Annotated in this window: 99 protein-coding genes and 3 pseudogenes (2 of these 102 running past the window's edge); 31 read left to right on the top strand and 71 right to left on the bottom strand. The window is 71.9% G+C overall.

What is annotated here, in order from left to right:
• Positions 1-1,057, bottom strand: partial view of an RNA-guided endonuclease InsQ/TnpB family protein gene (locus tag A3CQ_RS0143315; protein WP_084699480.1) — the 5' portion only. 380 nt of this gene lie to the left of the window's left edge; 1,057 of the gene's 1,437 nt are visible here — the first part of the coding sequence; its start codon is at positions 1,055-1,057; its stop codon lies off the left edge, out of view.
• Positions 1,058-1,176: 119 nt separating this feature from the next.
• Here A3CQ_RS0143315 and A3CQ_RS0143310 point away from each other — a divergent pair, with 119 nt between their 5' ends.
• Positions 1,177-1,584 (top strand): VOC family protein, encoded by a 408-nt coding sequence (locus tag A3CQ_RS0143310; RefSeq protein WP_020517223.1) that lies wholly within the window; start codon positions 1,177-1,179, stop codon positions 1,582-1,584.
• A gap of 50 nt (positions 1,585-1,634) precedes the next feature.
• Here the strand turns inward: A3CQ_RS0143310 and A3CQ_RS0143305 are convergent, their stop codons facing one another.
• On the bottom strand, positions 1,635-2,513 hold the full coding sequence (locus tag A3CQ_RS0143305; RefSeq protein ID WP_020517222.1) for a hypothetical protein: 879 nt from the start codon (positions 2,511-2,513) through the stop codon (positions 1,635-1,637).
• Positions 2,514-2,660: 147 nt separating this feature from the next.
• On the opposite strand from A3CQ_RS0143305, the gene A3CQ_RS0143300 reads away from it, so the two are divergent.
• Entirely contained in the window at positions 2,661-3,230 is a 570-nt protein-coding gene (locus A3CQ_RS0143300) for a pyridoxamine 5'-phosphate oxidase family protein (protein WP_020517221.1), read from the top strand.
• Between the two features lie 13 nt (positions 3,231-3,243).
• Here A3CQ_RS0143300 and A3CQ_RS0143295 read toward each other — a convergent pair whose 3' ends face one another.
• On the bottom strand, positions 3,244-4,158 hold the full coding sequence (locus A3CQ_RS0143295; RefSeq protein ID WP_026206851.1) for an NAD-dependent epimerase/dehydratase family protein: 915 nt from the start codon (positions 4,156-4,158) through the stop codon (positions 3,244-3,246).
• Positions 4,159-4,186: 28 nt separating this feature from the next.
• Positions 4,187-5,425, bottom strand: a complete 1,239-nt coding sequence (locus A3CQ_RS56115; protein ID WP_020517219.1) for an ROK family protein — start codon at positions 5,423-5,425, stop codon at positions 4,187-4,189.
• A gap of 94 nt (positions 5,426-5,519) precedes the next feature.
• On the opposite strand from A3CQ_RS56115, the gene A3CQ_RS0143285 reads away from it, so the two are divergent.
• On the top strand, positions 5,520-5,891 hold the full coding sequence (locus A3CQ_RS0143285; protein ID WP_020517218.1) for a YybH family protein: 372 nt from the start codon (positions 5,520-5,522) through the stop codon (positions 5,889-5,891).
• Between the two features lie 6 nt (positions 5,892-5,897).
• Here A3CQ_RS0143285 and A3CQ_RS0143280 read toward each other — a convergent pair whose 3' ends face one another.
• The 8 genes from A3CQ_RS0143280 to A3CQ_RS0143245 all read right to left on the bottom strand — a co-directional run bounded on the left by A3CQ_RS0143280 (position 5,898) and on the right by A3CQ_RS0143245 (position 14,309).
• On the bottom strand, positions 5,898-6,965 hold the full coding sequence (locus tag A3CQ_RS0143280) for an alpha/beta fold hydrolase (RefSeq protein WP_020517217.1): 1,068 nt from the start codon (positions 6,963-6,965) through the stop codon (positions 5,898-5,900).
• Entirely contained in the window at positions 6,962-7,960 is a 999-nt protein-coding gene (locus tag A3CQ_RS0143275; RefSeq protein ID WP_157297023.1) for a WD40 repeat domain-containing protein, read from the bottom strand. The genes A3CQ_RS0143280 and A3CQ_RS0143275 overlap by 4 nt, the downstream gene beginning before the upstream one ends.
• A gap of 26 nt (positions 7,961-7,986) precedes the next feature.
• Positions 7,987-9,843 carry an nSTAND1 domain-containing NTPase gene (locus A3CQ_RS0143270; RefSeq protein ID WP_157297021.1) on the bottom strand — a complete coding sequence of 619 codons (1,857 nt, stop codon included), beginning with the start codon at positions 9,841-9,843 and terminating at the stop codon, positions 7,987-7,989.
• 361 nt (positions 9,844-10,204) lie between these two features.
• Positions 10,205-11,002: a hypothetical protein gene (locus A3CQ_RS0143265; protein ID WP_063713670.1), complete on the bottom strand. Its 798-nt coding sequence runs from the start codon at positions 11,000-11,002 to the stop codon at positions 10,205-10,207.
• A gap of 148 nt (positions 11,003-11,150) precedes the next feature.
• Complete coding sequence (locus A3CQ_RS0143260) at positions 11,151-11,807, bottom strand: dihydrofolate reductase family protein (protein WP_020517213.1); 657 nt, start codon at positions 11,805-11,807, stop codon at positions 11,151-11,153.
• Between the two features lie 34 nt (positions 11,808-11,841).
• Positions 11,842-12,546, bottom strand: coding sequence for a helix-turn-helix domain-containing protein (locus tag A3CQ_RS0143255; protein ID WP_020517212.1), 705 nt, complete (start codon positions 12,544-12,546; stop codon positions 11,842-11,844).
• Positions 12,547-12,565: 19 nt separating this feature from the next.
• A complete protein-coding gene (locus tag A3CQ_RS0143250) occupies positions 12,566-13,372 on the bottom strand; it encodes an alpha/beta hydrolase (RefSeq protein WP_020517211.1) in 807 nt (268 codons plus the stop codon).
• A gap of 31 nt (positions 13,373-13,403) precedes the next feature.
• Positions 13,404-14,309, bottom strand: coding sequence for an oxidoreductase (locus A3CQ_RS0143245; RefSeq protein ID WP_020517210.1), 906 nt, complete (start codon positions 14,307-14,309; stop codon positions 13,404-13,406).
• 129 nt (positions 14,310-14,438) lie between these two features.
• Here A3CQ_RS0143245 and A3CQ_RS0143240 point away from each other — a divergent pair, with 129 nt between their 5' ends.
• Both A3CQ_RS0143240 and A3CQ_RS59850 read left to right on the top strand, forming a co-directional pair.
• Positions 14,439-15,341, top strand: a complete 903-nt coding sequence (locus A3CQ_RS0143240; RefSeq protein WP_020517209.1) for a helix-turn-helix transcriptional regulator — start codon at positions 14,439-14,441, stop codon at positions 15,339-15,341.
• 108 nt (positions 15,342-15,449) lie between these two features.
• On the top strand, positions 15,450-16,349 hold the full coding sequence (locus A3CQ_RS59850) for an IS5 family transposase (RefSeq protein WP_342663740.1): 900 nt from the start codon (positions 15,450-15,452) through the stop codon (positions 16,347-16,349).
• Positions 16,350-16,786: 437 nt separating this feature from the next.
• Here A3CQ_RS59850 and recQ read toward each other — a convergent pair.
• The 3 genes and pseudogenes from recQ to A3CQ_RS0143215 all read right to left on the bottom strand — a co-directional run.
• A pseudogene (gene recQ, locus A3CQ_RS56105) lies at positions 16,787-18,601 on the bottom strand (DNA helicase RecQ); the annotation flags it as partial.
• A gap of 11 nt (positions 18,602-18,612) precedes the next feature.
• On the bottom strand, positions 18,613-20,523 hold the full coding sequence (locus A3CQ_RS56100) for a SpoIIE family protein phosphatase (RefSeq protein ID WP_020517206.1): 1,911 nt from the start codon (positions 20,521-20,523) through the stop codon (positions 18,613-18,615).
• A 33-nt stretch (positions 20,524-20,556) separates the two neighbouring features.
• Positions 20,557-21,198, bottom strand: a complete 642-nt coding sequence (locus tag A3CQ_RS0143215) for a GTP cyclohydrolase II (protein ID WP_020517205.1) — start codon at positions 21,196-21,198, stop codon at positions 20,557-20,559.
• 161 nt (positions 21,199-21,359) lie between these two features.
• Here A3CQ_RS0143215 and A3CQ_RS0143210 point away from each other — a divergent pair, with 161 nt between their 5' ends.
• Positions 21,360-22,052, top strand: coding sequence for a RibD family protein (locus tag A3CQ_RS0143210; RefSeq protein WP_026206850.1), 693 nt, complete (start codon positions 21,360-21,362; stop codon positions 22,050-22,052).
• Positions 22,053-22,057: 5 nt separating this feature from the next.
• On the opposite strand, the gene A3CQ_RS56095 is transcribed toward A3CQ_RS0143210, so the two are convergent.
• The 5 genes from A3CQ_RS56095 to A3CQ_RS0143185 are packed head-to-tail and all read right to left on the bottom strand — an operon-like array spanning position 22,058 to position 26,354.
• Entirely contained in the window at positions 22,058-23,092 is a 1,035-nt protein-coding gene (locus A3CQ_RS56095) for a lysylphosphatidylglycerol synthase transmembrane domain-containing protein (RefSeq protein WP_051115522.1), read from the bottom strand.
• 58 nt (positions 23,093-23,150) lie between these two features.
• A complete protein-coding gene (locus A3CQ_RS0143200) occupies positions 23,151-23,918 on the bottom strand; it encodes a class I SAM-dependent methyltransferase (RefSeq protein WP_020517202.1) in 768 nt (255 codons plus the stop codon).
• Positions 23,915-24,979, bottom strand: a complete 1,065-nt coding sequence (locus tag A3CQ_RS0143195; protein WP_020517201.1) for a glycosyltransferase family 4 protein — start codon at positions 24,977-24,979, stop codon at positions 23,915-23,917. The genes A3CQ_RS0143200 and A3CQ_RS0143195 overlap by 4 nt, the downstream gene beginning before the upstream one ends.
• A complete protein-coding gene (locus tag A3CQ_RS0143190) occupies positions 24,976-25,374 on the bottom strand; it encodes a 6-pyruvoyl trahydropterin synthase family protein (protein WP_020517200.1) in 399 nt (132 codons plus the stop codon). The genes A3CQ_RS0143195 and A3CQ_RS0143190 overlap by 4 nt, the downstream gene beginning before the upstream one ends.
• Before the next feature lie 5 nt (positions 25,375-25,379).
• A complete protein-coding gene (locus A3CQ_RS0143185; RefSeq protein WP_020517199.1) occupies positions 25,380-26,354 on the bottom strand; it encodes a zinc-dependent alcohol dehydrogenase in 975 nt (324 codons plus the stop codon).
• 120 nt (positions 26,355-26,474) lie between these two features.
• Here A3CQ_RS0143185 and A3CQ_RS0143180 point away from each other — a divergent pair, with 120 nt between their 5' ends.
• The 3 genes from A3CQ_RS0143180 to A3CQ_RS0143170 all read left to right on the top strand — a co-directional run bounded on the left by A3CQ_RS0143180 (position 26,475) and on the right by A3CQ_RS0143170 (position 30,896).
• Positions 26,475-27,242 carry a CDP-alcohol phosphatidyltransferase family protein gene (locus A3CQ_RS0143180; protein WP_020517198.1) on the top strand — a complete coding sequence of 256 codons (768 nt, stop codon included), beginning with the start codon at positions 26,475-26,477 and terminating at the stop codon, positions 27,240-27,242.
• A gap of 40 nt (positions 27,243-27,282) precedes the next feature.
• Complete coding sequence (locus tag A3CQ_RS0143175; protein WP_020517197.1) at positions 27,283-30,111, top strand: P-loop NTPase fold protein; 2,829 nt, start codon at positions 27,283-27,285, stop codon at positions 30,109-30,111.
• 173 nt (positions 30,112-30,284) lie between these two features.
• On the top strand, positions 30,285-30,896 hold the full coding sequence (locus A3CQ_RS0143170) for an HAAS signaling domain-containing protein (RefSeq protein ID WP_157297017.1): 612 nt from the start codon (positions 30,285-30,287) through the stop codon (positions 30,894-30,896).
• On the opposite strand, the gene A3CQ_RS0143165 is transcribed toward A3CQ_RS0143170, so the two are convergent.
• Together A3CQ_RS0143165 and A3CQ_RS0143160 are read right to left on the bottom strand one after the other, a co-directional pair.
• Complete coding sequence (locus tag A3CQ_RS0143165; protein ID WP_026206849.1) at positions 30,893-31,723, bottom strand: alpha/beta fold hydrolase; 831 nt, start codon at positions 31,721-31,723, stop codon at positions 30,893-30,895. The two genes, A3CQ_RS0143170 and A3CQ_RS0143165, sit on opposite strands and share 4 nt — an antisense overlap.
• Before the next feature lie 34 nt (positions 31,724-31,757).
• A complete protein-coding gene (locus A3CQ_RS0143160) occupies positions 31,758-32,525 on the bottom strand; it encodes an alpha/beta hydrolase (protein ID WP_040434012.1) in 768 nt (255 codons plus the stop codon).
• 52 nt (positions 32,526-32,577) lie between these two features.
• On the opposite strand from A3CQ_RS0143160, the gene A3CQ_RS56090 reads away from it, so the two are divergent.
• Together A3CQ_RS56090 and A3CQ_RS0143150 are read left to right on the top strand one after the other, a co-directional pair.
• Positions 32,578-33,336 carry an alpha/beta hydrolase family protein gene (locus A3CQ_RS56090; protein WP_020517193.1) on the top strand — a complete coding sequence of 253 codons (759 nt, stop codon included), beginning with the start codon at positions 32,578-32,580 and terminating at the stop codon, positions 33,334-33,336.
• A gap of 108 nt (positions 33,337-33,444) precedes the next feature.
• Complete coding sequence (locus A3CQ_RS0143150) at positions 33,445-33,660, top strand: hypothetical protein (protein WP_245577611.1); 216 nt, start codon at positions 33,445-33,447, stop codon at positions 33,658-33,660.
• Between the two features lie 136 nt (positions 33,661-33,796).
• Here the strand turns inward: A3CQ_RS0143150 and A3CQ_RS0143145 are convergent, their stop codons facing one another.
• On the bottom strand, positions 33,797-34,594 hold the full coding sequence (locus tag A3CQ_RS0143145) for an inositol monophosphatase family protein (protein WP_245577610.1): 798 nt from the start codon (positions 34,592-34,594) through the stop codon (positions 33,797-33,799).
• A 37-nt stretch (positions 34,595-34,631) separates the two neighbouring features.
• Here A3CQ_RS0143145 and A3CQ_RS64145 point away from each other — a divergent pair.
• A pseudogene (locus A3CQ_RS64145) lies at positions 34,632-34,958 on the top strand (hypothetical protein); the annotation flags it as partial.
• 344 nt (positions 34,959-35,302) lie between these two features.
• Here A3CQ_RS64145 and A3CQ_RS0143140 read toward each other — a convergent pair.
• From A3CQ_RS0143140 to A3CQ_RS0143070, 15 genes are all read right to left on the bottom strand, one after another.
• Positions 35,303-36,133, bottom strand: a complete 831-nt coding sequence (locus tag A3CQ_RS0143140) for an ABC transporter permease (RefSeq protein ID WP_026206847.1) — start codon at positions 36,131-36,133, stop codon at positions 35,303-35,305.
• Positions 36,133-36,981, bottom strand: a complete 849-nt coding sequence (locus tag A3CQ_RS0143135; protein WP_020517189.1) for an ABC transporter ATP-binding protein — start codon at positions 36,979-36,981, stop codon at positions 36,133-36,135. Before A3CQ_RS0143135 ends, A3CQ_RS0143140 begins: the two co-directional genes overlap by 1 nt.
• Entirely contained in the window at positions 36,978-37,436 is a 459-nt protein-coding gene (locus A3CQ_RS0143130; RefSeq protein ID WP_020517188.1) for a Clp protease N-terminal domain-containing protein, read from the bottom strand. The genes A3CQ_RS0143135 and A3CQ_RS0143130 overlap by 4 nt, the downstream gene beginning before the upstream one ends.
• On the bottom strand, positions 37,433-37,669 hold the full coding sequence (locus tag A3CQ_RS0143125; protein ID WP_051115521.1) for a hypothetical protein: 237 nt from the start codon (positions 37,667-37,669) through the stop codon (positions 37,433-37,435). The genes A3CQ_RS0143130 and A3CQ_RS0143125 overlap by 4 nt, the downstream gene beginning before the upstream one ends.
• A 33-nt stretch (positions 37,670-37,702) precedes the next feature.
• Entirely contained in the window at positions 37,703-38,149 is a 447-nt protein-coding gene (locus tag A3CQ_RS0143120; RefSeq protein ID WP_157297015.1) for a DUF1707 SHOCT-like domain-containing protein, read from the bottom strand.
• Between the two features lie 53 nt (positions 38,150-38,202).
• The gene (locus A3CQ_RS0143115) at positions 38,203-38,877 is read right to left on the bottom strand and encodes a double zinc ribbon and FHA domain-containing protein (RefSeq protein WP_020517185.1); all 675 of its coding nucleotides are present in this window, start codon (positions 38,875-38,877) and stop codon (positions 38,203-38,205) included.
• Positions 38,874-40,139: a vWA domain-containing protein gene (locus A3CQ_RS0143110; RefSeq protein ID WP_020517184.1), complete on the bottom strand. Its 1,266-nt coding sequence runs from the start codon at positions 40,137-40,139 to the stop codon at positions 38,874-38,876. The genes A3CQ_RS0143115 and A3CQ_RS0143110 overlap by 4 nt, the downstream gene beginning before the upstream one ends.
• A gap of 2 nt (positions 40,140-40,141) precedes the next feature.
• Positions 40,142-41,149: a PP2C family protein-serine/threonine phosphatase gene (locus A3CQ_RS56085; protein ID WP_020517183.1), complete on the bottom strand. Its 1,008-nt coding sequence runs from the start codon at positions 41,147-41,149 to the stop codon at positions 40,142-40,144.
• 42 nt (positions 41,150-41,191) lie between these two features.
• Positions 41,192-43,408: a serine/threonine-protein kinase gene (locus A3CQ_RS0143100; protein ID WP_245577635.1), complete on the bottom strand. Its 2,217-nt coding sequence runs from the start codon at positions 43,406-43,408 to the stop codon at positions 41,192-41,194.
• Between the two features lie 56 nt (positions 43,409-43,464).
• Positions 43,465-44,655: a hypothetical protein gene (locus tag A3CQ_RS0143095; protein WP_020517180.1), complete on the bottom strand. Its 1,191-nt coding sequence runs from the start codon at positions 44,653-44,655 to the stop codon at positions 43,465-43,467.
• On the bottom strand, positions 44,652-45,644 hold the full coding sequence (locus tag A3CQ_RS0143090; RefSeq protein WP_020517179.1) for a glutamate ABC transporter substrate-binding protein: 993 nt from the start codon (positions 45,642-45,644) through the stop codon (positions 44,652-44,654). Before A3CQ_RS0143090 ends, A3CQ_RS0143095 begins: the two co-directional genes overlap by 4 nt.
• Positions 45,641-46,963, bottom strand: a complete 1,323-nt coding sequence (locus tag A3CQ_RS0143085) for a GlnX family signal transduction membrane protein (RefSeq protein ID WP_245577609.1) — start codon at positions 46,961-46,963, stop codon at positions 45,641-45,643. The genes A3CQ_RS0143090 and A3CQ_RS0143085 overlap by 4 nt, the downstream gene beginning before the upstream one ends.
• 233 nt (positions 46,964-47,196) lie before the next feature.
• A complete protein-coding gene (locus tag A3CQ_RS0143080) occupies positions 47,197-48,744 on the bottom strand; it encodes a long-chain-fatty-acid--CoA ligase (protein WP_020517177.1) in 1,548 nt (515 codons plus the stop codon).
• Positions 48,745-48,834: 90 nt separating this feature from the next.
• Positions 48,835-51,354, bottom strand: coding sequence for an ABC transporter permease (locus A3CQ_RS0143075; protein WP_020517176.1), 2,520 nt, complete (start codon positions 51,352-51,354; stop codon positions 48,835-48,837).
• Positions 51,351-52,115: an ABC transporter ATP-binding protein gene (locus A3CQ_RS0143070; protein ID WP_020517175.1), complete on the bottom strand. Its 765-nt coding sequence runs from the start codon at positions 52,113-52,115 to the stop codon at positions 51,351-51,353. The genes A3CQ_RS0143075 and A3CQ_RS0143070 overlap by 4 nt, the downstream gene beginning before the upstream one ends.
• A gap of 110 nt (positions 52,116-52,225) precedes the next feature.
• Here A3CQ_RS0143070 and A3CQ_RS0143065 point away from each other — a divergent pair, with 110 nt between their 5' ends.
• A complete protein-coding gene (locus tag A3CQ_RS0143065; protein ID WP_020517174.1) occupies positions 52,226-53,464 on the top strand; it encodes a sensor histidine kinase in 1,239 nt (412 codons plus the stop codon).
• A gap of 543 nt (positions 53,465-54,007) precedes the next feature.
• The gene (locus A3CQ_RS0143060) at positions 54,008-54,691 is read left to right on the top strand and encodes a response regulator transcription factor (RefSeq protein ID WP_051115520.1); all 684 of its coding nucleotides are present in this window, start codon (positions 54,008-54,010) and stop codon (positions 54,689-54,691) included.
• 84 nt (positions 54,692-54,775) lie between these two features.
• Here A3CQ_RS0143060 and A3CQ_RS0143055 read toward each other — a convergent pair whose 3' ends face one another.
• The 7 genes from A3CQ_RS0143055 to A3CQ_RS56075 form a co-directional block, all read right to left on the bottom strand.
• A complete protein-coding gene (locus A3CQ_RS0143055; protein WP_026206843.1) occupies positions 54,776-56,113 on the bottom strand; it encodes an O-antigen ligase family protein in 1,338 nt (445 codons plus the stop codon).
• A gap of 11 nt (positions 56,114-56,124) precedes the next feature.
• Positions 56,125-57,429, bottom strand: a complete 1,305-nt coding sequence (locus A3CQ_RS0143050) for a polysaccharide biosynthesis protein (RefSeq protein ID WP_020517172.1) — start codon at positions 57,427-57,429, stop codon at positions 56,125-56,127.
• Positions 57,430-57,433: 4 nt separating this feature from the next.
• Positions 57,434-58,144, bottom strand: a complete 711-nt coding sequence (locus tag A3CQ_RS0143045; RefSeq protein WP_020517171.1) for a sugar transferase — start codon at positions 58,142-58,144, stop codon at positions 57,434-57,436.
• Positions 58,141-59,151 (bottom strand): glycosyltransferase family 2 protein, encoded by a 1,011-nt coding sequence (locus A3CQ_RS0143040; RefSeq protein ID WP_020517170.1) that lies wholly within the window; start codon positions 59,149-59,151, stop codon positions 58,141-58,143. Before A3CQ_RS0143040 ends, A3CQ_RS0143045 begins: the two co-directional genes overlap by 4 nt.
• 126 nt (positions 59,152-59,277) lie before the next feature.
• A complete protein-coding gene (locus tag A3CQ_RS0143035; protein WP_020517169.1) occupies positions 59,278-60,228 on the bottom strand; it encodes a transketolase family protein in 951 nt (316 codons plus the stop codon).
• Positions 60,225-61,046 (bottom strand): transketolase, encoded by an 822-nt coding sequence (locus tag A3CQ_RS0143030; RefSeq protein ID WP_020517168.1) that lies wholly within the window; start codon positions 61,044-61,046, stop codon positions 60,225-60,227. The genes A3CQ_RS0143035 and A3CQ_RS0143030 overlap by 4 nt, the downstream gene beginning before the upstream one ends.
• Positions 61,043-62,458 (bottom strand): tyrosine-protein kinase domain-containing protein, encoded by a 1,416-nt coding sequence (locus tag A3CQ_RS56075; protein ID WP_084699478.1) that lies wholly within the window; start codon positions 62,456-62,458, stop codon positions 61,043-61,045. Before A3CQ_RS56075 ends, A3CQ_RS0143030 begins: the two co-directional genes overlap by 4 nt.
• Positions 62,459-62,616: 158 nt before the next feature.
• Here A3CQ_RS56075 and A3CQ_RS0143020 point away from each other — a divergent pair, with 158 nt between their 5' ends.
• Positions 62,617-64,413: a nucleoside-diphosphate sugar epimerase/dehydratase gene (locus A3CQ_RS0143020; RefSeq protein ID WP_026206842.1), complete on the top strand. Its 1,797-nt coding sequence runs from the start codon at positions 62,617-62,619 to the stop codon at positions 64,411-64,413.
• 297 nt (positions 64,414-64,710) lie between these two features.
• On the opposite strand, the gene A3CQ_RS0143015 is transcribed toward A3CQ_RS0143020, so the two are convergent.
• The gene (locus tag A3CQ_RS0143015; protein WP_020517165.1) at positions 64,711-65,598 is read right to left on the bottom strand and encodes a DMT family transporter; all 888 of its coding nucleotides are present in this window, start codon (positions 65,596-65,598) and stop codon (positions 64,711-64,713) included.
• Between the two features lie 70 nt (positions 65,599-65,668).
• On the opposite strand from A3CQ_RS0143015, the gene A3CQ_RS0143010 reads away from it, so the two are divergent.
• Entirely contained in the window at positions 65,669-66,574 is a 906-nt protein-coding gene (locus A3CQ_RS0143010; protein ID WP_020517164.1) for a LysR family transcriptional regulator, read from the top strand.
• On the opposite strand, the gene A3CQ_RS0143005 is transcribed toward A3CQ_RS0143010, so the two are convergent.
• Together A3CQ_RS0143005 and A3CQ_RS0143000 are read right to left on the bottom strand one after the other, a co-directional pair.
• Complete coding sequence (locus tag A3CQ_RS0143005) at positions 66,560-67,390, bottom strand: DUF1028 domain-containing protein (protein WP_020517163.1); 831 nt, start codon at positions 67,388-67,390, stop codon at positions 66,560-66,562. The genes A3CQ_RS0143010 and A3CQ_RS0143005 overlap by 15 nt on opposite strands.
• Positions 67,391-67,635: 245 nt before the next feature.
• Positions 67,636-68,691, bottom strand: coding sequence for an AI-2E family transporter (locus A3CQ_RS0143000; protein ID WP_040434051.1), 1,056 nt, complete (start codon positions 68,689-68,691; stop codon positions 67,636-67,638).
• Positions 68,692-68,767: 76 nt separating this feature from the next.
• On the opposite strand from A3CQ_RS0143000, the gene A3CQ_RS0142995 reads away from it, so the two are divergent.
• Positions 68,768-70,639: an ABC transporter ATP-binding protein gene (locus tag A3CQ_RS0142995; protein WP_370657641.1), complete on the top strand. Its 1,872-nt coding sequence runs from the start codon at positions 68,768-68,770 to the stop codon at positions 70,637-70,639.
• Here the strand turns inward: A3CQ_RS0142995 and A3CQ_RS0142990 are convergent.
• Positions 70,627-71,262: a class I SAM-dependent methyltransferase gene (locus A3CQ_RS0142990; protein WP_020517160.1), complete on the bottom strand. Its 636-nt coding sequence runs from the start codon at positions 71,260-71,262 to the stop codon at positions 70,627-70,629. The two genes, A3CQ_RS0142995 and A3CQ_RS0142990, sit on opposite strands and share 13 nt — an antisense overlap.
• Before the next feature lie 76 nt (positions 71,263-71,338).
• Between A3CQ_RS0142990 and A3CQ_RS0142985 the strand changes: the two genes are divergently transcribed.
• Positions 71,339-72,688, top strand: coding sequence for a dihydrolipoyl dehydrogenase family protein (locus A3CQ_RS0142985; protein WP_040434008.1), 1,350 nt, complete (start codon positions 71,339-71,341; stop codon positions 72,686-72,688).
• On the opposite strand, the pseudogene A3CQ_RS56070 reads toward A3CQ_RS0142985, so the two are convergent.
• A pseudogene (locus tag A3CQ_RS56070) lies at positions 72,685-73,392 on the bottom strand (SCO6745 family protein); the annotation flags it as partial. The gene A3CQ_RS0142985 and the pseudogene A3CQ_RS56070 sit on opposite strands and share 4 nt — an antisense overlap.
• A gap of 16 nt (positions 73,393-73,408) precedes the next feature.
• Positions 73,409-73,573: a hypothetical protein gene (locus A3CQ_RS61880; protein ID WP_169516358.1), complete on the bottom strand. Its 165-nt coding sequence runs from the start codon at positions 73,571-73,573 to the stop codon at positions 73,409-73,411.
• Between the two features lie 40 nt (positions 73,574-73,613).
• Here A3CQ_RS61880 and A3CQ_RS0142975 point away from each other — a divergent pair, with 40 nt between their 5' ends.
• The gene (locus A3CQ_RS0142975) at positions 73,614-74,189 is read left to right on the top strand and encodes a DUF1697 domain-containing protein (RefSeq protein WP_020517156.1); all 576 of its coding nucleotides are present in this window, start codon (positions 73,614-73,616) and stop codon (positions 74,187-74,189) included.
• Here A3CQ_RS0142975 and A3CQ_RS0142970 read toward each other — a convergent pair.
• Entirely contained in the window at positions 74,186-74,485 is a 300-nt protein-coding gene (locus A3CQ_RS0142970; protein WP_020517155.1) for a hypothetical protein, read from the bottom strand. The two genes, A3CQ_RS0142975 and A3CQ_RS0142970, sit on opposite strands and share 4 nt — an antisense overlap.
• 74 nt (positions 74,486-74,559) lie before the next feature.
• Here A3CQ_RS0142970 and A3CQ_RS0142965 point away from each other — a divergent pair, with 74 nt between their 5' ends.
• Positions 74,560-75,420 carry an SDR family NAD(P)-dependent oxidoreductase gene (locus A3CQ_RS0142965; RefSeq protein WP_040434006.1) on the top strand — a complete coding sequence of 287 codons (861 nt, stop codon included), beginning with the start codon at positions 74,560-74,562 and terminating at the stop codon, positions 75,418-75,420.
• A gap of 6 nt (positions 75,421-75,426) precedes the next feature.
• Here A3CQ_RS0142965 and A3CQ_RS0142960 read toward each other — a convergent pair whose 3' ends face one another.
• From A3CQ_RS0142960 to A3CQ_RS0142950, 3 genes are read right to left on the bottom strand one after another with little or no spacing between them, the layout of a single operon-like run.
• Positions 75,427-76,704, bottom strand: coding sequence for a hypothetical protein (locus tag A3CQ_RS0142960; RefSeq protein ID WP_020517153.1), 1,278 nt, complete (start codon positions 76,702-76,704; stop codon positions 75,427-75,429).
• Positions 76,705-76,727: 23 nt separating this feature from the next.
• A complete protein-coding gene (locus tag A3CQ_RS0142955) occupies positions 76,728-77,942 on the bottom strand; it encodes a hypothetical protein (protein WP_020517152.1) in 1,215 nt (404 codons plus the stop codon).
• Positions 77,943-77,951: 9 nt separating this feature from the next.
• Positions 77,952-79,478 carry an alkaline phosphatase D family protein gene (locus tag A3CQ_RS0142950; RefSeq protein ID WP_020517151.1) on the bottom strand — a complete coding sequence of 509 codons (1,527 nt, stop codon included), beginning with the start codon at positions 79,476-79,478 and terminating at the stop codon, positions 77,952-77,954.
• A gap of 126 nt (positions 79,479-79,604) precedes the next feature.
• Between A3CQ_RS0142950 and A3CQ_RS0142945 the strand changes: the two genes are divergently transcribed.
• A complete protein-coding gene (locus tag A3CQ_RS0142945; protein WP_157297008.1) occupies positions 79,605-80,327 on the top strand; it encodes an SDR family NAD(P)-dependent oxidoreductase in 723 nt (240 codons plus the stop codon).
• A 136-nt stretch (positions 80,328-80,463) separates the two neighbouring features.
• On the opposite strand, the gene A3CQ_RS63370 is transcribed toward A3CQ_RS0142945, so the two are convergent.
• Positions 80,464-84,960 carry an MMPL family transporter gene (locus A3CQ_RS63370; RefSeq protein ID WP_020517149.1) on the bottom strand — a complete coding sequence of 1,499 codons (4,497 nt, stop codon included), beginning with the start codon at positions 84,958-84,960 and terminating at the stop codon, positions 80,464-80,466.
• A 35-nt stretch (positions 84,961-84,995) separates the two neighbouring features.
• Positions 84,996-85,850: a hypothetical protein gene (locus A3CQ_RS0142935; RefSeq protein ID WP_020517148.1), complete on the bottom strand. Its 855-nt coding sequence runs from the start codon at positions 85,848-85,850 to the stop codon at positions 84,996-84,998.
• Between the two features lie 346 nt (positions 85,851-86,196).
• On the opposite strand from A3CQ_RS0142935, the gene A3CQ_RS0142930 reads away from it, so the two are divergent.
• Complete coding sequence (locus A3CQ_RS0142930; RefSeq protein ID WP_020517147.1) at positions 86,197-86,787, top strand: FKBP-type peptidyl-prolyl cis-trans isomerase; 591 nt, start codon at positions 86,197-86,199, stop codon at positions 86,785-86,787.
• Between the two features lie 16 nt (positions 86,788-86,803).
• Here the strand turns inward: A3CQ_RS0142930 and yaaA are convergent, their stop codons facing one another.
• From yaaA to A3CQ_RS56055, 3 genes are all read right to left on the bottom strand, one after another.
• Positions 86,804-87,604: a peroxide stress protein YaaA gene (yaaA, locus tag A3CQ_RS0142925; RefSeq protein ID WP_020517146.1), complete on the bottom strand. Its 801-nt coding sequence runs from the start codon at positions 87,602-87,604 to the stop codon at positions 86,804-86,806.
• 31 nt (positions 87,605-87,635) lie between these two features.
• Complete coding sequence (locus A3CQ_RS0142920) at positions 87,636-87,977, bottom strand: STAS domain-containing protein (RefSeq protein ID WP_020517145.1); 342 nt, start codon at positions 87,975-87,977, stop codon at positions 87,636-87,638.
• Between the two features lie 67 nt (positions 87,978-88,044).
• Entirely contained in the window at positions 88,045-89,688 is a 1,644-nt protein-coding gene (locus A3CQ_RS56055) for a copper resistance CopC/CopD family protein (RefSeq protein ID WP_020517144.1), read from the bottom strand.
• Positions 89,689-89,827: 139 nt separating this feature from the next.
• On the opposite strand from A3CQ_RS56055, the gene pgm reads away from it, so the two are divergent.
• Both pgm and A3CQ_RS0142905 read left to right on the top strand, forming a co-directional pair.
• Entirely contained in the window at positions 89,828-91,471 is a 1,644-nt protein-coding gene (pgm, locus tag A3CQ_RS0142910; protein WP_020517143.1) for a phosphoglucomutase (alpha-D-glucose-1,6-bisphosphate-dependent), read from the top strand.
• An 89-nt stretch (positions 91,472-91,560) separates the two neighbouring features.
• The gene (locus A3CQ_RS0142905) at positions 91,561-93,858 is read left to right on the top strand and encodes a putative bifunctional diguanylate cyclase/phosphodiesterase (RefSeq protein WP_020517142.1); all 2,298 of its coding nucleotides are present in this window, start codon (positions 91,561-91,563) and stop codon (positions 93,856-93,858) included.
• Here A3CQ_RS0142905 and A3CQ_RS0142900 read toward each other — a convergent pair.
• A complete protein-coding gene (locus A3CQ_RS0142900) occupies positions 93,835-94,845 on the bottom strand; it encodes an RNA polymerase subunit sigma-70 (RefSeq protein ID WP_020517141.1) in 1,011 nt (336 codons plus the stop codon). The two genes, A3CQ_RS0142905 and A3CQ_RS0142900, sit on opposite strands and share 24 nt — an antisense overlap.
• 81 nt (positions 94,846-94,926) lie before the next feature.
• On the opposite strand from A3CQ_RS0142900, the gene A3CQ_RS0142895 reads away from it, so the two are divergent.
• Complete coding sequence (locus A3CQ_RS0142895) at positions 94,927-96,354, top strand: DHA2 family efflux MFS transporter permease subunit (RefSeq protein WP_020517140.1); 1,428 nt, start codon at positions 94,927-94,929, stop codon at positions 96,352-96,354.
• A 147-nt stretch (positions 96,355-96,501) separates the two neighbouring features.
• Here the strand turns inward: A3CQ_RS0142895 and gnd are convergent, their stop codons facing one another.
• Positions 96,502-97,941: an NADP-dependent phosphogluconate dehydrogenase gene (gnd, locus tag A3CQ_RS0142890; protein ID WP_026206839.1), complete on the bottom strand. Its 1,440-nt coding sequence runs from the start codon at positions 97,939-97,941 to the stop codon at positions 96,502-96,504.
• 177 nt (positions 97,942-98,118) lie between these two features.
• On the opposite strand from gnd, the gene A3CQ_RS0142885 reads away from it, so the two are divergent.
• Positions 98,119-98,433, top strand: a complete 315-nt coding sequence (locus A3CQ_RS0142885; protein ID WP_020517138.1) for a type II toxin-antitoxin system PemK/MazF family toxin — start codon at positions 98,119-98,121, stop codon at positions 98,431-98,433.
• Positions 98,434-98,563: 130 nt separating this feature from the next.
• Positions 98,564-100,435, top strand: a complete 1,872-nt coding sequence (locus tag A3CQ_RS0142880; protein WP_020517137.1) for a SpoIIE family protein phosphatase — start codon at positions 98,564-98,566, stop codon at positions 100,433-100,435.
• A 4-nt stretch (positions 100,436-100,439) separates the two neighbouring features.
• Here A3CQ_RS0142880 and A3CQ_RS0142875 read toward each other — a convergent pair whose 3' ends face one another.
• Entirely contained in the window at positions 100,440-101,690 is a 1,251-nt protein-coding gene (locus A3CQ_RS0142875; protein WP_026206838.1) for an erythromycin esterase family protein, read from the bottom strand.
• Positions 101,691-101,907: 217 nt separating this feature from the next.
• On the opposite strand from A3CQ_RS0142875, the gene A3CQ_RS61460 reads away from it, so the two are divergent.
• Positions 101,908-102,105, top strand: coding sequence for a hypothetical protein (locus A3CQ_RS61460; protein ID WP_157297004.1), 198 nt, complete (start codon positions 101,908-101,910; stop codon positions 102,103-102,105).
• A gap of 283 nt (positions 102,106-102,388) precedes the next feature.
• Here the strand turns inward: A3CQ_RS61460 and A3CQ_RS0142870 are convergent, their stop codons facing one another.
• On the bottom strand, positions 102,389-103,948 hold the full coding sequence (locus A3CQ_RS0142870; protein WP_020517135.1) for a CocE/NonD family hydrolase: 1,560 nt from the start codon (positions 103,946-103,948) through the stop codon (positions 102,389-102,391).
• Positions 103,949-104,130: 182 nt separating this feature from the next.
• Between A3CQ_RS0142870 and A3CQ_RS0142865 the strand changes: the two genes are divergently transcribed.
• Positions 104,131-104,736, top strand: a complete 606-nt coding sequence (locus tag A3CQ_RS0142865; protein WP_020517134.1) for a TetR family transcriptional regulator — start codon at positions 104,131-104,133, stop codon at positions 104,734-104,736.
• Positions 104,737-104,762: 26 nt separating this feature from the next.
• Positions 104,763-106,154, top strand: coding sequence for a S1 RNA-binding domain-containing protein (locus A3CQ_RS56050; protein ID WP_370657640.1), 1,392 nt, complete (start codon positions 104,763-104,765; stop codon positions 106,152-106,154).
• A gap of 28 nt (positions 106,155-106,182) precedes the next feature.
• On the opposite strand, the gene A3CQ_RS0142855 is transcribed toward A3CQ_RS56050, so the two are convergent.
• From A3CQ_RS0142855 to A3CQ_RS0142835, 5 genes are read right to left on the bottom strand one after another with little or no spacing between them, the layout of a single operon-like run.
• On the bottom strand, positions 106,183-106,581 hold the full coding sequence (locus A3CQ_RS0142855) for an NUDIX hydrolase (RefSeq protein WP_040434005.1): 399 nt from the start codon (positions 106,579-106,581) through the stop codon (positions 106,183-106,185).
• Complete coding sequence (locus tag A3CQ_RS56045) at positions 106,571-107,050, bottom strand: P-loop nucleotide/nucleoside kinase family protein (RefSeq protein ID WP_020517131.1); 480 nt, start codon at positions 107,048-107,050, stop codon at positions 106,571-106,573. The genes A3CQ_RS0142855 and A3CQ_RS56045 overlap by 11 nt, the downstream gene beginning before the upstream one ends.
• Positions 107,044-107,820, bottom strand: coding sequence for a class I SAM-dependent methyltransferase (locus A3CQ_RS56040; RefSeq protein ID WP_020517130.1), 777 nt, complete (start codon positions 107,818-107,820; stop codon positions 107,044-107,046). The genes A3CQ_RS56045 and A3CQ_RS56040 overlap by 7 nt, the downstream gene beginning before the upstream one ends.
• Positions 107,817-108,899, bottom strand: coding sequence for an alpha/beta hydrolase (locus A3CQ_RS56035; protein ID WP_020517129.1), 1,083 nt, complete (start codon positions 108,897-108,899; stop codon positions 107,817-107,819). Before A3CQ_RS56035 ends, A3CQ_RS56040 begins: the two co-directional genes overlap by 4 nt.
• Positions 108,896-110,308: a DHA2 family efflux MFS transporter permease subunit gene (locus A3CQ_RS0142835; RefSeq protein WP_020517128.1), complete on the bottom strand. Its 1,413-nt coding sequence runs from the start codon at positions 110,306-110,308 to the stop codon at positions 108,896-108,898. Before A3CQ_RS0142835 ends, A3CQ_RS56035 begins: the two co-directional genes overlap by 4 nt.
• A gap of 130 nt (positions 110,309-110,438) precedes the next feature.
• Between A3CQ_RS0142835 and A3CQ_RS0142830 the strand changes: the two genes are divergently transcribed.
• Complete coding sequence (locus A3CQ_RS0142830; protein ID WP_020517127.1) at positions 110,439-112,061, top strand: methyl-accepting chemotaxis protein; 1,623 nt, start codon at positions 110,439-110,441, stop codon at positions 112,059-112,061.
• A gap of 3 nt (positions 112,062-112,064) precedes the next feature.
• On the opposite strand, the gene A3CQ_RS0142825 is transcribed toward A3CQ_RS0142830, so the two are convergent.
• A complete protein-coding gene (locus A3CQ_RS0142825) occupies positions 112,065-113,273 on the bottom strand; it encodes a sensor histidine kinase (protein WP_157297000.1) in 1,209 nt (402 codons plus the stop codon).
• A 140-nt stretch (positions 113,274-113,413) separates the two neighbouring features.
• On the bottom strand, positions 113,414-113,778 hold the 3' portion of the coding sequence (locus A3CQ_RS58245; protein WP_020517126.1) for an FHA domain-containing protein. 670 nt of this gene lie beyond the right edge of the window; 365 of the gene's 1,035 nt are visible here — the last part of the coding sequence; the start codon falls outside the window, past its right edge; its stop codon occupies positions 113,414-113,416.

The raw sequence follows: 113,778 nt of genomic DNA, 5'->3' as shown, positions 1-113,778 counted from the left end.
TGCCTCGCTCGTCGACCAGATGCACCCGGATCCCGGCGAGGGCGGCCTTGTCTTGCAGGATCTGCAGGGTGCGGCCGATCTGCCACTGTCGCAGCCGCAGATTGTGCCGACGGCCCGCGTTCAGGTTGAGTACCCCGCGCGGGTCGCCGACGGTCAGGGTCCCGACCCGCCGCTCGACGGCCCAGCCGATCACGGTCTTAGCCGCCTCGTGCAGGGCTTGCCGAACCCGACGCTTGTGCCGGCCTTCGACCAAGCGGGCTCGGCGACGGGTCTTGCGCCATCGTCGTGACCCGCGCTGACCCCGACGCGGTGCGCGGGCGGCGACGGGTCGGCTGCGTTGTTTGGTGTCGGCCAGGTGCAGCCGGTGTTCGGCGCGGATGGCCCGCCCGGACACGAGCAGCGCCTCACCGCCGGGGCCGGCGACCGCGAACGGGTGGATGATGCCCAGGTCGATCCCGGCGACCCGCTGCGGGTCGGGCGCTCTCGCGGCCGGATGGGTGATCAGTGGCAGTTCTGCGGTGACATCGATGCAGAGGCGGCCGTCGGTGAACAGCAACGTCACCGATCGCATCGAACCGGGCGGATACGGCATTTCCCGCTTCAGTCGCACCACCAGCGGGGGGCGGCCGCGCGCCACGGGCAAGCGCAGGGTGCGGCCGATGAGGGTGAAGGTGCCGTGATACCAGCGGACCGGCATCAACGCTCGCCGTCGCCGCGGGAACCGCACCTCGACTGCCCCAGCCCTGCGCCGGGCGGCGGCGGAGAACCAGGCGTCGGAGTACCGGCGCAGAACCGACCGGGCGCCGGTGGTGTCGAGTTCTCCGAACGTGCCCGGCCCGGATTCGGCGAGCAACCGACACAACGTCTGGTAGCTCGCCGCGGGCTGATCGCCGCGGTGCCGCCGCCACTGGTTGATCTCGAGTGTGCAGGCCCAGACATCGCCGGCTGAGCGTAGAAGACCGAAGCACCGCTGCCGCTGGGCGCAGGTCAGCCGAAGGCCGATACGTGCGGTTCGGTGTACCGCTGGAGCGGCTTGCGCATTTCTCGCCCTAGGCATGGGCCAATTATATTGCGACACCTAGGCGCACGACAACTGCACCGCAGTGTCTCACCCGGTCAATGTTTTCGGACTAGCGTCGGGCGTGACCAGACAGTCACCAGTCAAGGGAGCCTGCGATGGCGTCTCAGCTCAACCCCTACCTGACCTTCGGCGGCAACGCCCGCCAGGCCATGGAGTTCTACCAGTCCGTCTTCGGCGGCGAGCTCAAAGTCAACACTTTCGGCGAGTTCGGCAACCCCGACCCCGCCCTGGCCGACCTCGTGATGCACGCCAACCTCGACACGCCCCGGGGCTACCGCCTGATGGCCTCCGACACCGCGCCCGGCATGACGCTCAACCCGGGCAACAACGTCACCTGCAGCCTCAGTGGCGACCCGGGCGAGGAGCTCGAGGAGGTCTGGGCCAAGCTCTCCGACGGCGGCGAGGTGCACGTCCCGTTCGAGAAGCAGATGTGGGGCGACACGTTCGGCCAGTGCAAGGACAAGTTCGGCATCCAGTGGATGGTCGACGTCCTCGGTTCCTGACCGTCCCGGGGCCGGGCGGCACGTCCGCCCGGCCTCCCGGCGACCGAGCGTCAGCGGGCATGGCGTGCGCGCGCGTCCATCCACGGGACCGCGCGCGCCATCAGGTCGGCGCGTTGCCGCCGCGCGTGCAGCAGTTCGGCGGGCGTGGTGTGGTAACTCGTTCGCCCGGCGGTCCGGGTGACGATCTTCTCGCCGCCCGGGCCCGTGACCGCGCGCGTCGTCCAGCTGACCCGGGCGACCAGCTTGTCGTCCCAGATCGCGAACTCCTCGACCAGGTCCGGCGGGGTCTGGTCGACGTAGGCCACATAGACGGCGATGCCCGCCCCCAGCTCGTCGTCGATCAGGCGGATGAGCTCGGCCGGCAGCGCCATCTCGATGCTCTCCAGCAGGAACAGGCGCGTGACGGGCACCTCGCGGAGTCGTACGGTCTCGTGGATCTGCCGCCGGTAGTCCTGCTTCGCCTTGTCCTTGGCGCCTTCCGTCGCCCCGCCCAGCTCCGCCAGCCAGAAGTCGTCGACGTGACCGAGCGAGGTGGCGAAGCCTGAGATCGACAGGCTCCGCAGGACCTGAGCCTCGGTCAGATTCAGCCGTTCCGGCCCGACCTCGGCGTGCCCCGCGGCCAGTTGGTGCATCTCCTCGGCAGCCTCGATCATCCGCACCTCGGCGAGCGCCGTGAGCAGTGGGTTGCCAGTCTTGGCGACCGCCGCATAGTTCGCGATGAGCGCGTCGAGGTCCGGGTGGTTGAGGGCGCCGCTCGCTCGCCGGGGGTCCTCCGGCTCCTTGTGACGGTCGACCACCAGGGCGACACTCTCACCGAGCACCGCGACGACGATGGCAACGAGCGGGTTCTCGCTGACGATCCAGGCGATCAGGCCGGCATTGACCGAGGCGAGAAGCCCGAGCGTCCGGTTCTTGGTGATGAAGCGCAAGCCGTCTCCTCGCGCGTCGGTTCACGGCGCGGTGCCCTACAGATTCCGGACAGCCTCGCACACCCCGGCGGCACTCGCTCACGCCGATGGACCGCTGGGTGGGAAACCGGATTCGGTTCCCCGCGGCCGCGGGGCAGGATCGGACGTATGAAGCTGCATGACGGAATCGGCGGGCGGCTGCAAGCCTTCATCGAGGCGCAGCCGATGTTCTTCGTGGCCACCGCGCCGAGCGGGCCGGGCGGCCACGTCAACGTCTCACCCAAGGGCATGGCCGGCACCTTCGTCGTGCTCGGCGAGCATCGGGTCGCCTATCTGGACTACCACGGCAGCGGCGCGGAGACGATCGCCCACCTGACCGAGAACGGGCGGATCACCCTGATGTTCTGCGCTTTTCAGGGCCCGCCGAACATCGTCCGGCTGCACGGCCAGGGCCGCGCGGTACCGGCCTCCGCGCCGGGACACGCCGAGCTGCTGCGCCTGTTCCCCGCCCCGCCCGACACGCACGGCGTACGGTCGGTGATCGATGTCGCCGTGGAAAGAGTCAGCGACTCCTGTGGTTACTCGGTGCCACTCATGACCTACGATGGCGACCGTGACCTGCTGATCCGTGCGCACGAGCGGCGCACCGACGCGGACCTCGCCGACTACCGCCGGGTCAAGAACGGCTTCAGCATCGACGGCCGGCCGATCTTCGCGGAGGCCACTCCGGAGGGCTGATGACGGGCAGTGTTCAGCGGGCGTTGTCGGTGCGCCAGGCCACGTAATCGGCGACCGCCGCGGCGATGTCGAAGGCCGCGGTGAAGCCGGTGTCCGCGGTCAGCCGGGTGATGTCGAGGTACGGATCGGGGCCGTCCTGCCGTCCGGGTAGGAGGTCCAGCCGCAGGCCCGGGGTGATCGCCTCGAGGGCGTCCGCCAGGTCGCGGTTGGTGACCGGGCGGCCGCTGGAGACGTTGTAGGTGTCGTGCCGCAGGGTCGCCGCCGTCGTCAGCAGGGCGATCGCGCGTCCGGCGTCGGGTGCGTAGCAGCAGTCGCCGCCATCGTCGGCGTACCGGGGCTTCGGCTGCTCGCCACGGAGGACGGCGTTGACGTACGGCGGGATGGGGTTGAACGGTGACTCCGGGTCCATCAGCGGTCCCCAGATGCTTCCGATCCGCAGGATGACCGGCTGCACGGCGGTGCCTTGGAGGCCGTGCGTCGTCAGCGGCTCGACGGCCTTCTTGAACGCGACGATCGGGTGGGGCAGGTTCGCGGCCGGCAGCGCGAGGTCCTCGGTCCAGGGGATCTCGGGCCGGCCGACGTACACGCCGAGGCTGCCGGCGACGAGGAACCTGCGCACGTCCCACGCGCGGGCGGCGTCCAGCGCGTTGAGCAGCCCGCCGGTGTCCATGCGGAAGAACTCGACCGGATCGTCGCCGGGGATGCTGCCGGCGAGATGGACGATGTCGCTGATGTCGTGACGGTCGCCGAGCGACAGGAACGCTTGCCGGTCGGTGACGTCCAGGCGTTCCACGACGGCCCGTCCGGCGAGGAACGACGGGACCTCGGCCCGGCGGTGGGAGGTGACGACGACCTCCTGCCCGAGGTCGGCCAGCGCACGGGCGGTGTGGGCGCCGATCATGCCGAGCCCGCCGGTGACGAGGATCATCGGGACCACCTCGAGTCGATCGCGGTCGTCACCGGGCGGTGGCCAGGGCGTTCGTGGCGGCCTGGAGGGGGTCGGCCAGCAGCGTGGTGAAACCCAGATCGGCCGCGCCGATCAAGGTGGCGTCGTCGGCGAGGGCGGAGAGGCGCAGCTGGGCGCGCTCGCGGGAGACGGGCATCGCGTGCTGGGCGATGCGGGCCGCCACCTGCGGGGATGCGGCGGCGTAGACGTCGCGGAGCATGCCGCCGAAGATGACCACGCCGGGGTTGAAGAGGTTGATCAGGTTGGCCACGCCGATGCCCAGCCAGTCGCCGATCTCGGCCACGGCGGCCGCGGCCGCCCTGTCGCCGGCGGCGGCGTCACGGACCACGGCGCGCACGGCATCCCGCCCGAACGGCCTCGTTTGGTGGCCGGGTTCGGCTCGTCGCGGCTCGGCCGTTCGACTGGCCGGGTCGGGGATGCGGCCGGCGGCGGACAGCAATGCGTACTCGCCGGTCTCGGCCTCCAGGCAACCCCGGGAGCCGCACAGGCAGGGACGGCCGTCGACCGGGTTCACCAGCATGTGGCCGACCTCGCAGCCGTAGCCGCTCTCGCCACCCAGGAGCTTGCCGCCGACCAGGATGCCGCCGCCCACGCCCACATCGCCGTGCAGGTAGATCAGGTCGGCGGTGCCAACGCCCGCGCCGCGCTGGTACTCGGCCAGCGCACCGAGATGGGCCTCGTTCCCGACGGCGACCGGGAGGCCCATGCCGAGGGCCTTCGAGAGCTCGGTGCCGAAGGCCTGATCGACCCACCCCATCTCGGGGCCGTAGCGGACCATGCCGTCGCCGGGCCGGATCATGCCGCAGTACGAGGCGCCCACGCCCACGCAGAGCGAGTCAGGATCGATCAGATCGCGTCCCAGTACGGCCAACTTGCGCACGACCGTGTCGAGGTCCACTCCGGCTCGGGGCCGCGGGGCGGCACGGCGTTCGAGGATGCGCCCGCCGAGCCCCACTCGGGCCGCCACCAGCCGGTCCACCGCCACGTCGAAGGCCAGCACCGAGACGCGCTCCGATTCCGGGCACACGACCAGCGAAGGCCGACCGGCGCCGGTGGTGCCCGCGGGATGCTCCTCGCGCACGAGGCCCGCCGCGACCAGCTCGGCGGTCCACGCCAGGATCGTGCTGCGGTTGACGCCCATGCGCTCGGCCAGCGCGGCACGCGAGAGCGGCCCGCTCACGTGAACGTGGTGGAGCAGGTCGCCGAGGCTCGATCGGTGTCGGTGCATCCCGTCCCACAACCTAACCGGCGATGGCCAGATCCGCTCGTACCGACGGCGAAAACCCGATGCGGCGCTGAGGCTGTGCGGCCATGCTGAGCGCGTGGATTTCACGGGGGCAGTAGAACAACATCTGGCGGCGGTCGCCGCGCGAGACCTTCCGGCCTACCTGGCGACCGTACGCGACGACGTGAGCTTGATCCTGCTGAACGGGCGCCTCCTGCGCGGCCGCGAGGCGGTGGCCGGCCTGCACCAGGACTGGTTCGCCGATCCCGACTGGAGCTGGACCCTGTCGCCGGTGCACAGCGCGGTGGCCGGCGACACGGGCGTGGCCGTCTTCGAGGTCGACTACGACGACCTGGACGGTGACGGTAAGCCGTACTCGACCCGCTATCTGTTGAGTCTGACCTTCACCCGCGACAGCGAGGGCTGGCGCCTGCTGCACGATCAGAACACCGCACTGCCCTCCGACTGACCGAGGTCAACGGTCCGGGGCCGAGGCCAGCGATTCGACGAGACTCACGAAGAGCTCGGGGTCGGCGAGGTGGACGACGTGAGTGGCGTCGACCCGGCGGTACGTGGCCCGGGGCAGAAGGGCCATCGCGCGGTCGGCGTCCTCCCGGGTCATGGCGCCGTTCAGGGTGCCGTCGGGCAGGAACGCGAAGTTCGCCTGGACGAGCAGGGCCGGGCAGGCGATTCGCGCGAGGGCCTTCGCGTGGTCGAAGTCGTGGTGCCAGGTGCCGTCGTGGAAGGCGGCGCCGAAGCGGGGATCGAACTGGTCCATCCCCCGGAGGAACAGCCGGACCGTGTCGTTCGGCAGCAGGCCGATCTCGACCGGCCGGCCGGGGTTCGCGCGGCGGTAGGCCCTGACCGCCCGGGCGAGCAGAACGCCGGCGCCCGGAGCCACGTTGTTGGCGAAGAACCTCTTGTTGCTGTGGATCCAGTAGAGCAGGAAGTCGTCGGTGCCCTCGCGGACCGCGGCCGCGCAGGTCGCGAAGGACCGGTCGGCGATCGTGGTGCGGATGCGCGAGTACTCGGCCGAGAACAGGGGCGGATCCTCCAGCAGAACCGCCCGGACCAGATCGGGCCGGTTGGCGGCCAGCCACGCGGTCAGCAGCCCGCCGGACGAGTTGCCGCTGACGTAGGCCGGCTCGCCGATCGTCTCCTCGAGCAGCGCGGCCAGGTCGGCGCCGATGCGGTTGGCCGTCATCGGGTAGCCGTCGGGGACGGTGGTCGCTCCGTGGCCGGGGTAAGTGACAGCGAAGACGTGGAAGCGCCGCGCGAGGGCCGGTAGCACCCGGCTGTAGCTGAACCAGTCCATGTGCTGGGCGTGCAGCAGCACCAGCGGCGGCCCGCTGGCCGGCCCCTCCGCGTAGCTGAAGGTGACCTCGGCCGCCTTCGCAGTCTGCGCCACGAACCCCGCGGAGGCGACCCGCGCCATCCACGGATCGACGTAGCCCACGACGCGGCGGCGCACCACGAGGGCGCCCGCCGCCGCGGCCACGGCGGCACCGAGGACCGCGGCCCGCCCCCAGCGCGTCGTCCTCATCGCGACAACCGCGACGAATCAGCCGCGGTCGCGTTTCCGGTTGACGGTGCCCAGACCAGGATCGATCGATCGAAGCCGCCACTGACGATGCCGGGCAAACCGTCTGCGCCGGGCAACGCCGCCACCGCCGCCACCCAATTGGTGTGGCCGGCGAGTGCGGCCAGCTCCTGACCCGTGTCTGGATCCCACACACGCACGCTCCAATCGTCGCCGCCCGTGATGACGTGGTGTTTGCCGCCGGGGCCCGGCAGCGCCGCGATCGCACGGGCCCAATTGGCCGGGCCGCCGAAACGGGCCAGCTGCCGCGATGTGCCCGGATCCCACACCCGCACGCCGCCATCACCACCGCAGCTGACGAGGCGGTACGTGCCATCGGGGTCGGCCAGCACCGTCAGCGCCCGGACGGACCTCGTGTGCCCCGTAAGCGCTCTCAGCTGACGACCGGTGTCCGCGTTCCAGATCAGAATCGTGTTGTCTCCGCCGCCGCTGACGATACGCCGATCGCCTTTCGGACCTGGCAACACCGCCACGGCGCTCACCCAGCCGGTGTGGCCGACGAGAACAGCCGACTCACGGCTGGTGTTCGCATCCCAGACTCGCACCGTTCCGTCATCACCAGCGGTGACAACACAGCCCTCGCCGTCGGGGCCGACGATGACTGCCACGTCGTTCACCCAGCCGGTGTGGCCCTCGAGAACGGCAAGCTGACGACCGGTCTCGGCATCCCACACGCGGGCCGTACCGTCGCCGCTTCCACTTACGATGCGGTGAGCCCCGCTCGCATCGCGCAGCACCGACAGCGAGGTCACGCTGCGGGTGTGACCCTCGAGCCTGGCGAGCTGCCGTCCCGTATCCGGGTCCCACCTCCGGACGGTGCCGTCCGCGCCGCCGGTGAGGACGTGGAACGTCCCGGCCGGGGCGGGCATCACCGCAACGGCGCGCACTGTGCCGGAATGCCCCTCATGACCTTCGCCGCGCCAGATCGCGGTCCGCACCTGCCATGGCCACGCAGGATGATCGCTTACCAGGGCGTCGGCCAGTTGTCCCGCGCCGATCTTGCGGGCCCAGACATGGAGCGACCAGGCAGATTGCGTTCCCCCCAATCCCGCCAGACGCCCGCGACAGCGGCGGCCAAGGCGGCCGCGGCCGCGACGGCGTCGCGACGTGAGAGAGCGGCTCGATGCCGCAAGACCGCGTGGGGCGGACTGGAGAGCATGAAGCCGGGGTCGGTCACCAGGTCATCCAACATGTCGCCGATCGCGGCATGTGCCGGTAGATGCTCATGGGCGTAGTCGTCGAGATCGAACCAGTCGCGCGGATTTGCCGCGGTGGGACGGCCGGTGTGGTGCCAGTACCTGGCACACGAGGGGAGAAGAGTCTGGGCGATCGCCCGTTCGTCGCGCCGGTGCATCCCCTCCCGCCGCTTCAGCAGCTCGTCGGTCAAGGCCTGATGGAACAGCCGGGTGATCAAGCGTTGCTCATTGGTGATCGTTTGGAGCAGATAGTCCGCCGCCGGAGAATCGCGCAGTACGTCGATGTCGAGGTGGGTCGCCGGATAGCCGAGCGCGACGCAGAATTCAAGCCAGCGATCGTGCTCGATGCCGCCACCCCGGGCGTAGGCGAGAGCGGTCAACAGCGCCAGGGTGATTGCCTTGCGCTCGGCGAGCCGGTCCAGGTATTTGGTGATCGCTTCGCCGACGGTCGACGGGATCAGCGCCGCGTCGAAACCAGGGAGATCGGGATCGATCACCTCGTCCCGGCTCGTCAGCGGTGTCGCGGCGAGCGCGGCAACCAGATAGTTGCTGCCCGCCCGGCGAACAATGACATCAGCGAGCCGGCCGCTCAGCGATGGGTGATCGAGGTACGGACTGGGCGGGTAGGAACCGCGAGAGGCCAGAACTGCGATGACGAACTCTCGCAGGCCCGTGGGATCGCGATATCGCTCGCTGTCCAAGTCGACGAGGTTGTCGCTGTTCTCCCCGCGGACACCGAGCGAGGACAACAACGAGCCGGTGGCGAACCGATCTCGCGCGGACAGCGCGCGGGTCGCGACCACGACGCGCAAAGGTGCGACGAGGGCCAGGTCGGTCAACAACGTCGCTATCTGTCGTCGTTGCGCATCGTCGGGGACCTCGTCCAGCGCGTCGACTGCCACGACCAACGTCGAATCGCTCTTCGCCGCCTTCGGGTCACGCTTCTTCAGGCCGTCGAGCAGCTCGTGCGAAGACGATATGTTCGCCATCCCCGCGGCCAGGGCGACTCCGGCGATCACGTGATCAACGGTCGCGTTCCGGGCGTGGATCGCGACCCCGACCGTCGACGTGCCCGCTTCCAGCTCCATGACCGTGCGGGCAAGCACGGCCGACTTGCCGGCTCCCGGCTGACCAGTGATCACCAGCGGTCGAGACGGTGTCTCACGCGCCAAGAGCCACACCTTCACCGCGGTCAAAGCGGTATGCCTGCCGCGAAACCGATCCTCACCGTGGACCCAGCCCTGATATCCCTGCGCGCGGGAGGTGAAGTGTCCACGTGGATCATCGGGGCCGGCCATCCGCCACCCCGCCGACGGCTGTTCGACAGCCCTCCGCCAGAGCCGATGGATCTGCTCGCGTACCGCCGGAACGTCGAGATTCAGATGACTCGCCAATATCGCGGCGATCGCCACGACATCACGCGGTTCCTGCGGCAGTGCCGCGTCGCTGAGGATACGGTGAACCGTGTCCCTGCTGGGACTGCCTTCCAGGTCATAGCGATCGGCCCACGTCGCGATGTCGCCGGCGATCTCCTCCATGGTCGGGCCATCCGCGCGCAAGTACAGGTCGTACAACGCGTCCTTGAGATCCTTCAGCGCTCCCGGGCGCATCGCGGCGCGTTTCACCAGCCGAGCCCGACGCTGCGGACCAATTCCGAACGGCTTCCGATCGCGACTCATCGCACGACAGCATCAACCATCGGCCCTCGCGCACGTAAGGGGGTCATCTCATCGCGACTGGACTTGATCTTCGAGGCTCCCTCGACATTGGAACCAGGCGCCGGCACAGCGGCGCATTCCCTTCCCGCCACGAGGAGTACTCGATGTCCCGCCACGTTGAACAACCCCCGGAGCGTCGCGTCCGGCTGGCTGTCGCTGCTATAACCGGTCTGGCAGCTGGTGCCGGCCGGGCGTTGGTGGACTGGCTTCTGCAGCATCTGGACCATCTGTGCTGAAGCCGATCCGACTGACCGTGGTCGGCGGCGTATCACGGCAGCGGAGGCCAAACGGCGTAGGTCGACGTTGCGGTCCAGCCGTTGACGAGATGAAAGTAGCCGAAACGGCCATCGCTCGTCACGATGCAGTACACGCCGCCGCCGAGTTTGAGGTGCCAGTCGGACTTCGACCACTCGGCGCTGGGGATCGATGAGCAGTCGGCCAACGTTGGGTCACCCTTGTCCCATTTGTGCATGCGGGCACCGTTGGTGAACGACGCTCCGTAATAGCTGTAGTCCATGCTGCCGTGGTCGACGCGCACCTGGGTTCCGGTGTCGAAGTCGATGCCCGTGTAAGCCTTCGCCGCCGACAGGTTCACCTTGAACGAACCGGTCCGCTCGACGGTGTCACCCGTCGTCGCGTCGGTGACCACGATCGTCGAGTCGACGGCGGGGTCGGGAGTGATCGTCACGACGTTCTTGTCGATCAGTTCGTCGAACTTGCCGTTCATCGCAACGCGTACCCGGTGTCCGGAGTCGAAGCGAAAAATCGTTGACTTTGGCCGGCCGCCGAGCTGCTGCCTCACCACGAGAAACGTGGAGTTGGCCTTCTTCAGGCTGTCCTTGCGCAATTGGTCGAGCTCGTACGTCCCGAGGAGAAGCGCGATGCCGGCCGGTCCCTTGATCTTCGCGGCCTGGCGCTTGAGCACCGCGATCACGACAGGAGCGAACGGGCTTTGCAGGGCGGCATCGACTTTGCTGTTGCCTTCGTCGGACGTACCCGCGGAAATGCCGACTCCGAATGTGACGATGACTGCCGCACCAACGCCACGGGCAAGCACACGATTCACGATCGCCAGTGTCCCGAGACCGGCGACCGGAACCCATCCCCGTGGCGGGCTCCACCGGCGACTTCTTGACATCGGACGCCCGTCCGATCGACCGATCCCGATCGGGCGAATTGTTGACGCAGTCCGGATAAGCGGCTGCGTCACAGTCTCAGTCGAGGACCGTCGTCGAGCGCCCCTCGTCCACCGTGTACGCGCCTGCGGAGATCGCGCCGAGACTGGCGGGGCGCAGGGTCAGGGAGACGATGCCGCCGGGGAGCACGCGCGAGCTGTCGGCGGTGGCGAAGGTCGTGGGGATCGAACCCTCCGGGAACAGGCGCTTTCCCATCCCGACGACGACCGGGAACTGGAGCAGCCGGTACACGTCGACCAGTCCGGCCTGGTGCAGCGTCTGTACGAGCTGCCAGCTGCCATGCACCTGGAGCTCGTCGCCGGGCAGTTCCTTGAGGCGGCGCACCTCGTCGATGGGGTCACCGCGCAGGACGGTGGTCGGGTTCCAGGCGGCCGCCTCGCCGGTGAGTGTCGTGCTGACCACGTACTTGGGCAGGGTGTTGAGCTTTGTGGCGATCAGGTCGTCGGGCTGGGTGACCTTCGACCAGTAACCGCCGAGCATGTGGTAGCTCGTGCGGCCGAACAGGAACGCGCCGGCCGCGCGGAACCAGCCCTGGACGACCTCGTTGGTGTGCGCCGAGGCGTGCGGGACGAGCCAGCCGCCGCGGTCGAAGCCGCCGGAGCGGTCCTCGTCGGGGTTTCCTGGTCCCTGCATGACGCCGTCGAGGCTGACGAACGTGTGGACGCTGAGCAGCACGGTTCTCCTCCAGGGCTGGCCGGTTGGGGTGAACTTAACTGCCGGGACGGGGATGGGTCTTGTACAGGAACGACATCGACGCACGGTCGCCCGCCCGCAGCCCGCGCGCGGTGTGCCCGACGTAGCGGCGCAGCGCGTGGGCGAGGTGGGCCTGGTCGAAGTACCCCAGCGTCGCGACGACCGGGCGCCAGTCGAGGCCGTCGCGCAGCATGGTCGCCGCGGCGTTCGCCCGGTCGATCTGCGTCACGGCGGTCGGCGACAGCCCGGTGATCGCGCGATAGCGGCGCTGAACGGTTCGTCTGGCCGGCCGCGCCCGCTCCACATCCTCGAGGCGTGACCGCACCAGCAGACCGGCGTCCCGCAGCCGCCGGACGAACTGTTCGGCGTTCTCGTACGTCGGCGCCTCCCACTCCTGGCCGCCGATCATGATTCGGCCCGAGTCGGTCACAGGGAACGAGGCGAACCCGTCGATCACCGAGGACGCCGGATGGGGCCGCAGAACGGCGCCGAGCGTGATCCGGATGCCGAGGAACTCCGTCTCCGGCGGGACCGGCACGGTGGTCGCTCTCGTCTCCGGCCCGCGCAGGCCGGCGTGCACGCGCCCCCGCGTCCGCGTGACGATCAGGTGACAGCAGGTGCGGGCCGCGGACGTCATCGTGCCGGCGGTGTCGCTGCGGGTCCGCCACACGCGGTCGGTGACGCCCGCGTCGATCTCGGTGTCGCGATGCTCGAATCGCAAGACGACAGCCTCCTTCGTCCTAATCCTGGCGGCCGAGGACGTCGTCGAGGAAGTCGGCGCCGGCCTCGGTGAGCGTGCCGACCTCGACGGACGCGCCGGTGAAGACGTGCCCGGCGCCTTCGACGGGCAGGACATCGCACCGTACGCCCTGAGCCCGTAACGCCTCGGCGAAGCCCACGGCCTCCGCGAACGGGACGACCTCGTCCTCGGTGCCGTGGACCAGAAGGAACGGCGGGGCGTCCGGGTGGATGTTGTGCAGCGGGCTGGCCAGCCGGGCCAGGGCCGTGCGCTCGGACAGCGGGCCACCGAGCAGGAGCGCGGGACCGGTGAACGGGTCGTCCTGGTTGCGCAGGGTGGACAGGTCGGCCGGGCCGTACCAGAGGATGACGGCCTGGATCGCGGTGTCACCGCTGCCGGTGAGCCCGGCGATCGCCGCCAGCTGGCCGCCGGCCGACTCGCCCAGCACGGCGAACCGGCCGGCGTCGACGCGCAGCGCGGCGGCGTGGTGGCGCAACCAGCGGATGGCTGCCTCGATGTCGGCCTGCTGCGCGGGATAGGTGGCCTCCAGCGCCAGCCGGTAGTCGACGTCGGCGACGGCGTAGCCCCGGGCCACCATGCGCTCGTGGAACCGCTGATCGACGGTCCACACCCGGCTGCCGCTCAGCCATCCGCCGCCGTGGATCCAGAGCACGACCGGGAACGGCCCGTCGCCCGGCGGCACATGCAGGTCGAGCTGGAGCGGGCGATACCCGAGCGGGATCGAGACCACGCAGTTGGCGTGAGTGAGCGTCTTGCGCTGCTCGGGGACGGGCTGAAGATCGGTCATGGGCCCATCATGCCCGTGCCGCGGCCGGGGGTCAGAGGTAGCTGACATCGGTCAGCCGCTCGGCCACGGTCCAGAGCCGCTCGCCGATGGCCGGATCGGCGGCGTCCCGGCTCGGCCGGACCTCGGTGACGGGGCCTCGGGTCTCCCCGAGACGGGACGGGCCGAAAAACTGGCCGCCCCGGACCGCGGGGTCGGTCGCGGCCCGCAGCTGGGGGAGCGCGCCCTGCTCCACCGGCTGGGTGGCCAGGAGGCCGGCGCGGGCGATCACCCGGCCGAGGCGGCCGCGGTGCTCCCAGGCTCGCGGGGTCAGGTTGGTGCGGGTCAGGCCGGGATGAGCCAGGACACTGATGACCGGGGAGCCGGCCGCGCGCAGGCGGCGATCCAGCTCGAGGCCGAAGATGGTGGTGGCCAGCTTTGATCGGCCGTAGGCGGCAGCGGCACGGTAGTCGCGCTCGGCCATGAGGTCGCCGAAGTCCAGGTGGGCGTTCTTGTGAGTGATCGAGCTCAGGCCGACCACCCGGGCCTGTGGCGCGGCGGAGAGGGCCTCCAGCAGCAGGCCGGTCAGGGCGAAATGGCCGAGCAGATTGGTGCCGAGATGAAGCTCGAAGCCGTCGGCGGTGGTGCGGCGCGGGCCCAGCAGCACCACGCCGGCGTTGTTGACCAGCAGGTCGACTGCCGGGTGATCGGTGGTCAGCCCGGCGGCGAACTTGCGCACCGAATCCAGGGACGCCAGGTCGAGCTCGCGCACCTCGACGTCGCCGCCGATGCGGTGGGCGGCCCGCTCGCCGGCGGAGGTGTCGCGGACGGCGAGGACCACGCGGGCGCCGTGGCGGGCCAGCTCGGTGGCGGTGATCAGGCCGAGGCCCGAATTCGCCCCGGTGACGACGGCGGTCCGGCCGTGCTGATCGGGGATGAGGTCGGCGGTCCATGCGGGCATCTGCTGCTCCCGGGGTGTCGGTGCGGTTGCCGACGACGCTAGGGGAGGGGCGGGCAGGCTCGGTCGTCCTCGTTTGCCTAGGTCGGCGAGACCTACCTTGCGGGTCCCGCCAAGCGGCAGACTTGCGGCATGAGCAGCCTCCATCCGTACGCTCGTGAGCTCGGCGACTTCCTGCGCGCCCGGCGGGGGCGGCTGCGTCCGCAGGACGTCGGGCTGGAACCGGGTGGGCGGCGCAAGGTGGCGGGACTGCGGCGCGATGAACTGGCCCTGCTGGCCGGGCTGAGCACCGACTACTACCAGCGGATGGAGCAGGGCCGCGAGGTAAGGCCGTCCGACGACATTCTGGACGCGCTGGCCGGCGCGCTCTGCCTCGATGGCGAGGAACGCCGGCACCTGTTCACCCTGGCGCACGCCGCCCGGCGGCCGATGCCCGCGCGGGTGGAGCGCGGGCCGGAACGGGTGCCGGAGAGCACCCGGCGCCTGCTGCAGGTGATGGACACGCCGGCCGTCGTGCTCGGCCGGCATCTCGACCTGCTCGACTGGAACTCGATGGCGGTGGCGCTGCTCGGCGAACCGGAGGGATACCCGGCCGAGCGGCTCAACATGCTCCTGCTGATGTTCGACGACACGTTCACCGGCGAGCGCACCTGCCCGGACTGGGAACGGCAGGCGCTGGACTACATCGGCATGATGCGCGCCGCGGTCGCCACCGACCCCACCCACCCGCGGGCCACCGCGATCGTCGGCGAGCTGAGCATCCGCAGCGCCGAGTTCCGGCGGCTGTGGGGGCGGCACGACGTGCGCGAGTCGGTGAGGGGCACCAAGACGTTCCGGGTGCCCGAGGTCGGCGACATCGTCCTGGACTGGGACACCTATCCGCTCCCCGGCAACCCCGGCCCGGTCATGCTGGTCTTCACCGCCGAGCCGGGCACCGCCGACGCCGACCGGCTCCAGCTCCTCGCCACGCTGCACGCGACCCGCGACCGCCAAGCCCGCTGGGTGGCCGAGCGACAGTCGCCGGCTCAGCCTTAGGCCATGTTTCGTAGGGCGTGGATGTTGGGGTGTGGCGGTGATCGATAACTGAAGGGGTCTCCGGTAGTTGGTTCAGCGACCAAGCTAGAACTTCACACCGGAGACCTCGTGCCGAGCGTAGCGGCAGCGAGACGCCGTGATCTGACCGACGTGCAGTGGGCTGTGCTTGAGCCGTTGCTGCCGGTGGGAACGGGTCATGCTCGGCTGCGCAGATGGGCCATGAGACTGATCATTGGCGGGATCCGGTGGCGGGTGCGGACCGGATTCTCTTGGCGGGACGTGTCGCAGGTGTATCCGGCGTGGCAGACGCTGTGTCGGTGGTTCAGGCGGTGGCAGCGTGACGGTGTCTGGGCACGGATCCTGGCCTTGGTGCAGGCCCGAGCGGATGCGGCCGGGTTGATCGGCTGGACGGTGAGCGTGGACTCCACGATCAGCCGCGCTCATCAGCACGCGGCCGGCACCCGCCGTGACGGCGATCGGCAGAAGGAACCGCCCGGCGGCGTTGAGGCCGAACCGGCGGATCACGGACTCGGCCGATCGAGGGGCGGGTGGACCACCAAGACCCATCTGGCCTGCGAGCAAAGGCCGCGAGCTGGTGGCTGTGGTGGTGACCGCCGGGCGGCGCGGCGACAGCCCCGAGTTCATCCCGGTGCTGGCCAAGATGCGGGTGGCCCGTGCCGGTGGCGGCCGGGCACGGTGCTGGCCGACAAGGCGTACACGTCCAAGGCCAACCGTGCCCACCTGCGATCCCGTGGCATCGCCGCGTGTATTCCGAGCAAGGCCGGCCAGGACGCCCACCGCAAGGCCAAGGGGTCGAAGGGCGGGCGTCCACCCGCCTTCGACCCCGAGGTTTACCGCCTGCGCCACGCCGTGCAGTGCGGCATCAACCAGCTCAAACAACACCGCGCCACGGCCACCAGGCACGACAAACTCGCCGTGCGCTACGAAGCCACCCTCACCATCGCCGCCATCAACCAATGGCTCCGAGCCCTACGAAACACGACCTAGGTGCGGTCGTCGTAGGGGTCGGAGTCCGGGTATTCGTCGTCCGGCGGCTCCTCGTCCGCCGGGAAGAAGAGTGCGGGCTCGGCGTCCCCCCGCTGGGGTGCCGCGGACGCGGCGGCACCGCGGGCCGGTGCCGCCGCGGCGCGAGCACCGGCCGTTGTGGGCCCGGTGGTCGCGGCGCGAGCACCGGCCTCTGTGGGCCCGCCGGCCGCGGCGCGAGCACCGGCCTTCGTGGGCCCGGCGGCTGCGGCGCGAGTGCTGGCCGTTGTGGGCCCGGCGGCTGCGGCGCGAGCACCGGCGGTTGTGGGCCCGGCGGCCGCGGCGCGAGCGCTGGCGGGAGGTGACGCGGTGGTGCCGGACGGCGTGGGCGAAGGGGAAGCGGTTGCGGGCGCCACCGCGGCGGCGGGAGCGGCAGGGGCCGGAGTTGCGGGGGCGGCGTTGAGGGTGTCGAGGACCTGCTGGCCGAACTTGGTCAGCTTGCTCTGGCCCACGCCGCTCACCGAGGCCAGCTGCGAGAGGGACGCCGGGCGCATTGCGGCGATCGCTTTCAGCGTGGCGTCGTGGAAGATGACGTAGGCGGGGACGCCCTGTTCCTTGGCCGTGGCCGCGCGCCAGGCCCGCAGGCGCTCGAAATCGGGAGTGGCCGCGGTGGGGAGGTCGGGGGTCGCGGCGGCGGCGGGGGTGCGGGTGCGGGGCAGGCGGGCGGGCTTGGGGGCCTCGCGGCGCATCATCACCTTGACCTGGCCGCGCAGGACGTCCGTACTGGTGGGGGTGAGGACCAGGGTGCCGTACTCGCCCTCGACCGCGAGGTAGCCAGCGGCCAGGAGCTGACGGACGACGCCGCGCCACTCCTGGTCGCGCAGGTCGGTGCCGATGCCGAAGACGGAGAGCTGTTCGTGGCGGAACTGCTTGACCTTTTCGGTCTCCTTGCCGAGCAGGATGTCGATCGACTGGCCGGCGCCGAATTTCTGGCCGCGCTCGCGTTGCAGGCGAAGAACCGTGGAGAGCAGTTTCTGCGCCGGAATCGTCCCGTCCCAGGACTCGGGCGGCGACAGGCAGGTGTCGCAGTTGCCGCAGGCGGGGGCGTCTTCCTTCTGTCCGAAGTAGTTGAGCAGCTGCGAGCGGCGGCAGGAGACTGTCTCGCAGAGCGCGAGCATGGCGTCGAGGTGCTGGGAGGCGTTGCGGCGGAAGACCGCGTCGCCGTCCGAGCCCTCGATCATCTTGCGCTGCTGGACGACGTCCTGCAGGCCGTACGCCAGCCAGGCCGTGGACGGCTGACCGTCGCGGCCGGCGCGGCCCGTTTCCTGGTAGTAGCCCTCGACGGATTTCGGCAGGTCGAGGTGGGCGACGAAGCGCACGTCGGGCTTGTCGATGCCCATGCCGAAGGCGATCGTCGCGACCATGACCAGCCCGTCCTCGCGCAGGAAGCGGGACTGGTTGGCCGCGCGGACCCGGTTGTCGAGGCCGGCGTGGTACGGCAGAGCGGGAATGCCCTGCTGGCTCAGGAACTCGGCCGTTTTCTCCACCGAGGCGCGGGACAGGCAGTACACGATCCCGGCGTCGCCGGGGTGCTCGGTGCGCAGCAGGTCGAGCAGCTGCCGGCGCGGCTCGGCCTTGGGCACGATGCGGTACTGGATGTTGGGCCGGTCGAAGCTCTGGGTGAAATGCCGGGCGTCGGTCAGGCGCAGGCGGGTGGCGATCTCGTCGCGCGTGGCGCTCGTGGCCGTGGCGGTCAGGGCGATGCGCGGGACGTCGGGCCAGCGCTCGTGCAGCATCGACAGGCCCAGATAGTCGGGGCGGAAGTCGTGGCCCCACTGGGAGACGCAGTGGGCCTCGTCGATCGCGAACAGGGAGATCTTGCCGCGGTCGAGCAGGCGCTGGGTCGCGGGGACACCCAGGCCCTCGGGCGCGACGTAGAGCAGGTCGAGCTCGCCGTTCACGAATTCGGCCTCGACGATGCGGCGCTCCTCGTAGTCCTGCGAGGAGTTGATGAAGTTGGCCCGGACGCCGAGCGTGCGCAGGGCGTCGACCTGGTCCTGCATCAGGGCGATCAGCGGGGAGATGACGACACCGGTGCCGGGGCGGACCAGGGCGGGAATCTGATAGCACAGCGACTTGCCGCCGCCGGTGGGCATGAGCACGAGGGCGTCACCGCCGGCGACCACGTGCTCGATGATCTCGCGCTGCGCGCCGCGGAAATCGGGATAACCGAAGACGCGGTTGAGGATCTCCGTAGCGGGGGAGGCCGGAAGCATCGGTGCCGAAGTCACCCCGCGATAGTAGAGAGGTCGGCCGACATTTTCCGGGGGCCTGTGGATAACCCGACGAGCTCCAGGATCACCCGCACGGGCGACCCGTCCGCCGTGAGCAGCAGCAGCGGCGCCTTCTGCTCGGTGTGCAGCCCGGCCACCTGGTGCAACACCGACACGCCGGCGCTGGACAGGTGGGTCACCCCGGAGAGGTCCACGGTCATCGCGGCCGTGGCGCCCCGGCTGCGGCGCAGCAGTTCCTTCCGTACGCCCTCGGCGGTGACGATGTCGACGACGCCCTCGATCCGCACGCGGGTCTCATCGCCGCCGGGCTCGTCCACGATCCGAAAGCCCCCGGGCGACGGCGGCAAAGCCGGAAGAGAATCACCTGCGAAGGAGAGCAGCCGACCCGGCCGGAACAGGGAATGCGACAATCGCGCCGTCGTCCCGGACGAGGACGGCTCGACCTTCAGACCCTCCACCAGCTGCGCCGCCATGGCCAGGCCCCGGCCGCGGGTCGGCGACACCTCCGGCTCCCGCCATACGCCGTGATCACGGACAAAAACCACCACCTGGCCCGTCGGCGTCAGCGAGCCGTGCACCGCGACCGGCGTGCCCGCGTGCTCGATGGCGTTGGTGATGACCTCGCCCAGCGCGTGCTGGAGGACGAACGTGTCGTGGTCGGTCGCGCCCACGGCGGCCAGCCACGACGCGATCGAATCCCGGGCGTCGCTCAGCGACGAGGCCTCGGGCGGCAGGCCGAGCTCGAGCGGCGGTACGACCGGCACCCGCTGCGCCGCCAGCAGCGTGATGTCGTCGTGGTGCCCGGTGGCCCGCACGAGCAGCTCGACCGACTGGCTGCAGACCCGCTCGGACGCGGTCGACCGGGGCTCCCGCAGCGCCCGCCCGGCCGCGCAGTTCGCGGCCACCCGCGCCAGCTCGGCCGACCCGGCCGGATGGTCCCGGCCGGGCCGCTCCAGGATGCCGTCGGTGTAGAGCAGCAGCAGCTCACCGGGGGCGAGGCGGGCCGTGCCGATCGGGAACGACCCTCCGGTGGCGAGCGGGCTTCCCCCCGTACGGGAAAGGAATCGGGTTTCGCCGGAAGGCGCGACCACCAGTGGTGGCGGATGTCCCGCCGTGCAATAGGTGAGGTCTCCGGAGACCGGGTCGAGCTCGGCCATGCAGATGGTCGTGGCGTGCGCGCCGGGGGAGCGGGACGCGAACCGGTCGGCCGCGCCGAGCGCCTCGATGATGCCGGCGCCGTCGTCGAGCCGGTCGCGCAGCACCGCCCGCAGCTGGCCCATCACCCCGGAGGCGGCGACGCCGTGCCCGACCACGTCCCCGACGATCAGCGCCACCCGGCCGTCGCGCTGGGCGACCGCGTCGAACCAGTCGCCGCCTGCCGCCGTGTCCGCGTCGGCCAGCAGATAGCTCGCGGCGATCTGCAGGCCGGGGAGCACCGGCAGCCCGGTCGGCAGCAGTTCCCGCTGCAGCGAGGTGATGACCTGCCGGCTCTCCTCGTACTTCTCCTGGGCCCGCGCCGCGGCCTGCCGCTGGCGGACCAGCTCGGTGACGTCGAACGCGACCGCGGTGGCGCCCAGAATCTCGCCGGTGGGGGAGAGCCACGGGCTGATCGTGAAGTTCGCGAACATCTCGTGGACCGAACCGTCCGGCATGTCCAGATGCGCCCGCCACTCCTGCCCGGTCGCGGGGGTCCCCGTGCGGTAGACCTCGTAGTACACGTCGACGAACTGCTGGCCGATCAGGTCGCTGAGGACGTCCCGGATCGGCACCCCCTGCCAGGGCCGCCCGGGCAGCAGCTCACGGGTCGCCGCGCTGAGGCTGAGCACCCGCAGGTCGGGCCCCTCGCAGACGACCAGGATGAACGGCACCTGGTCGAAAGCGGACAGCAGCCGATCGTCGCTCATGACCCCATCGTGCCGGACGGCACCGCCCCATTCCTACTCGGCCAGGGGTAGCTCGATCGTGTGAGACGTGTGCGAGGCCTTGGTGGCCAGATAGCGCACGTTCGCCGCCGACATGTGCACCCCGGTCGGGATCCGCTGGACCACCTCGATGCCGCACGCCTCCAGCTGGACCGCCTTGTCGGGGTTGTTGCTGAGCAGGCGCACCCGGTCGGCGCCGAGCGCGAACAGCATCTGCGCCGCGGCCGTGTAGTCCCGCTCGTCCTCGCCGTGGCCCAGCGCGACGTTCGCCTCGTACGTGTCCAGGCCGGCGTCCTGCAGCGCGTACGCGTCCAGCTTGGCGTACAGCCCGATGCCCCGGCCCTCCTGGCGCAGGTAGAGCAGGAAGCCGCCCTGGTCGGTGATCCGCTCGGCGGCCTCGCGCAGCTGCGGTCCGCAGTCGCAGCGCTGGCTGCCGAACACGTCCCCGGTCAGGCACTCGCTGTGCGGGCGCACCAGCGGCGCCCGGCCACCGGCGGCCGACTTGGTCAGCGCGCGCTGCCAGTCGCCCAGGCCGAGCGCGATGTGCTCCTTCTCGTCGACCAGGCCGTCGAAGGTCATCACCCGCGCCGTTGTCGTATAGCCGTCCGAGAAGCGCAGCGGAACAGTGACCTGCTGGCGCACCTTGGCCGTATTCATAGGTATCGGTCCTCCTCGTTGGTTCCCCGCTGATCTATGCCCGCCGCCGAGGTCACCGGAACGCAACAGAATGCGAACGTGCTTGTCATCGTCGCGCGGATTATCTTGGACGCAACTGTTCGACCGGGGTGACGATCGTCGCTCTACTGGAGGCGTCATCGGTGGTTGAACGTCCTTACACGCTGTTGAGCTGCGGTATGTCCATCGACGGCTACCTCGACGATGCCGAGCAGGCCAGGCTGCTGCTGTCCAACGACGCCGATTTCGACCGGGTCGACGAGGTGCGCGCCGGCTGCGACGCGATCCTGGTCGGGGCCGCGACGATCCGCCAGGACGACCCGCGCCTGCTGGTGCGCTCGGCGGAACGCCGGGCCGCCCGCGTGGCGCGAGGCGAGCGCCCAAACCCGGTCAAGGTGACCGTCACCGGGCGTTGCGACATCGAGCCGACCGCCCGGTTCTTCACCCTCGGTGACGTGGACAAGCTCGTCTACTGTGCCACGCCGGGCGTCGACGATGCCCGCAAGCGGCTCGGTGACGCCGCGATCGTCGTCGATGGCGGGGATCCGGTCGACCTGCACACGGTGACGGCCGACCTCGCGGCGCGGGGCATCCGCCGGCTCATGGTGGAGGGTGGCGGCACGATGCACACCCAGTTCCTCACCGCCGGGCTCGTCGACGAGCTGCAGCTGGTGGTCGCGCCGGTCTTCGTGGGCGACTCCCGGGCGCCGCGGTTCGTCAGCGACGGCGACTTCCCGTGGGGCCCGGAACACCGGGCCACCCTGGCCGAGGTGCGCCAGATCGGGGACGTCGTGCTGCTGCGGTACGCGCTCTCCGACCGCTTCGTGAAGGGCTGAGGACATTACGCGCCGGTGCGGGCGAGCTCACGCTGCGGCTGCGGCTGCGGCGTGACGTAGAGCGCCGGTGCGGGCGAGACCGGCGCGGCCACGCGTACGGAATGATCCACCGCAAGCGGGCGGACGGCCCGGACCACCACCACGAAGGCGCCCGGCAGGGCGGCGACGAAGGCGAAGACGCCGTAGACGACCGCGATGGTCAGGCCCTGGGTCGCGCTCAGACCGGCCGCGCCGAACGCCCACGCGGTCACCGCCTCGCGTGGGCCCCAGCCGCCGATGTTGATCGGCAGCGACATCGCCAGCAGCGCGAGCAGCATCAGCGGGGTGAGCCGCAACAGGGGCGCCGAGGAACCGGCGGCGCGGGCCGCGACCACGAACGTCGCCAGGTGTCCGGCCAGGACGATCGTCGAGGCCAGGGTGATGCCGGGCCAGTTGCGCCGGGACAGCAGGCCGGTGCGGATCTCGGTGATGCCGGTCCGCACGCCGGACGCGAGCCTCGAGCCGCCCTGCCGCAGGCTGCGGCAGGCGATCAGAACCAGCACGCCGGCCGCGGCGACGCTCGCGGTGACGACCGCGGCCACCGCTCCGTGCTTCTCCATCAGGGTCAAGACCGGCGACGGTACGGTGACCAGCACCGTCACGCCGACCCCGATGAGAACGATCTGACCGGCCGTGCGCTCGAGCACGACGGCCCGCACACTGCGCCCGACCTGGCCCTCGTCGCGCCCGTGCTTGACAGCCCGGTCGACGTCGCCGAGCACCCCGCCGGGCAGCGCCGCGTTGAGGAACAGCGCCTTGTAGTAGTCGGCGACCGCGCCCCGCAGCGTGAGCCGCAGGCCGAGACCGCGGGCGACCAGGCACCACCGCCACGCGCTGAAGACCGTCGTGACCACACCGATGGCGAACGCCACGGCCAGCGCCGGCACGTCGAGGACCCGCAGGCCGTCGAGGAAGGCGCCGGTGCCGAGCCGCCACAGCAGCACCGCGAGGATGCCGGCTCCACCCAGCAACCGCAGCCATGGCCAGATCGTTCGCGTCACGTCACCCTCCGATGATTGCCCGTCTTTCCCCTAGTACGCCGGGACAGGCACAAAGGGTTCAGCCGAAGATCGCCAAAAGATCAACATGTCCGATCGTGGCGGCCGGGATCTTTTCCAGGCGCGCTTGGAGATAGGCGCCGAAGTGCAGGTCGGGGCGTTGTTCGGCCGCCGCGGCGACCCATCCGCGGAGCCATTCGGCGGTCAGGCCGGCGTGCTCCGCGCCCAGCCGCCAGGGACTCGGACGGGTGATCACCGTGGCGCCGGCCTTCTCGAAGGCGTCCCGCGCGACCGCGGGCGCGTCGGGGCCCAGCAGCCGCCGGCCGTCGACGACCCGGCGCTGGTGGGCGTTGAAGGCCTCCTCGACGGCCGCGTCCTCGGGCAGCGGGGGATCGAGCGTGACGGTGCCCGCCACCGACAGGGTGAACAGGGCCGCGACGCGGGCCTTCGCGCAGACCTCGGCCAGCGCGGCGACTTCGCCCGCGGTGAGCAGGTCGAGCAGGGCCGAACAGGTGACCAGGTCGGTGCCGGCCAGGTCGGCCGCCGTGAGCTCGGTGACGTCGCCCTGGACGGTCTCGACGGTGACCGCCGGGAACGGCATGTTGGCGGCGGCGTGAGCGAGCAGGGCGGGGTCGCGGTCGGCCATGATCCAATGCTGCGGGCCGGTCAGGCGCGGGGCCAGCCACCGACCGAGCGAGCCGGTGCCGCAGCCGAGGTCGCGGATCGTGCGGATCGGGCCGGGGAGCAGGTCGGCCAGGTCGGCGCTGCGGGCGGCGGCGTCGGCCGGTTCGCGCAGGCCCAGCCAGGTGGCGCTGAATTCTCCGGTCATCTGTCGAGTACCTCGCTCAGTCGTCGGGCCGTTTCGTCCCAGGTTGGCAGGGTTTCCCGGCGTTGCCGTGCCGCCGCGCGGAGGCGGTGGCGCAGGTCAGGATCGGTCAGCCAGGCGCGCAGGGCCGCGGCGAGGGACGTGACGTCGCCGGGCGGGATCAGCAGGCCGGGGCGGGTGCCGTCGGGCGCCCGGCCGAGGGCCTCGGGCACGCCGCCGACCGCGGTCGCGAGCACGGGGATGCCGCGGGCCAGGGCCTCGGTGACCACCATCCCGTAGGTCTCGTTCCGGGAGGGAAGGACAAAAAGATCACATTTGCCGTACGCCGATTCCAGCGCCGTTCCGTGCAGTGCTCCCGTGAAGTGGATGTCGGGGCTCGTGTGCGGGATCTCCCTCGCGACCCGGCCGGCGAAGGTGCAGCTCCAGCTCAGGTCGGCGAGATGCTCCTCGAGCGCCTTGACCAGGAGATCCTGGCCCTTCCGGGGGGTCACGGCGGCGACGCAGAGCAATCTTTTACCGAATTTATCCGGATCTGTCGCCGCAGCCGGAGCTACGCCGGGTGGGATGACCTCGGGTTTGCTCGACAAATCGTGCATTTCGGAAAGGTGGCGGGCGGCGGCCTCGCTGGTGGCGATTACCGTCGCGGCCAGGCGGAGGGTGGTGCGCTCGCGTTTTCGCAGGTCGGCGGCCTGGGCTGGGGAGAGACCGGTCTCGTCGCTCAGGGGGAGATGAACCAGGACGAGCAGGCGGAGGCGCTTCTTGTGCGGGGCGAGGATCTCGGGCACGCCGCAGGCCACGAGGCCGTCGAGCAGCACATCGGATTTATCCGGAATGTCGGAGAGAGCCCGGGCGAGCGCCTCGCGGGCCGGCTCGGCGGGGGCGGGCCAGGCGCCGTCGACCGCGATCTCGTAGACCGGGCGAGTGGGGAAGGCATTCTTCGCGCTTTCCGGGCTCGCGGCGCCGGAGAGCAGGTTGAGGACGACGCGGTCGTAGCCGTTACCGCCGCTGGGGGCCGCCGGGTCGTCGATCGAACCCGGCAGCACCGCCCACAGCGGGGAGCTCACAGATCGCGCTCGTAGGAGGCCCACGCGATGTGCGACTCGTGCAGCGTGACCGCGATGCCGGTCAGGCCCGCGGCGCCCGCGCCCAGGTCGCCGGCGGCGGCCTTCGCGGCCAGACGGTCGGCGATGACCTTCGCGAGGAACTCGGTGGAGGTGTTCACGCCCTTGAAGACCTCCTCGTCGTCGAGGTTGCGGTAGCTCAGGCCGCCGCAGATCGCGTGCAGCTCCTGGCTCGCGAGGCCGATGTCGACCACGATGTTGTCGTCGTCGAGCTCGGGCCGCCGGAACGTGGCGTCGACGACGAAGGTGGCGCCGTGCAGCTTCTGCGCCGGGCCGAAGACCTCGCCGGAGAAGCTGTGCGCGATCATGATGTGATCGCGGACGGTGACGCTGAACAAGGTGCCTACTCCTCGGGGTAGTCGATCACGTGGCAGAGGGCGGGAAGGCTACCCTCCGCGATTCGCGGCATGACCGCGGGCAGCTCGTCGAACCGGGATCGGCCGGTCACGAGCGCCTCGAAGGCGGGGTTTCTCAGCAGGTCGAGGGCCAGGGCCAGGCGCTGCCCGTAATCGCGGCGCCGGCCGGGGACGATACCGCCGACCTGGCTCGATCGCACGGTGAGCCGGCGGGAGTGGAAGAACTCACCGAGCGGTACGGTCACCTGCTTGTCGCCGTACCAGCTCAGCTCCACGACCGTCGCCTCCGGCGCGAGCAGCTCGAGCGAGCGGGTCAGCCCGGCCGACGTGGCGCTGGCATGGACGACGATGTCGCAGTCGCCCTCCGCCTGATCGGGGAGCACAAAGTCGACACCGATCCGCTCGGCAAGTCGGCGGCGGTCCTCGTCGATGTCGACGAGTTGCACGCGTACGCCCGGAATTGTCGCGGCGATGGCCGCGACCGACGCACCCACCATGCCCCCACCGACCACCGCGATCTTGTCCCCGATCAGCGGGGCGGCGTCCCAGAGCGCGTTCACCGCGGTCTCCACCGTCCCGGCGAGCACCGCTCGATGCGCGGGCACGCCCTCGGGAATCACGGTGACCGCGCTCGCCGGGATCACGAACCGGGTCTGGTGCGGATAGAGCGAGAAGACGGTCCGGCCGACCAGCTCGGCGGGGCCCTGCTCGACGACCCCCACGTTGAGGTAGCCGTACTTCACCGGGGCCGGGAAGTCGCCCTCCTGGAAGGGCGCCCGCATGTGCGCCCACTGGCTCGGCGGCACCCGGCCGGCGAAGACCAGCGTCTCGGTGCCGCGGCTCACGCCGGTGTGCAGCGTGCGGACCAGGACCTCGTCGCGGGCCGGCGCGGGGACCCGTTCGTGGCGGATCTCTCCCCGTCCGGGGGAGGCGAGCCAGAACGCCCGTGAGTCACCCGACATGGGCTGTCTCCTCAACTGCTGAACCGATCGCCGCCGTAGCGCGTGTAAAGCGCTGACAGCAGCGCGTGCAAAGCGCTGACAGCGGCAACCCTACGCAGCCGATCTTGCACTGGAGGCACGGTGACACTCGCAGCGACCCCGGCGGCCACCTCCCGCGGACCCCTCGCCGGTCTGGCGGCCCAGCTGGTCCTGCTGGGCGCTCTGGCGGCGACGCTCGGGCTGACCCCGGCCGGCCTCGGCGCCGGTGTCGTGTACGGCCTGGTGCTCTGCGGTCTGCTCGGAGCCGGGCTGCAGCGGGCCCGGATGAGCGCCCTCGGCCCGGCGAACGCCGTGACACTCTCCCGCGCGATCCTCGTCGGCGGTGTCACAGCTCTCGTCGTGACCTCCTTCACTCACCCGGTGAGCACTCCCGCGCTCGTGGCGGTGGCCGGCGTGGCGCTCGCCCTCGACGGGGTGGACGGCCAGGTGGCCCGGCGCACCGGCAACACGACGGCGCTAGGTGCCCGCTTCGACATGGAGATCGACGCGTTCCTGATCCTGGTCCTGAGCGTGTACGCGGGCGACCGTTTCGGCTGGTGGACGGTGGCGCTGGGCGCGTACCGCTACCTGTTCGTGGCGGCCTCGTGGGCGCTGCCCTGGCTGAACGCCGCGCTGCCGCACCGGTTCTCCCGCAAGGTCGTCGCGGCGCTGCAGGGGATCGTCCTCGCGCTGGTGACCGCCCACCTCCTGCCGCAGCTGGCCTCGCAGGCCGCGCTGGTGATCGCCCTCGCCGCGCTGACCTGGTCGTTCGGGCGGGACACGCTCTGGCTGTACAAGGCCTCGCGGGTGCGGGCCGCGGCCCGGCTGCGCTGGTCGGCGGTACCGCCGCAGCCCGCTCTGGTCGGTTAGCCGACACTTCCGCGGCGGTGATCGCCACCACAATGGCGGGATGCCCGGGAACGACGTCCACGCGCTGACCGCGTTCTGGGGCCCGGAGGCGAGGGTGCGCGCCGGCCAAGTCGCCCGGCGGTGTCTCCAGTGGGGGCACATGAGCTTCCACGAGCTTGACGGGATGGGTCCGGCGCGGACCGTGGAGGACCACCTCGAGATCGTGTGGCGGCGATGGTCGCGACGGCACATCACGGCGTTCGACGACGACGTCCTCCTGCTCGGGCTGGCCCTGGACGAGGAGGTCGGCCAGCATCTGCTGCGGAAGGGGCTCGTCCACGAGCACGTGGCCCGGCGGCTCAAGTCGGGCGCCGACCCGGTCTGGGACCAGCTCAGCCGGGATGGGCGGGCGCTCGCGGAGAACCAGCCGCTGCTGGCGGCCGCGTACGGTGCGCCACCCTCGTGGACGGCGACACTGCCCGAGCCGGTGCGGCTGGCCGCTTTCGCGCCGGACGGCGGACGGGTTGCGGTGCTCGCCGGGTCCGATGTCTACGACGTGGCGCCGTCCTCACCGCCTCGGCACGTCGGCGTGCTTCCCGACGACGTGCGGTCGCTCGGCTGGGGGCGGGACGGGATCATCGCTCTGACGGCCGCCCTCGACGGCTTCCGGGTCGTGGACGTGGCGACCGGGGCGTCCCTCGGGGCGATAGGCCGGGCGACGGGCGGGGTGCTGGCCGGTGGACTGCCCGCGTGGGTGACCGGTCCGGACGGGCTGCGCCGCTGGTGGGGGCCCGCGGCGCCGGAAGATGTGCTCGCTGCGGACGGTGAGGTGCTGGCGGTCGACGACATCGGATCACACGGCCTGATCGGCTACGGCGACGGGGCGGTCGTCCTGAAGGCGGGGGACGAGCCGCCGCCGGGACCGGGGGACCGGCCGCATCGGCACCGGCCCGGTGCGCTGGTCGATCTGGAGGACGACGTCGGCGTCGCCTCGGTGACCAAGGACCGGCGGGTCATGGTGTGCGACCGGGGCGGGCGGCTGATCGCCGAGATCCTCACCGGATCGCGGCCAGTCGGCGCGCTCGCGTCCGGCGGGGGCGGGCGATGCCTGGCGATCGCGTTCGGCGAGGAACTCGCGGTGTGGCCGGTGTCGCCGGCGGTGACGCACGCGGTCGCCGGCTACCACCCGGACAATGCCGGGTTGGACCTGCTCGGAGCCGATCGGGACGCGGCTGCCCTCGCCGCCCTGATCGCCTCGAAGGACCTGCGGCCGCCGCTCGCGGTCGGAGTGTTCGGGGAGTGGGGGTCGGGCAAGACGTTCGTGCTGGACCGGATCGTGGAGCGGCTGCGGGAGTTGTCCTGGTCGCGGGACCGGGGATTCCTCGAGGACATCGTGGTGGTGCCGTTCAACGCGTGGCACTACGCCGAGACCAACCTGTGGGCGAGCCTGGTCGATCAGGTGCTGCAGGCGATCCGGCCCTCGGCCGGGCCTTCGCCCCGGCTCTCGCCGGCGGTCACGGAGGCGGAGAGGCTGGCGGCGGTCGCCTCGGACGAGGTCGCCTTCCTCGACGCGGAGCTGGCCACGGTGGAGGAGACCATCCGGCACTCGGCCGCCCGGCTCGTGCGATGGCGGCGGACGGCCTGGGTCACCGGCGGGCTGGTGCTCGTCTTCGCCGCGGCGGCCGTCGTCGCCGTCGCGGTGGGGCGGTCGGCGGCTGTCTTCGCGAGTCTGAGCGCGGTCACGGCGGTGGGCGGCTATCTCGCCGCGGCGGCGGGGCAGCTGATCAGCGCCCGTGGCCAGGCAAAGGAGATCGCGTCGGCGGGGCGGGAAGGGCTCGCGGCGGTCGGGCGGTTCTCGGGGCGGGCAGCCGCCGCGCGGCGGGCCGACCTGCTGGAACGGGTGCGGGTGGCGCGCGGGGAACAGGAGCGGCTTCGTGCGCTGGCCTCGGAGGTCCGGTCGGATCCGATGGTGGCGATGCTGGGGCTGCTGCCCTCGGTCACCGAGTACCGGGACCAGCTGAGCCTCGTCACCCGGACCCGGACGCTCTTCACCGAGATGGACGACGCGTTCCGTGGGCGCAAGCGGGTCGTGGTCGCGATCGACGATCTCGACCGGTGCCCGGCGGAGAAGGTGGTGCAGGTGCTCGAGGCCGTGCACCTGCTCTTCAACTTCGAGATGTTCGTGGTGGTGCTGGCGGTCGACACGCGGTGGCTGGAGGAGTCCCTGCGGATCCGGTACCACCAGCTGCTGGGCGGGGACGGGGACGCCACGCCGGCCGACTACCTCGAGAAGATCATTCAGATCCCGATGCGGCTGCCGCCCCTGGACGCCGGGCTGGTGCGGGCTCTGATGACCGGTCTCACCGGCGTGGCCGCCGCGTCGCCGGTCCTTCCGCAGGCGGCGCCGGCTGCCTTACGACCGGCTCCGCCGGAGCCCGAGGCGTCGGCGATGTCGTTCGCGGTGGGCACCGAGCCGCGGGAGCAGCCACGGGACCGGCCGGGCAAGCTGCTGGCGACCACGCCCGAGGAGGCGGCGGCGATGGCGGCGGTCGCGCCGCTGGTGGGCTCGACGCCGCGGACGGTGAAGCGGTTCGTCAACACGTACCGGCTGATCAAGGCCCGGGCGAAGGAGCCGGGCGACTTCGACGACCGGCGCGATGGGATCGGTGATCACGAGGTTGTCGCGTTCCTGCTCGCGGTCGTGACCGGGCAGCGGGAGTACGCGGGGGAGTTGCTGGCCGCGCTGGCCCGGGCCGAGGGCGGCACGCTGCGGGACGCGGTCTCTTCCCCGCCGGTCGTGGCCTGGCTGTTCACGCGGGAGACGTACGCGTCGGCGCCTGCGCATCGGTTCGCCTCCTGGGCTACCGAGGTGGCGCGCTTCTCGTTCTAGTACGGCGCTCCTGGCTTGCGGCTTCTCGGCCGACGCCCTGGCTTGCGGCTTCTCGGCCGGCGCTCTGACTTTCGGCTTCTTGGCCGGGGCTCTGCCTTTCGGCCGATGTGCGGCGGGGTTTTCGGTCCGCGGAGGGATGTGGGGTGGGTCGGCGTGCGCCGATGCTGGTGCGCATGACCGCACCCCTCGCCCACACCGATGTGATCGTTCTCGACTATCTCGCGGCGCTGTGGGCGCAGAGCGAGGACCTGTCGCCGCAGATGCGCGACGACCTGATGACCACGGTGGCCGACTACATCTCGGCCCGCCGGATGGCCGCGGCGCCGCTCGAGGACGCGGCGGCGATCGTGCAGCGGTTAGGCCCGCCGGAGGCGCTGGTCTCGGCGGCGCGGCGGGGGCAGGTCCCGCCGCACATCCGGCTGCCGGCGCTGATCCCGCCCCCGGCCCCGGTGGTGCCCCGGCCCGCCGTCGCCCAGGCCGGCGGGATCGCCGAGTACGCGGCGGTGGGCATGCTGACCGCGGGATCGTTCCTGTTGCCGGTGATCAGCCCGGTCGGTGGGATGCTGCTGGCCAGCGCGTCGCCGCACTTCACGGGCGCGGAGAAGGCGATCGGGTGGACGCTGACGGCCGGATCGGTGGCGGCCGCGGCGGTGCTGACGCTGTTCTTCGCGGCGCTGCCGGTCCACTCGGGTGCGGCGCTGTTCGTGATCTACCTGGCGATGTGCACGGGGTCGTTCGCGGCCGGGATGACGCTGCTCAGCGCTCTGCGGCGACGCTCGGTCTAGTGTGCTTTCCGCAATGCCGCCTGCCCGATGATCTCGGTGATCACCTGGGACCAGACCGCGGCCGGCGGGAACTCGTGGCCGACGCCCTCCAGCCACACCAGACGGCTGCCGGGGATCGCCTCCTGCAGGGCGTGCGCGTCGGCCGCCGGGAAGAACGGGTCGACCGTGCCGTGCAGGATCAGCGTGGGCGCCGTGATCGTGCCGAGCTTGTCGCGGAAGGGCGGGCCGCTCGCGCAGCACCAGTGGTTGGTCTGGGTGGCTGCCATGTCGGCGGTGCGGTCGTACACGCGCTCGGCGAGCCGGCGCAGGTGGGGCTCGTCGGCGGTGAAGAGGCCGCCGAGCTCCTGGACACCGGCGACGATCTTCGTAACGGCGGCGCGGCGGTCGGCCCACACCGGGTCGGGATCTCGCGGGGAGGCCTCGTCCGACTTGTCGGGACCGACCGCCGTGGACATCAGGGTCAGCGAGAGGACCCGGTGCGGGCGCTCGACCGTGATCTTCTGCGCCAGCGCGCCGCCCATCGACAGCCCGACCAGGTGGGCCCGGTGGACGTTGACCACGTCGAGCACGCCGAGCGCGTCGTGCGCCAGATCCACGCCGGAGTAGGGCGGCTTCCCGGCCGGGAACGACGTCGACCGGCCGGTGTCGCGATGGTCGTACCGGATCACGTGGCGGCCGGCCGCGGCCAGGCGCCGGCAGAACTCGTCCTCCCACCAGTCCATGGAGCTGGCGCCGCCCGCGATCAGCAGCAGGGCGGGGTCGCCCGGCTCGCCGAACGTCTCGACGCAGAGCTCGATCCCGTTGACCGGCAGGGTCTCGGCAACCATCCGGCCATTGTCCAGCATGCAGTTGACGGGCGGGTTACAACGCACCGGCGATGAAGTCGAATGCGCCGGGGATGCAGCGCGACCAGTAGCCGAAATTGTGCCGGCCGTCGGCGAAGCTCCCCGCTCGCGGCGGCTCGGGGAGGTGGCTGCGCAGTGTGCGGACGTTCTCGTAGAGGCTGTCCTGCTTGCCGCACCACAGCCCGACCGGGGTGCCGCGTAGCAGCCGGGCCGCGCCGGTCACGTCGTCGTCCGGGCGTACGGCGGGGGAGAAGGCGGCGACGGCCTTGACGAAGCCCGGAAAGGCCTCGGCCAGCAGGAGAGCGCCGTAGCCGCCCATCGACCAGCCCCAGGCCGCGAGCCGCCGGTAGTCGTAGCCGCGCTGCCGGCACCAGAGCGGGACCTCCTCGTGGACCAGGCGTTGCGGGTCGTCGCCGCCGCTGGGCTGCCAGGCGAGCCGTCCGCCGTCCGCGCCGGCCAGCACGAACGGCGGCAGGCCCCGGCGGACCGCGTCGGTGAGGAAGCGGCCGAGGCCGAGCGCGGCGTAGTCGTCCGGGGTCTTCGAGCCGCCGTGCAGCACGAGGCAGACGGGAAGGCCGCTGCCGTCGCCGAATCCGGCCGGCACCGCGGTGTAGAAGCCGACGGTCCGGCCGCGGGCCGCCGACCAGCGGTGCTCGAGCCGTTCCTCGCCCGGCGGGGCGGCAGGGATGACCGGGACGGAGTCGGCCTTTCGGGTGCGATATCCGGCCACTCCGACATACGCGGCGAGCGCCGCGGCGCCGGCCAGCAAGATTCGTCGTCTCATCGCCCCCACAACGGTGATATGTCCGGTGGCGTGACGTTTTTAGGCTTCCGGCATGCGCAGAGTCGGTGCCGTGGTCATGCTTCTGGCGCTGCTCTCCGCGTGTGGCGCTCCGGCCCGTACGGCATCGTCGGTTTCCCGGGCAGCGTCGCCTCGCGTCCGCGTCCTTCATTTCGCGCGCGGCGCCGACCGGCCGCTGGAGACGACGGTGTGGTCGCCGGCGGACGGCGGGCGGCACCCGGTCGTGCTGTTCAGCCACGGCCTCGGCGGGCTTCCGTCCCAGTTCGCGCCGATCGCCGCCACATGGGTCGCGGCCGGGTTCGTGGTGGTCGCGCCCGCCTACCCGCACACCAACGGCAAAACCAAGGTCAATTCCGCGGACGTACGCCGTCAGCCCGCCGATGCGGAGTTCGTGCTGCGCTCGCTACGGGGCGATCCGAGCGTGGATCTCGGCCACGTCGCGGCGATCGGCTTCTCGGCCGGCGGCACCACCACGCTCGGCCTCCTGCACCCCGGCCATTGGTCGGGCCTGGTCGCCGCGGTCTCGATCGCCGGCCGCCGCCCGTCGTCCGCGTTCGGCGGCAAGCCCGTTCCGGTCCTGTTCGTGCACGGCGACCAGGACCCGACCGTGCCCCTGGCGGCGGGTCGGGCGGCGTACAAGGCGCTGCCCTGGCCCAAGACCTTCGTCACCGTCCCCGGCGGCCACCATGGCGACTACCTCAATCCCGGCAATCCGGAGTATCCCCGCATCTCGCAGACCATCCGAGCCTTCCTCCTGAGAACTTTTACCCAGAGTGGTGCGGGCGGCCACTAATCTCGGCCGTTCGGCCAAGTCAGTACTGACAGTAATGTTGCCTAGTCTGCTCCGGTGCACCTCACTCACGTAGCAATGGCCGCAGCAGTAACGGTAAGTGTCGCCGGTGTGTCTTACGCAGCGTTAAACCCGGCGAGTCTGGAGGAGCACGCCCGCTCGGTGGCCGCCCAGGCAACCTGCCGCACCGTCGATTCCGCGATCGTCGCCTACGCCGGCCTGCACGACGAGGCCCCGACGTCGATCACCGACCTGGCAACCTTCGTCGACGGCGACATCACCGCCTACCGCATCGTCGACGGCGTGGCCGCCGGCCCCGGCTGCTGATCCGCGCCCTGGTCCCTGCGTCGGCACGGTCGAGGGCGTGGCGGCCGGCCCTGGCTGCTGATCCGCGCCCTGATCCCTGCGCGGCACGGTCGGCGGCGTGGCCGCCCCGCCGCCGTCTCTGCTCCCGTTGGTGGGGTCAGGTGGCGTTCGCGTGGGTGGCGTCGGCGAGCGTCTCGAGCGCTGCCTCCCGCAGAGCCGAGCTCCGGGCATACAGCGACGCACCCGGCCCCGGCCGCGTCCGCCCCGACAGCCCGCTGAACGACCCGCCGGCCTCGGTCACGATCAGCGAGGTCGCCGCGAAGTCCCAGATCTGCCCGCCCGTCTGTATCGCGAGATCGATCTCCCCGCGAGCCACCAGAAGCCCCGGGTGGATGCTCCACGGCAGCGCCGCCGTGATCGCCTTGAGCGGCGCGACCAGTTGGGGCCGCCACTCCTCGGGCACCACGCAGAGCCGGCTTCCCTCGATCGTGTCCGGCCCGCCGGCGTCCACCCGGATCGGCGTGGCGGCCACCGCCCGCCCGCCGACGATCCGCCCCTCGAAGGCCCCGCCGCCCCGGGTGGCCCACCAGATGCTCCCCTGAGCCGGATGAGCCGCCACCCCCGCGACCGTCTCCCCGTCCTCCTCGAGCCCGAGCAGAACCAGCCACCGATCGTCCCCCTCAACGAACAGCCGAGTCCCGTCGATCGGGTCGATGATCCACCGACGCCCGTTGCCCGCCGTCTCCCCCTGCTCTTCCCCCAACACGGAGTCCTCGGGCCGCGCAGCCCCCAGCACCTCCCGAACGGCAGTCTCCACGGCCCGGTCGGCTGCGGTAACCACGGACCCGTCCGCCTTGAGCTCCCGCGACAGTTCGGCAAGCGCCCCGAAGTGCCGCAACGCCACCGCCGCCCCCGTGATCACCGCACGCTGCGCCAGCTGAAGGTCAGTCTCCACCAGCCCATCCTGCACGCCCGCGTCCGCTTTCCCCCGCATGTCACCCTCCGCGATCGCCTCGTGTCTCCACCCCACCCCGCCCACAAAGCCACCCGGTTTCCAGGACAAAAACACCCCGCGAACCCGCCACGCCGCCAGGCGTGCGACACAACCTGACTTGCCGGCGTCGATCGCGCGGCACGCCCGACTCGCCGGCGCCGGAGTGCGCGGCACGGCCGGTTCTGCGGCGCCGGAGCGCACGACATCGGTTCCGGCCGGCTGTGTGGCCTCGAGTGCCGCGCCGTGTCGGGCCAGGCCGGCGCTGAGTCGCGCCAGGCTGAGTCGCGCCAGGCTGAGTCGCGCCAGGCTGAGTCGCGCCAGGCTGAGTCGCGCCAGGCCGCGTCGCGTCAGACCAGGCCGGGTCGGGCCAGGCCGCGACGGGTCGCGCCGGGCCACACCGGGCTGCGTCGGGCCGCGACGGGCTGTGACGCGTCGGGTCGGGCTGCGCCGACTGGGCCGCGTCGGGTCGTGCCAGGTCAGGCCAGGCCGCGTCGGGACGCGCCGCCTCGGGCCAGGCCACGTCGGTCTGGGCCGGGCTGGGTCGCGCTGGGCCAGGTCGCGCTGGGCCACGGCCGCGCTGGGCCAGGTCGCGCTGGGCCAGGTCGCGCTGGGCCAGGCCGCGCTGGGCCGGGCCGCGCTGGGACGCGGGCTAGCTTCGCGGGCGCCGGGTCAGCCGGTTCGCTGCATGGCGCGCTCCTTCCGGGACGCGAGCGCGGAGCCTGCCTCGCGCCGGGCCATCCGGCGCAGGACGATCGGGGCGACCAGCAGGCCGGCCACCGCCCACGCGCTGAGCACGGCGATCGTCTCGAGGTGACGCCACGACTGTCCGATCTCCACGGCGGCGGCCGCGGGCGGCAGCATGGCCGCGCGCGTTCCGAGGCCCATCCAGTAGACCGGGAACGCCTGGGCCACCCCCTGGAGCCAGCCGGGCAGGGCGGTGATCGGGTAGAACACGCCGGAGATCGCGATCACCGCGAGGATCGGGAGAGTCAGCAGGCCCTGCCCGCGGGCGCTGGTGATCACCGAGCCGAGCACGGCGCCGGCCGGCAGGGTGGCCAGCAGGCCCAGCGCGAGCAGGCCGGCCAGGGCCGCCCACCCGGCCGCGCTGGTGCCGACGCCGCCGATCAGGAGGAGCGCCGGCACCAGGAAGATCGCCAGGTCGAGGATCAGGCCGCCCGAGATGGTGATCAGCTTGCCGGTCAGGTAGCCCGTCACGCCGTGCGGTGTCGCCCGCGCCCGGAGCAGGGTGCCGTCCTCGCGGTCGGCGGTGAGGTGCTGGCTCATGCTGACCATGGCCATGGCCGCGTTCATGCCGAGGATGCTCGGCACCAGCAGCGGCCCGAGTGTGAAGCCGCCGAAGCTCCGGTCACGCAGGAACCACAGCGTCGCCAGCATCAGCACCGGCCAGAGGAAGTGGTTGACCAGGTCGCCGCCGTTGGTGACCGACTGCCGCAGCTCGATCAGGCCCCGCGACCGCCCGGCCCGCAATGCTCGTCTCATCAGCTCGCCTCCGCCGATCTCACCAGCGCGTGATACGTGTTTTCCAGCGACGAGCGGTGGACCTCGAGGTCGCGTATCTCGTCGCCGTGCTCGCGATACAGGTCGTGCACGAAGCGGGCCGGATGGCCGGTGGGCCGGGCGAAGCGTTCACCGCCCAGCGACCACCGCACCTCGTCGTCGCCCGCGACGAGCTGGGCGAGCGAAACGGGTGTGCCGTCGCCGACGATCCGGCCGCCGTCGAGGATGAGGATGCGCCCGGCGAGCCGCTCGGCCTCGTCGAGATCGTGCGTGGTCAGCAGGACCGTGCAGCCGCTGGTCGCGACGAACTCGCGCACGAGGTCGTGGAAGTCGCGCCGCGCCGACGGATCGAACCCGGCCGTCGGCTCGTCCAGGAAGAGCAGGCCGGGCCGCCCGACGATGCCGATCGCCACGTCGAGCCGGCGACGCTGGCCGCCGGAGAGCGTGCGGACCTTCTGATCGGCCTGCGGGGTGAGCCCGACCGCGGCGATCAGGTCGTCGGGGTCCCAGGGGTCGGGGTAATAGGCGGCGAGCTGGGCCAGCAGCTCCCGCACCCGCCATTTGCCGTGGTCGCGCCAGGACTGCAGGACGACGCCGACCCGGGCCCGCCACTGCTCGCCGGCCCGCCCGGGATCCTCCCCGAGCACCGAGACCCGCCCCGCCGACCGGGCGCGGAAGCCCTCGAGGATCTCGATCGTGGTGGTCTTCCCGGCGCCGTTGGGCCCGAGAAGCGCCACCACCTCGCCGGGCTCCACCTGGAAGGTCACGTCGTGCAGGACGTCCCTCTCGCCGTACCGCATCCGGAGGCCGGCCACGGCGATGGCGCTCATGCCCGCACCTCGGTGAGTGCCCGCTCGCAGAGGTCGGCGCGGTCGATGCCCGCCAGGGCGAGAGCGCGCGGCACCGTGCCGAGCTCGGCCTGAAGGACGCCGAGCAGCACGTGCCCGGGTCGCATGTCGCGTTTGCGCTCCACCAGCTGGAAACTGCGCTCGAGCGCGGCCCGGACCGACGCGCCGACCGGTGGGCTCTTCTCGGGGTCGGGCGTGGCGTCGGGCATGCCGCCGGCGAGCCGCACGCCGGCCGCGGCGAGGCTCCGGCTGAACTCCTGGTCGAGGGCTCGCCTGACCGCGGCCTGGTCGAGCCCGGCCGACTGAAGGGCGAGGGAGCCCTCGCCGGCGATGGCCAGCAGAATATGGTGGGCCTCGACGGCGGCCGAACCGTCCGATTTCGCCTCGGCGGCCGCCGTCTCCAGGACGCGAGCGAGGTACTGATCGAAGGTGCTCATCCGTTACGCCTCCGCAGCGAGACGCCGGCGGCGATGAGCCGCTTGGCGTGTTTCTTGTAAACGGCCTGGCGGGTGACGCCCAGCGCCTCGGCCACCTGTGGCCAGCTCCAGTCGCCGCGCATGGCCTCCTCGACGGCGGCGTCCTCGAGCCGGTCGGCGAGGCGCCGCAGCGCGCCCACGGCCGCCAGCTGGTCGGCCACCGCGCTTTCGGGGGAGATTTCCACATCGGGCATGTAAGCAACCCTAGTTGCTTACGCCGCGGTTAGTCAACCTGAGTTGCTTGTTCCGTGCCAGGCGAGGAAGGCCGCCACCAGCGCCGCCACCGACAGCGCCATCCCGATGATCCCGAAGACGCGTCCGACCAGGGCCGTCGTGACTCCGCGGCCGGCGTTGCGGCTCGCGACCACCGCGAGAAGCCCGAGGACGAGCCCGATCCCGCACACCGCCATCGGCACCGACGCGATCCCGAGAATGAGAGCGATCCGCCCGGCGCCGGGCGTCGGCTCGGCGGTGGGCCGGGCAACCGAGCTCCACGCGTACGCGGGCGGCAGGTCGGACACCTGCAGGAGAAGCTGCGACGCATGCGTGGCTACACCGACCGCGGCGACCCGGGCGTCGTAGTCGCCGACCGGCAGCAACCCCGCCTCGAAGGCATTGCCGAGCAGCCCCAGCACCTGGGTTCGCTCGGCGGCCCCGACCCGGCGGTCCCTCACGAAAGGGGAAGGTATCCCGCCGGGCCGCGGCCGCGGGCCGGTTCAGGCAGATGTCACGCGGCCGGGGCGTGCAGCGTGATCGTGGTCCAGGCGCCGACGTGGACCTGGTCGCTGTCCTTGAGCGAGCGGGTCTGCCCGGCGGTCAGCGGCTGCTGCTCGTCGTTGACGTACGTCCCGTTCGTCGAGCCCAGGTCGGAAACGAGCCACGCCCCGTCCACGGTCAGCGTCAGCAGCGCGTGGCTGTGCGACACCCCGGGGTCGGAGTCGGCGAGGTCGATCTCGGGACTCGTGCCCTTCGACGCGCTCCGCCGCCCGATGCGCACCTGCGGCGCGGGCAGGTCGACGAGCAGCGACGGGGCGTCGGCTGGGAACTCGACCCCGGTTATCCCGTTGTCCTCGAAGTACTTGCGGTCGGCCGCGATCGTCGCCGTCCACTGCCCGATCGCCGGCGTCGTCACCGGGGCCGGCGGCGCGAGCACGGGCACCTTGCCGGTGCTGTGGTCGTACCCGCAGTCCTCGCAGAACCTGCTTCCGCCCGCCCGCGGCGCCCCGCAGTTGGGGCAGGGCGGCGCGGCGGCGGCAGCGGGAGTGACGGCCGGCGCCACCGTGGGCGAGGCCGTCGGCGGCGGTACCGGAATCGTGCCGGTCCCGCCGATCTTGGCGCCGCACTCGTCGCAGAAGTCGTCCGTGCTGGACGTGTGCCCCTTGGGGCAGGCGTAGGTGGTCACCGCTGCCGCCCGACCCGCACGGTCTTGGTGGAGCGGGTGTCAAGGGCCATCTCGTCGGCCGCCTCCACCTTGCGCCGCAGCCGTACCGTGCCGGTCGCCGCGTCCTCGATGTCGACGACCGTGGCCAGCAGCTCCTCGGTGGCGGTGTTCCCGCTGGCATGCGCGAGCTGCGCCGCCCGCCCGAACTTGATCGTCGCCGTACGGTCGTCGCCGGCCTTGCGAGCCTCGATGCCGGCCTGGATCGCCTCGGCCAGCTCGGCCTGCCCGGTGTAGTGCGCGACCTGCCGGTTGATCCGCGTGGACAGCGCGGAGTCCTCGGTCCACACGGCCCGCACCAGCGCCTGCGCGTGCACCTGGTCGCCCTCGACGATCGAGACCCGGGCCGCGAGCATCTCGTCGCCGGCCGCACCGGGCGCCACGTCGACGCAGACGTGGTAGTCGCGGCTCTCCGCGCCCCACGAGCCGAGCGGGTACCGGGAGGCGCGCGGCCCGTCCGCGACCCGCTTGCCGGTCAGGTCCATCACCTCGGGCTCGACCTGCTTGACGAAGCGGACCGTGGCGTTGACCGGCGTCCACACCTTGAGCTGTACGTCGGCGCTGGTCTTGCCCATGGCCTTGACCATCATCTGCTCGAAGGACGCGGTCAGGCCGGACGGCTGGGCCACGATGTCGACCGTGCCCAGCATCGCCTCGGCGATCTTGCGCAGCTCGGAGACCTTCCAGTTCACGCCGACGCCGCGGCAGTCGCAGGCGAACCGCCCGGCGATCGAGTCGAGGACGGTTTCCAGGTAGCCCGCGCGCTCGCCGTTGTCGCCGTCAGTGAGCAGGATGGCGTGCGCGATGTCGCCCGGCCGCTGCGAGAACAGCTGGGCGGCGAGCAACAGCCACGCGCCCATCGCGGTGCCGCCGCTGGCCTGCAGCCGGTCGATCGCGCGGATCGCGTCGGCCCGCGACTGCGGCGAGGAGACGGCGAGCTGGCCGGGCGCCGGGAACAGCTGCTGGGCGGTGCTGACCCCGGCGATGATCGCGAAGTTGACGCCGTCGTCGATGCACTCGACCGCGGCCTTGGCGGCCTGCCGGGCGGCGTTGATCCGTCCCTCGGCCTGCATCGACCCGGACGCGTCGACGATGATGATCTCGGTGGCCCCGGCGGTGCGCCGGCCGCCCTCGGCCCCGGACGAGGTGACCGTGATGATCGCGTTGACCTCGGTCGCGCCCAGGGCGAGGAACTCGTTCTGGAAGGCCTCAGCGGTGTACGGCATTCCTACTCCTTGACGACGTTTTCGGCGGCGGTGTCAGGGGAAGCGACGGTTGAGGGGGAGGGGGCAGCGGCGGTCTCTTCCAGAACGGGGGAGGAGACGGGAATCAGGGCCACGGTGATGTTGTCGGCGCCCCCCGCCGCGTTCGCGAACTCCGCGAGACTGCGGGCGGCATCGACCAGGGTGTCTCCCGCGTGCAAGTGCGCGCGGATCGTCGAGCCGAACGCGGCCGGATCGGTCAGGTAGTTCCACAGGCCGTCGCTGCACAGCACCAGGTGACCGGCCCCGACGACGGTGAACGCCCCGGTCCGCGGCTGCACCGGCGCCGCGTCCGCGCCCAGCCACGCCGTGATCGCGTGCGCCTTGGGATCACGCATCGCGGCCTCCGGGTCGGCGCCCATCGCGATCGCGTGCGTGGCCCAGGAGTCGTCCTCGGTCAGCTGCTCGGCCGGCCCGTCCGGCGGCAGCCAGTAGGCCCGGCTGTCGCCCACCCAGCCGATGTTGATCTCGGCGCCGCGCACCGCGGCGGCCACGATCGTGCAGGCCGGGTTCGACGCCGTGCGGCGCGGGTCGCCGCCGGTCACCAGCGCGGCCACCGCCTCCTTCGCGCCGCTGATCGCCGCGGACACGTCAGGCGAGGAGGCGAGCAGCTCACCGGCCCGGTTGGCGGCGGTCTCCGAGGCCACGTCCGGGTCGAACGAGGCGGAAACCCCGTCGCAGACCACAACATCGACTTCGCCGTCCCGTACGGCCAGCCACATCGCGTCCTCGTTGCGGTGGTGCCGCCGTCCCCGGTCGGTCACCGCCGCCGCGATGTCGCCGCAGTCGGCCTCGATGTGGTCGCGCGGCCGCCCGGCCAGCATCCCGCAGTTCTGGCAGTAGCCGTCCTCGCCCACGCCCCCCGGTATGCCGCAGTTCGGGCACGGCGCGCCCAGCGCCCGCCCGCACGCCTCGCAGAAGGCGGCGCCGGCGGCGCGCTCGTCGGCGCACGAGGCGCAGTCGGTCATGGTCATCGTGCCTCGTTCCTCAAGTGCGGGTCCTCGAGCCGGAAGCCCTCATGTGCGGGTCCTCGGGCGGGAAGCGTTGGCGAGATCCACCAGGCGGATCTTCTCGGGGCCGTGCGCGGCCTGGGCCATCTCGCGGTAGGCATCCTCCAGCGCGAACCTGATCTCCCGCTCGTGCACCTCGCCGCTACGGGCCGGCCCGAGCACGGACGCGGGGAGCGCCCGCCCGCCGCCGACTGTCCGCAGCGCCTGTTCCAGCAGCTCGGCCCGCAGCGCGGCGAGCTGGGCGGCCTCGATCTCGAGCCGCTCGATCAGCGCGGCCGCCGCCGACAGGGTGGTGACGTCGGCGGCCGAGGCCGGGTGCGCCCGCACGAGCGCCCGCACGGCGCCGACCTGCGAGCTGCGGTACGCCGACGACGTGCCCGGCACCCGGTTGTACGCCTCGACGGCCCCGTTCCGGTCGCCCGCCCCGAGCCGGCAGCGCGCGAGCCCGGCCGCCGCGGTCGTGTACGCCGGATCGGTGCGGCTCACCACGTCGTAGTAGCCGGCCGCGCCCGGATCCCCGGCCAGCTCGAGCGCGAGGCCGAGGGCCAGCTGCGGCGCCAGCTCACCCGGAAGGGCCGAGTACACGGCATCGAACTGCTGCCGCGCGTACTCGAACTGCTCCGTGGCCAGCGCGAGCAGGCCGTCGTACCAGGCCACCCGCCAGTCCGCCCCGTCGGTGGCCAGCAGCCGGTCCCGCTCGTCCCGTGCGCCCTGGAAGTCGCCACCCAGATCGATGTGCGCCCGCAGCGTCCGCAGCCGCACCTCGACCGTGTTCTCCGGCGCGTTCGCCAGCAGCGTGAGCACCTCGGACGGCTCGGTGACGGTGACCGAGGCGAGGAACGCGGCCGCCGGGTCGGTCAGGTCGATCAGCGGGCTGGGCAGGTCCTGCCAGCGCGGCCGGTCGGATTTCAGGTCGGTGCGCAGCTCGCCGGTGAACAGCCGGGACGGCGCCGGGCGGGGCTCGCCGCCGGCCGCGAGCACCTGCCGCAGCACGCCGAGCATCTGGTCGCTCATCTCGCCGGCGTCGACGAACCGCTCGGCCGGGACGGTGCGGGTGGCGCGCACCAGCAGCCGGTAGAACGACTCGAACCGCGTGTAGACCGCGAACTCGCCGCGATCGGGCAGGCTGTCCTTGAAGGTGCTCTGGTAACCCCGGAAATCGGTGGTGAGCACCGCGAGCGTACGACCGATGGTGTAAAGATCCGAGGCGATGGACGGCCCCTCGGTCGCCATCTCGGGCGCCTGGTAACCGACCGTTCCGTAGATCGCGGCGTCCAGGTCGTCGATGTGCACGACGCCGCCGAGGTCGATCAGCTTCATCTGGTCGCCCGACTGGATCACGTTGTCCGGCTTGAAATCACAGAAGATCAGGCTGCGGTCGTGCAGGTAGGCGAACGCCGGCATGATCTCCAGGACGAACGCGAGCGCCTGGTCGACCGGGATCGGGTCGGCGTTGCCCCCGTTCGCGGCGCGCCGCTTCTTGAGCATGTCCTTGAGCGACTGCCCGCCGATGTACTCCATGACGATGTAGCCGGCGCCGTCGTGCTCGACGAAGTTGTAGATCTTGACGATGTTCGGGTGCTCGACCTCGGCCAGGAACCGCCGCTCGGCCACCGCCGCCGCCAGCGCGTCCTCGTCGCCGGAGTTGAGCAGGCCCTTGAGCACCACCCAGCGGTCCGAGACGTTCTTGTCGATGGCCAGGTAGATCCAGCCGAGACCGCCGTGCGCGAGCGCCCCGACCACCTCGTACTGCCCGCCGACCAGCTCGCCCTTGCCCAGTTTCGGGGTGAAGTTGAACCCTTCGCCGCACGACGGGCAGAAACCGGAGGTGCGTCCCGTGCGGTCGCCGCGCGCCCGGCCGACCGGGTTTCCGCACTTCGCGCAGTACCGCTTCTCCTCGGGCACCTCGGCCGTGGCCATGACCGCGGTGGCCGGGTCGGCCTGCACGATCGGCGCGACCTCGACCAATCCGCCGCCGAAGCGGCGTCGTCGCGATCCGGTGCGGGAACTGCCACTTCTTCCACTTGATCCGGTACGCGTGGAGAGCGCGCCCGTGCGGGACGAGGGCGAGGTGGCGGACGAGCCGTCGCCTCCCCGTGGGCGCGGCGTGGTTCCGGCGCTCGCCCAGGCCGGCCCGGCCGCCCCGCTCGTGGCGCCGGCGCGGCTCGCCGTACCCGCGGAGTTTGTCCCGGTTGTTGTCGTTGCGCCGCCCGCCGGAGCCATCCCGCAGGTGTCGCAGTAGCCGTCCTCGATCGTCCCTGGGCAGTTACGTTCGCACTTCATCGTCCGTTCCTCGCGATCGTGGCGGTGAGCGCATCCTGGTAGGCGTTGACGGCCGCGCGGGCCGCGTCGAGGTCGCACGGCGCCGTGTACAGCTCCGTGCGCGCGGTGTCGGCAAGGGGGGTGAGCTCGGTGTCCTCGCCCAGCCCGAGGCGCAGCGCCTTGGCCCGGTAGGCGTCCAGCCGCCCGCGCAGCTCGTTGCGGGCCGCCAGCATCCCGCCGTTACGCGTGGCGGCCTCGCGCAGCGCGCCGATCCGCTCGCGGGCATGCCTGGTCCAGCCGGCCAGGCGCGGGCTGATCAGCGCCCACTGCCCGGCGGCGGCGAGCGCGTCGACGGCGGCGAGGTCGGGGCGCAGGTCGGAGCCGCGTACCACGATGAGGTCCTGCTCGCGGAAGCGCTCGGCGGCGGACTCCCAGGCGGCCTCGGCGGCATGTTGGGCCTCGGCGAGCTCGTTGAGCAGGGCGTGGGCGTCGGCAAGACGCTGGGTCAGAGCTTCCTTCAGCTCGGCGACCGACGTGCGCTCCGCGTCCGCCCGGGCCACCAGATCCCGTACGGTGTTCAGCTCGCGCTCGTCGACGCCGAGCGGATCGGTGGCGAGCGTCCGGGTGAAGGTGCCGAGCCGCCGGTCGGCCTCGTCGATCGTGGTCTGGTTGCCGCCGTGCAGCCGGATCAGCACCCGCACGTTGTCGACCGCCCCGGTCGCGTCGGCGGCGGCCGGGAGCAGCCGCTGCCACACCTCGCCGGCCTGCGTCGCGACCGACGCCGCGGTCTGGAAGGCGGCCTCCATGGCGGACAGCAGCTCGGCCGGGGTGCAGGTGGTGTGCACCTGCCCGGCGCCGAGCAGCCCGCGCTGGGCCAGCGGCACGGTCGTGGTGGACAGCGTGATCGACTTGCCGAGCACCCGGTAGACGAACGCGGTCCGGTCGGTGTCGTTGAGCTTGCGCTGGTCACGCAGCGCGCGGGCCTCGGCGATCACGTCGGTCAGCATGCGGTAGCCGTCCCACAGCTGGGTCAGCGCGTCGGTGGCGTCCGCCCAGGCCGCGGCCGTCCTGCCGGTCAGCTTGGTCTTGTCCAGGTCCTTGCGGGCCGGGTTGTCGTCGAGGTCGACAAGGTTGGCCGCGATGGCGGTCATCGCGGTCTCGAGGCGGAGCAGCTCGGCGTCGGCCGGAGCGATCGACGGCGCGGTCATCGGTACTGGGCCACGGGCGGGGCCGGCGCGGTGCCGAAATCGCCCAGCCACCTGTTGTACGTCGCGGTCCACGTCCCGTTCGCCCGGTTCTTCGCGAGCACGGCGTTGACGAACTGGGTGAACTCGGGGTGGTCCTTCGACATCGCCATGCCGTAAGGCTCCTGCGTGAACTTCGGCCCGACCACCTTCGCGTACGGATCCTGGGCGGCCATGCCCGCGAGGATCGTGTCGTCGGTGGAGATCGCCTCGACCTCGTTCTGCTGGAACGCCACCAGGCAGTCGCCGAACGTCGCCTTCGCCACCGGGATGGGTTTCGAGGCGATCTTGCCGATGTTGCCGAGGGAGGTCGAGCCGGAGGCCGCGCACACCTTCTTGCCGCCAAGGTCCTCGATGCGCTTGGCCGGGGAGTCGCTGGACACCAGGACCCGCTGCCCCGCCTCGTAGTAGATGCTGGAGAAGTTGACGTCCTTCCAGCGCGCGCAGTTCGCCGTCATTGTGTCCGCGACGATGTCCACGCTGCCGTCCGCCGCGGAACTGACCCTCTTGTCGTACGGGATGACCTTGATCTGGATCTTGTCGGGGTTCCCGAAGATCGCCTCGGCTATCTGCCGGCCCATGTCGACGTCGAAGCCCTCGACCTTGCCGGTGAACGGGTTGCGCGAGCTGAACAGCAGCGTGTCCTGGCTGGTGCCGAGGACGAGCCGCCCGTTCTTCTGGATCTCGGCCATGTAGCTGCCGGCCGGCATGTGGCCCGGCTGGGGGAGCGCGCCGGTGGGCTTCAGGCTGGCGCGCGGGTTGCAGGAGGTGTCCGGCGCGGCCTGCGCGGGCGCGGTGGTCGCCGGAGCGGCCTGGCCCAGGGTCGACGACGGCAGTGGCGAGTCGTCGCCGCTGCATCCGGCCACGGCGGCCAGGATCGCGGTGGTGGCCACCACAACAAGCCCGATTCGCGTACGCGTCGTGGCGCGCTTGCCGTCCGCGCGGCGCGTCATCGGTACTCCTCCAGCCGCATCCGGATTCCCATGAACGCCAGCACGCAGATCGCCAGCGCGGCCAACGGCCCGAAGACGGTCAGCAGCCACAGGCCGCGTTCCGCCGCGCCGATCTCCCGGTTGAAGTCGCCCTTGTGCTCGTCCAGCACCGTGCCGAGGCTGGTGGTGAACGACTCGAACGTCCGCGTGGTCTCCGGCCCGATGGCGAGCTTGACCGCGCCGTCGTAGTCGCCGTTCCCGTCGAGCGTGGTCACCTTCTGGTGGGTGGCGAGGTAGGCCTGGTGCTTGTCGCGGATGTCGGTCGAGAAATACTCGCCGGCGAGCGCCCGGTTCAGGTCCGCGGACGCCTGCGTGAAGTCGGTGGCGTACCCCGTGCCGCTGCCGTGCGCGGCCAGGGTGAGCGCCTCGTCGCCGCGTTCCCGCAGCGCCAGAATGCGCGCCTCGGCGAGCTTCGCGACCGGCGTCGATCCGTCGTCGTCGGCCCGGCCGAGGTGGGCGTGCTGGCCGGCCAGCACGATGGCGATGCCGAGCGCGAGCACGACGGTCAGCGCGGTGGCCCCGAGCAGCGGCACGTTGAAGGTGCGGTGCGTGGTGCGGCTCAGGTACCGCTGGGCCTGCACCAGCCCCGCGACCAGGGCGAGGATCAGCAGCGCGAGCAGGGCGACCCAGGCCGTGCTCGCGGCGCTGGAGTACCCGTCGTCGACCTCCAGCTGGGCCAGGCGGAACAGGTTCTGAGCCTGGGGGAGCAGAGTCTGCCGGTTGAGCTCGGACGCGCTGGACAAATAGGAGGAACCCACCGGAAGGCCCTGCCGGTTGTCGGCCCGGGCGGTCGCGACCAAGGCGGCGTACTGGGCGACGCCCGACGAGAGCGTGCGCACCGAGGCGGCGGCCTCGCTGTCGGCCGGGGTCAGCCGGGCCGCCGCGCTGATCGCCGTGGTGGCCCGCTCGAGGTCGCCGTTGTAGCGCTCGGTCAGCGTCGCCGGCTCCAGCCCACCGGCCAGGAACGCCTGCGCGGCCGTGGTGTCGGCGTCGGCGAGCGCCGAGTAGATCGTTTCCGCCTCGGCGAGCAGGGGCTGCGCCCGGTTGCCCAGGTCGCTGGTGCCGGACGCGGTGGACACGCCGCTGATGCCCGCGAGCAGCCCGGTGAGCACGCCGAGGACGAGCAGCGCGCCGAGGATCAGCTGAAGCCGCCCCGGAGAGGTGTGCCGAAGGCCGCCAAGCCGCCGGGAAAGGCCGCGTTTCCGCGTGGCGGGCGCCTCACCGGCTGGTCCCGCCGCGTGCTCGCCCGGAGCGGGCCGGGCCACCAAGGCTGTGCTCAAGCTTCCTCCACCGGGCTGTGCCACCGCCCGTCCCACTGTGCGGCATACGCGCAAGTGATCATTCAACCCCGCTCCGTCCCGGCCGCGCCGACCGCCCCACGGCAGGCCGCTCCACGGCCGGCCCGCGACGCGTGGCGATCGGCAGAGTCTACGGACGACGACCACCCGCCGGGGACCCCCACCGGGCGCGCTCCGCCCACCGTTTCGGCCCGAAACGGCGGCGGCCGGCCGGATCAGCTCAGGGCGCGCTTGAGCAGCTTGCCCGTGGCGGTCATCGGCAGCGAGTCGACGAACACGACGACGCGCGGGTACTTGTACGCGGCCATCTGCTCCCGGCCCCAGGCGACCAGCTCGTCCTCGGTGATCGTGGCGCCGTCCTTGCGGATCACGAACGCCTTGACCTCCTCGCCGTGACTCGGGTGCGGGACGCCGATGACCGCCGCCAGCGAGACCGCCTCGTGCGTCATCAGCACCTCCTCGATCTCCCGCGGGTAGACGTTGAAGCCACCCCGGATGATCATGTCTTTCGCCCGGTCGACGATGTAGTAGAAGCCGTCCTTGTCCCGCCGTCCCAGGTCCCCGCTGCGGAACCACCCGTCCCGCATCACCTCGGCCGTGGCCTCCGGCCGGTTGTAGTAGCCCCGCATGATGTTGTGCCCGCGGATCGCGATCTCGCCGATCTCGTCCACGCCCTCGACCGTGTTCCACGACTCGTCGATGAGCTTCAGCTCGACACCCCAGATCGGGATGCCGATCGAGCCCGGCCGCGGATCGCCGTTCGGGTCGCTGAACGTCGCCACCGGCGAGGTCTCGGACAGCCCGTACCCCTCGAGGATGGTCACCCCGAAGCGCCGCCGGACCTCCTTGATGATCTCCACCGGCAGACTCGAGCCGCCGGCGACGGCCACCCGCATGTTCGCCGCGATCCGATCGACGTCCACGTCGTCGGTCAGCGCGTTGAGCAGCCCCCAGTACATCGTCGGCACGCCGGCGAAGAACGTCACGTTCTCCTTCTCCAGCAGCTTGACCGCGGCGGTCGCCTCGAACCGGGGCAGCAGGACCAGCGTCGACGCCGTCGCGAAGCCCGCGTTCATGTTCACGGTCGAGCCGAACGAGTGGAACAGCGGCAGCACCAGCAGATGCGTATCGGTGCCCGGCTTGGTGCCGAACAGCCGGTTGCAGGTCAGCGCGTTGAGAATCAGGTTGGAGTGGGACAGCTCGGCGCCCTTGGCCTGCCCGGTCGTGCCGCTCGTGTACAGGATCACGGCCGGGTCGGTCTCCGGCAGCAGAACGGCCTCGAACTTCGGTGCCTTGCCCGCCAGCGCCGCCCCGAGCGTCTCGGCCCCCTCGATCGGCGAGGCCGCCGCCGGGTCGGCCGTGATCAGGAAGAAGTGCTCGCACCCGTCGGCCTGCCCGAACCCGGCCCAGCCCTCGGCGCCCATCGGCAGCTCCGCCGTCCCCTGGAAGCAGAGGTACGCCCTCGCCTCCGAGTCGGCCAGGTGGTACGCGATCTCCCGCCCCTTGAGCAGCACATTCAGCGGTACGACGACCGCACCCGCCTTGAGGATCCCGTAGTAGACGACCGGGAAGTACGGCAGGTTGGGGCACGAGAGCGCCACCTTGTCGCCGGGCCGGATGCCCCGCTCGACCAGCAGGTTGGCCACCTGGTTGGCCGCCGCGTCCACCTGGGCGTAGCTGAGGCGCTGGTCGCCCAGCACGACCGCCGCGCGCTCCGGATAGTTGCGGGCGCTGTCCTCCAGCAGGACGGAGAGGTTGAGCATGCGGTAGGTCCCCTTCACGGACGCGGTGTGGCCTGGGTCTCATTCGAGCACGCCCGGCCGAGAAGAAGGAACCTCCGTTTCGTTCTTGTTTCATGATCCACCTCCTGCTGTGAGACCCCTGTGCCGCAACACCGGCCCGGCCGTGGCCGCGACGGCCACCAGACCGCACACCACGGTCACCGCGACGGCCGCGCCCCAGGGGACGACCAGCGGCACGGCCCGATCGAGCTCGGCCTCGACCGCGCTGCGAACCCCCTCGAGCGAGATCACCGCGACCAGCGCCGCGAGCGCCGTGCCCACCGCGACCGCCAGCACCGCCTCGGCCGAGGTCACCCGCAGCACCTGCCCGGTCGTCGCCCCGGCCAGCCGCAACGCCCGGAACTCGTCCCGCCGCGCCGCCGTGGCCATGAGCAGCGTGTTCGCCACGGCCAGACCCGTGTACCCCACCGTCAACCCGATCAGCACGGCCAGGAACAGGTCGACGAGCCGGCCCTCCTCGTCGATGTCGATCTGCACGTAGTCCCGCACCGGCATCACCCGAGCCCCCGCAACGGCCACCGGCGGCCCGTCGAGCAGCACGACGTCGGTGAGCGCCGCCGGATCGTGCCGCCGGACCAATTCGCGCGGGAGCAGCACCCCCGGCTCCGCCGCCACCACGGCCCGCACCGGCACCCGCTCGTCGGTCCCGTCCGCCCACCGCAACTCCAGAACCGTGCCCCTCGCGGCGCCCAGCTCTTTGGCGGTGGCCGGATCCAGAACCACCCCGCTTTGCCCATCCGATCCCGGCGTCCTGCCGGGCGTGCCGCCTGATCGGGCCGTCTCGCCGGGCGACCCGCCTGGTGTGGCCGATTTGCCGGGTGTGGCGCCTGATCCCGCTGGCTTGCTGGGTGTGGCGCCTGGTGTGGCCGACCGGCTCGGGCTGGCTGTGGGCGCGGTCAGCTCGGCGAACTCGGTGGCGGGGACGCCGGCGGCGTCGTAGCCGGCCGTGCCGCCGCCGTGGGTGATGAGGACGCGCGTAGGCAGGCGGGACGTGCCGGTCTGAGCCGTGACGGCCGTGTCGCTCAGGCCCGGCACGCCGTCGGGCGCGACCACCGTGGCGGCGGGGAGCTTGGCGGCGTCGTCCACGCCCTGGATGTTGTCGATGGTGGCGATCGTGCCGGTGAGCAGCACGGTGAAGCCGACGGTCAGCAGCACCGGCGCAGCCGTCGACGCGACCCGCCGGACCGCAACCAGCGTCCCCTCCCGCACCAGCATCCCGGTCGCCGCCCGCCGCCACGGCCACGTCGCGAGGCGCACCAGCGGCACGATCACGACGGGTGCGAGCAGCGCGGCGGCGGTAAGCAGGAGCATCGCCCCGCCGAGCCCCGCCGTGGACCGCACGGTGATCGACATGGCCGACAGCCGGGCCAGCAGCACCACACCGCCGACGGCGGCCGCCACGCCCGCGATCCACCGCAGCAGTGTCATCGCGCGCCACTCGACCGCCGCGTCCCGCAACGCGTCCAGCGCCGGTGCCCGGCTGGCCCGCCGTGCCACCACGGCCACCCCGGCGAGCGCGACGACCACCCCGAGAAGGAACGCTCCGGCCAGCGCGAGCGGCTGAACGGTGCCGGTGAACCCGGCGGGTTCCAGCCCCGCGTCCACGAACGGCCCGGCCAGCAACGGCGCCGTCAGCGCGCCGATCGGCAGCCCGGCGAGAGCGGCCAGGACCGCGATGACGAGCGTTTCCGCGTACATCATGCGGCGGACCTGCCCGGGAGTCGCGCCCACCGCACGCAGCAGACCTATCTCGCGTCGCCGCTGGGCGGCGCTGAGCGCGCAGGTCGAGGCGACCACGAAGACCGCCGCGAACGCGCCGAGCCCGACCAGAGCGATCAACAGCTGGGCGCCGAGCCATCGGACCCGGGTCACGCTGGCCGGCTCCAGCGAGTCGCGCTCGCCACCGGTCACCACCTCGCCGGACGACCCGGCCACTCCGCGCGCCGCGGTCGCGACCGTCGCGGCGTCTCCGTCGATCGTCAGGCCGATCACTCGCACGCCGGGTGACATGCGCAGCGCGACCGCGTCGGGGACGTAGAATCCGGGCCCGTCGGTCGTGCCGGTGACCGTCCAGGTGGCGGGACCTTCGGCCGTCAGCACGTCGATCCGGGTGCCGGGCGGCGACCCGGCCATCGCCACCTCACCGGCCCGATCGGGCGCGGTGCCCGCGGCCAGCCGGTAGCCGCCCAGAGCGGCCGACGACCAGGCATGGCCGTCGAGGCGGGCCGCCTCGGGGTCGCCGGTGGCACGGCCGTCGATCAGCCGCTGCACGTAGAACATCGGGTCGGCGGCCGCCGCGGTGACGCCGGGCAGTTTTGCGAGCCGCGTGGCCAGGCCGGTGGCCTCGGTCGCGGTCCACGACTCGTACTCCGGCTCGCCGTAGTCGTTCTCGCCCACCGACGGCGAGCGCACCAGGACGGGTGAGGCCGAATACCGCTCGGGCGCCTCGGGCCGTGAGGACAGGTAGAGCGTCGCCGCGCCCGCGACCACTGCGACGCCGAGCGTGATCGCCACGAACGTCCCGGCGAAGCTCGCGAACCGGTGCCGGACCATCTGCCAGGCGAACCTCACGACGCCACCCCCGCCCGTGCCTCCTCGAGCCGTGCCGTGCGAACGGCGATCTCCTGCACACCGGCCGGACCGGCGAGCGAATCGACCACCCGGCCGTCGGCCAGGAACAGCACCCGGTCGGCATGCGCCGCCGCGAGCGGATCGTGCGTGACCATCACGATCGTCTGGTCGTGGTGGTCGACCGCCGCCCGCAGCAGCCGCAATACCTCGCGACCGGACCTGGCGTCGAGCGCGCCGGTCGGCTCGTCGGCGAAGAGCACCGCGGGCCGGGTCACTAGCGCCCGGGCGATCGCCACCCGCTGCTGCTGGCCGCCGGACAGCTCGCTCGGCCGGTGGCCGGCGCGATCGGCCAGGCCGACCTCGCCGAGCATCGCCGTCACCTCACCCGGCGCGGGACTCCGCCCGGCCAGCCGCAGTGGCAGAGCCACATTTTGTGCGGCGGTCAACGCACCGATCAGGTTGAATGCCTGGAACACGAAGCCGACCCGGGACCGGCGCAGCTTGGTCAGCGCGCGCTCGGACAGGCCGCCGATCGGAATGCCGTCGATGATCACGTCGCCACTGGTCGCGCGGTCGAGCCCGGCCGCGCAGTGCAGCAGGGTCGACTTGCCCGACCCCGACGGCCCCATGACCGCGGTGAAAGTGCCGGCCGGGAAGGACACGTCGAGCTCGTGCAACGCGATCACGGCCTGCTCGCCCGCGCCGTACGTCTTGGTGACGGCGATCAGCTCGACCGCCGGTGGTGTGTGCGCCCTCGTCATGCCGTCCAGCCAACCGTCCGGGAACCGGCGGCACAGTAACGCAGGGTAGAGAATCAAAGGTATAAGCAGCACTACCGACATCGGCGCCGCCGGCCGGTAGCGTCGCCCCCATGCCGGTTCGCAACGCGCTCGAAGCGCTCACGATGCGGCCGACAGAGTTCCTGCGGTCGCCCTGGCCCTGGCGTTCGCTCGCCTATCTCATCGGCGGCGCTCTCCTCGGCTTCGCGACCATTCTCGCGGTGGTCGGATTGCTGCTGGCCGGCCTCGTGCTGACGGTCGTCGTGATCGGCGTCGCCGGTTATGTCGCTACTGTCCTGGCCGGCGTAGCTGTGGCGCGGCTCGAGCGGTGGCGCATGCGCCTGGTCGACGACACCGTGGTGCCCGACCCGCACGGGCGGCCGCCGAGACCCGGCCTGCGCGCCTGGGTCACGCTGCGGTTGCGCGAGCAGGCCACGTGGCGCGAACTCGGGTACACGATGCTCTCCGCGATGGTCCTGTGCTGGGGCGACGCGCTGGTCGTGGTGGGCGCCGTCTTCGTTCCGCTGAGCCTGATCGCCGGGCCCCTCTACGTCCATGACTCGCCACTCAGCGTCACCGTCCCGCTCGCGCTGATCGGCTTTCCCCTCGCCGTGATCATGGCCTATCCGGTGACCGCCTGGGCCGGAGCGCGCGCGGCGATGGCGCGGGCGATCCTGGCGCCGCGCCTCGACGACGCCGGGGCCAAGCTGGTCGAGGTCACCCAGTCCCGGGCCCGGTTGGTCGACGCCTTCGAACTGGAGCGCCGGCGCATCGAGCGCGACTTGCACGACGGCGCTCAGCAGCGGCTGGTCGCGCTCACCATGCACCTGGGCATGGCCCGGCTCGAGCTGCCCGCCGAGTCGCCGGCCGGCGAGCAGGTCACGCGGGCGCACGAACTGGCCAAGCAGGCGCTGACCGAGCTGCGTGAGCTGATCCGCGGCGTCCACCCCAAAGTGCTGACCGATCGGGGGCTCGAGGCTGCCGTCGCCGAGGTGGCGGGCGCGGCGCCGCTCCCGGTCGATGTCCACATCCAGCTGCCGGACCGACTGTTATCCACAGTCGAGGTGACGGCGTATTTCGTCGTTGTCGAGGCGCTGACTAACGTGGCCAAACACAGCGCGGCCCGCCGCGCGTCGGTCACGGCGGAGGTCGCCGGGGACCGGCTCGTGCTGGAGGTTCGCGACGACGGCCGCGGCGGCGCGAAGCCGTCCCGCGGCTCGGGTCTGATCGGGCTCGCCGACCGGGTTTCCGCCGTCGGTGGCACGGTCGCGCTGTCCAGCCCCGTGGGCGGCCCGACGCTCGTGCACGTCGAGATCCCGGTGACGCCATGACAAGGAAGGACCGCAATGACGCGGGACGACGACAAAGAGTCCCTCATAACGCGCGACGCGCCCGCCGACGACGCAGCGCCAACACCGCCGGCACGAGACGTCCGGCCGGAGGCCATTGCCCCGAGACGGCAGGAACGCGCGGCGCCGGAACGCCCGCGGCTACAGGTGTCGGCAGGCGGTGCGGTGCCGGGAGGGCCTGGGCGACAGGTGTCGGCGGGCGGCGCGGTGCCGGGAGGGCCGTGGCGACAGGTGTCGGCGGGCGGTGCGGTGCCGGGAGGGCCGTGGCGACAGGTGTCGGCGGGCGGTGCGGTGCCGGGACGGTCGTGGCGACAGGTGTTCGCGAGTGGTGCGGGGCCGAAGCGGTCGTGGCGAGAAGCGTTCGCCGAGGTCGAGGCGCCGACGCGGCCGGGGCGCGCCAAGCCTGCGTCGACGCGGCCGGCGCGGCGCTCGCGGATGGCGGCGGGCACGGCCGGAGCGTCGGGTCGCCGCAAACAGCCTTCGGCGGCTTCGGTGGGGGCTTGTGATGGGCGGAGCCAGTGCGGGATGAGCGGGGCTGAACGGGAGGGCACGGTGGACGGCGGGCTTCGGGTGGTGATCGCCGAGGATGGGGTCATCGTCCGGGAGGGCGTGGCCGTCATGCTGCGCCGGTTCGGGCATGAGGTGGTCGCGGCGGTTGGGGACGCGGAGGCGTTGCGGGCGGCGGTGGCCGAGCACCAGCCGGACATCGTGGTCACCGATGTGCGGATGCCCCCGGGGTTCAGCGACGAGGGACTGCGGGCGGCGATCGAGCTGCGGGCCGCCGATCCCGAGCTGCCGGTGCTGGTGCTCAGCCAGTATGTCGCGCCGGCCTACGCGGCGGAGTTGCTCGACGCGGGGAAGGTAGCCGGGGTCGGTTATCTGCTGAAGGACCGGATCGGGGACGTCACCGACTTCGTGGACGCGCTCGAGGCCGTGGCCGAGGGGCAGACCGTTGTCGACCAGGAGGTGGTGCGGCAACTGCTCGGGCGGCGACGGGATCCGCTGAGCCTGCTCACCGCGCGGGAGAAGGAGGTGCTGGCGCTGATGGCCGAGGGCCGGTCCAACACGGCGATCGCCCGCCGGCTCGTGGTCACCGAGGCAGCGGTCGCCAAGCACATCGGCAGCGTGCTCACCAAGCTCAACCTGCCACCCGACGCCGACGACCACCGCCGCGTCCGCGCGGTGCTTGCCTACCTCCGAGGCGAGTGACCGGTCGTCGTCCGGCCGGTCGGAGGGGAACCGCGGCGCGACATGCGCAGGCGGGAGGCGGCCGCGCACGGCGGCACGGCCGTCTCAGGGCGGGGGGCCCGGGTGGGGCGGCGGTGAGCTCGCAACCGGTGCGTCGGGTGGTGCGGTGGCGTACGCGTCGGGCGGTGCGGTCGCAACTGGCGCTGCGGGCGGTGAGGTCGGAAGCGGTGCGGCGGGTGGTGCGGTAGGGAGGGCGGTGGCGGGCGGGAGGAGCGGCTGCGGTGGGGAAGGAGGGACGACGGCCAGGAGGAGGAAGATCCAGAGGAGGCGGGCGTCGTAGTAGTCGCCCGAGAAGAGGCTCGCGCCGAGGATGAAGATGGCGCAGTACGCGGCCGTGCGGCTGGGCAGCGACCGTTCGCGCTTGGGGACCTGGGTGTACTCACGGTAGAAGGCCCAGAAGACCAGCAGCAGCAACAGCAAGCCGACCGCGCCGCCCTCGGCGGCCACGGCCAGGGGGAGGTTGTGGACGTACTTCTCGCCGGGGCCCAGGTTGGTGATGGCGTAGAAGCCGTGTACTCCTACGCCGACGATGGGGCGTTCCACGAAGAGCCAGAAGCCCTTCTCGTAGAGCACGTCGCGGTCGGAGGTGTGGCGCTGCTGGACGGTGGTGGCCAGGAAGCGGTTGTTGAGCAGGAACATGATGGTCTGGCCGAAGAGGACCCACACGACCGCGCCCAGCACGGGAAGCGTGGCCAGGGGCTTGGCGGCGCCGTGGCGGCGGGAGAAGCGGATCAGGCTGGGGAACGCCAGCGCCGTGATGATGCCCAGGGCGATGAGGCCGCCGCGGGAGCCCGAGGCGAAGGCGCCGACCAGGAACGCGGGGGCGCCGGCCAGCCAGATGAAGCGGCCCTTGCTGCGGAAGTAGAAGTACGCCGCCGCCAGGAGGCCCAGCACCTCGACGCGGACGAAGACGTTCGGGCCGCCGCCGAACGCCGCCCAGCGGCCCGCGTCGGTGTGGCCGCGGCCGGAGGCGGAGTACAGGAAGTACAGCCAGGCCGCGCCGTACAGGCACCACATGGTCAGGTGCACGACGCGGTCGCGGTCCCACTCGGCCAGCGCCGTGTAGACGAAGACCAGGATCACCATCGACACCAGGTCGCTCAGGACGTCGTGGACCACGGCGTTCCGGGGGGCCCACGACGCGGAGAGGATCTGGTAGGCGAACAGCACCAGCAGCGGCTGCAGCGCGCGCCGGGCGGGGCCCGAGTGCAGCGGGTGCACCCCGGCGTGGTGCACCTCGAGCACGAAACACATGAGCACCGCCGAGAAGAGCAGCACCCGGGTGTCGTTGAGCACCGGCACGGTCAGGCCGGCCCGCGACAACGTGAAGTGGCCGGCCAGGGTGGCGACGAAGATGGTGGCGACCAGAAGAGGACTGGGCACGGGAGACCGGGTCACGGCGACGACTTCCGCGCGGTCACCGGGATCGCGCGCAGCAACGCCACGTACGTGCAAGCCCCGAGCAACACCGCCGCCGCACCGAAACCGGCCAGCGCGGCCGGCCAGGCCGGCAGCACGAGGGCCGCGCCGAAGGTGGCCACCACCTCGACCACCAGGCTGCCGACCAGCAGCGCCGCGGTCACCGGGGCCTCCCGCAGGGCGTCGATCGTCGGCCGCGCCGCGTAGAACATCGCCAGCGGGATGGAGACCGGCACCCCGCAGCGGATGACCACGTCCGCGCCGTCGAAGTCCGTACCCAGGAACCACTCGACCACCGGCGTGGCCGACACCGCCAGCACGACGCTCGCCGCCGCCGCCACCCCGGCCGCCACGAACGGCAGGACCTTCAGGCCGTGCGCCAGATCCGCGCCGAATCCGCGCCCGGTGGCCGCCGCGTCGTGGGCGTGCCCGCTCAGCCGGGGGAGCAGCACGGGCGTGAGCATGCCGAAGATCGAGCAGATCAGCGTGATGGCCGACGTGGTGAATCCGACGTATCCGGCCTCCGCCGAGCTGCGTGACACCCCGGCCACGAAGAACGTCGGAAACGCGAACAGCCCGGGCAGCGCGATGTCGCCGGGCGTCCGCCGGATCCCGTACCGCAGCAAGGTGAGCAACGGCGGCGCCGGGCGAGGCCCGGCCGGTCTCTTCTCGGCGCCGCGCGGCCCGGCCGACGCGATGCCCCAGCAGGCCACCGCGACCAGCGCCGCACCCTGCAGGGCGAGAAACACGTCGATCTGGGCGGTCGCCCCGAACGCCACCAGCGGCAGCACCCCGAACCCGAGCAGCGACGCGATGTTCGATCGCCCCACCGCGCCGCACCCGCGCAGGGCCGCCACCGCCACACTGCACAGGCACGTGCCCGCCGCCAGCACCACCACCGCACGGACCTCGTCCGCGCCGCCGATGCCGAACAGCCGCCCGACGTCGTCCGCGAGGGCGATCGTGGCGAACCCGAGCAGGTTGAGCAGGACCACCTCGAGGATGAACACCTGCCGGGCCAGCACCCGCACCCGCCGCCCGGCCCGGGGCAGGTACCGGTGCAGCGCGGGAACCAGGCCGACCAGCGCGAGCGGCTGCACCGTGGCGACCACCCCCCGCGCCACCTGGTAGTACGCGAAGCCCTGCACCCCGGCCCGCCGGGCGACGAGGTGAAACAGCAGCAGCCCGGAGGCGAGCGTGAGCCAGAACGACAGGGCCGTAGCGACGTAGTCCCGCCGGACCACGGCCGGGACGCGGGCCAGCAGACGGATCCCCGGCACGGCCTCAGTCGCGGGCCGAAGACCGGCCCGAGGAAGGCCGGGCCGACGAAGAGCGGGCCGACGAAGCCGTCACCATGCGGGAAAGAAGCTCGTCGGTACGCGGATACCCCAGCACGGCCAGCGCCGTCAGCCCCAGAATCCCCAGGTCGACCCCGTAACTCCGGGACCGCAGATAGGCCATCGCCAGCTCCATCTTGCCCGGCCGGATCAGCTCGAAGTACGCGGCCTGCGGGTCCGGGTGCCCCTCGATCAGCGTGCCCTGCCGCCGGTACTTGATCGACGCCCAATCGGTGATCCCCGGCCGGATGTCGAGCAGGCGCCGCTCCTCCGCCGTGTACCGCTCGACGTCCCACACCATCTGCGGCCGCGGCCCGACCAGGCTCATCTCCCCGCGCAGCACGTTGACCAGCTGCGGCAGCTCGTCCAGCTTCCACCGCCGCAGCACCCGCCCGATCCGGGTCAGCCGCGGGTCGCTGTCGGCCGTGGCGTCGACCCCCAGCCGTTCCGCCCCGACCGACATGGTGCGGAACTTGAGGATGTCGAAGGTGCCGCCGCCCCGCCCGACCCGGATGCCGCGGAAGATGACCGGCCCGCCGTCCTCGCGACGGATCCGCCACGCGATGACCGCTCCGACCGGTGCCGCCGCCGCCAGTACCGCCGCCGACACCGCGATGTCCGTCGCGCGCTTGGCCGCGTCGTACGACCGCGGTGTCATCGCTGCCCCGGGCGCGGATCCAGAATCCCCACCACGGACCCGGCGCCGTAGACGACGTGCGTCGCGAGGAAGACCACCGGCAGGGCGACCATCAGCCGCGCGTCCCGCTCACGCCTGGCGATGCGCGCGGACGAGATCAAGACCATGCTCCCGTACGCCCCGAGCACCGCGCCCGTGGCCCGCCGGACCACCGTCGATCGAGGCCCGAGCACCGCGCCCCCGGCCAGGCCGAGCACGAAGCCCAGCGGCACGAAGTTGCGCCACGACCCGATCCACCGCCCGACGATCCGGCTCGCCCGGAACGGCCAGTACCCGGTCACGAACGTCCACGCGACGAACTGCGGGAAGTCGCCGCGCGGGTAGTACGTGCAGACGATGTCCGGGATCAGCAGGATCTTCCCGCCCGAGGCCCGCAGCCGCTGGTTGAACTCGAGGTCCTGGGTCCGGGTGAGCCGCTCGTCGAACAGCCCGATCCGGTCGAAGACCTCCTTGCGGTAGCAACCGCCGAATACGGTGTCCACCCATCGCGGCCCCGACGTGCCGACCCGGTACTTCGCGTTGCCGGCCGCCAGCGGGTGCGTGTTGGCCAGTGACACCGCCCGGCTCATCAGCGCGTCGTCGCGGGGTTCCGCCCGCCGGGTGCCGCCGACGTTGTCGGCCGCCGGGTGCGCCATCAGCCCCTGGACGCAGCGGCGCAGATAGTCGTTCTCGTACACGGCGTGCACGTCGAGCCGGATGATCACGTCGCCGTGCGCCCGCCGGATGCCCCGGTTGAGGGCGACCGGCTTGCTGTGGCCGGGGTTGTCCACCATCCGCAGCCGCGGCTCGCGCTCGGCGTACTTCTCGACGATCTCGCGGGTCCCGTCGTCGCTCATCCCGTCGACCAGCAGGATCTCCAGCCGGTCGGCCGGGTAGTCGTTGGCCAGCACGGAGTCGAGGAACGCGGCGACGAACCGCGCCTCGTTCCAGCATGGGATCACCACGCTGAGGAACGGCATCGCGGTCATGACGCCCCGTCGCCAACGAACGCTCGCCAGTCCATGGTTTCCCCCCAAACATGACCAAAATTCATGCTATTTCGTACGCCCCGGCGGCGCGCCCGAACGCAGAAAACGATGATCGCGTCGTGATGGTCAGCGAGCCTGCGCGGCCAGCCCCCGGTTGACCTCGAGCTGCTCCAGGACCCGCGCGCTGATCGCGGCCGGATCGAGCCCGTGCGCGCGGCGCAGGTGGTCCTGGTCGCCGACCAGCGAGGAGAAGCGGGCCGGCAGCGCCACCCGGATCAGCGGCGCCGAACCGGGCAGCTCGGCGAGGATCTCGGCGACCGCGCTGCCGAGCCCGCCGGTGATCGAGTGCTCCTCGACGGTCACGATCGTGTCGTACCGGTTCGCGGCATCCTGCACGGCCACCGTGTCGAGCGGGTCGAGCCACGGGAACGACCGCACGTCGGCGCGCACCCCGGCCTGGGCGAGCAGGTCGGCCGCCTTGAGCGTGGCGTCGAGGATCGCCCCGGTCGAGAAGACCGCGAGCTGCCCGCCGCCCGACCGGATGGGGATCGACTCGCCGCGGCACAGCCGCATCTGCCGCGGGTGCACGTCCGGCTCCCCGGACTTGCCGAGCCGCAGGTACGCCGGCCCGCCGTTGGCCAGCAGCTCGCCCATCACCGCCGACGTCTCCACCGCGTCGCCGGGCGCGGCCACCGCCAGCCCGGGGATCGACCGCATGATCGCGAGGTCCTCGGTGGCGTGGTGCGACATCCCCAGTGCCCCGTACGCGAGTCCGCCCCCGACCGCCACCACGGTGACGTCCGCGTGGTGGTAGGCCACGTCGTTGCGGATCTGCTCGAGGCAGCGCAGCGTCGGGAAGTTCGCGATCGAGTACGTGAAAACCCGCGCCCCCGCCAGCGCCATCCCGGTCGCGAGCCCGGTCATGTTCTGCTCGGCCACCCCGGCGTTGACGAATTGGTCCGGGCAGCGGCTCACGAACTCCTCGACCGCCCCGAACCCGATGTCCGCCGTGATGAGGACGATGTCCGGGTTCGCGACCGCCGCCGCCGCGAGCTCCGCGAAGAAGCGGTTCCTCATCGCGCCACCTCGGCGAGGGCGCCGGCCAGCTCCTCGTCCGAGGGCGGCCGGTAGTGCCAGAGCACCTGGTTCTCCATGAACGAGACGCCCTTGCCCTTGACCGTGTGCGCGAGCACGCACAGCGGCCGGTCGGGTGGCGCCCCGCGCGGCACCGCGAGGGTCTGGCTCAGCTGCCGGTGGTCGTGACCGTCCACCTCGGACACCCGCCAGCCGAAAGCCCGCCACTTGTCGGCGAACGGCTCGAGCGCGATCGTCTCCTCGGTGCTCCCGAGCGACTGCAGCTTGTTGTAGTCGACGATCGCGACCAGCGCCGACAACCGGTGGTGCGCGGCGAACATCGCCGCCTCCCAGACGCTGCCCTCGTCGCACTCGCCGTCGCCGAGCAGCACGTACGCGCGCCACGCCTGCCCGGTCTGCCGCGCCCGCCAGGCCAGCCCGGCCCCGATCGACAGCCCGTGCCCGAGCGAACCGGTCGACAGGTCGACGCCCGGGACGCCGACGTGGCTGACGTGCCCGGACAGGAACGACCCGTTGCGGTAGTGCTGCCCGAGCAGCGCCGGGTCGAAGAAGCCCCGCTCGGCCAGCGCCGCGTACAGCGCCGACCCCGCGTGCCCCTTGCTCATCAGGAACCGGTCCCGGTCGGGCCGGTCGGGCCGCCCCGGATCGACCTCGAGCACACCGCCGTAGAGAACGGCGAGAATGTCGGCGCAGGACAGCGCCGACCCGACGTGCGAGCTGCGCCCGGTGTGGGTCATCCGCAGCACGTGCGCCCGGATCGCCCGCGCGAGGCCGGCCGTCGACACCGCGCCGGCCGTCATGCCGCGCCGCTCAGGGCGACCGCATGCCATCCGCCGGGCCGGGGCGCGGGCGGCAGCGGAGGTCCGGCCGTATCGGCGCTGGTCGGCAGCCCGAGACGCCGCCGCGGCGCGGCCACCATGGTGAACACCGAGCCCAGCAGCCGCGCGTCCACCGCCGCGAGAGCGCGCACGGCCGCGGCGACCTGCGCGCCCGTGGTCTTGCGCGCGCGCACCAGCAGCAGCGCGCCGTCGGCCCGGGCGGCCACCACCGCGCCGTCGGTGACCGGCAGCAGCGGCGGCGAGTCGAAGATGATCTTGTCGAAGCGGCCGCGCAGCTCATCGATCAGCTCGGCCATTTTCGGCGAGTCGAGCAGCTCGCTCGGGTTCGGCGGCCGGTGCCCGCTGGCCAGCAGCCAAAGCCCGGCGCCCCACGGCTGCAGCACCTGGTCAAGCGAGGCCGCCCCGACCAGCACCGTGGTCAGCCCGGCCGAGCCCTCCCGGCCCAGGAACGCCGCGAGCCGTGGCCGCCGCAGCTCGGCGTCGACGATCAGCACCCGCTGTCCAGCCTCGGCGAAGAGGATCGCCAGCCCGCACGCCGTCGATGACCGGCCCTCGCCGGGCATCGCGCTGGTCACCGCCAGGATCTTGCCGGGTCCGGCCGCGTACTGGATGTTGGTCCGCAATTGGCGGAGAGCTTCGGCGCGTGGCGAGCGGCTGTCGGAGATGAACGGGCCCTTCTTCTTGCGCGCCTTGGCGTCGACCGGGATCAGCGCGAGCACCGGCGTGCCGGTCAGGCCGGGCAGCACCTCGGCGACCCGGATCGAGTGGTCGCAGACCTCCCGGATCACCCCGGACGCCGCGCCGATCAGCAGGCCCACGGCGATGGCGAGGGCGTCGTTGTGCAGCGGGCGCGGCGAGACCGGGTCGGGGTCGAGGCGGGCGACCGGCTCGATCGGCGTGACGACGGCGGCCGGATGCGCCGGCGCCGGCGGTGCCGGACGCGCCTCAAGAGCCTTCACCATCGGGGGGAACAGCGTGATCGTCGCCTGCGCGATCTTCTCGGCCCGCTGCGGCGAGACGTCGGTGACCGTCACCGTCAGCAATGCGCTGTCGCCCGAGGTGGTCACCTCGAGCCGATCCTGAATGTCTGCCGGCGACAATTTCACTTTTGTGGAGTCGACGATTTCGGTGGCCATCCGGTCGCTCGTGAGCAACTCGGTATAGGTTTTCAGCCGGGCCGCCACGAACATCGAGCCCTCGAGCACGGAGGAGCCTTCCGGGCCATTGGCGGAAAGAAAAAAAACCGCGGTCGCCGCGTACTCGGCCGGCGTCCGCCGATTGATCGCCTGGGTCACACCCAGCGCGACCAGCACCGCGACGGCCACCACCCACCACTGCCTTCTCGCCACCCGGAGGTAGTCGCGTAGCTCCACGCTTCCTCCCGACAGCCGCGCTCACCGATCAAACTAAGCGCACCCGCAGCGCACTGTGGCGATATCCGGCAACTTCCGGCGCGCGACGGCGGCATCATTACGCTGAGAAATCGGCAGCGGCCGACCCGAATGGAACGGATGAGCCGGGAGGTGCGCCCGTGTCTGCTGGGAAACGATTTCTCCCGCTTTTCGTGGACGCGCTGGCCTGGGCCGCCGGCCTCAATCTCGCCGTGCTCACCCGGTACGAGTTCGGCCTCGACGCCCGCCGCACCGCCGGCACCGTCCCGATGATCGCGCTCGCCGTCGCGCTGCAGGCGGCGATCGGCCACGCCCGCCATCTCTACCGCGGGCGATTCCCGTTCGGGACGCTCGACGACGTCCGCGCCGTCTGGCAGTGCGTGCTCGCGGCCACGCTCGCCCTGCTCGTGCTCGACCAGTTGCTGCCGGGGGAGCGGGTGCCGCCGGGCGCGCCCGCCGTCGGCGGGCTCCTCGCCTTGGTGGTGATGCTCGCGGCCCGGCTGGTCTGGCGGTTGCGGCTGGACGCGCGGTACCGGCCGGACGAGCGCATCGCCATCCGGGTGCTGCTGTTCGGCGCCGGCTCCGCGGGCCGCAACCTGCTCCAATCGATGCGGTACGACCCGAACGGGCACTACCTTCCGGTCGGGGTGATCGACGACGATCCCGGAAAACGCCGGATGCGGTTCTACGGCGTACCCGTGCTGGGGGATCGGAACGACATCGCGGCGCAGGTGAATCGCACCGGCGCGACCACCGTGGTCTTCGCCGTGGCGAACGCCGCGGCCGAGCTGGTGCGCGACATCCGCGACCTGGCCGCCGAGGCCGGCGCCGAGTTCCTCGTGGTGCCGTCGGTGACCGAGCTGATGGACCGCGAGATCAACGTGCGCGACCTGCGCGAGCCGGAGGTCACCGACCTGCTCGGCCGGCGCCAGATCGACACCGATCTGGACTCGATCGCCGGCTACCTCACCGGCAAGCGGGTGCTGGTCACGGGCGCCGGCGGCTCGATCGGCTCGGAGCTGTGCCGGCAGATCCACCGGTTCGCGCCGGCCGAGCTGATGATGCTCGACCGCGACGAGAGCGCCCTGCAGGCGGTGCAGCTGTCGCTCGACACCCAGGCGCCGCTCACCGACCCGTCGCTGCTGCTCGCCTCGCTGCGGGACGCCGACCGGGTCCGCGAGATCTTCCTGACCCGGCGCCCGCACGTGGTCTTCCACGCCGCGGCGCTCAAGCACCTGCCGCTTCTCGAGCGCTATCCCGGCGAGGCCGTCAAGACCAACATATTGGGTACGCTCAATGTCCTGTCCGCGGCCACCGGGGTCGAGAGGTTCGTCAACATCTCGACGGACAAGGCGGCCGACCCGGTCAGCGTGCTCGGCTACTCCAAGCGGATCACCGAGCGCCTGACCGCGTACGTGGCCCGGCACAGTCCCGGTACGTTCCTGAGCGTCCGCTTCGGCAACGTGCTAGGCAGCCGCGGCTCGGTCTTCACCACGTTCAGCGCCCAGATCGCCGGCGGCGGCCCGGTCACCGTCACCCACCCCGACGTGACCCGCTACTTCATGACCATCCAGGAGGCCGTCCACCTGGTCATCCAGGCCGCCGCCATCGGCCGCGACGGCGAGGCCCTGGTACTGGAGATGGGCGAGCCGGTGCGGATCGCCGAGGTGGCCCGCCAGATGGTGTCGCTCGCTCCGCACCCGGTCGAGATCCGCTACACCGGCCTGCGCCCCGGCGAGAAGCTGTCCGAGGTCCTCTTCGGCGCCGGCGAGACCGACGTACGCCCGCTCCACCCCCTCATCTCCCACGTAGAGGTGCCACCCCTGAACCCCTCCGCCGTAACCACGATCGACGTAAACGCCGACGCCACCCTCATGACCGCCGAACTGGCCCGCCTGTGCGCCCTCCCGATCCCCCTGGAACACCCCGCCGCCTGACCCGCACCCCCAACCCGCCCCTTTGCTCTGCGCACCTATACGCCCTGCTCTGCGCACCTATACGCCCTGCTCTGCGCACCATGACGCGCTGCTCTGCGCACCTGGACGCGCTGCTCTGCGTACCTGGACGCGCTGCTCTGCGTACCTGGGCGCGCTGCTCTGCGCACCTGGGCGCGCTGCTCTGCGCACCTGGACGCGCTGCTCTGCGCACCTGGGGGCGCGGGCGGGCGGTGGTGGTCGCGTTGCGCGTATAGGTGCGCAGAGCAAAGGGGCTCGGTGGGGGATGGGCGGGGCTCGTCAGACGGCGGCGGGGATCGGGGCGGCCGGTTGGCGGGACGGCGTCGGGCGGGTGGAGAGCCAGCAGCCGGTGGCGACCAGGGCGAAGCCGGCTACGGTGCTCCAGCTGAACGGCTCGTTGAGGAGCAGGACGCCGAGCAGGACGGCTACGACCGGGTTGACGTAGGTGACCAGGCCGGCGCGATTGGAGCCGGCCAGGGCGACCAGGCGGTAGAAGGCCAGCAGCGCCACGGCCGTGCAGAAGACGCCGAGGGCGGCCAGGGCTAGCCAGGCGTTCGCGTGGACCGGGGCGGACGGCCAGGTCAGGATCGCGAACGGGGTCAGGACCAGCGCGGTGATGGCGGTGGTGCCGCCGGCCAGGGACTCGGGTGGAATGTCGGCGGCCCGCCGTTGGACGAAGATTGTGGCCACGCCGTAGCTGACGGCGGCGAGCAGGACCATGCCCGCGCCGAGCAGGCCCAGGCGGTCGCCGGAGACGTCCAGGCCGACCAGGACGGCCACGCCCGCGAAGCCGAGGACCAGGCCGGCCACGCGTCCCCTGGTCAGCGGCTCGGCGCGGGAGAGCAGCAGGGCGATGACGACGGGCTCGACCGCGATCAGCAGGCCGGTCAACGAGGACGTGATGTGCACCTCGCCGTACGTGATCAGGAGAAACGGCCCGATGATGTGCACCACCGCGAGAACCGACACCGTGCCCAGCCGGGCGCGGAGAACGCCGAGCGTGCCGCGCGCCGCGGCCACCGGCAGCAGCACCAGGGCCGCGATGAGACCGCGCCCGGCGACCACGAAGACGGGGGAGAGGTCGTCGATCGCGATCTTGATGAGGAAGTAGGGGATGCCCCACAGGATCGAGACGAGAAGGAACAGGAGCCAGGCGCGTCGATTCACACCCCGACCCTCTCGCTCTAGGGTGATAAGCGGTAGTGGTGACTTGCTGATGCCGTTTTAAGGGGAGCTGATGATCGACGTACGCCGGCTGGCCGTGCTCCGGGAGGTCGCGCGGCACGGCAGCTTCAACCGGGCGGCCGCGGCGCTGCGGCTGACGCCCTCGGCCGTCTCGCAGCAGATCAGTGCGCTCGAGCGTGGGCTCGGCGTGACGGTGGTGCGGCGCAGCACCCGCGGGGTCGAGCTCACCGACGCCGGGCGGGTGCTGGCCGAGGCGAGCGACGCGATCACCGCCGAGCTCGCCAACGCCGAGGAGGAGATCGCCCGGCTCGCCACGGCGCACACCGAGCGGCTCACCGTGGCCACCTTCACCAGCGGCGGGCAGCGGCTGCTTCCGGCCGCGCTGTTGCGGTTCACCGCCGAGCACCCGGGCGTCGAGCTGACCGTGCTGGAGAACGAGCCGGAGGACAGCCTGGGACTGGTCCTCTCGGGGGCGGCCGACCTGGCCCTCGCGTACCACTTCGACGGACCGCCGCCCAAGCACAAGGGGCTGACCTGGACGCCGCTGCTCGACGATCCGATGTGGATCGTGCTGCCGGCCGGGCACCCGCTCGGCGGGCGCGAGTCGGTGACCCTCGCCGAGCTGGCCGGCGAGCGCTGGGTGCACGGCTGCCTCGCGATCGTCGACATGCTCGACCACTACTCGGCGATGGCCGGCTTCGAGGTGATCACCGCGTGCCGGGGTACCGACTACGTCTTCGCCCAGTCGCTGGTGCGGGCCGGGGTCGGGGTCAGCATGATTCCGCAGGTGGCGCTGACCGCCGACCAGGGCGGGCTGGCGACCGTGCCGCTGGCGCCGCCCTGCCCGTCCCGTTTCGTCGGCATCGTCACGGCGCAGCGCCGCACCCGGCCGCTGGCCGAGGCGCTGTCGAAGGCGCTGCACGAGACCGTGGCGGGCCTGCCCCTACCGGCCGCGTAGGTGCTCGAGCACCAGCGGGTCGATCGCGCCGGCGACCAGGCGCTCCTCGAGGTTCTCGACGCCGGCCCAGTCGGCCAGCGCCGCGTCGAGGTCCTCCTGGGTGTGGCCGCCCCCGGCCAGCAGGCCGCGCACCTCCTCGGCGACCGGGCCGGTCAGCGGGAGCAGGGTCGCCGGGTCGGGGCGCTCGAAGTACAGCGTGTGCAGGTCGAGCAGGCGGGTCAGCTCGGCGACCGGGTCGGGGTGGTCGTCGACGCGCAGGTCGACCCAGATGTCGCTGGTTCCCCCGTACCCCATGCCCTTGGCCGCGACCAGGAGCGCGGCACTCTGCCGGCCCCGGCGGTCACCCCCGGCGAGATCGCCGGCGCGCAGCGCCGCGAGCAGCCGGTACGCGAGCCGTGCCTCGGCCACCGACGCCTCCCAGGCCACCTGCATGGCGTCGACCACCTGCGGGCCGGCCAGCATGTTCCCCTGGATGGCGACGCCGTCGCCGGTCGTGCCGCCGGCCCACGGGTGGCAGTCGGCGCCGGTGAACGTGCTGCCCTCACCCTCGGGGCCGACCACGCCGACCTGGCGCTGTCCGACCGCTCCGGCGTCACCGGCGGTAAGGGCATTCACAGTGTGCGCGGCGTCCACCCCGGTCTGCAGCAGGGTGAGCGCTTGCGGGCGGTAGGCGAGGTTCGCATAGGACTGGGTGGCCACCGCCCCGGCGCCGGCGAGGGCGGCGGGAACGGCCGCGCCGACCCCGAGGAACTTGCTGGCCACGGCCACGCCGTGGGCGAGGCCGTCGGCGGAGCGGGCCACGATCGAGAAGGTCATGCCGCATTCTGTAACACCGCGGGAACACCCGGGGTGCAGACTGGGGCCCGTCCGGCCTATGTGTACCGTCGGATCCGGGGCATATGCTCCGGGCTTAGACGTCAATTCCCGTCGTGCCCGCCGCCGCCCTTGGCGGGCCGGCATGGACTGAACGCTGAGGCGCCCGGTCCGAAACGCCGCGGGCGGGCTTGGTTGTTGCCGCGACCGGCCCGGCCGCGGCGCCTCCAAGCCCCCGCCGTGATCGGTCAGGTCAGCTGGTCGCGCAGGTAGGACCAGATCGCGGCGAGCACGGCCGCGACCGGGACGGCCAGCAGGCTGCCGACGATCCCGGCCAGGCTGCCGCCCAGGGTCACCGCGAGCAGCACGACCGCCGCGTGCAGGCCCAGGCCGCGGCTCTGCAGGATCGGCTGGAAGACGTTGCCCTCCAGCTGCTGCACCAGCACGATGATGCCGAGCACGATCAGCGCGTCGGTCAGGCCGTTGGAGACCAGCGCGATCAGCACGGCCACGAAGCCGGCGAACAGCGCGCCCACGATCGGGATGAACGCGGTCACGAAGGTCAGCACCGCCAGCGGCAGCACCAGCGGAACGCCGACGATCCACAGACCGAGCCCGATGAAGATCGCGTCGAGGAGGCCCACGAACGCCTGACCTCGTACGAAAGCTCCGAGGGTGTCCCAGCTGCGGGCCGCGACCGCCGGCAGATCCGTGGCCAGACGGCCCGGCAGCTGCCGGCGCAGCCACGGCAGGAAGCGCGGGCCGTCCTTGAGGAAGAAGAACATCAGGAACAGCGCGAGTACGGCGGTGACCACGCCGTTGACGACACTGCTGACACCCGAGACCGTGTACGTGACGATGTCGCCCACGCTGTTCTGGATGCGCTCGACCGCCGCGTCCAGCGCCTTCGTGACCTGGTCGTCGCCGATGTTCAGCGGCGGGCCGGCCGCCCAGTCGCGCAGCTGCTGCAGGCCGTCGACCACCCCGTCGGCGAGCTTGGGCGACTGCGACGCCACCGGCACCGCGATGCCGACCACGATGCCCGCCAGGCCCAGCAGGAACACCACCATGACGGTCGAGGCGGCCAGGGCCGGGCGCCAGCCGTGCCGGCGCAGGAACCGTACCGGCGGCCAGGTCAGCGTGGTCAGCAGCAGCGCGACCGTGAGCGGCCAGACCACTGACCACATCTTGCCGAGGATCCACAGCGCCACCGCGGTCATCAGCAGCACCAGGAGCGCCTCGCCGGACAGACGCGCCGAGGTCCGCAGCGCATTGCGCGTCTTCGCGGTGCTCAGCGTGGTCATGAAGATCACCTTGCCACGATCGGGGCGCCCACACGGCCGGTCCGATTACTCCGGCCTCTTCACGGGTGACGCTGGGGTGGTGACTCAGCATGTGTTGCCGGAACTGCGGCCGATGTGGTGGGAGCACGGCATGCGGGCCCGGGTCGACGCTGGGCTGCGCGGTGTCTTCGCGCAACTGCCCCGGCTGGTGGCCGAGGCGCTGCGGATCGGCTGGCGGGCCGACCGGGCCCGCACGCTGGTGGTGGCGTTCGCGACGGTCTGTTCGGGCGCGATGGCGACGTTCGGGCTGCTCGCCACCCAGCGGGTGCTGATCCAGCTGTTCAGCGCCGGGCCGACGCCGGACCGGGTGCGGGCCGCGCTGCCGGCGCTGGTCCTGCTCGCGCTGGCCACCGCGACGCGCGGGGCGCTGGGCACGGTCACCGGGTACGCGCTGAACGGCCTCACCCCGCAGGTCAACCGGGAGGTCGAGCGGCGGTTGTTCGAGATGACCTCGGCGGTACGCCTGGAGGCGTTCGACGAGGACAGCTTCGCCGACGACATGGAGCGGGCGTCGCGCGGCACCGAGTCCGCCATCGTGCTCGTGCAGGAGGTGTTCAACCTGTTGGCGGGCGTGGTCGGGTTGCTCGCGGTGGCCGTGGCCGTCGTGGTGATCCACCCGCTGCTCCTGGCGGCCCTGCTCGTGGCGACGGTGCCCAACGCGTACGCGGCATTGCGGGCCGGCCACGAGAAATTCCGCACGTTTCTCGCGGGATCGGCGCGGAGGCGCCGGTTGTGGGTCCTGCAGCGGCTGATGGCCGAGCGGATCTCAGCGCCCGAGCTGCGCTCCTACGGGCTGCGCGACTTCGTGCTCGGGCTCTACGACCAGGTCATGGGGGCGCAGACGACGATCGAGATGCGCCTGGCCCGGCGGGTCACGGCCACGACCGCGGTGGGCGCGGTGATCGGCGGGGTCGCGCTTTCCGGGGTGTACGTGCTGCTCGGGGCGCTGCTGGTCGAGGGGCAGATCCCGCTCGCGGCCGCGGCGACCTGCGTCGTCGCGGTCCAGGCCGCGCAGCGCTCGCTCAGCGTCGTGACGTACCAGGTCGACCGGGTCTTCGCCAACGGACAGCATTTCAACGAATACGTAGGATTCCTTCGGAAGTCGGCGTCGCACCTGCCGGCGGAGGCGGCGGGCGCGCTCGAGCCCTCCCGGCTGCAGGAGATCAGCGTTTCCGGGGTGAGCCTGCGCTATCCCGACCGGGACTCCCCGGCGGTCGACAACGTCTCGCTGACGATCCGGGCCGGGGAGACCGTCGCGCTGGTCGGGGAGAACGGCTCGGGCAAGTCCACGCTCGCCGCGATGATCGCCGGCCTGCGGGCGCCGACCTCGGGCACGATCCGCTGGAACGGCCGCCCGCTGGACGACTGGGACGCCGGCGCGCTGCGGCGGCGCGTCTCGGTCGCGCTGCAGGAGCACCACCGCTGGCCGTTCACCGCCGCCACCAACATCGCGCTCGGCGACCTCACCGGCGACCCGCACCGCCCGCGCATCGAGACGGCGGCCGCGATGGCCGCCGCCCACGACATGATCCAAGACCTGCCGCACGGGTACGACACGCTGCTCGACCGCACCTTCGCCGACGGCCAGGACCTCTCAGGCGGCCAGTGGCAGCGGATCACCGCGGCCCGCGCCTTCTACCGCGACGCCGACCTGCTGATCATGGATGAGCCGTCCTCGGCGCTGGACCCGCGGGCCGAGGACACGCTGTTCCAGGCGATCCGCGGCCGCCAGGGCCGCCGCACCACGATCCTCATCACCCACCGGCTCGCCAACGTCATCCACGCCGACCGCATCTTCGTCCTGCACGACGGGGTCCTGGTCGAACAGGGCCGCCACGAGGAGCTGATGACCGCCGGCGGCCGGTACGCCCAACTGTTCACCCTTCAGGCCGCCGGCTACCTCGCGTGAGGGGGCTTGCGGGCGCGGATGCGTTCGACCGTGCCGGCCCGGAGGCGCTCGGTCTCCTCGATCGCGAAGCCGGCCGCCGTCACGAGCGGCAGCTGCCGCCGGGTGAAGTGCTCGCCGGCCGCACGGATGGTGAACCGCTCGATCAGCCACTGCGCGGCGCGCACCGGCGCCCAGCTGCTGGCCACGTGGTCGACCAGCAGCAGCGTGCCGCCGGGCACGAGCACCCGCTTCATCTCGCCGATCGCGGCGACCGGGTCGGGGATCGTGCACAGCGAGAGGGCGCACAGCACGGTGTCGAACGAGGCGTCGTCGAAGGGCAGGTGCTCGGCGTCGCCCTCGCGCAGGTCGGCCTTCAGCCCGAGCCCGGCGGCACGCGTACGGGCGATGGCGAGCATGCCGGTGCTCAGCTCGATGCCGGTCAGGGTGACGCCGTCGCCGTAGAAGGGCAGGTTGCGCCCGGTGCCGACGGCGACCTCGAGCACCCGGCCGTGCGCCCGCGCGGTGATCCACTCGCGGGCGCCGGTGAACCAGTTCCGCTCGAGGAAGGCGATCTGCTGGTCGTAGCGGGGCGCGGCCTCGTCCCACACCCGCTTCTGCTTGGCGGTGCCGTCCGGGCCGCTCATGACGGCGACGCTACCTGCGGTGGGCAAATACCGACCCGGTGGGCGCGGGACGGGTCCGGCGCAGGATCATGCAGGTATGCAGACTTTTGATGTGGTGGTCGTCGGGGCCGGGCCGGGGGGCGAGGTTGCCGCGGGACGGCTGGCCGAGGCGGGCCTGTCCGTGGCGATCGTCGAGGCCGACAAGGTCGGCGGCGAGTGCTCCTACTACGCGTGCATACCGTCGAAGTCGCTGCTGCGGCCGGGGGAGCTGCTCGCCGAGGCGCGCCGGGTGCCCGGGGTGCGGGAGGCCGTGACCGGGCCGCTCGACATCGCGGCGGTGCTCGCCAAGCGGGACGACAACATCGGGCACCTCGACGACGCCGGGCAGGTGCCGTGGCTGACCGAGCGCGGCGTCACGCTCGTACGCGGCTGGGGCCGGCTGGCGGGGGAGAAGCGGGTCGAGGTCGGCGGGGAGATCCTGGAGGCGCGCCGGGCGGTCATCCTCGCGGGTGGCACGGTGGCTAACATCCCCGACATCGACGGGCTGCGCGACGCCAAGCCGTGGACCAACCGGGAGGCGACGACGTCCTCCGAGATCCCCGCGTCGCTGGTGGTGATCGGCGGCGGCGTCGTGGGCGTCGAGATGGCGCAGGCGTACGCGTCCCTGGGGTGTCAGGTCACGCTGGTCGAGGGCCAGCACCGGCTGCTGAATCGCGAGGAGGAGTTCGCCTGCGTGCAGGTCACCGAGGCGCTGCGGGAGCAGGGCGTCGACATCCGCACCGCGCAGTGGGCGACCGCCGTGCGCCGCGACGGCGACAAGATCACGGTGACCCTGGCCGATGGCAGCACGGCCACCGCCGACCAGCTGCTGGTCGCGGCCGGGCGCACTCCGCAGTCCCGCGACCTGGGCCTCGACGTGGACGGGTACATCGACGTCGACGAGCACATGCGGGTGCCGGGCAAGGACTGGCTGTACGTGGTCGGCGACCTGAACGGCCGGGCGCTGTACACGCACATGGCCAAGTACCAGGCGGCCATCGTGGCCGAGCACATCCAGGGCCGGGACATGGTCGTCGAGCACCTCGCCGACGGTCACCGTGCCCCGCACGTGATCTTCAGCGAGCCGCAGGTGGCGGCGGTCGGCTACACCGCTGCGGCGGCCGAGAAGGCGGGGATCACCGTACGGGTGGTGGACATCGGCACCGAGGCCAACGCGGGCGGCGCGTTCACCGGCGGCGGCCGCGGCACCTGCCGGTTCGTGGTCGACCAGGACCGGGGGGTGTTGGTGGGGGTCACTTTCACGGGCTCGGAGGTGGCCGACTTCCTGCAGGCCGCCACGATCGCGATCGTGGGAGAGGTGCCGCTCAAGCGGTTGCGGCACGCGATCCCGTCGTTCCCCACCCGCAGCGAGATCTGGCTCTACCTCTTCAACGCTCTGGGGATCTAACCGGCGGCCGACACCGCGGCGGCGACCGGCTCGAGGCCCGCGATCAGCTCGTCGAGCTGGCTCGCGGTGAGCATCTCGTACGCCGGCGCCGCCAGCTCGTCGGTGAGGGCCTCGATCCGCTCGCTGGTCTCCCGGCCGGCGTCGGTGAACCCACCGGCGGCGTCCACGAGGCCGCGAGCACGCAGCCCGTCGATCACAGCGGCCAGCTGTGCCTTGGGCAGGTGGTGGATCCGGCCGAACTCCTGCGCCCGCATGCCGAGGGCGAGAGCGAGCAGGACGTGGGCCTCGGTGCCGCCAATGCCGTTGGCGATGAGTGCGGCGTTGTGGCCGTCGCCGCGGTGCTCCCGCAGCAGCGTCGTCGCGTGCCAGAGCCGGGCCACCGGCTCCTCGGGCACGTCGAGGGCACGGAGCCCGGCGTACAGCACCCGGCCCTCGATCGGCGCGCTGACCGCGGCCCGGGTGGCCAGGTCGGCGAGCCGCACCAGACCGGGGTCGTCGGCGAGCGCCCCGATCATCTGCCGCAACGCGGCGGTGCTGCCCCGCTCGCGTACGGCGATCGCCTCTTGTGGTGTGGTCTTTCCCCAGACCCACGGGATGTGACGCGCCACCTCACCATCGGCGAAGTTGTAGAAGACCGCGTGCACCACTTCGGCCGGCACCAGCCCCAGCGGCGCGGCGCGTCCCGCGAAGTACTTCCGGACAGTATCGGGCGGGCCCCCGTCAGCCGGGCATGCGCCGCAGCATCGAGCCGCCCCAAACCAGGGCCGCCCCGGCGAGGAATGCCATGCTGCCCCAGAGCACCATCTGCGGTTCCCCGTGCAGCAGCAGAGCGGCCGCCAGCAATCCGAAGCTCGGGCGGAAGGAGGACTCATTCCGGCTCGGCAAGGCGCAATCCGCGCGGCGCATTGTCATGCCGAGAAGTACCATGGGCGGCGTGAAGACGTTTCTGATTCTTTTGCGCGGCATCAATGTCGGCGGCAAGAACAAGGTTCCGATGGCGGAGCTGAAGAAATGCCTGGAAGCGCTCGGGTTTTCCGACGTCACAACTTTTATCGCCAGCGGCAATGTTGTCTTGACGTCGGACCGGCGCACCGAGGAGATAGCGGCCCAGATCGAAGCGGCGTTGCCCAAGGCTTTCGACCTTGACAGCGAGCTCATCAAAGTCCTGGTCCTCACGCGTGATCAACTGCAGGCGGTCGTGGACGACAGGCCGAAGGGTTTCGGCGACGAGCCGGACAAATACCACAATGACGCGATCTTTCTCATGGGCATCGAGGCGGCCGAGGCGATGCCGGTGTTCAATCCGCGCGAGGGCGTCGACCGGGTCTGGCCGGGTGATGGTGTCGTCTATTCGGAGCGCCTCAGTGCTCAGCGCACAAAGAGCCGGCTGAGCTCGATGATGACGTCACCGCTCTACAAGTCGATGACCATTCGCAGCTGGAACACGACAGTCAAGTTGTTGGAAATGCTCAACGCCAAAGGCTCCCGTCAGGAGAGCTAGTCGCTTTCGATGTATCCCGTCGTGGGGTCGACGATGGCCAGGAAGCCGCGGATGTTCTCCCTGTGCTCGTCGAGGGACAGGTCCGGGGTCGGACTCGCACCGAATCCGTAGCCGGGGTTGGGCCCGCTGAGCCAGGTGTAATCGGTGCCGCCGAAGTCGTTGGGACGGACCGCGAACGTCTCTCCACCGACTTCAAGCGTGAACGACGTGATGCCGGCCGCGCCGTCGGTTTCGGGGCGCAAGCCGGGCACGGCCTCCGGATCGCCATCGCCGTCGTCTGGGTAGATCGCCTTCATGCCGCTATCTTCGCGGGTCTGCCTGGCCGTCGTCCGGTCCATTCTTGTCGTACCGCTCTGTCATCCTCTCTGCCATGACTGAGCAGCGGGTAGCGGTGGTGACCGGTGCGAGCCGAGGCGTGGGCAAGGGGATCGCGCTGGCGCTCGGCGCGGCCGGGTACGCCGTGTACGTGACGGGCCGTTCGAGCGGCGATCAGGTGACCTTTCCGACGGTGGGCGGCACGGTTGAGGAGACGGCCCGGGCGGTGAGCGCGGCCGGCGGCACGGGCGTGGCGGTGGTCTGCGATCACACCGATGACGAGCAGACGGCCGCACTGTTCGAGCGCGTGCGGGCCGAGCGGGGTGGATTGGACCTGTTGGTCAACAACGTGTGGGGCGGCTATGCCTCGTACCACGAGGACCGCCACACGGACATGGAAGGCCCGTTCTGGGGGCAGCCGTTGCGGGTGTGGGACGACATGTTCACCTCGGGTGTCCGCGCACACTATTCGGCCACCGTGCTCGCGGTGCCGGTGCTCCGGCCGGGCGCGCTTGTCGTGACGGTGTCGTTCTTCCCCGGCAGCTACCTCAACGGCAAGGACCAGGTCGCGTACAGCGTGGCCAAGGCGGCCGACGATCGGATGGTCGCCGTGACCGCCGCTCAGCTGGCCGCCCGCGACGTCACCGCGGTCGCTCTGTATCCGGGGCTGGTGCGCACCGAGGCCGTGATGCGGGCGGCGGACTTCTTCGACCTGTCCAACTCGGAATCTCCCGAGTTCGTCGGCCGGGCGGTCGCGGCGCTCGCGGCCGATCCCGGCGTGCGGCGGCACACCGGCCGCTGCCTCGTCGCGGCCGAGCTGGCCGAGGATTATGGGTTCACCGATGTGGACGGTGCCCGCCCCTCGTCGATCCGGCCGCAGTTCGCCGACCGCGGCACGGCCGATCCTGGCTCGTGACGGGCCTTATTCTGCCGCGGGCTTGCGGTGAATCGTGTAGTGCAGCACCAGGAACGGGAGTCCGTAGAGCGAGAACGCGTGCTCGGCCCGCAGCTCCCCGTTCTCGGTGTAGACGTCCAGCCGCTCGGCGAACCCGTGCACGGCCAGGGTGGTGAGCTCGCGCGTCTCCGGGTCGATGTACGACAGGTAGTGCCCGGGGTGGGTGAGCCCGCTGCGGCTGGTGAGCACGAGCCCGCCGCCGGGGCGGGGCAGCGGCATGAGCGTGGCGGTGAAGTTGGCCTGCGGCACCGGGAAGCCGACGCTCACATAGCCGCGCCCGTCGTGCCGGTACGTCGTGTAGATGCCGATGTAGATGGGCTCGTCGGTGTCGGCGAACGAGCGGATCCATCCGCGTACGCCGATGAGGTCGCTGCCGTCGGGCGTGATGGTGTCGATGCGGCTGCGGACGCCGCGCAGCGTCTCGCGCAGGTTCATCGGCACGTTGGCCTGGCCGAGCGGCCGCGCCACGAGCGTGCGGTAGAGCAGGTAGCCCGGCCGCACCCAGGGCCGCCACTCGGGCACGATGTCGAGCTTGAAGCGGGTGGTGTGCTCGTAGAACTCGCGCACGAGCGGGTCGACCCCGGCCGGGTCGAACTGCGGGCCGGTGAGGTCGTCGAGCGAGGCGACGATGCCCACGTCCGCGGCGTCGGCCTCGTACTTCCCGCCGAGCACCTCGGCCAGCTCGCGCACGTAGCCGGTGCCGACGTACCCGGTGCGCGCCTCGAGCGGGACCACGAACGGCAACTCCGCGGCTGGTACCCCCTCGGCGAGCAGGCTGACCTGCGGATCGCGGAACAGGGCGGCGGACAGGGCCCGGAAGCCGACCACCGCGCCGGCCGCGACGACGGCCGGGGGAGCGCCGTGGAACGCCGTGCCGACGGCAGCGCCGACCACCGGGCCGAGGGCCACCTTCTGCGGGCGCAGCCCGAGCGCGCCGGCCACCGTCCCGGCGGCTATCCCGACCGGCACCGGCCCGGCCTTTGTGAGCCGCGCGCCGAGCCAGCCGGCCGGCGCGGCCATCGCGCCGCTCATCACGACCCGCGACCACCACGCCGGGATCTCGCCGGGCCGCTGCCGGGCCCGCGCCACCGCCTCGGTCGCGGCGAGCGCCGCCGCGCCGGCGAGCCCGGCGGCCGCGACCGCACGTGCTCCCCGGCGCTCGGCGATCGCCGCCCCGGCCAGTGCTCCCACGATCGCCGCGAAGGCGATCCCGCCGGCCCGCTTGCCGTTCCCTTCAGCGGTCATGGGCGCACGCTAGCAAAACCGGCTCAGAACAGCTGCCACCCGCCGTCGTCGTTGGTCGCGCCCTGGCCGAGCAGGACCTGGTCGAACGTGTTGCCGTCGTTGTCGTCGGTGTAGGCCACGGCGATCTCGCCCCACGCCGACTCGGCCAGCATCAGCTGGTCCTGCCGCCCGGTCGTGGTCTGGGTCAGGGCCTGCGCCGGCAGCCGCCCGGTCACGGTCCCGTCCGGGTTGAGCCCGCGGGCCCAGCCGTCGAGGCCGCCCACGGTCCAGCCGACCGCCACGTTCGCCTGGTCGTCGATGCCGATCGCGGGCGCGGCGCCACCGGCGGCGACCTCCACATCCGCGTGCCGCGCGGTGCCGGCCGAGGTGAACGACCGCTCCCACACGCCGGAGGTCCCGGTGTGGTCCGACACCCAGCCGACCGTGAAGTCGCCGTTGTAGTCGGCCGCGATCGCCGGCTGCGTCTGCTGCCCACCGCCGTTGACGTTCGCCGTGCGGGCGCTCAGCAGCACGGCGCCGTTCGCCCGGGCCAGCCGCGTAAGGCCGATGTTGGAGAACGCGTTGGCGTCCGCGTCCTCCTCCCAGACGACCGTGGCGTCGCCGGACGCGCCCACGGCCACGTCCGGGCGATGGTGCGTTCCCGTGGTCTGCGAGGCGGTCTTCTCGTACGCCTTGGTGGTGGCGCCGGTGTAGCCCGCCGCCCTGATCGTCACCGCGGTGGTCTGAACGTCCTCCCAGACGACCGTGAACGCGACCGCGGTGGCGCTGCCCGAGGTCCCGTCCGGGTCGACGGCGACCCGCGGCCGGATCTGGTCGCCGGTGGAGTCGGCGTTGGCCTGCCCCGACCCGAGGATCGTGCCGGTCGGCGACACCACCCGGTACGGGATGTTGAAGTATCCGTTTCCGTCCGGGTCGTCGGCCCAGACCACCACCGCGTTCCCACGGTCGTCGAGCCCGACGTCCGGCGTGAGGTGCTTCCAGTCCGTGCCGCTGGTCCCGCCGGGGGACAGTTCGACCTCGTACACGGAAATGCCGTTGAGGAAATAGCGCAGGTAGATCTCGGAGTGGTTGTTGTTCGCGGCGTCGTCGGTGTCCCGGTCGTCCTCCCAGACGACGGCGACCCCGCCGTTGCGGTTCATGGCGATGGCCGGACCGTCCTGGTCCCCGGTCGCGACGGAGTTGGCCGTGGACCAGGTGATGGACGATGCGGCGAGCAGAAGGGAAAGACCAATGTGCATGGCAAACCCCTAAACGGCCTGAAGGCCAGGCCGGCCGTCGAGGATGACGAAGGACTTGAGCGTGCTCACCGCGGCGTCGTGCTGAGTGATCATCGGCACCGCCCGGAAGTCCGCGCGCACCTGCCCCGCCCCGATCCTGGTGAGGGTGTATCCGCGCCGCGCCGAGTAGAACTTCAGGTGCGGGTTCGTGGCCGCGTTCGGGATCGTCGTGGTGGCCGAGCCGTCCCCGCCCGAGCCGATCGAGGTGCAGACCAGCTCGGTGCCGATCGTGGCGGACGACGAGGTGGAATAGTCGGCTTTCAGGTTGTTCGCCCACGCCGCGTGCACGTCGCCGGTCAGCACCAGCGGGTTGCGCACCTGGCGGTCCACCCAGCCCTGCTGGATGCGCGACCGGGAGGCGCGGTAGCCGTCCCAGGCATCCATGTTGGCCGCGCCGGACGCGTCGAACTGCCGGGCGAAGAACACCTGCTGGCCGATGATGTCCCAGGTCGCGAGGTGCTGGCCGAAGCCGTCGAGCAGCCACGACTCCTGGGCCGCGCCGGTCAGCGTACGGGCGGAAAGGTCCGCGTCGGAGCACGCCTTCCACCCGTCGCCGCAGGCCTGGTCGTCGCGGAACTGCCGGGTGTCGAGCATGTGGAACGTCGCCAGCTGCCCCCAGCGCACCCGCCGGTACAGCGGGATGCTGTTGCCCGACGGCGCCTGGGCCGGCCGCAGCGGCATGTTCTCGTAGTACGCGCGGTAGGCCGCCGTGCGCCGGGCGGTCCACTGCGCGGCGGTCAGGGCGGGGCTGCTGTCGGCCCGTACCATGTTGGCGTAGTTGTTCTCCACCTCGTGGTCGTCCGGCACGACCAGCCAGGGCGCGATCGCGTGCGCGGCCTGCAGGTCCGGGTCCGACTTGTACTGCGCGTACCGGCGGCGGTAATCGGCCAGCGACACGATCTCGGACGCTCCCGCGTGCTGGCGCACCGCCCCGCTGGTCGCGCCGTTCTCGTAGATGTAGTCGCCCAGGTGCAGGATCAGGTCGGGCCGGTCCTCGGCCATCCGCCGGTAGGCGGTGAAATACCCCGACTCGTAGTGCGAGCACGACGCGAACGCCATCGTCAGGTCCCGCCCGAAGGTGCCCGTCGCCGGCGCGGTCCGGGTGCGGCCGACCGGCGAGATGAAGCCCTGCGCGCGGAATCGGTAGTAGTACTCGGCGTCCGGCGACAGCCCGCCCGCCACGACATGCACCGAGTGCGCGTCGGCATAATGCGCGGTCACCGTGCCGCCGGCGACCAGCGTGGCGAAGGTGTCGGTGGCCGACACCTGCCAGTCGACGGCGACGTCGGCGTTCGCCATGCCGCCCTGCCCGTCGGCGTTCAGCGGGGACGGCGCCAGCCGGGTCCACAGGACGACGCTGTCTGCGGCCGGCTCGCCGGAGGCGACGCCGAGCTTGAAGGGGAACGGAGTCGCTGCTCGTGCCATGCCGGCCGGGAAGGCTACTGATCCGGCGGCGGCCAGGCCGCCGAGGATGAACGTTCGTCGATGCATGGTCATGGCGATCACGTAACGGCCGCCGCATGACGCCCCGGACAAGCAATCGATATGTACGAATGAAGTGGTTCGAGATGCCCGGCGAACGACAGGTTGCGTCCTAAGCTGACCGGCATGGGTCAGCGCATCTTGATCACCGGCGCCCGTCGCGGCATCGGCGCGGCCGTCGCGGTCGGCCTCGCCCGCCCCGGCAACACGCTGCTACTGCACCACCTGGCCGCCGCCGCCGAGGCCGAGACGGTGGCCGGCCTCTGCCGCGACCTGGGCGCCCAGGCCGACCTGCTGGACGCCGACCTCTCCGACCCGGCGGCCGTTCTCGATCTGGCGAGGCGAGCCGGACCCGTCGACGTGCTCATCAACAACGCCGCCCGCGCCTCGAATGTCGATATCGAAATCCTCCCGCTCGAGGAATGGCAGCAAACGTTCGCCGTCAATGTGACGGCCCCGATGCTGCTGTCCCAATCGCTGAGCGCGGGAATGGCCGAGCGGGGCTGGGGACGCATCGTGAATGTGGTTTCCCCGACCGTCCGCATGGGCGGCCCCTCGGGCCCGTCCTACGTTTCCAGCAAGGCCGCCCTCATCGGTTTGACCCGCTCGCTGGCCCGCGCTCTGGGCCCGGCGGGCATCACCGTCAATGCCCTTTCGCCCGGCGCGATAAGAACGGAAGGCGAGGCGGAACTGGCCGCCGGCCGCGACGCCGAACTTCACGCTCCTCTGGTCGCCACCCAGGCCATTCCGCGCGCGCTCGTTCCCGAGGATCTGGTCGCCACGGTGCGCCTGCTGATCTCCGAGGGCTCGGGCGCCCTGACCGGCCAGGTGATCGAGGTCGGCGGCGGCTTGATCTTCCGCTAGAAATCCCCTATATCGTACGAATCGGGACAAGTAACGTGGGTCCTCGGAGCGGCCCAGGCGTCTGGTCCGAGCCGTTGCGCCCGCGCCGGGCTGATCTGCATGCTTGCGCTCAACCCGGCACGGCCCGCTGCGCGGCCTATTCCTGCGCGGCGTGATCCCGCAGGTCGCGCGTGACTTCCTCACCCGACTTCCGCGCCGACAGGTGGTCGGCAAGCGTCGCCGGCCGCCGACTCTTGGGCTTCTCCTCGAGCGCCCGCCGCATCCGCGGAATCCGCCCCGTCGTGTAGTCATTGAGATCCGCCGGCCGAGACTCCCGCAGGTGATCAGCGAGATCCGCCGGCCGCCGCCCAGCCCCCGGCTGAGCATTGAACCCCGGCACCGCGCCGGCAGCAGCCGGGCTCGGAACCGGACTCGAGTTCGGCGCGGGTGCGTGCGGCGCGGTCGCGGGTGCGTGCGGCGCGGGTGCGTGCGGCGTGGGTGTGTGCGGCGTGGGTGTGTGCGGCGTGGGTGTGTGCGGCGCGGTCGCGGGGGCGTGCGGCGTGGGTGTGTGCGGCGCGGTCGCGGGTGCGTGCGGCGCGGGCGCGGCTGCTGCGGCCGGGCGGACCGGAAGCGCGTCGGGCGTGGCGGGTCCCGGCGCAGGCTGGACCGGGTGCGCGTCGGGCCTGCGCGGCATGGGCGTGAACGGCGTGGGGGAGGCGGCCCGCTCGGGCGCGAACGGCGGCACGGCGGGGGCCTGCGGCGTGGGCGCCGGGGGCGGAGCGGGTATGTCGGCCGGTGCGGACTGGACCGGGTGGGCGTCGGGCCTCCGTGGCATGGGTGTGAACGGCGCCGCGGAGGCAGTCGGCGCGGAAGCGAACGGCGGCACGGCGGGGGCCTGCGGCGCGGGCGCGGGGGGCGGAGCGGGTATGTCGGCCGGCGCGGTGGTCGCCGGCCCGGCGGCGGCTTGCGGCTGCGGCTCTGGCTCGGTCATGGACTGCGGCTCCGGAGGGAGGGGGACAGGCCGCGGACGAAGCGGTTGATCGCCGAGCGTAGCTGGGCGTTGCGTCGATGTCTGCCCATCGAGGCCGATCGGTTGCCGCGAAACGTCTCCCACCTGGCCCGGGGCGCGTTCGTGGTTATACGCACCGAGATCGGCGGGCCTACTCACCGTGTTCGAGGCTCCCCGAACCGGGAAATTGTCGGCCAGCGACGAGGGTCGCCTTCCGGTCCGTTCCGCCGCTTCGGCCGGCGCCGGAACGTAGGTGTCGGCCACATACTCGGCCGGCTCGGGGACGAACGGCCGGTAGATGGCCCGCGCGCGCCCGGCCGAGAACTGCTCCTCGACGGCTTCGACCGGAACCGGCTCCGCGGCGAACTCCGCCCGAACCGGCTCGACGACATCCGCCTCCACGTCCGCGAACGGCTCGTCGGCCGGCTCGTCCACGACCGGCTCCAACTCGGCGCCGGCGGGCTCAGGATCGGCGAAGGCGGGCTCAGGATCGGCGAAGGCGGGCTCAGGATCGGCGAACGCGGGCTCGGGTTCGGCGAGGACCGGCTCGGCGACGGGCGCAGCCTCGGCGAAGGTAGGCGTGGGTTCGGCGAAGGTAGGCATGGGTTCGGCGAAGGTCGGCTCGGGCTCGGCGAATGAGGGTTCGGGCTCGGCGAATGACGGCTCGGGCTCGGGCAACGCGGCCTTAGCGAAGGTGGGCTCGGCGAATGACGGCTCGGGCTCGGCGAATGACGGCTCGGGTTCGGTGAAGGCGGGCGCGGGCTCGTCAGCGGGCGCAGCCTCAGCGACGGCGGCCTCGGGCTCGGCGAACACGACCTCCTCCTCGCCGGAGGAAGACGAAGCCTCGGCGGGCCGCAAGGGCGTCGGCGGCAGGTCCGGCGTCGCGGGCGGTGGGCTGAAGAAGAACCCGTCGTCGTCGGCGACCGTCCAGTCCGCGCGCGGTGCGTTCGACTCGAACGACGAGCCGGCCGGCAGCCACTCCGTGGCCTCCACCAGCGCCGGGTTGGTCGCCGGCAAGTCCCACACGGGGGTCGACGCCGCCTCCACGAAGGCCGGCGTGTCCGACTCCGACTCCGACTCCCCGGCCCCGGCCGGCAGTTCCCACGACTCCGCCGAGGCGGCGGGCGTTGCGTACCGGCCGGGCTCGTCCTCGTAGGGCGCGTCGTAGTCCGGCTGGTCGTCCAGGATCTCGGCGTCGACGATCGAGTCGTCGTCGGCCGAGGACGAGCGGACGGGCGACTCGTCCACCGTCTCCGCCTCGACCTCCTCCAGCGGCGGCGAGCCGGCCGGCAGGTTGATGACGGCCGTCTCCTCGAAGCGGGCGAACACCTGCGTCGCGTCGTCGGCCGACAGCGAACCCGTCGGCAGCGCGAACGCGGGCGACGCCGACGGCAGCGCGTGCCGGGTCGGCTCGACGCCGGCGGCACCAGCGGGCAGCGCGGGCAGAGCCTGGCCGTGCGCCCCGTACGGCGCGTACCGGATCACCTGGGTCTCGTCGAGAGCGGCATGCCGCCCGGCCGGGGAATCCGGCTGCTCCCCGGCGTACTCGGAAAGGCCGGCCCGCCGCTGAAGCCGCCGCAGCGGCCCGGGCGCCCACCAGGCCGCGTCGCCCAGCAGCTTGAGCACGGCCGGCACCAGCAGCATGCGCACGATCGTGGCGTCCAGGAGCAGGGCGATGATCATGCCGACGCCGACGAACCGCATGGTGGTCACGGCCGAGAGCGCGAACGCCCCGGTGACCACGATCAGCAAGAGGGCGGCCGCGCTGATCACCCGGCCGGTACGGGCCAGGCCGGTGGTGACCGCCTCGTCGGTCGACGCGCCCCGGGTGCGGGCCTCGACCATCCGGGAGAGCAGGAACACCTCGTAGTCGGTGGACAGCCCGAAGACCACCGCCGCCATCAGCACGACGATGCCGACTTCGAGCGGCGCGGGAGTCACGTCGAGCAGCGAGGAGAAATGACCGTCCTGGAAGATCCAGACGAGTACGCCGAACGTGGCGCAGAGGCTGAGCGCGCTCATCAGGACCGCCTTGATCGGCAGCACCACCGAGCCGAAGGCCAGGAACATCAGCAGCAGTGTGGCCCCGACCAGCATGAGGACCATCCACGGCAGCTTGTCGGCGGTGGCCTCGAGACTGTCGTTGTTGCGGGCCGTGGTGCCGCCGACCAGCAGCTGCGCGCCCGGCGGGACCGGCAGCGCCCGGATCGCGTCGACCACGTCGCGGGCCTCGCCGCTGTACGCGTCCTTGCTCTTGAGCGTGGCCGTGAACAGCGTGACGTCCTTGTCCTTGCGGGCCGCCCCGATCTGCGCGATGCCGGGGATCTGCCGCAGCTGCACCGCGAAGTCCGCGGAGGAGGCGGCGTGGCGCAGCACGATCTGCACGTTGTCCCCGGCGAACTGCGGGTAGTCCGCCTTGAGCGTCTCGATGGCCTGCCGGGACGGGTCGTTGGCGGGCAGGATCCGCTCGTCGTTCTCGCCGAAGTGCACGCCGCGGATCGGCGACGCGAGCAGCAGCAGGAAGGCGAGGATCGGGAGCGCGACCACGAGCGGGTTGCGCAGCACGACCCCGGCCAGCTTGGTCCAGCTGCTGCCGCTCGGGGCGGCGCCGGCGCGGCGCGGCAGGTGTACCGGGATCTTGTCGACGCGCGGGCCGAGCACCGCGAGCATCGCCGGCAGCAGGGTGAGTGAGAGCACCGCGGCGAGGAAGACCGCGGCCAGCCCGCCGTACGCGAGCGAGTTGAGGAACCCCTGCGGGAACAGCAGCAGCCCGGCCAGGGCGATCATCAGCAGGGTGGCGGAGAAGACCACCGTGCGCCCGGCGGTCCCGACCGTCCGGGACACGGCTTCGGACGGCGTACGCCCGCCCGCCAGTTCCTCGCGGAACCGGCCCACCATGAACAGGCCGTAGTCGATCGCCATGCCCAGGCCGAGCAGGCTGGCCACGTTCACGGCGAACGAGTTGACGTCGGTGCCGGCCGCGATGGCGTGCAGGATGCCGAGCGAGCCGAGCACCGCCGCGCCGCCGACCAGCACCGGCAGGGACGCCGCGACCAGCGAGCCGAAGATCAGCACGAGCAGGATCAGCGTGATCGGCAGGCTGATCAGCTCGGCCGTGCCCAGGTCGTCGGTCGAGCGGGTCGAGGAGGCGTCGGCGAGCGCGACCGCCCCGGAGAGCTGCACCTTCGCGCCGTCGACCGCGAACTTGCCGGCGATCGCCCGGTACGAGTCGAGCTTGGCCGCGTCGTCGTCCCCGGCGAGGGTGATCACCGCGACGGCGCTGGACTTGTTCTTCGCCGCGTACTGGGCGGACCGGGACGACCAGTACGACGTGGACGCCGTCGCCGCCGACTTGGGCAGCTTGGCCAGCGAGTCCTTGACCCGCTTGCCGAGCGCCGCGTCGTCGATCTTGCCTTTGGTCGGGGTGTAGATGACGACGAGGTCGCCGCCCTGGACGCCGAACGTGTCCTGCACGACCTGGCCCGCGTGGGTGGACTCGCTGTTCGGGTCGTTGTACCCACCCTCGGTCAGCTCTCCGAAAACACCCAGCCCCCAGAGGCCGGCTCCGATCACCGCGACGAGCGCGACCATCAGCACCGGCCACCGGAACCGGGCGACCCACGATCCCCAGCCCGCGAACACCATTTCCCCTTTATCGCCTGATCTTCATGAGAAACACATCACCGCAGGGTGGCGGCCTCGAGCGCCACTCCGCCGCAGCCGTCCCCGAACGCCTGCGTCGTCGTCCACGTCAGATTGATCTTCGCCGCCTTCGGTGCCCGGTAGGTGAGCGTGTAGACCGCCGGATGGAACGAGGCGTCGCGCTGCTCGAGCGTCGCCGAGGCGGTCGCCGACCCGGCCGTCAGGCGTGCCGACAGTACGCCCCGGGCCGAGACCACACCCACGTACAGCCGCAGGGTGCGGTTGCTGGTCGTGGCCGGCGCCGAGATGGTGAAGCCGTTGCCGGCGCCGCACGTGCGGATGCCGGTGGGCGTGCCGTCGCTGTGGTCCACCGGGTCGCCGCCGGTCCACTCGAACCGCTGCGGGCTCAGCGCGTGCCGGAACCGCGGCGCGGTCGGCGTGCCCTCCAGGATCGCGAACCCGCCGTTCTTGTCCCGCTCCAGCGAGAACGTGCCGTCCTCGCCCCAGTGCACCCAGTCGCGGGCGCCCTCGCCGGTGAGGTCCACCAGTGACGCCGGCGTGCCCCCGGCCAGCGAGATCGCGCCCAGGTCCGGCGGCGGCGTGGTCTTCCGGCTCGGCGTCAGCGACGGCGAGGGCGGCAGCGACAACGACGGTGACGCCGACGACGGGGACGGCGACGGGCTGCCCAGCGGGATCAGGCCCGGGCTCGCGCTGGGCAGGGCGACCCCGCCGAGCGCCGCGGTCGGCGGCGGGTCGGGCAGCGGGTTCCGGTCGTCCGAGCGCATCGCGCGGCTCGCGACGAAGCCGAAGCCCACCACGACGATCACCCCGGCCAGGATGACCGCGGCCGACGACGCGATCTCGTTCCAGCCGCGCCTGCTACGCGACTCCACCTCGGGGGAGTCGGTGGCGCGGCGGAGTCCGATGTGTGCGGCCCGCCGGAGCGCACCGCGGCCACGCGCGGGTAGGCGACCATTACCGGTCGACGGCAAACCGACCCTCCCCTGGTCGTTCGCACGGCCCCGCCCGGCCGTGAATCTTTTTCGCTGTGTCTCGCTTGGTGAGCCGGTAAACGATCTCATCTCGCGCAGTGACGGAGTAGAGCTATTTGCGTGACGAACCGGACGGTCGATAACGGGCATCGGCGGTTCGGTGGAGGTGTCCGGCGGGGTTGCTCACCGGTGCGGGTACCGTGTCGGAAGTTTCCGCCGGGACCGATATTGGAGAGTCGAAAACGATATGAGCACCGAGACCGCTCCGAACGGCGCCGCCGACGCGGCGAAAAGGCGTGGCCAGGCGCTGGGGGGAGCCGCCGCCGGGGTGGTGATCCTCATCGTTCTCGTCGTCGTTTTCATCCTGGTCAAGGACGGGAAATCGGATAAGTCGCCGGTGGCGGGTTCCGTTCCCTCGGCGGCAGCCCCGGCGTCCGCCCCGGCCGCCGAGCCCTCGCCGGCCGCGCCCGTCGCGGTGAACACCCCGGCCGCGCTGGCCAAGGAGCCCGAGGTCAAGGCCGGCGGCAAGAAGCCCCTCACCAAGCTGGCGGTCGTCCCGATCGTCAAGGGCGCCGGCCCGGTCGTGCAAAAGGGACAGACCATCACGGCCAACTACAAGCTGGTCTCCTACAAGACCGGCGAGGTCATCGACTCCTCCTGGCAGGGCCAGCCCTTCGTCACGGTGATCGGGACCGGCCAGGTCATCCCGGGCTTCGATCAGGGCATTGTCGGCCAGAAGGTCGGCAGCCGCCTGCAGCTCGACGTCCCGGCCGCGCTCGCCTACGGCGATCAGCAGGGCGACCTCCGCTTCGTCGTCGACATCCTCGCCGCTCAGTAGGCGAACAGCCGGGCAACTACAGCTCGGGGACGATCACATCCAGCTGCCGGGGCTTTCCGGCGCCGGCCGGCTGCTCCTCGACCTGGTACTTCAGGTCCCGCAGCGCGGCCACGACCTCGTCGATCGAGGCCGGGGCCGCGTTCGCCTCGGCCAGCGCGCGGACCATCCGGCCCTTCGTGGCCTTGTTGAAGTGGCTGACCACCGAGCGCTGCGCGACGCCGTCCACCACCCGCTCGTGCAGCACCCGCACGGTGGCCGAGCTCGCCGCCGGCGGATTCCACATCGCCGCGTAGGCGCCGGACCTGAGATCCAGCACCGGGCCGTCGGCGGCCGCCGGGTCGAGCGTCGGCTTCAAGACCTTCTTCCAGTACGCGGTGAGCCTGCCAACGGGCGCGGGAAGGGTCGTCCCGACCGAGAGACGGTAGGCCGGGATGCGGTCGGCGAGGCGGACCACGCCCCACAGCCCGGAGAAGATCACCGCACTCTCGTCGAGCCAGGCCCGTGCGCCGGGGTCGAGCGTGCCCGGCTCGAGCGCCTCGTAGAGTACGCCGGTGTACACCTCCGCGGCCGGCGCCGCGGGCGCGAACGGCAGCGCGGCGTTGCGTGCCAGCTCGTCCCGCTGACCCACGGTCAGGCCCAGCACCTGCAGCGTGTCGGCGACCGCGCGGGCGCTCGTCCGCTTGCTCAGCGCCACCAGCCGGGTCTGCACCCGCTTGCGGGCGGTCGTCAGCCGGGGCAGCCACAGCCGCTCGTGGTCGACGGGGTCGCCGGCGGTGGCGGGCGTCTTGCCCTCGGAGGGCGGGAGCAGGATCAGCACGTCGCGAGACTAGACAAGGCCCTTCCGCAGGTCAGCCGGTGGGGGCGGCCAGCGCGTCGGCGACCGTGGGGTAGACGCCCATGCGGGTGGTCAGGCCGACCGTGGTCAGCAGGTCGGCCAGGAAGTTGTTGGGGCCGGCGAGGCGGAGCCAGCCACCGCCGGCGATGGCCTGGTTGTTGCCGACCACGAAGGCCGACAGGCCGGTGGAGTCGCAGAACTCGACGTCGGAGAGGTCCACGACGACGCGCGGGGTCCGGCCGCCGAGGACCTGGTCGAGGGTGGTGGTGAGGACGGCGGCGCTGTCGATGTCCAGGTTTCCGCGGACGGTCACGACGACGGAGGCGTCGGGGTTGCCGACGACAGAGATGTGCACGGCTGAAGCACCTCCGGTGCGGGCGGACGGGTGGTGGCCCTATCTCTGCCCAGAAGGTGACCGAAAGTCACCTCGAAGTGGTGTCCGGTCCGATGGAAATCGTGGTCCTGACGGTGTCCTGGTTGAGCTCGCCGATGCGGACGGTGAACTTCACCTCATATGTCCCGGGATAGGGGAACGCGATCGCGCCGGCCGCGTGATGCCGCGGCTGCAGCGGGAGCAGCGGCTGGGTCACCGGCTCGAGATCCCGGCCGAGCAGTTGCGAGCTGACGGTCCACTCGTCGGCGGGCAGCGGGGCGCCGGCCGGGGTGTAGACGAACGCGTGGATCGTGTTGTTGTCGCCGAGTTTGGCCGGATAGATGTTGAACTGCAGCGTGTACAGCGGGCAGGTCAGCGTCTGCGACACGCCGTCGTCGCGGACCGCGCCCTGGTCGACCGAGGCGCTGCGACCGGGGTTGACCTGCACCAGCACGGCGCTGAGGCCGAGGATGACGACGGTGGCGGCGACCTCGATGCCGACCGTGCGGCGCATCCGGCCGGCGCCCGCGGTGACCACCTGACGGCGGTTGACCATGCGGCGGGCGAAGAAGGCGACGCTCAGCGTCACGGCCAGCACGGCGACCTTGGCCAGCAGCAGGCGGCCGTAGTCGGTGCGCCACAGCGCCGGCACCGAGCCGACCTGCACGACGGCCTGCACGACGCCGCCGGCGACCAGCCAGACCACCGCGAGCGCTGCCCAGCGTGACCAGGCCGGCAGCAGGACGCCGAGCACGCGCGGATGGGTGCGGCGCAGCAGGAACACACTCAGCGTGATCAAGCCGCCGAGCCACACGGCCATCGCGGCGATGTGCACGACGTCCGACGCGACGATCGCGGGGGAGAGCGGCGCGGCGGCGGCGTGCCCGGTCAGCGGCCAGGTGACCAGCCCGCCGACGGCCAGGGCGAGGACGAGGATCCCGCGGGCCCGGGAGGCGTCACCGCGCAGCAGGGGAGGCAGGAGGCCGGCGAGGATCGCGAGCACCGCGAGGCGGGCGATCAGCGTGAGGCCGTAGGAGCTGGTGAGGACCTGCGTGAGCTCGGTGCCCGAGACGTCCCACAGGGCGCTTCCGCTGCTGGCGGGCGCCTGGGTCCACAGCGACGCGAGCGTCGCGACAAAGATCAACCCCATCCCCGCGTACGCCATGCGCACTGCTCCCGCCCGCGAGCGGCGACGCGGCCACAACAGTGCCAGGAAGAGCGCGGGGCCGGCGGCCAGCGTCAATCCCCCGTACCCCAGGAAATGCGTGACCGGCGTGGCGAGGGCGACCGAACGATGGGTCGTGGTGTCGGCCGCGGTCGGCGGCGAGGCCGACGGCGCGCCGACCGAGAACGTGATGGCGCCGCCGACCGGATGGGTGTCGGCGGAGATCACCCGGTAGCTGACCAGGTAGGTGCCGAGCGGCTGGTCGGCGCGGCGGACCGGGATGCGCAGCGTGTCGCCGGAGACCGTCGGCGTGCCGGAGATCCGCTTGCCGGCCGGGTCGAGCACCTGGATCCGCCCGGTGACCGGGGTGATCGCCTCGCTGAAGGTCACCACGATCTCGGACGGCGACGTGCCGATGATGCTGCCGGGCGCCGGCGTGGAGCCGATCAGCGCGGCGTGGGCGCTGGCCGGCCCGGCCGGGGCGAGGAGGGCGCCGAACAGGACAAACAGCACCAGCAGTACGCGCACAGCCCTCGTCACACCTCGTAGTTCGGATCCCGTAGCGGAAAGGTTCAACCTGGGGACAGCCGGTTACGGCCCCGGATGTCCGCGCCGCCGGGTATCGATAGGCTGCCAGGCAGGTTACCTGCTTCCGAGGGAGGCCCCCATGTCCGTTGATCCCCGTGCCGGGACGCCCGCCGAGCCCCGCGATCTCATCGACGTGCCGAGGGTGGTCTCGCGCTACTACACCGAGCACCCCGACCCGGCCGTGGTCGGCGAGCGGGTGGCCTTCGGGACCTCGGGGCACCGCGGCTCGTCGCTGAAGACGGCGTTCAACGAGGACCACATCGCCGCGACCAGCCAGGCGATCGTCGAGTACCGGCGGGCGCAGGGCACCGACGGTCCGCTGTTCCTAGGCCGCGACACGCACGCGCTCAGCGAGCCCGCGATGATCACCGCGCTCGAGGTCTTCGCCGCCAACGACGTGACCACGCTGATCGACAGCCGCGACGGCTACACGCCGACCCCCTCGGTCTCCCGGGCGATCCTCGCGCACAACCGCGGCCGCACCTCCGGCCTCGCCGACGGCGTGGTGGTGACGCCCTCGCACAATCCGCCCTACGACGGCGGATTCAAGTACAACCCGCCGAACGGCGGCCCGGCCGACACCGACGCCACCCGCTGGATCCAGGACCGGGCGAACGCGCTGATCGCCGCCGGGCTCAAGGAGGTGCGCCGGGTGCCGGCCGCCCGCGCCCGCACGTCCGAGCAGGTCCAGGGCTACGACTTCCTCGACGGGTACGTCGCCGACCTGCCCTCGGTGATCGACCTCGACGCGATCCGCGAGGCCGGCGTGCGCATCGGCGCCGACCCGCTGGGCGGGGCCAGCGTCGCCTACTGGGGCGAGATCGGCGCGCGGTACGGGCTCGATCTGACCGTGGTGAACCCGCTGGTCGATCCCGCGTTCGGTTTCATGACGCTGGACTGGGACGGCAAGATCCGGATGGACTGCTCCTCGCCGTACGCGATGGCGTCCTTGATCCATCAGAAGGACAAGTTCCAGGTCGCCACGGGCAACGACGCCGACGCGGACCGGCACGGCATCGTCACGCCCGACGGCGGCCTGATGAACCCCAACCACTACCTGGCCGTCGCGATCTCCTACCTGTTCCGGCAGCGGGGGAGCTGGCCGGCCGGCGCCGCGATCGGCAAGACCCTGGTCTCCTCCTCGATGATCGACCGCGTGGCCGAGGACCTGGGCCGCCGGCTCGACGAGGTGCCGGTGGGGTTCAAGTGGTTCGTGCCCGGCCTGTTGTCGGGTGATGTCGGTTTCGGCGGCGAGGAGAGCGCGGGCGGGTCGTTCCTGCGCCGCGACGGCTCCGCGTGGAGCACCGACAAGGACGGCATCATCCTCGACCTGCTCGCCTCGGAGATCATCGCGGTGACCGGGCGCACCCCGAGCGAGCACTACCGCGACCTCACCGGGCGGTTCGGCGAGCCCGCGTACGCCCGGATCGACGCGCCCGCCACCCGCGAGGAGAAGGCCGTGCTGGCCGCGCTCTCGCCGGCCCAGGTCTCGGCGAAGGAACTGGACGGCGAGCCGATCACCGCGGTGCTGACCACCGCGCCCGGCAACGGCGCGTCCATCGGCGGCCTCAAGGTCGCCACCGCGTCCGGCTGGTTCGCGGCCCGGCCGTCCGGCACCGAGGACGTGTACAAGATCTACGCCGAGTCGTTCCAGGGTCCCGACGCTCTCGCCCGCATCCAGGAGGAGGCCCGCGCCGTGGTCTCGGCCGCACTGCGCGGCTGATCTTCTCAGCTTCCCCGGCTCCCAGCCGACAGGTATGCCGCAACGACAGACCGTTCGGGAGCCCAGGGGAGCGCATGCCAGATCGCGTCATGGGTCCTGTTCGCCGTTCCCAGGGCGGCGGGCTGGGCCTCGTGGTGGTCGCGGTCGCCGCCGTGGTGGCGGTGGCGGTGTGGCTCGCCGTGCGCGGCTCGGGCCCGTTGATCGTCGGCTACCTCACCGCCCCGGTCGCCATGACCGCCGCCTGGTACGCCTGCCAGCGCATCGCCTCCCAGGTCAAGCTGTCCCGGCCGGTCCGCGCGTTCTGGCGGCAGATCTCGCACGCCTCGATCCTGCTGCTGATCGCCGCCGTCGGCGGCGCCGTGATGGCCAACAACGACGCCGGCATGGGCCTGTACACGGCCATCCCGAACGTCCTGGGCATCTTCTGGGGCATGTTCGCCCTCGGCCGGCTGCCGCTGGGTGAGAACACCGCGCTCGGCTGGGCGCGCACGCTGCTGGACGCGCTCACCGTCGCCGTCGCCGGCACCCTGATCTTCTGGTACGTCGTGCTGAGTTTCGCCCCGGCCGGGACGGACATCACGGCCCGGGTCGCGGCGGGCGCGGTCGGCGTCTCCAGCCTGGTCGGCCTGGTGATCATCGGGAAGGCCGCGGCCGTGCCCGGCGCGCCGGTCGACTCCCTCGCGCTGCGCCTGCTGGCCGTCGCCCCGGTCGTCGCGGTCGTCTCGGCCGTGATGCTGATCGCCGGCTCGCCCGGCCCGCGCCTGGTCGTGTCCGTGCTCGGCGTCCCGCTGGTCGCGGTCGCCTTCACCGCCGCCGCCTACCGGCAGCGGATGGTGCTGGCCCGCCCGGCGCCGGTCGCCCCGGCCGCGCCGAAGCACCGCCGCTCGGTGTGGGACTTCCTGCCGCTGCTGGCCGTGACGACCACGGCCGGGCTGGTCATCACCGTCTCGGCCCGGCAGATGGACGGCCGCGAGCGCGCGGTGATCATCGGCGCCGTGCTGATCGTGGTCTGCGTGGTCGCCCGGCAGTTGCTCGGGCTGCGCGAGAACAAGCGGCTCGTGCGGGGCATCCGCACCCAGCAGACCGAGCTCGAGCGGCTGGCCATGACCGACCCGCTGACCGGGCTGGCCAACCGCACCCGGTTCGGCAACGCCCTCACCGAGCGGCTCGGCGCCCACCACCCGGCGACCGTGCTGCTGATCGACATCGACGACTTCAAGATGATCAACGACACGATGGGCCCGGCCCTCGGCGACCAGCTGCTCTACCAGGTCGCCCAGCGGCTGCGGCAGAACAGCGAGGTCCGCGACCTGCCCGCCCGCCTCGGCGGCGACGAGTTCGCGGTGCTGCTCGACGCCGACGACGTGGAGACCGCCGAGGACGCGGCCACCCGCACGCTGCAGGCTCTTGCCGAGCCGTTCCGGGTCGGCGAGCACCACCTGCTCGCGCACGCCAGCGTCGGCGTGGCGATCGCCGGGCCGGGCGACAGCTCCGACGAGGTGCTGCGCAACGCCGACATCGCCATGTACGAGGCCAAGGCGGCCGGCAAGGCGGCGTTCGTCCGCTTCGAGCCGCGGATGCGCCAGGACGTGGTCAACCACGCCCGGCTCGGCTCCGAGCTGCACAACGCGATCATCCGGCACGAGCTGTACCTGCTGTACCAGCCCGTCTTCGACATCGTGACCGGCCGGCTGCACGGCGCCGAGGCGCTCGTGCGCTGGAAGCACCCGGTCCGCGGGTTCGTCTCGCCCGGCGACTTCATCCCGGTCGCCGAGCGCTCCGGCCTGATCGTGCCGCTCGGCTCGTGGGTGCTGCGCGAGGCCTGCGAGCAGCTGGCCCGCTGGCGCGCCGAGCACGGCGCCGGCGCGATCAAGGCGATCAACGTGAACGTGGCGGTGCGGCAGCTGCGCGAGCCCGGCTTCGTGGACGAGGTCGCGGCGGTGCTCAGCGAGACCGGTCTGCTCCCGGGCAACCTGGTCGTCGAGATCACCGAGTCGTCGGTGGCCGACGGCCGCCAGGTGCGCGAGACGCTGAACGCGCTGCACGAGATGGGCGTCCGCCTGGCGCTGGACGACTTCGGCACCGGCCAGTCGTCGCTGTCGCTGCTGCGGGCGTTCCCGGTCGACGTCCTGAAGCTGGACAAGTCCTTCGTCGACGGCATCGCCGACGGCGAGGACCGCGGCCGTCTCGCGGTTGCGGCGGCAGTGGCCCAGCTGGCCGAGTACCTGCAGCTCTCGGCCGTCGCCGAGGGCATCGAGAGCGAGGCCCAGCTCGAGCGCCTGCGCGAGATGGGCTACCGCCTCGGCCAGGGCTTCTACATGGCCAAGCCGCTCCCGGCGGACGAGGCCGGCGCGCTCATGGCATCAGACCCCATCGCGGTGGTCTGATCCTTCCAACGTCCCCGGCAGGCCGAAGCAGGACATCGCGCTGTTCTCGAACCGGGTGATGACGCTGATGCGGTCGCCCTCGATGGTGAGCACCAGTACGCCGCGCGGGTGGCCGACCGGGTCGCCGCGATCGAACCCGTACGCGGCGAAGGCGGGCTGGCCGTTGGCGGATGTCGCGATGAGCCGGTAGCGGCGGGCGCCGTCGCGGAACGCCACCACTCGCATGAACTCACCGATGACTTGGCGGCCCTGGTACTCCTGAGGCGCGGGCGGCATGGTCAGCCACGCGTCGTCGGTGAGCAGGGCGACCATCGCCGGTACGTCGCCGCGCTCCATGGCGTCGGCGAAGGCCGCGGCCAGCGCAAGCTCCTCCGTGCCTCGCGCCCGCGCCGGGCGTTCGCGCGGCATGCGTGAACGGGCGCGCTTGAGCGCGCTGGTCACCGACTCCTCCGTGGTGTCCAGCATCTCCGCCACCTCGGCCGCGCGGAAGCCGAGCACGTCGCGCAGCACCAGCACCGCGCGCTGCCGCGGTGGCAGCGACTGCGTCGCGGTCACGAACGCCAGCGAGATCGCCTCGCGGCGCTCCACCCGTGCCTCCGGCCCGGGGGCGATGTCCGGCACGCCGTCGAGCAGCGAGTCGGGGTAGGGCTGCAGCGAGTTCGGCTCGACCAGGCGGGTCGGTGGTGGCGGCGTGACCCCGAACGTGGCGCCCGCGCGAGGGCGTCTGGCGCCGTCCCGCAGCGCGTTCAGGCATCGGTTGGTGGCGATCCGGTAAAGCCAGGACCGGACCGAGGCGCGGCCCGCGTACCCGTCAAACCCGCGCCAGGCGGCCATCAGGGTCTCCTGCACCATGTCCTCGGCGTCCTGTACCGACCCGAGCATCCGGTAGCAGTGCACGTGCAGCTCTCGCCGGTGCGGCTCCACCAGCGCCCGGAACGACTCCCCGTCGCCGGCCCGCGCCGCCATCAGCAGATCCCCGGTCACCATCGCATCCTCGCATCGCCTCCTCCTCTCACCGTGTTGACACCGGGCCGCCCAGTTTCTGGGCGGTCCGGTGTCAACAGGGACATGACCAAGACAACGATCACGAAGACGCAGCGGTGGGTGCTGGGGCTCAGCGCCCTCGCCTCCTTCATGGTGGTGCTGGACCTGCTGGTGGTGGCCACCGCGCTGCCGTCGATCCACCGCGACCTCGGGGCATCCCTCGAGGAGCTGGAATGGACCGTCAACGCCTACACACTCAGCTTCGCCGTTCTGCTGATGGCCGGCGCCGCATTGGGTGACCGGCTGGGCCGCCGCCGGATGTTCGCCGCCGGGCTGGTCCTCTTCGCGTCCGCGTCCGCTGGGTGCGCCCTGGCCCCGTCGGTGGACGCGCTGGTCGTGGCCCGCACTGTGCAGGGCGCGGGCGCAGCCGTGCTCATGCCGCTCGCGCTGGCGCTGCTCAACGCCGCCTTCCCGCCCGAGCGGCGGGGCTGGGCGACCGGCGTGTACGGCAGCGTGACCGCGCTCGCGGTGGTGCTCGGTCCGGTCCTCGGCGGTGCGGTCACCCAGGGCCTGGCCTGGCCCTGGATCTTCTGGATCAACGTCCCGATCGCCCTGATCGCGGCCCCGCTGGTGATCTTTCGGGTACCGGAGAGCCGCGGCGCGCGCGAACGCGTCGACCTCGCCGGTCTGCTCCTCGGCGGGCTCGCGGCCACCGGCCTGGTCTGGGCGCTGATCCGCGGCAACGGCGCGGGCTGGGGCAGCGCGGAGACGGTCGGGGCCGCCGTGCTTGGCATCGCCGCGCTGGCCGCCTTCGTCGCGTGGGAGCGCCGGGTGCCGGCGCCGATACTGCCCCTGCGGCTGTTTCGGTCCCGGTCGTTCTCGGCCGGAAACTCGGCGATGTTCTTCCTGAGCGCTGCCGTGACCGGAGCGATCTTCTTCACCGCCCAGTTCTTCCAGATCGGCCAGGGCCTCGGCCCGCTCGCCGCCGGCCTGCGGCTGCTGCCGTGGGGCGTACTGCCGATGGTGCTCGCGCCGTCTGCCGGTGCGCTGGCCGACCGGATCGGCGCGCGGAACCTGATCGCGGTGGGAACGCTGGCGTTCGCGGCGGGCACGGCTGCCCTGGCGCTGGCGGCCGCGCCGCACGCGTCCTACCTCGTCCTCGTCGTGCCGATCCTGCTCAGCGGCGCCGGCCTCGGAGTCGCCACCCCGGCGATCACCCGGTCGGCGGTCAGTCTGGTCGGGCCGGCGGACCTGGCCAAGGCGTCGGGCGCCTTCAGCACGCTGCGCCAGCTGGGCGGGGCCTTCGGTGTCGCGATCGGTGGCGCGGTGTTCGCGGCGACCGGCGGGTACGGGTCGGCGGCGCTGTACGTCGACGGATACACCCCGGCCGTGCTGGTCGCGGCGGTGCTGACCCTGGGCGCGACCGCGGCCGGGTTGACGCTGCCGCGTGCCGTCACCGCTGTGCCGGCCGCAGCGGCGGCACAGCCGATGCCTGCCGGTGGACGGGTCTGAGCCGGCCACTCGGCAGTGACACCGGCGTTCCTCGGTGAGCTGGTGCGCAAAGCCGCGCTACCACGGCGTGTGCGTGGATACGACTTTCCCGCCCCCCGGTGAGGAGTCGAGCTCCTCACCGGGGGAAGCGGGCGATCGGCCAGCGGGCTATGCGTCTACTTCCTTGCGGTCGTCGGTCGCCCAGAGGGTGTGGAACGAGCCGGGCTTGTCGATGCGGTGGTACGTGTGCGCGCCGAAGAAGTCGCGCTGGCCTTGGATCAGGGCGGCCGGCAGGCGCTTGGCGCGCAGGCCGTCGTAGTACGCCAGCGCGGACGTGAAGCCGGGCGTCGGGATGCCCTGCGACGCCGCCGTGGCAACGACCCGCCGCCACGCCTGCTGGGCGCCGCTGACCGCGTCGAGGAAGTAGTCGTCGACGAGCAGCGTCGCGAGCTCGGGCTGCTTGTCGTACGCCTGCTTGATGAAGTCCAGGAATTTCGCCCGGATGATGCAGCCCGCCCGCCAGATCTTGGCCATCGCGCCCGGGTCGATGTCCCAGCCGTACTCCTTGCTGGCCGCCTGGATCTGCTGGAAGCCCTGGGCGTACGCGACGATCTTGGAGGCGAACAGCGCCTGCTCGACGTCCGCCCGCAGGTCACCCGCGTGCTCGCCGGATCCTGCGCTCGGTCCCGGCAGCCCGGCGTCGGCCGCCGCCTTGCGGACGTCCGCACCGCCCGAGAGCGCCCGCGCGAACACCGACTCGGCGATGCCGCTGACCGGGACGCCCAGGTCGAGTGCCGCCTGCACGGTCCACCGGCCGGTGCCCTTCTGCTCGGCCTGGTCGAGCACGATGTCCACGAACGGCTTGCCGGTCGCGGCGTCGACCTGCTTGAGCACCTCGGCCGTGATCTCGATGAGGTACGAGCCGAGCCGGCCCTCGTTCCAGCCCTTGAAGATCTCCGCGATCTCCGCGGGCGAGTGGCCTCCGACCTGCCGCAACAGGTCGTACGCCTCGGCGATCAGCTGCATGTCGGCGTACTCGATGCCGTTGTGCACCATCTTGACGAAATGGCCGGCGCCGTCCGGGCCGACGTGCACGCAGCACGGCTCGCCCTCCGCCTTGGCCGAGATGTCCTCCAGCAGCGGGCCGAGCGCGTCGTACGACTCCTTGGGGCCGCCGGGCATGATGCTCGGACCGTGCAGCGCGCCCTCCTCGCCGCCGGAGACGCCCATCCCGACGAAATGGATGCCGATCTCCTTCAGCGCGGCCTCGCGGCGCCGGGTGTCCAGATAGTGCGCGTTGCCGGCGTCGATCAGCATGTCGCCCTTTTCGAGCAGCGGCGCGAACTCGTCGATCACGGCGTCGGTCGGCCCGCCGGCCTTCACCATGATCACCACGCGGCGCGGGCGTTCCAGGCTGGCCACGAACTGCTCGGCGGTCTCGGACGGGATGAACTTCCCCTCGTCGCCGAACTGCTCGACGAGGTCCTTCGTACGGCCGTAGGAGCGGTTGTGCAAGGCCACGGTGTGGCCGTGCCGGGCGAAGTTGCGCGCCAGGTTGCGCCCCATCACCGCCAGACCGGTGACCCCGATCTGTGCCTTCTCCGACATCATTGACGTCCTTCCCTAGCTGCTTGCAACGCCCTCATTCTTACCTACGGGGCAGGACCGATCTTGGTTCGATCCGTGTCTTCGCCGAACCCGGCGAAAAGACGCGCCGTGACCTGCGCGCCGCGTAAGATCCGCCCGACGGTAGGCTCTGCCCCATGCCGAGCGGGACGTCCTGAGATGAGGCGCGGGGAGATCTGGACCATCGGCAACCGCACCGATCTTCGCTACCGCGTCCTCGTGCTCTCCGGCGACAGTTACAACGACCGGAAGAACGCGGCGCCGTTCTGCGCACCGATCGTACGGCAGCGCGGCGCCACCGAGCTCCCGCCGTACGCGGTGGCACTGACCGAACAGGACCCGATCACCGGCGTCGTCGTGGTCAACCGGATGCGCCGCCTGCCGGCATCGATCGGCGCGGAGCGTATCGGCATGGTGACCGGGGCGAGCATGGCGCGCCTGACTGATGCGATGCGCGAGCTTTTCGAAATATGAGTCCCCTTCGGGTGATCTGACCCGGACCCCACCGCAGGTCGGGTGCCTCCCGGATGAACGGGGGATGACGTTCAAGCTTCGACTGCCGTAAGCAGGACCCGTATCGATTTCGGCTGCTGAGGAGGGTGCGGTGCCACGGGCGTACGCGGAAGCGGTCAGCAGCCTGCGCCCTGTCCCCGCGCCGACCGCGGCCGAGGCCGAACGGGCCATCGTGGAGCGTGCCGTCGGCCTGCTTGCCGGCCGGGCCCGCTGCCGGGTCGCCGAGGCCCACCGCCACCTGCTCCGGATGGCCGCCGACCAGCGGCGCGACCCCCTCGAGGTGGCAAACGGCGTGATCAGGATGCTCGATGTCTCCGAGTCGGCGACCGACCGCTCGCAGCCGGTCTCGGTGCCGCAACTGGTCACCGCCGCCCTCACCGCGCCGGCCGCCGCCGGCCCGGTCAAACCCAAACCGGCCGCGGTCCGCCGCTTCGAGCCGTGGCTCGCGATGGTCCAGCGTGTGCTCGACGTCACACCCGGCATGTGCGGCTACCTGACCGCCGAGCGGGACGGCACCGGCCGCATCCTCGACCTGGTCTGGGCGGCCGTCACTCCCGAGGCGTCCACCCCCGACGGTCTGCGGGGCGCCCAGCTGATCGGCCGGCGCATCAGCACGCAGTTCCCGTCCGCTCCCGACAGCGGCCGCTGGGAGGTCTACCAGGGCGTCCTCGACACCGGCTGCCCCGACGCGATCGGGCCGTTCCGGTTCGGCGACGCGGTCTACACGGTCCGTGCCCACCGGCTCGGCCACGGCCTGCTGCTGAACTGGACCCGGCACGACGAGGCCGGCCGCGAGAGCAACCGGGTCGCCGGCACCGAGCGGCTGGGCAACCTCGGCTGGGGCGAGTGGGACCTGGTCAGCGGGGAGATCTTCTGGTCCGAGCACCTGTACCGGATCTACGAGCGCGACCCGCGGCTCGGCCCGCTCAGCCGCTCCGAGTCCGACGCCCTGGCCGTGCCCGAGGACGCGCCGCTGATCCGGGCCGCGCTCGAGGCGTTCGACCGGGCCACCCAGGTCGACGTCACCACACGGGTGCGCATCGGCGGCCGGGTCAAGCACCTGCGTACGGTGGCCGACGCGGTCCGCGACACCGCCGGCCGGCCGCTGCGCATCTACGGCATCGTGCAGGACGTCACCGAGCGGGAGAACGACGCCCGCCGCCTGGCCGAGGTGGAACGCCGGCTCGCCGACGAGCACGAGCTGGCCGGGCGCCTGCAGCGGATCATCCTGCCGCTGCCCGACGGGCCGATCGAGTTCCCCGGGCTGAAGGTCGCCGTGCGCTACCTGCCCGCGGGCCGGGAAACGCTGGTCGGCGGCGACTGGTATCAAGCGACCCGGCTGCGCGACGGCTCGGTGCTGCTCGCGGTCGGCGACGTGGCCGGGCACGGCACCCCCGCCGCGACCACGATGGCGCAGCTGCGGCACGCCCTGCGCGCGCTGGCCGTGACGACCGGCGACCCGGGTGTCCTCCTCGGACAACTGAACCGTCTGACCTGCGAGCTGGAACGGGAAAATCCGGAATTGTCGGCCACGGCGGTCGTGGCCCGGTTCGACCCGAACCGCCAGGAGATCCTGTGGGCGCAGGCCGGTCACCCGCCGCCGCTGCTGTCCCGCGACGGGCGCACCACGACGCTCGACCGCCCGGCCGGCCCGATGCTCGGCGTCGTCGACGACGCCGTCTACCCGACGGCCCGCCTGCCGTTCCGCATCGGCGACGTGCTGCTGCTCTACACCGACGGCCTGGTCGAGCACCGCCGCCGCGGCATGGACGACGGCCTGGCCCAGGCCATCCGCACGGTCGACGAGGCCGTGGCCGCGAGCCCGCAGCAGCCGCTCGCGCAGATCCTGGCCCGCCTGCGCCAGGCCAACCCCGACGACGACACGTGCATCCTGGCCGCGCGCCCGGTCACCGGCGAGACCCGCGACCTGCGCCACCACCTGATGCCGCTGCGCGCCCGCTGACCGGTCAGACCCCGCTCGGATAGGTCTCCGGCTCCCGGGTGTCGATGTGCAGGGGGTGGAGGGGGCGCAGCGCCCGGGTCTCGTCGATCCAGACGAAGGCGTCGTAACGGTCGCCCAGCGCCGACGGCGTGTAGTTCGCCCACCGGTCGCGCTCGGGCTTGTAGACCACCCCGATCGCCCGGTGCGGAACCTCGTCGACCAGCAGGTCGGGGCGCTCGCCCAGGGGCGGGAAGACGAACAGGGCCTCGGGCGGCGCCTCGGCGTGCAGGACGTCCTCGATCGAGCCCGGCCGCGCCGGTGGCACGCCCATCACCTCCATCGGGGCGCCCCACGCCCGGCCGGCGACGACCGTGCCGCGGTGGGTGCCGAGCCCGACCAGCACCACCTCGCCGGCGCCGAAGCGGTCGCGGGCCAGCTCGCCGAGCGTCACCTCGCCGTGCCGGGACTGGTCGGTGGCGCGGCCGTCGCCGACGTGCGTGTTGTGGGCCCAGACCACCGCGCGGGCGTGCCGGCCGTAGTGGTCGAGCAGGCGCCCGAGCGTCGCGTCCATGTGGCGGTCCCGCACGTTCCACGACCGGGCGCCGCCCTCGATCATCGCCCGGTAGTAGTGCTCGGCGCCGGCGACGACCTCGGCGTTCTGCCAGACCCCCAGGTCGGCGCCGCGCAGCTCGATCAGCATCCGGACCACCTGATCCTCACAGCTGTGCGGGACGAACCGGGTCGCGTACGCATAGGCGTTCGGATCTTCCCCGTACGGCTCGAAGCAGTGGTACGCCCGGAGCGCGACCGGCACGAGGTCCGGCTCGTGCTCGCGCAGCCACACGAGGATCTCCCGCATCGACTCCCACAGCGAGTACACGTCCAGCCCGTGAAACCCCACCGCGTTGTCGTGCCGCGCGTTGTAGGCCCGCAGCCATTCCGCGAAGTCGACCGTCTCCTCGTTGGCCCACATCCAGGTGGGCCACCGCTCGTACTCGACCAGGGCCGCCCGGGGCCGCACCGCCCCCCGAATCGCCGCGTCCACCCGCGCGCAGTCCGGCCAGTCCCCCTCCACCGCGACGAACGAGAACCCCAGCTCCGCGATCAGCCGCCGGGTGAGCGCCGCCCGCCACTCATAGAACTCATGCGTCCCATGACTGGCCTCGCCGATCAGCACCACCCGCGCGCCCCGGGCCCGATCGAGCAAAACATCCAGATCCCCCGGCCCGTGCAGAGCCCGCCCGATCGCACCAACCTCATCCCCGTACCGGTGCATGACCTGCGGATACCCCACCGCCCCCAGCCCATACGTCCGACCTTCCGGACATTCCCGACCTCGGCCGTATCCGGCGGGACCGCAGGGGCGGCCGAGGGCGGAGCGTCGATCCGGCCCGGGCCCCGGCCCAATGCGGCCCGGCCCGGCCTGGCGTGGCCCCGGCCTGGCGTGGCGGCCCGGCGCGGCTTGGCCCCGGCCTGGCGCGGCCCGGCGTGGCGTGGCCCCGGCCTGGCGTGCCGGCCTGGGCGCGGCCCGGCCTGGCGCGGCCTGGCTCGGTGCGGCCGGGCCTGGCGCGGCCCGGCTCAGCGCGGCCCGGCTCAGCGCGGCCCGGCTCAGCGTGGCCGGCCAGGCTCAACTCGGCCCGGCGCGGCGGGATGCGGCGTGGTGCGGTCCCGTCGGCTTCGTGGATGACTGAGCCGGCTTTCCATGGCCCGGTGGCTGCCTGGTTGCGCGGGTGCGACCCGTTGCGGTGGGCGATATACGACTGATGCCGGAACCCGAGCCGTCGAGTGGATCTCGCCCGTGGCGGCATCGACCGCAAGTGGCCGCACTCGCCGCCACCGCCCACGCGCCGGGCCATGGCGGGCCCGCCGCGACCACCCGCGGCCCGGGCCCTGGCGATCCTGAGTTTCCACCCGGGGCTCGTGGGGGCGCGGCGCGGCCGGGGTGGACGGCCCCGGCCGGGCGCGGGACGAGTGCTACTTCAGGGGGATGTCGACGTAGGAGCCGCCGGTGATGGTGATGGTCCGGCCGGAGGCGTTGGCGTCGTAGTAGAGGGGGTCGACCGTGTCCACGACCAGCGTGAGCGAGTGCCCGGCCGGCACGTCGTAGTCGGTTGCGGTCAGGGCCAGGTCGACGGTCCGGTTGCCGGCGGCGCCGGAGAGCCAGGTGACGGGGGCGTGGGTGATCAGGGCCGCGCCGCCCAGATTGTCCAGGTCGTAGAGGTAGGCGACCAGCGAGCCGGTGACCGCGGTGCCGGTCAGGTTGAGGTGCAGCTTGGGGATGCCGCGGATCTGGACCGCGCTCGACGGCCGGGCCGAGGCCCAGACGCCGGCCCGGAAGCGGTCGACGGCGGGTAGCCAGATGGTGGGGCGCAGGCCGGTGAAGGCCGAGATGCCGTTGGTCAGCAGGACCACGCCGCCGTCGGCGACCGTGTCCAGGTCGGTGGGCACGGCCTTCGACCAGCCGGTGGACGGGTCGCCGCCGAGCAGGCCGGTGTTGTCCCACCAGCGGATCTCGCCGAGGCCGTAGCGTCGTGTGCTGGTCGATTGGGCAGACCACGACGCGTACGTCTCGGTCTGATTGTCGGACCTTAAAAGGACCTGACCGGGCGGCGTGCCCGTGGCGTCGGCCTTGAGGTAGCGGTCGAACCAGCCGCGCATGCTGGTCCACACGTCGTTGGGGAGGCCGGCCAGGCCGGTCAGCTCGGCGATCGCGTGGTCGCCGGGGCGTAGTTCGAGGCGCTTGGGCGTGGTCAGCTTGTGGTAGAAATCGACCAATTGGTTGGGCGGGAAGAACGAGTCGCCCCACGCGTTGGCGATCATCACGGCGGGGTTGTTGGCGTTGATCCGGTCGAGGTAGGTGGCGGGGGAGCGGACCTTCGCCCACGCCATCACCTGGTCGACGTTGCGGTTGGCGTTGAAGTCGTCGAGCTTGCCGGTCAGGTCGGGGCCGGGGTTGCCGAGCAGCTGGGCCGCGATCGACAGCAGGCCGGACGACTGCAGGTGCCGGGTCTGGTCGCTGTAGAGCGAGTACACGAGGTCGGTCCAACCGCTGAGCATGGCGACCGCGCGGATGCGCTTGTCGAACGCCGAGCCGAGCAGGCTGATCCCGGCGCCGTAGGAGACGCCGGCCGCGCCGATGCGGGACGGGTCGGCGGGCGTGTTCGCGATCGTCCAGTCGATGACCTTGGACAGGTCGGCCATGTCGGACGGGCCGGCCGTGTCGATCTCGCCGCCGGAGGACCACCAACCCCGAGGGGTGTACGAGACGACGACGTAGCCGTCCGAAGCCATCGCCCGGGCCTGGGCGAGGTATTCGAGGTCGTTGAGACCCCAGCTGGACGGGAGGACGACCGCGGGGTAACTGCCGGCCGCGGCCGGGACGGTCACATTCGCCTTGAGGGTCACGCCGTCGCCGGGGACGTCGACGAAGCGAACGGTGGGGGACGCGGCCGCGGCCGGGCCGCCCCCGATGAGGATGGTCGCCGCCAGCATCGAGAACAGGCCGGCGAGCAGGGTCGAGCGCCGTGGGGCCATGCGCACTCCTGAGGAAGGGAAACGCGTGGCGGCACCTGGGTGGCTGGCGCCGTCGCACGTTCGGAGGTGAGCAGGGCCGGAGCGCTCCGGTTACTGAACAGTAGGAAGCGGTACCGAGAAATTGAACTTCATGACATTATCGTTACTTGCCAGTAACGTAGGTCACTTCCGAGGAGGCCACGGTGCTCTACGGTGCCCAGCCGGCCCGCCGCCGGGACGCCCAGCGCAACCGCACGGCGATCCTGCGGGCCGCGTGTGAGGTGATGACCAGCCAGCAGCCGGTGGTCGGCATGCCGGAGATCGCCCAGCGGGCCGGGGTCGGGCTGGCCACGCTGTACCGGCACTTCCCGGACCGGGTCGCACTGGCGGGTGCGGTGATCGGGCATCTCGTCGACCGGCTCGAGCGCTGCGTGGCGGCCGGGCGGGAGCAGCCGGCGACGTTCCGCAAGGCGCTCGACGAGATCCTGCACATCCAGGTGACCATGCGGCCGCTGGTGCGGCTGGCCCGCCGGCTCGACGACACCACCCGGGGCCGGTACCTGCGCCGGGTCATCGCCGCTCTGGCCGAGCCGCTGCGCCGGGCCCAGGCCGAGGGCCGGGTACGCGCCGATTTCGTCCCCGCCGATGTCGTGCTGCTGTTCGGCATGGTAGAAGGGGTCGTGGAGGCCGCGCCGGGTCCCCGCGAGGCGGTCGCCGCGGCCGGTCGGTCGATCGATCTGGCCCTGGACGGCGTTTTCCGACCGGTTCCGGCTTCTTCCGAGGCGGGGCTGCCGATTGGTAAGCTCTGATGTTCGACGATAAAGGTGGAATGTCGATGAGCTCGCCCGAAACTGCTGTCCCTCCTACTGAGCCCACCGTTGTTCCCGACCCACCCGCGCCGCCGGCCGATGCCGTGCGGCTCGACGGCGTGCCGGTGGTCGAGGCGGAAGCGGTCGAGGCCGAGGCCAAGCCGGATACCGGCGAGCCCGCGGCCGCGGAAGCGCCTGCCCCGGAAGCGGTGGCCGCGGAAGCGCCTGCGACCGTCGCAGAGGCGACCGTCGCAGAGGCGACCGTCGCAGAGGCGACCGTCGCAGAGGCGACCGTCGCAGAGGCGACCGCGGAAGAAGCGACCGCGGAAGAAGCGACCGCGGAAGAAGCGACCGCGGAAGAAGCGACCGCGGAAGAAGCGGAGCCCGCGATCGACCCCGCCCAGGCCAAGCGCGAGGAGGCGTGGGCCCGGATCGAGGCGATCAAGCAGGAGGACGGCTTCGTCCGCGGCCCGGTCACCGAGGTCGTCAAGGGCGGCCTCATCCTCGACATCGGCCTGCGCGGGTTCCTGCCCGCCTCGCTGGTCGAGATGCGCCGGGTGCGCGACCTCCAGCCGTACGTCGGCCGCGAGCTCGAGGCGAAGATCATCGAGCTGGACAAGAACCGCAACAACGTGGTCCTGTCCCGCCGCGCCTGGCTCGAGCAGAACCGCACGGCGATCCGCGGCGACCTGCTCTCCCGGCTGCAGAAGGGCCAGGTCCGCAAGGGCGTCGTCTCCAGCGTGGTCAACTTCGGGGCGTTCGTCGACCTCGGCGGCGTCGACGGCCTCGTGCACGTCTCCGAGCTGTCCTGGCGGCACATCGACCACCCGTCCGACGTGGTCCAGGTCGGCCAGGAGGTCGAGGTCGAGGTGCTCGAGGTCGACCAGGCCCGCAAGCGCGTCTCCCTGTCGCTCAAGGCGACCCAGGAGGACCCGTGGCGGCACTTCGCCCGCACCCACGCGCTCAACCAGATCGTCCCGGGCACGGTCACCAAGCTGGTGCCGTTCGGCGCGTTCGTGCGGGTCGACGACGGCATCGAGGGGCTCGTGCACATCTCCGAGCTGGCCGAGGGCCACATCGAGCTGCCCGAGCAGATCGTGCGGGTCGGCGACGAGGTGTTCGTCAAGGTCACCGACATCGACCTCGAGCGGCGGCGCATCTCGCTCTCGCTCAAGCAGGCCAACGCGGTCTTCGTCGAGGGCGAGGAGCATTTCGACCCCACGCTGTACGGGATGTCGGCCACCTACGACAACGACGGCAACTACATCTACCCGGAGGGCTTCGACCCCGACACGGGGGAGTGGCTGGAGGGCTTCGAGGCGCAGCGGGAGACGTGGGAGCGGGAGTACGCCGAGGCCCACGACCGGTGGGAGGCCCACGGACGCCAGGTGCTGGCGAGCCGCACGCCCGGTCAGTAAAGCAGGCCGGTCAGTAAAGCAGGGCCGGTCAGTAAAGCAGGGCGAGGGTCGCGGGGAGCTGCGAGTGCAGCGGGCTCGGCAGGGAAGAGGGCGAGAACCAGCCGAGCGCGTCGAACTTGTGCGGCTCCCCGATGCGTACGAGCGAAGGGTCGAGCCGCACCCGGAAGACCACCGCGACCCAGTGTGAGTCGCCGCGCAGCACGTTGCGCACGCCGGCCTGCTCGATGGCCAGCGGCGCCGCCGTGTACTCCTCGGTGACCTCGCGGGTCACCGCGGCCTCGAAGGTCTCGCCGTACTCGAGGGCGCCGGCGCCGCAGTCCCACGTGCCCGGCTCGTCGCGGGCGCCGGCCGAGCGGCGAGCGAGCAGGATGCGCCCTTCGCCGTCGTGACAGACGAAGACGACGGACACCGACGGGCTACGGCTCATGAAGATCAGTATGACCGCCGGCGAAAGCCGCGATCTCGCCGAACGAAGGGGAGTATCCGTCGGCCGTGTCGACGATCATCGTGGGCGCGGGAGAGGAGATCGGAACCCAGTCGTCGACGCTCACCGGCGTGCCGGGAAGGGCCGCTCGGTCAACCCTTCGGTCCAGGGCGAGCGAGGCCGTGGTCACGCACCGGATGATCCGAGTCGGTCCCAGCCCGAGCATCGGCCGCCACAGGTGATCCTGAAACGCCGCCTCGGCGATCACGGTCACCTCGCGCGCGACCATCAATCGTACAATGTCCTGAAATGTTTGGTATGTGGTGAGTGATCCCTCGTCGGGCGCGCCGGAGTGAACCAGGCCGAAGCGGATCTCGTCGCGACTGATCACCGGGAAGCCGAGCGAGTGAGACAGGGCATGGGCGAGCGTCGTCTTCCCCGTCCCCGGCGCCCCGCTGACGATGATCAGCACTCGCCGAGGACGATGCGGATCCGGGTGGCGAAGGTCAGCGGATGCTCGAGCTCACCCGCCAGCGTCGCGATCGCCGCCGCGCGCCGCCCGAGCGGCACCTTCGAGACCAGGTCCCGGCCACCGTGCGAGCCGATCCACTCGTACACGTGGGCGGCATCGCGGAACTCGCTGTGCACGACCACCTCCCGGTCCGAGGCCGAGGCGAAGCCGGCGGCGAGGAAGGCCTCCCGCAGCTGCGGCGCCGACTCGAAGATCGGGTGATTCCGGCGCGGCGGCGGCGGATCCTCCGCGAAACGCGCGAGGACCCGCATCGCCTGGGGATAGCGCGGGTCATGCTGGGCGAAGCTGCTGACGGCCAGGCGACCCCCGGGCTTCAAGAGTTTGCGGTACGCCCGGAGCGCGGCCGGCGGGTCGGGCAGGAAGAAGACGACCAGCCCCGCCGTGACGAGGTCGAACGATCCGTCCGGAAAGTCCGGCGCCTGCGCATCCCCCGCCCGGACGGTCACCTGCCGCAGCCCGGTCGCCACCGCCGAGGCCCGCGCCACCATCCCCGGCGCCAGATCGATTCCGGTCACGTGGCCCTCGGACCCGACCGCCGCCGCGAGCGGCAGAAGCACCGCCCCGGTCCCGCAGCCGACGTCGAGCGCCCGCGATCCCCGGCGGGGCGCCGCGGCCGCCACCAGGGCCGAGCCGATCGGCGTGAAGAACGGCACGCCGACGTTCTCGTAGCTCTCCGCGGCCTCGTCGAACACCCGCACGAAGGAAGTCATCGGTCAAGCATGTCAGCCCGCCGCACGCCATCCATCGACGGTGGCCGAAATGAATCGCCCTCGGCCAGGAATGCCGCCAGGAACGTGCCGGTGATCGCGAGCGTGCGCGGGTTGCCGAGCGGGAGCACGGCCCGCACCGGCGCGGCCAGCCAGTACGCCGCGTAGTCGGTGAAGTCGAAATGCCGGGCGCCCGTGATCGAGTACGCCCAGGCGGCCGGCCCGCTCGCCGCGAACAGCGTCTGCGCCGACCGCTCCTGATCGGCCCCGTCCTTTCCGGAGCTCAGCAGGAGCAGCGGTTTCCGCAGTCCACCCTGGACCACCGCGCCGTAGGGCGTCCCGTCGAGATCGGCCGCCCCGACGCAGGCGGAATCCCCGGAGCAGGCCTCGAGAGCCGCGGCGCCACCGAACGAGTGACCGACATATGCAACTTTATTGCGGTTGACGTGGACGCCCAGCAGCACGCCGGCCTGCTGGGCGGCGAAGCGGGCATCGGCGGCCCAGACCGCGACGAGCCGATCGCCGGCCGGACCGGACAGATCGGAGGGATCACCGGCCGCGGAGGCGCGGACCGCGTGCCCGGCTATCACCGACAGGTTGGCGCTGTAGGTCGGCGTCACCCCCGCCACGATGTATCCCCGGCTCGCGAGACCGGCCGCGAGAGCCTGATACTGCGGCGCCGAGAATCCCATCCCCGGCAGCAGCACCACCAGGGGGAACGACCCGGCCGCGAACGGCGCGTCGTCATAGGTGCCCGTCCGGACCCGGGAGAACGACGTCTGCCCCCATCCGAACCGGTGCATGCCCGCCCACGCCCCCGGCGCGTAGGCCGACTGCGGCCCCGCCGCCGCGGCCGGGTACCAGAACCACACCGACAACACCCGCGGGTTTCCGCCGAGCGGCGACAGCTCATCCGTCCGCGACCGGTCGGCGATCTCCTGCGACCCGCGCCCCACGAGGTACGGCCCCGGCGGCGCCACCGACACCTCGTGCCGCGACCGGTGACGGAGAAATCCCCCGTACGCGCAAATGAGCAGAACCACGACGGCCGCCGTGGCCGCACCCGCCCGCTTGAGACTCACCCGGCTATTTTGGCCGCCATCGGCGGCTCTGTGTGCACCGCAACCCGCTCGGTCGTCGCGCGCGCCCATTTCCCCGTCGTGACCAGGCCGAGGACCAGGACCACCGCGCCCAGCGCCACGATGATCCACCAGCCGGTCCGGCTGCTGGCCGCGAAGTCCGCGCCGGTCGCCGTCGAGACCGCGGCGCCGAGCACCGCCACGCCCAGCGCCCCGCCGACCTGCCGGCTGGTCGACGCGATCGCCGCCGCGACACCCGCCTGCTCGCGCGGCATCCCGGAGACGGCGGTGTTGGTGATCGGCGAGTTGACCATGCCGAAGGCGAACCCGAACACCACGTAGCAGAACGTGAGCAGCCAGAACGGGGTGTCCGCGGTGAGCCGGGTCATCGGCAGCATGCCCGCGATGAACGCGATCCCGGCCAGGACCAGCGGCAGCCGGGTGCCGCGCGCGCCGACGAGCCGGCCGGACAGCGGCGACACGACCACGGTGATCGCGGCCATCGGCAGCGTCCACAGGCCGGCGTGCAGCGGCGACAGCCCGCGCACGTCCTGCAGGTAGATCGAGTTCAGGAACAGGAATCCGGCCAGCGACGCGAACGCCGACAGGGCGATCAGGGTGGCGCCGCTGAACGGCGCGCTCCGGAAGAACCGCAGCTCGATCAGCGGCTCCTCGCGCCGGGGCTCGTAGATCAGCAGGGCCACGAGGCTCAAGGCGCCAAGGACGAAACAACCCCAGATCTTGTACGAGGACCAGCCCACCACCGGCCCCTCGATGATCCCGTACGTCACGCCGGCGAGCACGAGGAACACGAGCACCTGTCCGACCGGGTCGATCCGCCGCGCCCTCGGCGCCCGGGACTCGGGCACGAACCGGGCCGCCAGCAGGAACGCCGCGATCCCGACCGGCACGTTCACCCAGAAGATCGCCCGCCAGCCCAGCGAGTCGACCAGGGCGCCGCCGAGCACCGGCCCGAGCGCCATGCTGAAGCCGACCACCCCGCCCCACACGCCGATGGCCCGGGCCCGCTCGCGCGGCTCGGTGAAGACGTTCGTGATGATCGACATGGCGACCGGGTTGAGCATCGAGCCGCCGATCGCCTGCACGGCCCGGAACGCGATCAGCCAGCCCAGCCCCGGCGCCAGGCTGCACAGCAGCGACCCGGCCGTGAACAGCACGAGCCCGGTCTGGAAGGTGCGCCGCCGGCCGATCCGGTCGGCGGTCGAGCCCGACAGCACCAGCAGGCTCGCCAGCACCAGCGTGTACGCGTCGATCGTCCACTGCAGACCGGCGACCGAGGCGTTCAGGTCGGTCCGGAGCGAGGGGAGCGCGATGTTCACGATCGTGGCGTCGAGACCGACGATGAACAGGCTCATGCAGCAGATGGCGAGGATCAGGTACCGGCGGCGCACACGTTAAGTTCTACCCGCACAAAATTGCATGATGCAGCAATGCTGGTCACAGGAGGCCGCCCATCGATTGATATGTCCGACTTCCAGCGATTTCAACCGCTGTGGCCGCGAGGAACGCATAGTAGGCCTCATGAGCGCGATGACCGGCGCGGCGGAACGGAGCCGCCGACCCTCGTTCGATGACCTCAGCGTCAACGTCAAGGTCATCGCCGCGGTGGCGATGGCGGCGCTGGTGGCGCTCGTGGTCGGCATCCTCGGGCTGGTCTCGCTGGGCGGCGCGAGCGACTCGGCCCAGCTGATCTACACGAGCAACGTCGCCAGCATCAAGGCCGTCGGCCAGATCAAGTTCGTCGCGGTGCAGACCAACGTCGACGCATCCAACCAGGCGCTGTCGACGACCGAGGCCGCGACCACCCAGTTCGGCAACGCGTACGAGCAGGATCTCAAGGACTTCGACACGGCGATGGCCGCCTACGAGGCGAGCCAGCCGGCCTCCAGCGACGACCTCATCGCCGCCCTGCAGAACCAGTGGGACGCCTACACCGGCCTCGCGACCGGCACACTGATCCCGCTCGGCGAGAAGAGCGAGCTGGCCCAGTGGTCGAAGGTGCGCGACGAGCAGGTCACCCCGATGCTCGGCAAGCTCGCCGACACGCTCAAGCAGATGGACAGCACCGAGACGGCCGACGCCGCGAAGAACGCCGAGGCGGCCACGGACAGCTACCAGTCAAGCCGGCGTACGTCGATCATCACGCTCACCGTCGGCCTGCTGCTCGCGCTCGGCCTGGGCATTCTGACCGCCCGCAAGATCGTGCGGTCGCTCACCAAGGTCACGTACGTCTGCGACGGTCTCGCCGACGGCGACCTCACCCGCACCACCGGCCTGGACACCCGCGACGAGCCCGGCCAGATGGCCCGCGCGCTCGACTCCGCCATGGGCCGCCTGCGCCGGACGATCGCCACCATCGAGGGCTCGGCCACCTCGCTCGCCGGCGCCTCCGAGCAGATGACCGGCACCGCCACGCAGATCGCGGCGTCCGCCGAGGAGGCGTCGGCCCAGGCGCTGGCCGTCTCCGCCGCCGCCGAGCAGGTGTCCCGCAGCGTCGACACGGTCTCGGCCGGCAGCGAGCAGATGGGCGCGTCGATCCGGGAGATCTCGCAGAACGCGGCCGAGGCGGCCCGGGTCGCCGCCGAGGCGGTCACCGTGACGGCGCAGACCTCGGCCACCATGAACAAGCTCGGCGACTCCTCGGCCGAGATCGGCAACGTCATCAAGACGATCACCGCGATCGCCGAGCAGACCAACCTGCTCGCCCTGAACGCGACCATCGAGGCGGCTCGGGCCGGCGAGTCCGGCAAGGGCTTCGCGGTGGTCGCCTCCGAGGTCAAGGACCTCGCTCAGGAGACGGCGAAGGCCACCGAGGACATCTCCCGCCGGGTCGAGGCGATCCAGTCCGACACCAGCGGCGCGGTCTCCGCGATCGAGGAGATCTCGGCGGTGATCGAGCGGATCAGCGAGTTCCAGACGACGATCGCCTCCGCCGTCGAGGAGCAGACCGCGACGACGGCCGAGATGAACCGCAGCGTCGCCGAGGCGGCCGGCGGCACCGGGGAGATCGCGCAGAACATCACCGGGGTGGCCGAGGCGGCCCGGCTCACCAGCCAGGGCGTGGCCGAGACGCAGCACGCGACGGCCGAGCTGGCGCGCATGTCGACCGAGCTGAGCGGGCTGGTCGCGACCTTCCGGATCTGAGCGTCACGGCTCCTCGCCGGCCGGGCCCTTCCCGAACCGGTCGTGCATCTCGGTGGCCAGCCCGGCCATCACGTGGACGGCCAGCTTGAGGTGCGATTCCTGGAAGTCGTGGCCGAAGACCGGGACGGACGCCCAGACCGTCCCGTCGGCCCAGTACAGGCGGCCGACCGGCAGCTCGGCGTTCAGCTCGGACAGTCTCGCGTGCAGTGGCTCGCCGGACTCGACGCCGGTGCGCACCGGGGCCAGGACGTTGACCATCGGCGGGTTCGCGCGGACGCGTACGAGAATGGTCGCCGCACCCTCGCGGAGCTGGAACTCGCCCTCCTCGGTCTCCTCGACGGGCTTGCGCGACATGGTCGCGACGGCCGAGCGCACGCGGTCGGCCAGCGCCGGCGGCACCTCCCGCACCGTGCGCCGGGGGAGGGTCTGCGGGATCGGCTCGGGCACCGTGTTCGCCACCACGATCAGTTTCGCCGGGATCGTCACCTCGGCGATCGTGCCGTCCTCGCCCGCCTTCAGGACGACGGCGATGCCGTTGCGCTCGGCCAGGCGGGCGACGACGGCGAGCCCGAGCATCCCCTCGCCGTCACCCGTGCCGGCCAGGCGCTCGTTGAGCCGCACCAGCTTGCCGGCGTCGACGCCGACCCCGCGGTCGCCGATGCGGATCAGCACGCCGGCCCCGTCGCGCCCGGCCTCGCAGGTGACGGTGGTGTCCGGCGTGGAGTACTTGGTGGCGTTGTCGAGCAGCTCGGCGACCAGGTGCAGCAGGTCGTTCGCGGCGGCGGCGGCCACCCGCAGGTCGAGGTCGGCCACCTCGATCTCGATCCGGGTGTACTGCTCCACCTCGGACTGGGCGGCCCGCAGCACGTCGGTGAGGCTCTCGGCGCCCCGCCGTACGCGCGCGGAATCGGCGCCGGCCAGCACGAGCAGGCTCTCCTCGTTGTGCCGGATCTGCGTGATCAGATGGTCGAGCTCGAACAGATCGGCCAGCCGCGCCGGGTCCTCCTCACCGAACTCGAGCCGGTCCAGCCGCCGGATCAGCCGGTCGACCAGGCTCAGCGTGCGATGCGCCGAGGCGGCCGTGACGGTCGCCCACATGCCCGGCGTCACGGTCGCGGCGTGGTTCCTGTTCAGCCTGCGCCGCAGCCCGGCGAGCGCGGTCGACAGGCGCCGCGTCACCGGGGGGACGCGACCGTCCACTTCAGAGCTCATGGCCACCACCTGCCTTCGCGGCGGCGGCCCCGTGCCCCAGCACCGTCGCCAGGTCGTAACGATAGTCGCCCACGGGGGCGGCGGGCTCAATTCTTGACCATCAATACCAGTTCGGCACCCCGGGACCGCTACAGGATGCATCAACCGTTACCGACCCCGGCGAGCGACGCCCGCGTACCCCGGTCCGGCTTGGGGAGGTTTTGGTGGATCACGAGGGTGGCCTGGCGCTTGCCCGCGTTGCCCGGCCGGAACCGGAGGGTCAGCTGGCAGGTCTCGCCCGGGCTGAGCCAGGCGTCCGTGCATTCCGGGCCGGCGGTGAAATCGCGGGCGTCCCGGCCGGTCACCTCGACGCGGGTGATGTGCAGCCGGCCGCCGCCGTTGTACCGGATCGTGGCGGCCGAACAGGCGATCTCCTCACCGATGCCCGCGCCACCACAGTCGACCGGGTCCAGCTCGGCGACGGGTTTTGGTGTTTCCGGCGGCTTGGCCGCGTCGAGCTCCGGGA

This window comes from Paractinoplanes globisporus DSM 43857 (assembly GCF_000379645.1).
Lineage (GTDB): Bacteria > Actinomycetota > Actinomycetes > Mycobacteriales > Micromonosporaceae > Actinoplanes > Actinoplanes globisporus.
This window is presented reverse-complemented; position numbering and strand designations above follow the sequence as displayed.

Coding starts and splice junctions, on each gene's coding strand:
- A3CQ_RS0142990 (WP_020517160.1), bottom strand. CDS start 71,262: ATGAGCGGCCCGGACGGCACCGCCAAGCAGAAGCGGGTGTGGGACGAG.
- A3CQ_RS56100 (WP_020517206.1), bottom strand. CDS start 20,523: ATGAGCGACGATCGGCTGCTGTCCGCTTTCGACCAGGTGCCGTTCATC.
- A3CQ_RS0142875 (WP_026206838.1), bottom strand. CDS start 101,690: ATGCACCGGTACGGGGATGAGGTTGGTGCGATCGGGCGGGCTCTGCAC.
- A3CQ_RS63370 (WP_020517149.1), bottom strand. CDS start 84,960: ATGGTGTTCGCGGGCTGGGGATCGTGGGTCGCCCGGTTCCGGTGGCCG.
- A3CQ_RS0143200 (WP_020517202.1), bottom strand. CDS start 23,918: ATGACCGGAGAATTCAGCGCCACCTGGCTGGGCCTGCGCGAACCGGCC.
- A3CQ_RS0143100 (WP_245577635.1), bottom strand. CDS start 43,408: ATGGCTCCGGCGGGCGGCGCAACGACAACAACCGGGACAAACTCCGCG.
- A3CQ_RS0142870 (WP_020517135.1), bottom strand. CDS start 103,948: ATGGCCCCACGGCGCTCGACCCTGCTCGCCGGCCTGTTCTCGATGCTG.
- A3CQ_RS0142955 (WP_020517152.1), bottom strand. CDS start 77,942: ATGCACATTGGTCTTTCCCTTCTGCTCGCCGCATCGTCCATCACCTGG.
- A3CQ_RS0143310 (WP_020517223.1), top strand. CDS start 1,177: ATGGCGTCTCAGCTCAACCCCTACCTGACCTTCGGCGGCAACGCCCGC.
- A3CQ_RS0143280 (WP_020517217.1), bottom strand. CDS start 6,965: ATGAGGACGACGCGCTGGGGGCGGGCCGCGGTCCTCGGTGCCGCCGTG.
- A3CQ_RS0143250 (WP_020517211.1), bottom strand. CDS start 13,372: ATGACCGATCTTCAGCCCGTCCCCGAGCAGCGCAAGACGCTCACTCAC.
- A3CQ_RS0142930 (WP_020517147.1), top strand. CDS start 86,197: ATGAGCACCGAGACCGCTCCGAACGGCGCCGCCGACGCGGCGAAAAGG.
- A3CQ_RS56040 (WP_020517130.1), bottom strand. CDS start 107,820: ATGACTTCCTTCGTGCGGGTGTTCGACGAGGCCGCGGAGAGCTACGAG.
- A3CQ_RS0142885 (WP_020517138.1), top strand. CDS start 98,119: ATGAGGCGCGGGGAGATCTGGACCATCGGCAACCGCACCGATCTTCGC.
- pgm (WP_020517143.1), top strand. CDS start 89,828: ATGTCCGTTGATCCCCGTGCCGGGACGCCCGCCGAGCCCCGCGATCTC.
- A3CQ_RS0142950 (WP_020517151.1), bottom strand. CDS start 79,478: ATGACCATGCATCGACGAACGTTCATCCTCGGCGGCCTGGCCGCCGCC.
- A3CQ_RS0143185 (WP_020517199.1), bottom strand. CDS start 26,354: ATGTCGGGTGACTCACGGGCGTTCTGGCTCGCCTCCCCCGGACGGGGA.
- A3CQ_RS0143175 (WP_020517197.1), top strand. CDS start 27,283: ATGCCCGGGAACGACGTCCACGCGCTGACCGCGTTCTGGGGCCCGGAG.
- A3CQ_RS0143080 (WP_020517177.1), bottom strand. CDS start 48,744: ATGCTCAACCTCTCCGTCCTGCTGGAGGACAGCGCCCGCAACTATCCG.
- A3CQ_RS0143065 (WP_020517174.1), top strand. CDS start 52,226: ATGCCGGTTCGCAACGCGCTCGAAGCGCTCACGATGCGGCCGACAGAG.
- A3CQ_RS0142960 (WP_020517153.1), bottom strand. CDS start 76,704: ATGACCGCTGAAGGGAACGGCAAGCGGGCCGGCGGGATCGCCTTCGCG.
- A3CQ_RS0142965 (WP_040434006.1), top strand. CDS start 74,560: ATGACTGAGCAGCGGGTAGCGGTGGTGACCGGTGCGAGCCGAGGCGTG.
- A3CQ_RS0143000 (WP_040434051.1), bottom strand. CDS start 68,691: ATGACCACGCTGAGCACCGCGAAGACGCGCAATGCGCTGCGGACCTCG.
- A3CQ_RS0142970 (WP_020517155.1), bottom strand. CDS start 74,485: ATGAAGGCGATCTACCCAGACGACGGCGATGGCGATCCGGAGGCCGTG.
- A3CQ_RS0142855 (WP_040434005.1), bottom strand. CDS start 106,581: ATGAGCCGTAGCCCGTCGGTGTCCGTCGTCTTCGTCTGTCACGACGGC.
- A3CQ_RS0143165 (WP_026206849.1), bottom strand. CDS start 31,723: ATGGTTGCCGAGACCCTGCCGGTCAACGGGATCGAGCTCTGCGTCGAG.
- A3CQ_RS56085 (WP_020517183.1), bottom strand. CDS start 41,149: ATGACCATGACCGACTGCGCCTCGTGCGCCGACGAGCGCGCCGCCGGC.
- A3CQ_RS0143240 (WP_020517209.1), top strand. CDS start 14,439: ATGAGCAGCCTCCATCCGTACGCTCGTGAGCTCGGCGACTTCCTGCGC.
- A3CQ_RS0143170 (WP_157297017.1), top strand. CDS start 30,285: ATGACCGCACCCCTCGCCCACACCGATGTGATCGTTCTCGACTATCTC.
- A3CQ_RS0143010 (WP_020517164.1), top strand. CDS start 65,669: ATGATCGACGTACGCCGGCTGGCCGTGCTCCGGGAGGTCGCGCGGCAC.
- A3CQ_RS0143215 (WP_020517205.1), bottom strand. CDS start 21,198: ATGAATACGGCCAAGGTGCGCCAGCAGGTCACTGTTCCGCTGCGCTTC.
- A3CQ_RS0142905 (WP_020517142.1), top strand. CDS start 91,561: ATGGGTCCTGTTCGCCGTTCCCAGGGCGGCGGGCTGGGCCTCGTGGTG.
- A3CQ_RS0143300 (WP_020517221.1), top strand. CDS start 2,661: ATGAAGCTGCATGACGGAATCGGCGGGCGGCTGCAAGCCTTCATCGAG.
- A3CQ_RS0142900 (WP_020517141.1), bottom strand. CDS start 94,845: ATGGTGACCGGGGATCTGCTGATGGCGGCGCGGGCCGGCGACGGGGAG.
- A3CQ_RS0143005 (WP_020517163.1), bottom strand. CDS start 67,390: ATGACCTTCTCGATCGTGGCCCGCTCCGCCGACGGCCTCGCCCACGGC.
- A3CQ_RS0143295 (WP_026206851.1), bottom strand. CDS start 4,158: ATGATCCTCGTCACCGGCGGGCTCGGCATGATCGGCGCCCACACCGCC.
- A3CQ_RS56050 (WP_370657640.1), top strand. CDS start 104,763: ATGAGCTCGCCCGAAACTGCTGTCCCTCCTACTGAGCCCACCGTTGTT.
- A3CQ_RS0143125 (WP_051115521.1), bottom strand. CDS start 37,669: ATGCCCGATGTGGAAATCTCCCCCGAAAGCGCGGTGGCCGACCAGCTG.
- A3CQ_RS0143110 (WP_020517184.1), bottom strand. CDS start 40,139: ATGCCGTACACCGCTGAGGCCTTCCAGAACGAGTTCCTCGCCCTGGGC.
- A3CQ_RS0143245 (WP_020517210.1), bottom strand. CDS start 14,309: ATGCCCGCATGGACCGCCGACCTCATCCCCGATCAGCACGGCCGGACC.
- A3CQ_RS0143040 (WP_020517170.1), bottom strand. CDS start 59,151: ATGACCGCGATGCCGTTCCTCAGCGTGGTGATCCCATGCTGGAACGAG.
- A3CQ_RS0143060 (WP_051115520.1), top strand. CDS start 54,008: ATGAGCGGGGCTGAACGGGAGGGCACGGTGGACGGCGGGCTTCGGGTG.
- A3CQ_RS0143030 (WP_020517168.1), bottom strand. CDS start 61,046: ATGACGGCCGGCGCGGTGTCGACGGCCGGCCTCGCGCGGGCGATCCGG.
- A3CQ_RS0142985 (WP_040434008.1), top strand. CDS start 71,339: ATGCAGACTTTTGATGTGGTGGTCGTCGGGGCCGGGCCGGGGGGCGAG.
- A3CQ_RS0143090 (WP_020517179.1), bottom strand. CDS start 45,644: ATGACGCGCCGCGCGGACGGCAAGCGCGCCACGACGCGTACGCGAATC.
- A3CQ_RS0142895 (WP_020517140.1), top strand. CDS start 94,927: ATGACCAAGACAACGATCACGAAGACGCAGCGGTGGGTGCTGGGGCTC.
- A3CQ_RS0142825 (WP_157297000.1), bottom strand. CDS start 113,273: ATGAGCTCTGAAGTGGACGGTCGCGTCCCCCCGGTGACGCGGCGCCTG.
- A3CQ_RS0143035 (WP_020517169.1), bottom strand. CDS start 60,228: ATGAGGAACCGCTTCTTCGCGGAGCTCGCGGCGGCGGCGGTCGCGAAC.
- A3CQ_RS0143160 (WP_040434012.1), bottom strand. CDS start 32,525: ATGAGACGACGAATCTTGCTGGCCGGCGCCGCGGCGCTCGCCGCGTAT.
- A3CQ_RS0143070 (WP_020517175.1), bottom strand. CDS start 52,115: ATGACGAGGGCGCACACACCACCGGCGGTCGAGCTGATCGCCGTCACC.
- A3CQ_RS0143130 (WP_020517188.1), bottom strand. CDS start 37,436: ATGAGCACCTTCGATCAGTACCTCGCTCGCGTCCTGGAGACGGCGGCC.
- A3CQ_RS0143140 (WP_026206847.1), bottom strand. CDS start 36,133: ATGAGACGAGCATTGCGGGCCGGGCGGTCGCGGGGCCTGATCGAGCTG.
- A3CQ_RS0143135 (WP_020517189.1), bottom strand. CDS start 36,981: ATGAGCGCCATCGCCGTGGCCGGCCTCCGGATGCGGTACGGCGAGAGG.
- A3CQ_RS0143095 (WP_020517180.1), bottom strand. CDS start 44,655: ATGACCGCGCCGTCGATCGCTCCGGCCGACGCCGAGCTGCTCCGCCTC.
- A3CQ_RS0143045 (WP_020517171.1), bottom strand. CDS start 58,144: ATGACACCGCGGTCGTACGACGCGGCCAAGCGCGCGACGGACATCGCG.
- gnd (WP_026206839.1), bottom strand. CDS start 97,941: ATGTCGGAGAAGGCACAGATCGGGGTCACCGGTCTGGCGGTGATGGGG.
- A3CQ_RS56115 (WP_020517219.1), bottom strand. CDS start 5,425: ATGCACCGACACCGATCGAGCCTCGGCGACCTGCTCCACCACGTTCAC.
- A3CQ_RS0142975 (WP_020517156.1), top strand. CDS start 73,614: ATGGGCGGCGTGAAGACGTTTCTGATTCTTTTGCGCGGCATCAATGTC.
- A3CQ_RS0142830 (WP_020517127.1), top strand. CDS start 110,439: ATGAGCGCGATGACCGGCGCGGCGGAACGGAGCCGCCGACCCTCGTTC.
- A3CQ_RS56090 (WP_020517193.1), top strand. CDS start 32,578: ATGCGCAGAGTCGGTGCCGTGGTCATGCTTCTGGCGCTGCTCTCCGCG.